This is a genomic window from Salmonella sp. 32031103-2018-00083-FB-01-SM-01, from assembly GCF_017571995.1.
Classification (GTDB): Bacteria; Pseudomonadota; Gammaproteobacteria; order Enterobacterales; family Enterobacteriaceae; genus Salmonella; species Salmonella enterica.
Genome location: NZ_JAGEQL010000009.1, coordinates 1 through 89433, shown reverse-complemented (window position 1 = coordinate 89433; position 89433 = coordinate 1). Strand labels below are relative to the sequence as shown.

Genomic DNA, 89433 nt, shown 5'->3' with positions numbered 1-89433 from the left:
AATTAAGCAGTAAGCCGGTCATAAACCGGTGGTTGTAAAAGAATTCGGTGGAGCGGTAGTTCAGTTGGTTAGAATACCTGCCTGTCACGCAGGGGGTCGCGGGTTCGAGTCCCGTCCGTTCCGCCACCCTAATTAGGGGCGTAGTTCAATTGGTAGAGCACCGGTCTCCAAAACCGGGTGTTGGGAGTTCGAGTCTCTCCGCCCCTGCCAGAAATAATCCTTAGCATCTGCTAAGGATTTTTTTTTGCCTGAAATTACCTGATTACCTGGTCAGGTAATCGTAAGTTCCCTTCTTTTTCTTTTCATCATTTTCATTGTTCATCCAGCACATCCGTTTTTAACAGATCGCAGATCAGCGAGTATTTATCGCTGTTTTGCAACCAAATGGCGTATAGCGGCCGTGAAAGCGTTGCGCTGTCGGCAACGGTATGTAATCCGCCCTTTTCATTTGCCCAGTTTACAGGAAGCCAGCTACAGCCATTTAATGCGCTAAGCTGCTGTCGGGCGAGTTCGGCTGAGCTGGTTGTTAATACCGGCACTTCATCTGCTGCGATCAGCCCGGTTTCATGCTGTTGGAAGTCTGGTCCCCACTCCAGCCGCAGATAATTGAGTTCTGATTTCTTACGGGCAGGGCTGCTGCAATACAACGCCAAAGTGAAGTGCCCTAACAGCTGACTGCTGAACTCATCCATTTTGGGCGCTTCGGTAGTAATGAGGAGATCAAGCTGGCGTTCATGAAGTTGCTTCACAAGCGATTGCCGTTGAGCGATTCTGGCTTCGAATTGCAGGCCGCTTTGCGGCTCCTGTAGTTGGTACAGTCGACCCAGCCAGGCGTTAAGCATACACTCCCATAAAGACGCGCTGGCACCGATGGAAAACTCGTTATGGCGTGAGGTATGCGCCACCTCTTTACGTGCCGCCTGCCACGTATTCATCAGCGTTTCCGCATACGGTAAAAGTTTTTCGCCAGCCGTGGTCAAACGGATATTGTTTCTGTGCCGCGTAAAAAGGTTTACGCCCAGTTGATTCTCCAGTTGCCTGATACGAAAGCTCACCGCGGATTGCGTCAGGTAAAGTGCTTCTGCGGCCCGCCCGAAATGGCGTGTCCGGCTAACTTCCAGGAAAGTTTTTAACAATTCCGTATCCACTGTGCTCTCCACAAAATTATTTGTCGTTATGATTTAAATGTTTTGTTTTACACTCTGTCAAGCGTAACTAATACTCCGCGCCATAAATAGCTCAGACAAAGAATTAGGAGCGTGCAGGATGGCGGAAAGCTTTACGACGACTAATCGATATTTTGACAATAAACATTATCCACGTGGATTCTCTCGTCACGGTGATTTCACGATTAAAGAGGCACAACTGCTTGAGCGTCATGGTCATGCCTTTAATGATCTGGATCTTGGCAAGCGTGAGCCTGTGACTGAAGAAGAGAAGCTGTTTGTAGCGGTATGCCGCGGTGAACGTGAGCCGGTAACGGATGCAGAACGCGTCTGGTCCAAGTATATGACGCGTATCAAGCGTCCAAAACGCTTCCACACCTTGTCTGGCGGCAAGCCGCAAGTTGAAGGCGCAGAAGACTACACCGAAGCTGATGATTAATAAAAAGGGCGTAATGCCCTTTTTTTACGCCAGCAGCTTTTGCAAATGAATTAACAACCTGTCTATCGCCCGATAGCTTACCGCCTCCTGCAAATGCTGACGCGAGATCTGGTCAGCCAGTTCTATGTCGGCAATGGTTCTGGCCACTTTTAGTAAACGCTGCCAGGCGCGAATGGATAAACCAAGATGCACCAGCGTGTCTTCAAGCCAGCGGGCGTCATCGTGATGCAAAACACAATATTTTTGGATTTCGCGACCCTCCAGACGCGCGTTTAACTTCTTCTGGCGTCGGTACTGCCGTTCATGGGCGGCGATGACCCGCTTTTTTACCGTAGCGCTGCTCTCACCCTTTGAGGCATGTTGGCTAAGAATCCCGGGCGGAGGAAGCGGTATCTCAAGCGAAAGGTCAAAACGATCAAGAAACGGGCCTGACAACCGATTAAGGTAACGTAGTGTCTGTTCTGGTGTGCAGCGATTATGGTTTCCCTGATAATGTCCGGTCGGGCTGGGATTCATTGCGGCGATTAACTGGAACCTGGCAGGGTACGTTATTTTCGCTCTGGTACGGGATAAATGAATTTGACCGGATTCTATAGGTTCACGTAGCGCATCCAGTGTGCGTCGTTCAAATTCAGGCAATTCATCAAGGAACAAAATTCCGTTGTGCGCCAGCGATATCTCTCCTGGGGCGGGTATTGCGCCGCCGCCGACCATAGCAGTAAGTGAGGCGCTATGATGAGGTGAGCGAAAGGGGCGTTGCTGCCATCGTTTTTGTACCGTATCGGCATTAACCAGACTGAGGATCGCGGCGCTTTCCAATGCTTCTTCATTGCTTAATGGTGGAAGAATCCCGCTCAGTCGACTGGCCAACATGGTTTTACCCGTACCCGGCGGGCCGATCAATAGCAGATTATGTCCCCCTGCCGCTGTAATCTCCAGGCCGCGTTTACCCTGCTCCTGACCGATCACATCGCGAAGATCGACAGTTGCGGTAGGCGATGCCATATCCTGAGCTAAAGGTCTTTCCAGGGCGTGTTTCCCTTCCAGAAAGGCGCAGACGGTTTGTAGATGATCGGCGATAAAACATCCTTCTTTGCTGATAAGCCCAACCTCCGCCGCGTTCTCTGTTGCGACGATAATATTTCTGCCGGCCCTGATGGCTTCCGTTGCACTTGATATTGCGCCAGGAACGCCGCGTAATGCGCCTGTAAGCGCTAACTCACCCACCAGCTCATATGCCTCAAGATTCGACGCTGTAAGCTGCTCAGACGCGGCCAGAAGCGCAACAGCAATAGGCAGGTCATACCTTCCGCCCTCTTTCGGTAGATCGGCTGGAGCAAGGTTAATGGTTATTTTTTTAGCCGGAAATTCATATCCGCTATTAATAATCGCACTACGTACCCGGTCACGCGCCTCTTTTACCGTGGTTTCCGGTAGGCCAACCATGGTTAGTCCCGGTAATCCATTACTGATATGCACCTCTATAGTGATAGGCGGCGCATTGACGCCAAGTGCGGCGCGGGTATGAACAATCGCCAGTGACATAATCCCTCCTGTTACGTGGATTATGCGGAATAGAAGAGAAAATCGAATTACTGACTTTTTGTTTTTTAGCGGCCGCTTCCTGAATTTTGGCGTCATTTTCAGGCAAGAAACATCAAACTGGAAGAACGCTCGCAGAAGCGAAAAGAAGGAAAACAGGGTGTAGAGTGCGCCAAAAGGGGGAGGAAAACGTGAAAATTTTTCAGTTGCTAATTTTTCTTATAAAAAACAAAGCCCTTGTAGGCATTCACCTGCATTATCTGAAACGTGGTTAAAAAAATATCTTGTGCTATTGGCAAAACCTATGGTAACTCTTTAGGTATTCCTTCGAACAAGATGCAAGAATAGACAAAAATGACAGCCCTTCTACGAGTGATTAGCCTGGTCGTGATTAGCGTGGTGGTGATTATTATCCCACCGTGCGGGGCTGCACTTGGACGAGGAAAGGCTTAGAAATCAAGCCTTAACGAACTAAGACCCCCGCACCGAAAGGTCCGGGGGTTTTTTTTGGCCTGAAAAACTTAAGCGAGGAGCAGAACGTGAATAACAGCATAAAATTCTGTTTCTCAAGATTTACGACGGGGATGTAACTATGAACGGGGCACAGTGGGTGGTACATGCTTTGCGAGCGCAGGGGGTGAAAACCGTATTTGGTTATCCTGGCGGAGCAATTATGCCGGTTTACGACGCGTTGTATGACGGTGGTGTGGAGCATTTGTTGTGCCGACACGAACAGGGTGCGGCAATGGCGGCAATCGGTTATGCCCGTTCTACCGGCAAAACCGGTGTTTGTATCGCCACTTCCGGCCCTGGCGCCACTAACCTGATCACTGGCCTGGCGGATGCGTTGTTAGATTCGGTCCCCGTCGTCGCGATCACGGGTCAGGTTTCCGCCCCGTTCATCGGCACTGATGCGTTCCAGGAGGTGGATGTGTTAGGCCTGTCGCTGGCCTGTACCAAACACAGCTTCCTGGTGCAGTCGCTGGCAGAGCTGCCTCGTATCATGGCGGAGGCTTTTGAAGTCGCCAACGCTGGTCGTCCTGGCCCGGTTCTGGTGGATATCCCGAAAGATATCCAGTTAGCCAGCGGAGCGCTGGAGCCCTGGTTCACTACCGTTGCTAACGAAGCGACATTCCCGCAGGCTGATGTGGAACAGGCGCGCCAGATGCTGGAACAGGCGAAAAAACCCATGCTGTACGTCGGCGGTGGAGTTGGTATGGCGCAGGCGGTTCCGGCGCTGCGTAAATTTATCGCGGTAACGCAAATGCCAGTTACCTGCACGCTGAAAGGGCTGGGGGCTGTTGAAGCTGATTATCCGTACTATCTGGGCATGCTGGGAATGCACGGTACTAAAGCGGCTAATTTCGCGGTGCAAGAGTGTGATTTACTGATCGCCGTTGGTGCACGTTTTGATGACCGGGTGACCGGTAAGCTGAATACGTTTGCGCCGAACGCCAGCGTAATCCATATGGATATCGACCCGGCGGAAATGAACAAACTGCGTCAGGCACACGTCGCGTTGCAGGGCGATTTAAATTCGCTGTTGCCGGCATTACAGCAACCGCTGAAGATCGACGCATGGCGTCAGTCCTGTGCAGAGCTGCGCGCAGAACACGCCTGGCGCTATGACCATCCTGGCGAGACTATCTATGCGCCGTTGTTGTTGAAGCAATTGTCGGAACGCAAACCCGCAGACAGTGTGGTGACGACGGATGTTGGGCAGCATCAGATGTGGTCAGCCCAGCATATGACTTACACCCGCCCGGAGAACTTCATCACTTCCAGCGGTCTGGGGACGATGGGATTCGGCTTACCGGCGGCCGTTGGCGCACAGGTAGCGCGACCGAATGATACCGTTATCTGTATCTCCGGTGACGGCTCCTTCATGATGAATGTTCAGGAGTTGGGCACCGTAAAACGCAAGCAGTTACCGTTGAAGATAGTCTTACTCGACAACCAGCGGTTAGGGATGGTTCGACAATGGCAGCAACTGTTTTTCCAGGAGCGATATAGCGAAACCACCCTGACCGATAACCCCGATTTCCTCATGCTGGCCAGCGCCTTCGGCATTCCAGGCCAGCACATTACTCGTAAAGACCAGGTTGAAGCGGCACTCGACACGATGTTGGCAAGCGAAGGGCCGTACCTGCTTCACGTCTCAATCGACGAACTTGAAAATGTCTGGCCGTTGGTGCCGCCTGGCGCCAGTAACTCTGAAATGCTGGAGAAATTATCATGATGCAACATCAGGTCAATGTATCGGCACGCTTTAATCCAGAAACCTTAGAACGTGTTTTACGCGTGGTGCGCCATCGTGGTTTTCAGGTGTGCTCCATGAATATGGAAGCCGCGACCGATGCGCAGAATATAAATATTGAATTGACCGTTGCCAGTCCCCGGTCGGTCGACTTACTGTTTAGTCAGTTAAGTAAACTGGTAGATGTTGCGCATGTCGCAATCTGCCAGAGCGCTGCCACATCACAACAAATCCGCGCCTGAGCGCAAAAGGAAGAAAAATGACGACGAAAAAAGCTGATTACATTTGGTTCAATGGCGAGATGGTGCGCTGGGAAGACGCGAAGGTTCACGTAATGTCTCACGCGCTGCACTACGGTACGTCGGTATTTGAAGGGATTCGGTGCTACGACTCTCACAAAGGCCCGGTAGTGTTTCGTCATCGTGAACATATGCAGCGCCTGCGCGACTCAGCAAAGATTTATCGTTTTCCGGTTTCCCAGAGTATTGATGAGCTGATGGAAGCCTGCCGCGACGTAATTCGTAAAAATAATCTGACCAGCGCCTATATCCGTCCGTTGGTATTTGTAGGCGATGTCGGTATGGGCGTTAACCCGCCCCCGGGATACACCACTGACGTCATCATCGCCGCGTTCCCGTGGGGGGCATACCTGGGCGCCGAAGCGCTGGATCAGGGGATCGATGCGATGGTTTCTTCCTGGAATCGCGCTGCGCCGAACACCATTCCGACCGCCGCGAAAGCGGGCGGGAACTATCTTTCCTCACTGCTGGTGGGTAGCGAAGCGCGCCGCCACGGCTATCAGGAAGGCATCGCCCTGGATGTAAACGGCTATATCTCCGAAGGCGCAGGCGAAAACCTGTTTGAGGTAAAAGATGGCGTGCTGTTTACTCCGCCGTTTACCTCTTCCGCGCTGCCAGGCATTACTCGCGACGCGATCATCAAACTGGCGAAAGAGCTGGGTATTGAAGTGCGCGAGCAGGTGCTGTCCCGTGAATCGCTGTATCTGGCCGACGAAGTGTTTATGTCCGGAACCGCGGCAGAAATTACTCCGGTACGCAGCGTTGATGGTATCCAGGTAGGTGAAGGCCGTTGCGGCCCTGTTACCAAGCGTATTCAACAAGCCTTCTTTGGTCTCTTCACTGGAGAAACCGAGGATAAATGGGGCTGGTTGGATCCGGTAAATTCATAATAAATAAAATTAATATTTTCCCAAAATAATTTGCGTCACAGGAAGGCGGCAACGCAGCGAATCCCCAGGGCTTACTGTAGTAAGTGACTGGGGTGAGTGAGGCAGCCAACGCACCTGTGGCGTGAAGTATGAAGGGAAAAGATGGGGAGTAAATAAAGCATGCCTAAGTACCGTTCCGCCACCACCACCCATGGTCGTAATATGGCGGGTGCCCGCGCGCTGTGGCGCGCCACCGGAATGACCGACAGTGATTTTGGCAAACCGATTATCGCCGTGGTGAACTCATTCACTCAGTTTGTGCCGGGTCACGTTCATCTGCGCGATCTCGGTAAGCTGGTCGCCGAACAGATTGAAGCTTCCGGCGGGGTGGCGAAGGAGTTCAACACTATTGCCGTGGATGACGGGATCGCCATGGGGCACGGGGGTATGCTCTATTCACTGCCGTCGCGCGAGCTGATCGCCGACTCCGTGGAGTACATGGTGAACGCTCACTGCGCTGACGCGATGGTGTGTATCTCCAACTGCGACAAAATCACCCCAGGGATGCTCATGGCCTCGCTGCGCCTGAATATTCCGGTGATCTTTGTTTCCGGCGGACCGATGGAAGCCGGGAAAACCAAACTGTCCGATCAGATCATCAAGCTCGATCTGGTTGATGCCATGATTCAGGGAGCGGACCCGAAAGTCTCTGACGATCAAAGTAACCAGGTGGAGCGCTCCGCCTGTCCAACCTGCGGCTCCTGCTCCGGCATGTTTACCGCTAACTCCATGAATTGCCTGACCGAAGCGCTGGGCCTGTCGCAGCCGGGCAACGGTTCGCTGCTGGCGACCCATGCTGACCGGAAGCAGTTGTTCCTCAATGCCGGTAAGCGGATTGTTGAACTGACTAAACGTTACTACGAGCAAAACGACGAAAGTGCACTGCCGCGTAACATCGCCAGCAAAGCCGCGTTTGAAAACGCCATGACGCTGGATATTGCGATGGGCGGTTCGACCAATACCGTTCTGCATCTACTGGCGGCGGCGCAGGAAGCGGAAATCGACTTCACCATGAGTGATATCGACAAGCTGTCCCGCAAGGTGCCGCAGTTGTGTAAAGTGGCGCCAAGTACCCAGAAATACCATATGGAAGACGTTCACCGTGCCGGCGGTGTGCTGGGTATTTTAGGCGAGCTGGATCGCGCCGGGCTGCTGAACCGCAACGTGAAAAACGTATTAGGCCTGACGCTGCCGCAAACGCTGGAACAGTACGACATCACGGTTACGCAGGACGAAGCGGTTAAAAAAATGTTCCGTGCTGGCCCTGCCGGTATCCGTACTACCCAGGCATTCTCGCAGGATTGTCGCTGGGATTCGCTGGATGACGACCGCGCAGCGGGTTGCATCCGCTCGCTGGAATATGCCTATAGCAAAGACGGCGGTCTGGCGGTGCTGTATGGCAACTTCGCCGAAAACGGCTGCATCGTTAAAACCGCGGGCGTGGATGACAGCATCCTTAAATTCACCGGCCCTGCCAAAGTGTATGAAAGCCAGGACGACGCGGTAGAGGCGATTCTCGGCGGCAAAGTAGTGGAAGGCGATGTAGTCGTGATCCGCTACGAAGGGCCGAAAGGCGGGCCGGGAATGCAGGAAATGCTCTATCCGACCAGTTTCTTGAAGTCGATGGGGCTGGGCAAAGCCTGCGCGCTCATCACCGATGGGCGTTTTTCCGGCGGTACTTCGGGTCTTTCCATCGGCCACGTCTCGCCGGAAGCGGCCAGCGGCGGCACTATTGCGCTGATTGAAGATGGCGACACCATTGCGATTGATATCCCGAACCGCAGCATTCAGTTGCAGTTGAGCGAGGCTGAAATCGCCGCACGCCGCGAGGCGCAAGAAGCTCGTGGCGACAAAGCCTGGACGCCGAAAAATCGTCAGCGTCAGGTTTCGTTTGCCCTGCGTGCCTACGCCAGCCTGGCGACCAGCGCCGATAAAGGCGCGGTGCGCGATAAATCGAAACTGGGAGGTTGATGATGGCGGAATCTCAACCTCTGTCAGTCGCGCCGGAAGGGGCGGAGTATCTGCGCGCGGTGCTACGCGCGCCAGTATACGAAGCGGCGCAGGTGACGCCGCTGCAAAAAATGGAAAAGCTCTCGTCACGTCTGGATAACGTTATTCTCGTCAAACGCGAAGACCGGCAGCCGGTACATAGCTTTAAGCTGCGCGGCGCTTACGCGATGATGGCCGGATTGACCGAAGAACAAAAAGCCCACGGCGTGATTACCGCGTCGGCGGGGAACCATGCACAGGGCGTGGCGTTCTCCTCCGCGCGGCTTGGCGTGAAGTCGCTAATCGTCATGCCAAAAGCAACGGCGGATATTAAAGTCGATGCGGTACGCGGTTTTGGCGGCGAAGTGCTGTTGCACGGCGCTAATTTTGATGAAGCGAAAGCGAAAGCTATTGAACTGGCGCAGCAGCAGGGTTTTACCTGGGTGCCGCCGTTTGATCACCCAATGGTGATCGCCGGGCAGGGCACGCTGGCGCTGGAGCTGCTTCAGCAGGATTCGCATCTCGATCGTGTCTTTGTGCCGGTTGGTGGTGGCGGCCTGGCGGCTGGCGTAGCGGTACTGATCAAACAATTGATGCCGCAAATCAAAGTGATTGCCGTCGAAGCGGAGGATTCCGCCTGCCTGAAAGCGGCGTTGGAAGCCGGTCATCCAGTGGATCTCCCGCGCGTTGGGTTATTTGCTGAAGGCGTGGCGGTAAAACGCATCGGCGACGAAACCTTCCGCCTGTGTCAGGAATATCTCGACGACATTATTACAGTCGATAGCGACGCGATCTGCGCGGCGATGAAAGATCTGTTTGAAGATGTGCGTGCGGTGGCGGAGCCCTCCGGCGCGCTGGCGCTGGCGGGGATGAAAAAATATATCGCCCAGCACAATATTCGCGGCGAACGCCTGGCGCACGTCCTTTCCGGCGCCAACGTCAACTTCCACGGCTTGCGCTATGTGTCTGAACGCTGCGAGCTGGGGGAACAGCGCGAAGCGCTACTGGCGGTGACCATTCCGGAAGAAAAGGGGAGCTTCCTCAAATTCTGCCAGTTGCTTGGCGGGCGTATGGTCACCGAATTTAACTACCGTTTTGCCGACGCGAAAAATGCCTGTATTTTTGTCGGCGTACGCGTCAGTCAGGGGCTGGAGGAGCGAAAAGAGATTATCACCCAACTGTGCGACGGCGGTTATAGCGTAGTGGATCTCTCCGACGATGAAATGGCGAAGCTGCATGTGCGCTATATGGTCGGCGGACGCCCCTCCAAGCCATTACAGGAGCGTTTGTATAGTTTCGAATTTCCGGAGTCGCCCGGTGCGTTGCTCAAATTCCTGCATACGCTTGGCACGCACTGGAATATTTCGTTATTCCATTACCGCAGCCACGGTACCGATTATGGCCGCGTGCTGGCGGCGTTCGAGTTAGGCGATCATGAGCCGGATTTCGAAACCCGGCTGCATGAGCTGGGCTATGAATGCCATGATGAGAGCAATAACCCGGCGTTCCGGTTCTTTTTGGCGGGGTAGGAATAGTGATGACCGGAAGAAATGTCTCCTTCCGGTCATCTGCATAGACGGCGCGTCAGGGAGTGGGATAATAAACTGACGATCGCTATGAGTAAGGGCAAAAAGATGGCTGGACGCTTTCAGGGATTTGCACAAGAAGGGCTCAATTTTCTTCAGCAAGTTTGTATTGAGAACGACAAAGCCTGGTTCGATGAGCACCGCTTTATCTACGAAAGAAGCCTTCTGACTCCATTCCGCGCGCTGGTGGACGACCTTGCTCCAGCGATGCTGGAAATCGATCCACTGCTGGAAACCCGACCCGCCATCGGTAAAACCCTGTCGCGTATTCACCGCGATACCCGTTTCTCGCACGACAAATCGCTGTACCGCAGCCGGATGTGGCTGACCTTTAAGCGTTCAGCTAAAAACTGGATCGATGCGCCAGCCTACTTTTTTGAAATCAGCCCCGATACTCTACGCTATGGGTTGGGTTACTACAGCGCCAGCAAATCTACGATGGATCTGTTTCGCCATACGTTGAGGAAGCGGCCTGATGCGTTTTTACAGGTTGCCGAATGCTGCAGCCCGCCGTTTGAGCTGGTGGGGGAAAGCTATAAGCGGCTGCTGGCCAAAGATCTCGACCCGGCGATACCCGACTGGTATCAGCGTAAAACGTTTGCCGTGATGGTGACGGATAATGACGTAGAAAAACTCTTCCATGCCGATCTGGTCACACGGCTGGCCGAGAGTTTCCAACAGTTGGAGCCGCTGTACCAGTGGCTGATGACGGTGGAAACCATGAAGCAGGTGAACCCGGCGGATTTATAAAAGATTGCCGTTATGTATTAACATTTTTCGGGATAAAGTGTATTTCCAGGAATCGCCCTTTACCTACCTGGTGAGGCCCTTCCATTATAACAAATAACTGATTTTCCCTGATCTGGAGATAATGCTCATCATTGAATGTGAAAGCCAGGCTAACAATGAAAGGGAAATCAAAAAGTTCAATTTCTCCTTCGACAAAGGTGATGCCCCAATATTCATCCGTGAGGGACGGTATGACAATGTCGGGTCGATACCCTTTTATCGGTAAGAGTTTTCGCTTCGTAGAATCAAATTCTACTTCTGCACGGACATAGTTGCCTGAATTTCCGCCCATAGCAGCATGGGGCTCCTTAAGGATACGCGCAGTCTTACTGTTTTTTGGGAGCATAAGCCGACTCTTGTTATTTCATCACTGTCTCTCGAACGTATTTATCTAATTTGTCCGATTCATAAAATGCCATACACCGCTCCAGCACGTTATTAGCGTCTTTAGCGCTATCGGGGTGGAGCGCCATCGTTAAGCGGTCAAAGCCTTCTGTTTCTTTGGCGACGAATTTAAGGAATGGTTTCCATTTCCCGGCATTATCTAACGCGTAGGTTTTAACTAAAAACGACATATCATGGCCTGGAGCATAAAAAGCATCCGGCGGAATGCGTTTATGATAGTTATCAACAAGGCACTGCTTTAACGCCAGATGCTTTACATCCTGTACGGTAATGCCCGTCGGTTTAGCCTGTACGCTGAAGCATATCGCTACCAGTGCAGATAACAGCATTATTTTTGTGCGCATTTTATTACCTTATCAACCCTGAACAATTTTCCAGAACGCATCAATTAGCGGCTCATGCAGCCGCTTTTTTTGCGCACAGACGCCAAGCTCAAACGGCGTTTTTTCGTCGCTGCGCTCTAAAATCATCACCCGATTGCGCACTGGTTCCGGGCTGTTTTCCAGCACCACTTCCGGCAGCAGCGCCACGCCGCAGCCCAGCGCCACCATTGAGACCATCGCTTCGTGACCGCCGACGGTGGCGTAAATCTGCGGATTGCTGATTTTATGGCGGCGAAACCACAGCTCAATGCGGCGGCGTACCGGCCCCTGATCGGCCATGATAAACGGCACCGTCGACCAGTCGGGCTTATCGACCGACACCTGATTGCGCACCGGGCAGGGCAGCGCCGGGGCGATCAGCACCACCGCCAGATTTTCCAGCATCGAAAACGCCACCGCGCCGGGTAGCGTTTCCGGCTTACCAGCAATCGCCAGATCGGCCTCGCCGGTGACCACTTTGTCCATGGCATCGGCGGCGTCGCCGGTGGTGAGCTTAATTTCCACCGAGGGATGTTCGGCGCGAAAACGGTCGAGGATCGGCGGCAGATGACTGTATGCCGCGGTCACCGAGCAGAAAATATGCAGTTCGCCGGAAAGGGATGGCCCCTGCTGATCGAGGGTATGGCGCAACTGCTGATATTGCAAAAGTGTCTGTTGGGCAAACACTCGCAGCTCTTCACCCGCTTCGGTCAGCGTGACCGTGCGGTTATCACGCACAAACAGCGGCTGGCCGAGATCTTCTTCCAGCCGCTGGATCTGCCGGGAGAGCGTGGAGGGGCTGACGTGCATCGCCCGCGCGCTGCGGCCAAAGTGGCGGCTTTCCGCCAGATGCAGGAAGGTTTTTAGATCGCGTAAATCCACAGACAGACCTCCGGTTTTTGACGTTGCATAAACCGCAACATAACGTTGTGAATATATCAATTTCCGCAATAAATTTCCTGTTGTAATGTGGGTTCATTCGTACAGATAGCAATCTGTAAACCGAACAATAAGCGCGACAACACAACATCACGGAGTACACCATCATGGCTAACTACTTTAATACACTGAATCTGCGCCAGCAGCTGGCGCAGCTGGGTAAATGTCGCTTTATGGGCCGCGACGAATTCGCCGATGGCGCGAGCTACCTGCAGGGTAAAAAAGTGGTCATCGTCGGCTGTGGCGCTCAGGGGCTGAACCAGGGCCTGAACATGCGTGACTCCGGTCTGGATATTTCCTACGCCCTGCGTAAAGAAGCCATTGCTGAGAAGCGTGCTTCCTGGCGTAAAGCGACCGAAAACGGCTTCAAAGTGGGTACCTACGAAGAGCTGATCCCGCAGGCTGACCTGGTGGTTAACCTGACGCCAGACAAACAGCACTCCGACGTGGTGCGCTCCGTACAGCCGCTGATGAAAGACGGCGCGGCGCTGGGCTATTCACACGGCTTCAACATCGTGGAAGTGGGCGAGCAGATCCGTAAAGACATCACCGTGGTGATGGTGGCGCCGAAGTGTCCGGGCACCGAAGTGCGCGAAGAGTACAAACGTGGTTTCGGCGTGCCGACGCTGATCGCCGTTCACCCGGAAAACGACCCGAAAGGCGAAGGCATGGCGATTGCGAAAGCCTGGGCTGCGGCCACCGGCGGTCACCGTGCGGGCGTACTGGAATCTTCTTTCGTTGCGGAAGTGAAATCTGACCTGATGGGCGAGCAGACTATTCTGTGCGGTATGCTGCAGGCCGGTTCTCTGCTGTGTTTCGACAAGCTGGTGGCAGAAGGCACCGACCCGGCATACGCCGAAAAACTGATTCAGTTCGGCTGGGAAACCATCACCGAAGCGCTGAAGCAGGGCGGCATCACCCTGATGATGGACCGTCTGTCTAACCCGGCGAAACTGCGTGCTTACGCGCTGTCCGAACAGCTGAAAGAGATCATGGCGCCGCTGTTCCAGAAACACATGGATGACATCATCTCCGGCGAATTCTCTTCCGGCATGATGGCTGACTGGGCTAACGACGATAAGAAACTGCTGACCTGGCGTGAAGAGACCGGTAAAACCGCGTTCGAAACCGCACCGCAGTTTGAAGGTAAAATCGGCGAGCAGGAGTACTTCGATAAAGGCGTGCTGATGATCGCGATGGTGAAAGCGGGCGTTGAGCTGGCGTTCGAAACCATGGTCGATTCCGGCATCATCGAAGAGTCCGCTTACTACGAATCACTGCACGAGCTGCCGCTGATCGCCAACACCATCGCCCGTAAGCGTCTGTACGAAATGAACGTGGTTATCTCCGATACCGCAGAATACGGTAACTACCTGTTCTCTTACGCTTGCGTACCGCTGCTGAAACCGTTTATGGCGGAATTGCAACCGGGCGATCTGGGTAGTGCTATCCCGGAAGGCGCGGTAGACAACGCACAGCTTCGCGACGTGAACGATGCGATTCGTAGTCATGCGATTGAGCAGGTAGGTAAGAAACTGCGCGGCTATATGACGGATATGAAGCGTATTGCGGTAGCGGGTTGATATACCTTGTCGGGTGGCGCTAGCGCTTACCCGACCTACAAAATCAAGCAGACGATGTAGGCCGGGTAAGGCGTAGCCGCCACCCGGCTTTTTATTTGCGATACAATACTTTAATGATGTGGTAACCGAACTGGGTATGCAGCGGGCCGGTTGGCTCCAGTACCGGGCAGGAAAAGACTACTTTATCGAATGCCGGAACCATCTGGCCCTGACGAAATTCGCCTAAATGACCGCCTTTTTTACCGGATGGGCAGATAGAATGCTTCTTCGCCAGCTTCTCAAAATCGCCGCCGTTTTTAATTTGCTCCAGAAGATCTAAAGCCAGTTTCTCTTCTTTTACAAGAATATGCAGTGCTGCTGCCATTTTTGCCATTATTGTGTTCTCACGTCGCAAAGATTGGCCGTCACTTTATCACTCCTTAGGCCGTCAGACATATACTCTTCGCCATTACAGGACAGATGTCCCGCCTGATTTAATGAACCGGGAGATAAGCGGCATTTTTAGCGGGCGTATTTCGGATGCGCGGGACGGCGGTCCTGTCCTTTCTGACAAGGGGCGAGATACCATGAACATAATGAAAAACGCAGAATTTCCAGACGACTGGCTTTTAGGGCTACGCCAGGTTGTACGCGACCCAGTGCTCTATGAATTACTCAAATACTGCCCGTTGGAAATCATGCAGTACAGGGCGTTTATGCGATGTCGCTTGAGTATGTTCTGCTGACGGGGGTTCTTACAGTTGGATCAAGAGCGCACAGCGTAATGGCTATACGCCGCTTGCCGCCAGAGCCCGCTGATTGATCTTTTCCAGGCTGCCTGAAAAAGCAGCCTGGTCTTCTCTGGGCCTCGCTTTCTGCTACAATCCCTCCCCCGTTCGAAGATTGAGCACTATTCCCATGCGTTTAAATCCCGGCCAACAACACGCTGTCGAATTCGTCACCGGACCCTGCCTGGTGCTGGCAGGAGCGGGTTCTGGTAAAACTCGCGTAATTACCAATAAAATCGCCCACCTGATCCGCGGATGCGGCTATCAGGCCCGGCATATTGCGGCGGTGACGTTTACCAACAAGGCCGCGCGTGAGATGAAAGAACGCGTCGGGCAGACGCTCGGCCGTAAGGAAGCGCGCGGTTTGATGATCTCCACCTTTCATACGCTAGGGCTGGATATTATTAAGCGCGAGTACGCTGCGCTGGGGATGAAATCGAACTTTTCATTGTTTGACGATACCGACCAGGTCGCCTTGCTCAAAGAGCTGACCGAAGGCCTGATCGAAGACGACAAGGTTCTGTTGCAACAGCTGATCTCCACGATCTCCAACTGGAAAAACGATCTCAAAACGCCTGCGCAGGCGGCGGCCGGGGCGAAAGGTGAACGCGATCGTATTTTTGCTCACTGCTACGGGCTTTATGACGCCCATATGAAGGCATGCAACGTTCTCGATTTTGATGATTTGATTTTGCTGCCGACGCTGCTGCTGCAACGCAATGACGAGGTGCGCGAGCGCTGGCAGAATAAAATTCGTTATCTGCTGGTGGATGAATATCAGGATACTAACACCAGCCAGTATGAGTTGGTTAAGCTGCTGGTCGGGCAACGCGCGCGCTTTACGGTCGTAGGCGATGACGATCAGTCTATCTACTCCTGGCGCGGGGCGCGTCCGCAAAACCTGGTGTTACTGAGCCAGGATTTTCCGGCGCTGCAGGTGATTAAGCTGGAGCAAAACTATCGTTCTTCGGGCCGCATCCTGAAAGCGGCGAATATTCTCATCGCCAACAATCCGCACGTCTTTGAAAAGCGCCTCTTTTCCGAGCTCGGTTACGGCGCGGAACTCAAAGTGTTAAGCGCAAACAATGAAGAGCATGAAGCTGAGCGCGTTACCGGCGAACTGATTGCCCATCACTTTGTGAACAAGACCCAGTACAAGGATTACGCCATTCTGTATCGCGGGAATCATCAGTCGCGGGTATTTGAAAAATTCCTCATGCAGAACCGTATTCCGTACAAAATTTCCGGCGGCACCTCATTTTTCTCCCGTCCGGAGATTAAAGACTTGCTGGCCTATCTGCGGGTGTTGACCAACCCGGATGATGACAGCGCTTTCCTGCGCATCGTGAATACGCCAAAACGCGAAATCGGTCCGGCCACGCTGCAAAAGCTGGGTGAATGGGCAATGACGCGTAATAAAAGCCTGTTTACCGCCAGCTTTGATATGGGACTTAGCCAAAAGCTGACCGGACGTGGTTACGATTCATTGACGCGTTTTACCCACTGGCTGGGGGAAATCCAGCGTCTGGCCGAACGCGAGCCTGTCGCCGCCGTGCGCGATCTCATCCACGGTATTGACTATGAATCCTGGTTGTACGAAACCTCGCCGAGCCCCAAAGCGGCGGAAATGCGTATGAAAAACGTTAACCAGCTCTTTAGCTGGATGACTGAGATGCTGGAAGGCAACGAACTCGATGAGCCGATGACGCTCACCCAGGTGGTTACACGCTTTACGCTGCGCGATATGATGGAGCGTGGCGAGAGCGAAGAAGAGCTGGATCAGGTACAGTTGATGACGCTTCATGCGTCGAAAGGACTGGAATTCCCGTATGTCTATATGGTGGGAATGGAAGAAGGATTTTTGCCGCATCAAAGTAGCATTGACGAAGATAATATTGAGGAAGAGCGTCGGCTGGCCTATGTCGGGATCACTCGCGCGCAGAAAGAGCTCACCTTTACATTATGTAAAGAGCGCCGTCAGTATGGGGAACTGGTGCGCCCGGAACCCAGTCGCTTCCTGTTAGAACTGCCGCAGGATGATTTAATCTGGGAGCAGGAGCGCAAAGTGGTAAGCGCTGAGGAGCGAATGCAAAAAGGGCAAAGTCACCTGGCTAATCTGAAAGCCATGATGGCGGCAAAGCGAGCGAAATCGTAGGCCGGATAAGCGAAGCGTCATCCGGCAATCAGACTACGGTTAGCGAACGTCCAGCGGCCAGTGTACATAGCTTTGCCACTGGCTTTCCTGATCAATCAACTCTTTACCCAGCGGGTGATGTGCCAGCCAGTCGCCAGGCAAGGTTAACGTCAGATTTTCATTTAGCGCCTGTAGCGTAATTTCTGGTACCAGATCGTCACGACGGCGACCGGCAAAAAGAATCGCCAGTCGCAGCAAACGGCATAGCTGTTCCGCAACACGGGGCGGTACCGCGTTTTGCTGATGAAGCGAAGAGAGATCGACCGGATTGGTCTGATTCAGTAAGAGGGTGGCGAGCAACTTTTTCTGCGCGGGCGTATAGCCAGGCAGATCCAAATGGCGTACTAAATAGGCGGCATGATAGGGCGCCTGTTTAAAATCAACGCTCAGACCGATCTCATGCAACTGGCAAGCGCTAAGCAACAGTTCACGACTGATAGGCTCAATATGCCAGGCATTTTCTACCTGTTTGAGGAAGTTATCTGCCAGCTTCGCTACGCGGTTCGCCTGATCGGTATCGACGATAAACCGACGCTGAATGTTTCGCAGCGTGCGGCTGCGGATATCCTGATCTACCGCCAGATGCAACATCCCATACACCAGCCCTTCGCGTAACGCGCCGCCTGCCAGCGTCATGCTCTGGATGTTCAGCTCGGTAAATATCGCGATCAGAATAGCCAGCCCACTTGGGAAAACCAGCGCGCGTTCCAGCGTCAGGCCTTCGATTTCCAGCTCTTCCAGACGCCCGCACTGTATCGCGCGTTGTTTTAGCTGCTGCAGTTTGGCGAGCGTAATGCGCTCGTCCATCCCCTGCGCCATCATGATTTCCTGCAATGCCTGTACGGTGCCGGAGGCACCCACGCAGACCTTCCAGCCATGAAAACGCAGTTCATCGGCGACCGGACGCAGTACATCGCGCGCGGCCTTCTCCGCATCATCAAAGTTTTCTTGCGCCAGATTACGATCGCTAAAATAGCGTTCAAGCCACGTTACGCAGCCCATCGACAGGCTAAACAGCGACGTGGTTTGCGCGCCAGTGCCGGTAACCAGTTCAGTGCTGGCGCCGCCGATATCCACCACCAGCCGCTGATCTGCGCCGCCGGTGGTATGAGCGACCCCCTGATAAATCAGCCGCGCCTCTTCTTCGCCGCTGATAACCTGCACCGGACAACCAAGGATAGTCTGCGCTTTCGCGATAAATTCACCCGCATTGACGGCGAGACGCAATGTTGCGGTGGCAACCACGCGGATTTGCGGCTGCGGGATATCCTGCAAACGTTCAGCAAACAGGCGCAGACATTGCCAGCCGCGTTCCATCGCTTCGGCTGAAAGGTAGTTGTCGTTGTTCAGACCCGCGGCCAGACGCACCTTGCGTTTTATTCGGGTCAGCGTCTGGATGCTTCCCGCCGCCTCGCGCACGACCAGCATATGAAAACTATTGGAACCGAGATCAATAGCGGCATACAACGAGGTGGAATTCATACACTTCATCCTTCAACCTGTATCCGTGTTGGCTGCGTACTCTTCCTAAGCTCATCGGGATTTGTTTTCTTGCCGCCTTGATACAGGCTAAATGATTTTGTGTATGGCATAACTTTTCTTAACCTGAACGACGACGATTACGCGGAGCGCCAGCGCGGCGCGGACCATTGCCAGGACGCGAACGCGTCAGGCGCAACGGCTTGGGCAGATCGTTCATGAGCGCTTCCGGATTGTATTTGCTGACCGGAATCGAGTGGCCGATATAGCTCTCAATGGCGGGCAGATTCAGCGCATACTCTTCGCAAGCCAGGCTGATGGAATGTCCGCTGGCGCCAGCGCGACCGGTACGACCGATACGGTGAACATAGTCTTCACAATCATCTGGCAGATCGTAGTTAAAGACGTGCGTTACGGCGGGGATATGCAACCCGCGCGCCGCGACATCGGTCGCCACAAGAATATCCAGATCGCCGCGGGTGAACTCATCCAGAATCCGCAGGCGCTTTTTCTGCGCGACGTCACCGGTCAGCAGACCAACACGATGACCATCTGCCGCCAGATGTCCCCAGATATCTTCGCAACGATGCTTGGTGTTGGCGAAAATAATGGCGCGATCCGGCCACTCTTCTTCGATCAGCGTTTGCAGTAAACGCATTTTCTCTTCATTAGAGGGGTAGAAAAGCTCTTCTTTAATGCGGTGGCCGGTCTTTTGCTCCGGTTCCACTTCAACATATTCGGCGTTGTTCATCTGTTCAAACGCCAGCTCGCGAACCCGATAAGACAGGGTGGCGGAGAACAACATGTTCAGACGCTGCGCAGCCGGCGGCATACGACGGAACAGCCAGCGGATATCTTTAATAAAGCCCAAATCGTACATGCGATCGGCTTCATCGAGTACGACGACCTGAATGGCGCCGAGGTTAATGTGGTTTTGTTTGGCGTAGTCGATCAGTCGGCCCGTCGTACCAATAAGAATATCAACGCCGCTTTCCAGCACTTTAAGCTGCTTGTCGTAACCATCGCCGCCGTAAGCCAGGCCTAATTTTAAGCCAGTCGCTTGCGCCAACGGCTCCGCGTCTGCGTGAATTTGTACGGCTAATTCACGCGTCGGCGCCATGATCAGCGCGCGCGGCTGGTTCACCTTGCGATCGTCGATCGCGGGATGAGAAAGTAAATAATGAAACGTTGACGTCAGAAACGCCATCGTTTTCCCGGTACCGGTTTGCGCCTGCCCTGCAACGTCACGACCCGCCAGCGTTAGCGGAAGGGCCAGTGCCTGAATGGGCGTACAATTATAAAACCCTTTTTTTTCAAGGGCTTCAACCACCTGAGGGTGCAGGGCGAAGTCGGAAAACTTCTGTTCTGTTAAATGTGTTTTGCTCATAGTGTGGTAGAATATCAGCTTACTATTGCTTTACGAAAGCGTATCCGGTGAAATAAAGTCAACCTTTGTTGGCGAAGTTAACATCAGCACCTCGTTGGTTAATGCTACACCAACACGCCAGGCTTATTCCTGTGGAGTTATATATGAGCGATAAAATTATTCACCTGACTGACGACAGTTTTGACACGGATGTACTCAAAGCGGACGGGGCTATCCTCGTTGATTTCTGGGCAGAGTGGTGCGGGCCGTGTAAAATGATCGCTCCGATTCTGGATGAAATCGCTGACGAATATCAGGGCAAATTGACCGTTGCCAAACTGAACATTGACCAGAACCCAGGTACTGCGCCTAAATATGGCATCCGCGGTATTCCGACTCTGCTGCTGTTTAAAAACGGCGAAGTGGCGGCAACCAAAGTAGGCGCACTGTCTAAAGGTCAGTTGAAAGAGTTTCTCGACGCCAATCTGGCGTAATACCTTTTATACGTCGAATGACAAAGGCGCTGTATGGTCAGGCGTCTGTCATTCGACGAATGATTAAGGTATCAGGCAGTTTCGTGGCGTCTGTTGTCCTTACGTTATTCTTAAATTGTCAGGATCTCTGGACGCCCGGTCTGAGTCGTGCTAAGTTAGTATTGACTTCGAATTAAACATACCTTATTAAGTTTGAATCTGGTTTTATCCGTCACTTCCCGTTTTTTCTCGCACGAGAAGTGGAAAGATTCCTGGCTCTTCGCTCATTCCGTCTTGTCGTTTCAGTTCTGCGTACTTTCCTGTGACCAGACAGCGAACAGACATGAGTTGATAGCCGTAAACAGGCATGGATGACCCTGCCATACCATTCACAACATTAAGTTCGAGATTTACCCCAAGTTTAAGAACTCACACCATTATGAATCTTACCGAATTAAAGAATACGCCGGTTTCTGAGCTGATCACTCTCGGCGAAAGTATGGGGCTGGAAAACCTGGCCCGTATGCGCAAGCAGGACATTATTTTTGCCATCCTGAAGCAGCACGCAAAGAGTGGCGAAGATATCTTTGGCGACGGTGTGCTGGAGATATTGCAGGATGGATTTGGTTTCCTCCGTTCTGCAGACAGCTCCTACCTCGCCGGTCCTGATGATATCTACGTTTCCCCCAGCCAAATCCGCCGTTTCAACCTCCGCACTGGTGATACCATTTCTGGTAAGATTCGCCCGCCGAAAGAAGGTGAACGCTATTTTGCGCTGTTGAAAGTTAACGAAGTTAACTACGACAAACCGGAAAACGCCCGTAACAAAATCCTCTTTGAGAACTTAACCCCGCTGCACGCAAACTCTCGTCTGCGTATGGAGCGTGGTAACGGTTCTACCGAAGACTTAACGGCACGCGTTCTGGATCTGGCTTCGCCGATCGGTCGCGGCCAGCGCGGTCTGATTGTCGCGCCGCCGAAGGCGGGTAAAACCATGCTGCTGCAGAACATCGCGCAGAGCATCGCGTATAACCACCCAGACTGCGTGCTGATGGTGCTGCTGATTGACGAACGTCCGGAAGAAGTGACCGAGATGCAGCGTCTGGTGAAAGGCGAAGTGGTTGCGTCTACCTTTGACGAACCGGCATCCCGCCACGTTCAGGTTGCCGAAATGGTTATCGAGAAGGCGAAACGTCTGGTTGAACACAAGAAAGACGTTATCATCCTGCTCGACTCCATCACCCGTCTGGCGCGTGCCTATAACACCGTGGTGCCGGCTTCCGGTAAAGTACTGACCGGTGGTGTGGACGCTAACGCCCTGCATCGTCCGAAGCGTTTCTTCGGCGCGGCGCGTAACGTGGAAGAGGGCGGCAGTCTGACCATCATCGCTACCGCGCTTATCGATACCGGCTCCAAAATGGACGAAGTTATCTACGAAGAGTTTAAAGGCACCGGTAACATGGAGCTGCATCTTTCGCGTAAGATCGCTGAAAAACGTGTCTTCCCGGCTATCGACTACAACCGTTCCGGTACCCGTAAAGAAGAGCTGCTCACCACTCAGGAAGAGCTGCAGAAAATGTGGATCCTGCGTAAAATCATCCATCCGATGGGTGAAATTGACGCGATGGAATTCCTCATTAACAAACTGGCGATGACCAAAACTAATGACGACTTTTTCGAGATGATGAAGCGCTCATAACCTGGTCTTTACCTGAAAACGCCACGTTTTTACGTGGCGTTTTTGTTTTATATCTGTAATCTTAACGATACATTTACAAAATGATGATAAACCGGGTCGGGGCTTCGCCATCCATTCGTTATCGGTATCGTGTGGTTGATATTTAAACAATTCTGCCTGATTCAGAGCAGGGTTTCCCTTCTGAATAAAGGTCTTCATGGTTATACTTCTGGTACTAATTTTATCTGAGAGCACGCATTGTGAATTTACTGACCGTGAGTACTGATCTCATCAGTATTTTTTTATTCACGACACTGTTCCTGTTTTTTGCGCGTAAAGTCGCAAAAAAAATCGGTTTAGTGGATAAACCCAACTTTCGTAAACGCCACCAGGGGCTGATACCGTTGGTTGGAGGGATTTCGGTTTACGCAGGGATTTGCTTCACATTCGGAATCGTTGACCACTATATTCCTCATGCGTCGCTTTATCTTTCTTGTGCGGGCGTACTGGTTCTTATCGGTGCCCTGGACGACCGTTTTGATATCAGCGTGAAGATCCGTGCGACCATACAGGCCGCGATCGGTATCATTATGATGGTATTCGGTAAGCTCTATCTTAGCAGCCTCGGCTATATCTTTGGCTCCTGGGAGATGGTGCTCGGTCCCTTCGGCTATTTCCTTACTCTGTTTGCCGTATGGGCGGCGATCAACGCTTTCAATATGGTGGACGGTATTGACGGCCTGTTGGGCGGGCTATCCAGCGTCTCATTCGCGGCGATGGGGCTGATTTTATGGTTTGACGGTCAAACCAGCCTGGCAATATGGTGCTTCGCCATGATCGCCGCGATTCTGCCTTACATTATGCTTAATCTCGGTATTTTGGGGCGGCGTTATAAAGTCTTTATGGGCGATGCCGGTAGTACTCTAATTGGTTTTACCGTTATCTGGATCTTACTGGAAACGACGCAGGGGAAAACTCACCCTATCAGTCCGGTTACCGCGCTATGGATTATCGCTATCCCGCTGATGGATATGGTGGCGATTATGTATCGCCGTCTGCGTAAAGGAATGAGTCCCTTCTCACCTGATCGTCAGCATATTCACCATCTTATCATGCGCGCCGGATTTACCTCTCGTCAGGCGTTTGTACTGATTACGCTTGCCGCCGCCATTCTGGCGGGAATCGGCGTAGCGGCAGAATATTCTCATTTTGTTCCTGAATGGGTTATGTTGGTGCTCTTTTTGCTAGCATTCTTCCTCTATGGCTACTGCATTAAGCGGGCCTGGAAGGTGGCGAGATTTATTAAGCGTGTGAAGCGTCGCCTGCGCAGACACCGTAAGAACCGGCCAAACTTAACCAAGTAAATGAGGATACGATGACACAACCATTACCGGGGGCACGCGCGGTGAGCGCTGAAAATGAACTGGATATTCGCGGGTTGTTTCGTACTTTATGGGCTGGCAAATTCTGGATTATCGGCATTGGCCTGCTATTTGCCCTTATCGCGTTAGCCTATACCTTTTTTGCTCGTCAGGAGTGGAGTGCGACGGCGATCACCGATCGCCCAACCGTAAATATGTTGGGCGGTTATTACTCCCAGCAGCAGTTTCTGCGCAACCTGGATATTAAGACCGATCCTGCTTCTTCTGATAAGCCCTCGGTGATGGATGAAGCGTATAAAGAGTTCATCATGCAACTTGCCTCCTGGGATACGCGTCGCGATTTCTGGTTACAGACGGACTATTACAAGCAGCGAATGGTCGGGAATAGCAAAGCTGATGCGGCGATGCTTGATGAACTGATCAATAACATACAGTTTACGCCCGGCGATTTTACACGCGCCATCAACGACAACGTGAAGCTGATTGCTGAAACTGCGCCGGATGCCAATAATCTGCTGCGTCAGTATGTCGCATTCGCCAGCCAGCGGGCGGCGAGCCATCTGAATGATGAATTAAAAGGCGCCTGGGCTGCGCGTACCGTGCAGATGAAAGCGCAGGTCAAACGGCAGGAAGAGGTTGCGAAAGCGATCTATTCACGTCGTGTAAACAGTATTGAGCAGGCGCTCAAAATTGCGGAACAACATAATATTTCTCGTAGCGCGACGGATGTCCCGGCGGATGAATTACCGGACTCAGAGCTTTTTTTACTCGGTCGCCCTATGTTGCAGGCGCGTCTTGAAAATCTGCAAGCGGTTGGCCCTGCGTTCGATTTGGACTACTTTCAAAATCGGGCAATGTTGAATACGCTTAATGTGGGGCCGACCCTGGACCCTCGTTTTCAGACCTATCGTTATTTGCGTACGCCGGAAGAACCGGTAAAACGTGATAGCCCACGCCGAGCCTTCCTGATGATTATGTGGGGTATCGTTGGGGCGCTAATCGGTGCGGGCGTTGCCTTAACCCGTCGCCGCACGATTTAGCAACACCTCTGCAGTAGGGGGCTGGGCCCCTGCTGTCTATTCGAAGAGAATCGATGTGAAAGTACTGACTGTATTTGGTACACGACCGGAGGCCATTAAGATGGCGCCTCTGGTCCATGCGCTGGAAAAAGATCCTCATTTCGAGGCCAAAGTATGCGTTACTGCGCAGCATCGGGAGATGCTTGATCAGGTATTAACTCTTTTTTCTATTGTGCCTGATTACGATCTCAACATTATGCAGCCGGGACAGGGGTTGACGGAAATTACCTGCCGAATTCTGGAGGGATTAAAGCCGATCCTGGCAGATTTTAAACCTGATGTGGTGCTGGTTCATGGCGATACCACCACTACGATTGCTACCAGCCTGGCGGCTTTCTATCAACGAATTCCGGTAGGGCACGTAGAAGCCGGGTTGCGAACCGGCGATCTCTATTCCCCCTGGCCGGAAGAGGCAAACCGCACGCTGACCGGACATCTGGCGATGTACCACTTTGCGCCGACGGAAAACTCGCGGCAGAATCTGTTGCGGGAGAACATTCCGGATGAGCGCATTTTTGTCACTGGCAATACCGTTATCGACGCGCTGATCTGGGTACGCGATCGCGTTCTGACGAGCGATACATTACAGGCTGAACTGGCCGAGCAGTATCCTTTCCTCAACGCGAATAAGAAGATGATTTTAGTGACCGGTCATCGGCGTGAAAGCTTTGGTCAGGGCTTTGAGCATATCTGCCAGGCGCTGGCGGAAATCGCCGCCGCGAACCAGAATGTGCAAATTGTCTATCCGGTGCATCTCAATCCCAACGTCAGCGAACCTGTCAACCGTATCCTCGGCCATGTTGAAAACGTGGTGCTGATTGAGCCGCAGGACTACTTACCTTTTGTCTGGCTGATGAATCACGCCTGGCTCATTCTGACCGATTCCGGCGGTATTCAGGAAGAAGCGCCGTCATTAGGTAAGCCGGTATTGGTCATGCGTGAAACCACAGAGCGTCCGGAAGCCATTACCGCTGGTACGGTAAGACTGATCGGCACGGACTCCCGGCGCATTGTGGCGGAAGTTATGCGTCTGCTGCACGACGAAAATGAATATCAAACTATGAGCCGCGCCCATAATCCTTATGGTGACGGGCAATCATGCGCGCGCATTTTACAGGCGTTAAAAAGTTATCGGGTATCGTTATGAGTTTTACGACCATTTCTGTTATTGGGCTGGGGTATATCGGATTACCGACTGCGGCCGCTTTTGCTTCCCGCCAGAAGCAGGTTATCGGCGTGGATATCAACCAACATGCGGTAGACACCATAAATCGCGGTGAAATTCACATCGTGGAGCCGGCGTTGGGCAATGTGGTGAAGATGGCGGTGGAAGGCGGCTTTCTGCGTGCGACGACGACACCTGTCGAGGCCGATGCGTACCTGATTGCCGTGCCGACGCCATTCAAAGGCGATCACGACCCTGACATGGCCTATGTGGAAGCCGCGGCGAAATCCATTGCGCCGGTATTAAAAAAAGGGGCACTGGTGATTCTGGAATCAACATCGCCGGTCGGCGCAACGGAGCAAATGGCCGGCTGGCTGGCCGGGATGCGCCCGGATCTGACCTTTCCCCAGCAGGCGGGCGAGCAGACCGACGTGAATATCGCCTATTGTCCGGAGCGTGTGCTGCCGGGTCAGGTGATGGTGGAACTCATTAAAAATGACCGCGTGATTGGCGGTATGACGCCAGTATGTTCGGCTCGCGCCAGCGCGCTGTACAAAATTTTCCTTGAGGGCGAATGCGTTGTCACCAACTCGCGCACCGCAGAGATGTGCAAGCTGACGGAAAATAGCTTCCGTGATGTGAATATCGCCTTTGCGAATGAATTGTCGCTGATTTGCGCCGAACAGGGGATTAACGTCTGGGAATTGATCCGCCTGGCGAACCGCCATCCGCGCGTCAATATTTTGCAGCCGGGCCCAGGCGTTGGCGGGCACTGCATTGCGGTCGATCCGTGGTTTATTGTGGCGCAAAATCCGCAGCAGGCGAGACTGATTCGCACCGCGCGTGAAGTGAACGACGGCAAACCGCACTGGGTGGTCGATCAGGTAAAAGCCGCGGTCGCAGATTGCCTGGCGGCCACCGATAAACGCGCCAGCGAAGTGAAAATCGCCTGTTTTGGGCTGGCCTTTAAGCCGAATATCGACGATCTGCGCGAAAGCCCGGCGATGGGGATCGCGCAAAGTATCGCCCGCTGGCACAGCGGCGAAACCCTGGTCGTCGAACCGAATATCCATCAGTTGCCGAAAAAATTGGACGGACTTTGCACGCTGGCGAAACTGGACGCGGCGCTGGCCGCCGCCGATGTGCTGGTGATGCTGGTCGATCATGACGAATTTAAAGCGATTCCCGGCGATGCGGTTAATCAACGTTATGTGGTTGATACTAAAGGAGTCTGGCGCTGATGAAACGGATTCTGGTGACCGGCGGCGCAGGCTTTATCGGATCTGCGGTGGTGCGGCATATCATCCATGAAACGGCAGACGCGGTGGTGGTGGTGGATAAACTCACCTATGCGGGCAACCTGATGTCTCTGGCGTCGGTGGCGCAAAGCGACCGTTTCGCCTTTGAGAAGGTGGATATCTGCGATCGGGCATCACTGGAGCGAGTTTTCCAGCAGTATCAGCCCGATAGCGTGATGCACCTGGCGGCGGAAAGCCATGTAGACCGTTCCATCGACGGCCCCGCGGCGTTTATTGAAACGAATATCGTTGGTACTTACACCTTGCTGGAAGCCGCTCGCGCTTACTGGTCCGCGCTTGACGCGGACGCTAAAGCGGCGTTCCGCTTCCACCATATCTCCACCGATGAAGTGTATGGCGATCTGCATACTGCAGACGATTTCTTCACCGAAACCACGCCATATGCGCCAAGCAGCCCTTATTCCGCCTCCAAAGCCAGCAGCGACCATCTGGTACGCGCCTGGTTACGTACCTACGGTTTGCCTACGGTTGTCACCAACTGCTCTAATAACTACGGGCCCTACCATTTCCCGGAAAAACTGATCCCGCTGATGATTCTGAACGCGCTGGCGGGTAAACCATTGCCGGTCTATGGCAACGGCCAGCAAATTCGCGACTGGCTGTATGTGGAAGATCATGCCCGTGCGTTGTATCACGTGGTGACGAACGGCGCGGTGGGCGAAACGTATAATATCGGCGGTCATAACGAACGTAAAAATCTGGATGTGGTCAGGACGATTTGCGCTCTGCTGGAGGAACTGGCCCCGCAAAAACCGCAGGGTGTGGCGAATTATCACGATCTGATTACCTTCGTCGACGATCGACCCGGCCATGACTTACGTTATGCCATCGACGCGTCGAAAATCGCCCGCGAGCTGGGCTGGACGCCGCAGGAAACCTTCGAAAGCGGGATGCGAAAAACCGTTCAGTGGTATCTCGCCAATGAGGCCTGGTGGAAACCCGTGCAGGATGGCAGTTATCAGGGCGAACGCTTAGGACTGAAACGCTAAACGGCAGGTTCTTACTCCTGGAGGAGAAACGAATGAAAGGCATCATTCTGGCGGGAGGTTCCGGTACCCGGTTGCATCCCATTACGCGCGGCGTATCAAAGCAGCTTCTGCCCGTCTACGACAAACCGATGATTTACTATCCGTTATCGGTGCTAATGTTGGCGGGCATTCGTGAGATCTTGATCATCACCACGCCGGAGGATAAACGCGACTTTCAGCGTTTGTTGGGCGACGGCGCAGCATTCGGTATCGATTTACATTATGCCGAGCAGCCCAGTCCGGACGGGCTGGCGCAGGCCTTTATCATTGGCGAAACGTTCCTCAACGGTGAACCCTCATGCCTGGTATTGGGCGACAATATCTTTTTTGGTCAGGGTTTTAGCCCCAAACTCCGTCAGGTCGCGGCGCGTACCGAAGGCGCTACGGTATTTGGCTATCAGGTCATGGACCCGGAACGCTTTGGCGTCGTGGAGTTTGACGATGATTTTCGCGCGCTCTCGTTGGAAGAAAAGCCGAAACAGCCTAAATCTAACTGGGCGGTCACCGGCCTCTATTTCTATGACAGCAAGGTCGTCGAGTATGCGAAGCGCGTGAAACCGTCCGGGCGTGGCGAGCTGGAGATCACTTCTATCAACCAGATGTATCTGGAGGAAGGTAAGCTGACCGTTGAACTGCTGGGCCGCGGTTTCGCCTGGCTGGATACGGGCACCCACGACAGTCTGATTGAGGCGAGCACTTTTGTGCAGACGGTGGAAAAGCGCCAGGGCTTCAAAATTGCCTGTCTGGAGGAGATTGCCTGGCGCAACGGCTGGCTGGATGATGATGGTTTGAAACGCGCCGCCAGTCAGCTTGAAAAAACCGGCTATGGCCAATATTTACTGGAGTTGCTCCGTGCCCGTCCGCGCCAGTATTGAACCGTTACTCTGGGAAAATACGTTCTTTGGCGTGAATAGCGGCATTGTGCGTATCGATGCCTCAGCGCCCGAATTAACGCCAGAAGCGCTGCAGGCGTGGCAACGCGTGCAGGTAAAAGTGCCGGCTGAAAACATCGCCTGGCTGTCGGCGTTGCAATCGCTGGGATTCTCTTTGGTTGAAGGCGAAGTGGATTTTGCGTTGCCGTTAAAAGGGCATAGCTACCAGCATGGCGCGGAAATTGCACACCTTAAAGACATTCCTGCTTTACGTCAGTTGGCCGGAGAGGCGTTTACGCAGAGTCGTTTTCGCGCGCCGTGGTATGCGCCCGACGCCAGCGCCCGTTTTTACGCCCAGTGGATTGAGAATGCGGTACGCGGCACGTTTGATCACCAATGCCTGGTACTTCGCACAGAGACAGGCGCTATCCGCGGTTACGTCTCGCTGCGGGAATTGAATGATACCGACGCGCGCATTGGCCTGTTGGCCGGACGCGGCGCGGGAGCGGAACTTATGCAGGCGGCGATCTGTTGGGCGCAGAGTCGCGGCAAAGCAACATTGCGGGTGGCGACCCAGTTGGGCAACACCGCCGCGCTTAAACGTTACATACAAAGCGGTGCCAACATCGAAAGCACTGCGTACTGGTTATACAGGTGACAACATGATTCCTTTTAATGCGCCGCCGGTGGTGGGAACCGAACTCGAATACATGCAGTCTGCAATGAGCAGCGGCAAACTGTGCGGCGACGGCGGCTTTACGCGCCGTTGCCAGCAGTGGCTGGAGCAACATTTCGGCAGCGCGAAGGTGTTGCTGACGCCTTCCTGTACCGCATCACTCGAGATGGCGGCTCTGTTGTTGGATATTCAGCCCGGCGATGAAGTGATCATGCCGAGCTTTACGTTTGTCTCCACCGCTAACGCTTTTGTCCTGCGCGGCGCGAAAATTGTGTTTGTCGATATTCGTCCGGATACGATGAATATTGACGAAACGCTGATTGAGGCGGCGATTACTGATAAAACCCGCGCTATCGTGCCGGTACATTACGCTGGCGTCGCTTGTGAAATGGATGTCATCATGGCGCTGGCGGATAAGTATAATCTGTTCGTTGTCGAGGATGCCGCCCAGGGCGTGATGTCCACGTACAAAGGGCGCGCGTTAGGAACGATCGGTCACATCGGCTGTTTTAGCTTCCATGAAACCAAAAATTACACCGCTGGCGGCGAAGGCGGCGCGACGCTGATCAACGATCGTACGCTGATTGAACGCGCGGAGATCATCCGCGAAAAAGGCACCAACCGCAGCCAGTTCTTCCGTGGTCAGGTGGACAAATACACCTGGCGGGATATCGGCTCCAGTTATTTGATGTCCGATCTGCAGGCTGCCTACCTGTGGGCGCAACTGGAGGCCGCCGATCGTATCAATCAACAGCGTCTGTCGCTGTGGCAGACTTACTACGATGCGTTAACGCCGCTGGCGCGCGCCGGGCGTATCGAGCTGCCTTCTATTCCGGAAAACTGCGGGCATAATGCCCACATGTTTTACATCAAACTGCGGGATATCGCCGATCGCAGCGCGCTGATTAATTTCCTGAAAGAGGCGGAAATCATGGCGGTATTCCATTACATTCCGCTGCATGATTGTCCGGCGGGCGATAAATTTGGCGAGTTTATCGGGGACGATGTCTACACCACAAAAGAGAGCGAACGTTTGTTGCGTCTGCCGCTGTTTTATAACCTTGCGCCCGTCGATCAACGAACGGTGATTACTACCTTGCTAAATTATTTCTCCTGATATGTCGCTTGCTAAAGCCTCCCTGTGGACGGCGGTCAGTACGCTGGTAAAAATTGGCGCCGGACTGCTGGTGGTGAAACTACTGGCCGTCTCTTTTGGGCCGGCGGGCGTCGGACAAGCGGGTAACTTCCGCCAGATGATCACCGTGCTGGGCGTATTGGCTGGCGCGGGGATATTTAACGGCGTTACCAAACTTGTCGCACAACATCATGATAACCCGGCGCAGTTACGTACCGTGGTGGGAACCTCCTCCGCGATGGTATTGGGGTTCTCTACGCTGCTGGCGCTGGTCTTCCTGCTGGCGGCGGCGCCGATTAGCCAGGGACTGTTCGGTCATACGGACTATCAAGGGCTGGTGCGTCTGGTTGCGCTGGTACAAATGGGGATCGCCTGGGCGAACCTGCTGCTGGCGCTAATGAAGGGCTTTCGTGACGCGTCGGGTAATGCCTTATCGTTAATTGTCGGCAGCTTTTTGGGCGTCGCCGCCTGGTATCTCTGCTACCGTGTCGGCGGCTATGAAGGCGCTCTGCTTGGCCTGGCGCTGGTGCCGGCGCTGGTGGTAGTGCCAGCCGGTATGATACTGATTAAGCGCGGCACCGTCCCGCTACGCTATCTCAAGCCCTCCTGGGACAACGGTCTGGCAGGGCAGCTTAGTAAATTTACCCTGATGGCGCTGATTACCTCCGTTACGATGCCGGTCGCCTATGTGATGATGCGAAACCAACTGGCCGCGCACTATAGCTGGAGCGATGTCGGGATCTGGCAGGGCGTGAGCAGTATTTCTGATGCCTATCTGCAATTTATCACCGCCTCCTTCAGCGTTTACCTGTTACCTACGCTCTCACGCCTGACGGAAAAACAGGACATTACGCGTGAAGTGGTAAAAGCGCTGAAATTTGTTTTACCGGCGGTCGCGGCGGCGAGTTTTACCGTCTGGCTACTGCGCGATTTTGCTATCTGGCTGCTTTTTTCCGCCAAATTCACCGCGATGCGCGATCTGTTCGCCTGGCAGTTAGTGGGCGACGTGCTGAAAGTCGGCGCCTATGTTTTCGGTTATCTGGTGATTGCCAAAGCGTCGTTGCGATTTTACATTCTGGCCGAAATTAGCCAGTTCATTCTGTTAACGGCGTTCGCTCACTGGCTGATTCCCGCTCACGGCGCGCTGGGTGCGGCACAGGCTTATATGGCCACCTATATTGTCTATTTTTCATTTTGTTGTGGCGTATTTTTACTCTGGCGTAGGCGAGCATGACTGTACTGATTCACGTCCTGGGATCGGATATCCCTCACCATAACCACACCGTGTTGCGGTTTTTCAATGATACGCTGGCCGCCACAAGCGAGCACGCGCGTGAATTTATGGTTGCTGGCGAAGATAACGGCTTCACGGAAAGCTGCCCGGCGCTCTCGCTTCGTTTTTATGGCAGTAAGAAAGCGCTGGCGCAGGCGGTCATCGCCAAAGCGAAAGCAAATCGTCGACAGAGATTCTTCTTTCACGGTCAGTTCAACACCAGCCTGTGGCTGGCGCTGTTAAGCGGCGGTATTAAGCCAGCTCAGTTTTACTGGCATATCTGGGGCGCGGATCTCTACGAAGTGTCCCACGGGCTGAAATTCCGCCTTTTCTACCCGCTTCGTCGTATCGCGCAGGGACGAGTAGGGGGCGTATTCGCGACGCGCGGCGATCTCAGCTATTTTGCGCGCCAGCACCCGGGCGTACGCGGCGAGTTGCTCTATTTCCCGACGCGCATGGACCCTTCCCTGAATGCTATGGCAAAAGAGCGCCAACGTGCGGGGAAATTGACCATTTTGGTAGGGAACTCCGGCGATCGCAGTAACCAACATATTGCGGCGTTACGGGCGGTGTATCAGCAGTTTGGCGACACGGTAAACGTGGTGGTGCCGATGGGCTATCCGGCCAATAACCAGGCCTATATTGATGAGGTTCGTCAGGCCGGTCTGGCGCTATTTAGCGCCGAAAATCTACAAATTCTTAGCGAAAAAATGGAATTTGATGCCTATCTTGCGCTGTTGCGCCAGTGTGACCTCGGTTATTTTATTTTTGCCCGCCAACAGGGGATCGGGACGTTGTGTCTGCTAATTCAGGCCGATATCCCGTGCGTACTGAACCGCGACAATCCTTTCTGGCAGGATATGGCGGAACAGCATCTGCCCGTCCTGTTTACCACGGACGATCTTAATGAGCAGGTCGTGCGCGAGGCGCAGCGTCAGCTCGCATCGGTAGATAAAAGCGGTATCACCTTCTTTAGCCCCAACTACCTGCAACCGTGGCATAATGCGTTGAGAATCGCCGCAGGAGAAGCCGAATGAGTTTAATGCAATTCAGCGGGCTGCTGGTGGTCTGGCTGCTCTCTACGCTGTTTATCGCCACGCTGACCTGGTTTGAATTCCGCCGCGTGCGTTTTAACTTCAACGTTTTCTTTTCGTTGCTGTTTTTGTTGACCTTCTTTTTTGGTTTTCCGCTAACCAGCGTGCTGGTATTTCGTTTCGACGTTGGCGTCGCGCCGCCGGAAATCTTATTGCAGGCTCTATTATCCGCCGCCTGTTTCTACGGCGTGTATTACGTGACCTATAAAACGCGTTTACGCAAACGCGTTGTGGATGTACCACGTAAGCCGCTATTTACTATGAACCGGGTGGAAACCCACCTTACCTGGGTGATCCTGATGGGCATCGCGCTGGTGAGCGTGGCGATTTTCTTTATGCATAACGGCTTTTTGCTGTTCCGGCTGCACTCCTACAGCCAGATCTTTTCCAGCGAAGTCTCCGGCGTGGCGTTAAAACGGTTCTTCTATTTCTTCATTCCGGCGATGCTGGTGGTCTATTTCCTGCGCCAGGACAGCAAAGCGTGGCTGTTCTTTCTGGTGAGCACCGTCGCGTTTGGTCTGTTGACCTACATGATTGTCGGCGGCACGCGCGCTAACATCATTATTGCGTTTGCTATCTTCCTGTTTATCGGCATTCTTCGGGGCTGGATCAGCCTGTGGATGCTGGCAGCGGCGGGCGTGCTGGGGATTGTCGGTATGTTCTGGCTGGCGCTCAAACGCTACGGATTAAATGTGAGCGGCGATGAGGCGTTCTATACGTTTCTTTATCTGACGCGCGATACCTTTTCGCCGTGGGAGAATCTGGCGCTGCTGTTGCAAAATTACCACAATATCGATTTTCAGGGGCTGGCCCCTATCGTGCGTGATTTCTACGTCTTTATTCCCACCTGGTTATGGCCGGGACGACCCAGTATCGTGCTGAATTCTGCGAATTACTTCACCTGGGAAGTCCTGAACAACCATTCTGGCCTGGCGATATCGCCAACGCTTATCGGATCGCTGGTGGTCATGGGCGGGGCGCTGTTTATTCCGCTCGGCGCGATCGTCGTCGGGCTGATTATCAAATGGTTCGACTGGCTGTATGAACTGGGTAACCGGGAGCCCAATCGCTATAAGGCGGCGATTCTGCACAGTTTCTGCTTTGGCGCCATCTTTAATATGATTGTGCTGGCGCGAGAAGGGCTGGATTCGTTTGTCTCGCGCGTGGTTTTCTTCCTGGTGGTTTTTGGCGCCAGCCTGCTGGTCGCTAAGCTTCTGTTCTGGTTATTTGATAGCGCCGGACTGATTCATAAACGTACAACTTCGCTCCCTCAGGCACAGGTGGAAGGAAAACTATGACTAACAATGCCGCTGCGCCCCTTTACTCGCTGCGTGGATTACCTCTGATTGGCTGGCGCGACATGTCACATGCGCTGAATTATCTGTTTGCCGATGGACAACTGAAGCAAGGCACGTTGGTGGCGATCAACGCCGAAAAGCTGCTGACGGCGGAAGATAATCCGGAAGTTCGCGCGTTGATAGCGGCGGCGGAATTTAAATATGCCGATGGCATCAGCGTGGTGCGTTCAATACGTAAAAAATTTCCGCAGGCGCAGGTTTCTCGTGTGGCTGGCGCCGACCTTTGGGAAGCGTTAATGGCGCGCGCGGGGAAAGAAGGCACACCGGTATTTCTTGTCGGCGGCAAGCCTGAGGTGCTGGCGCAGACGGAAGCAAAACTGCGGACGCAGTGGAACGTCAATATTGTGGGTAGCCAGGACGGTTACTTTACGCCGGAGCAGCGTCAGGCGCTATTTGCGCGTATCCATGCCAGCGGCGCGAAAATTGTCACCGTCGCGATGGGATCGCCAAAACAGGAATTGCTCATGCGCGATTGTCGGGAAGTGCATCCCCATGCGTTATATATGGGGGTGGGCGGGACCTATGATGTGTTTACTGGTCACGTCAAACGCGCTCCAAAAATATGGCAGAACCTGGGACTGGAGTGGTTGTATCGTCTGCTTTCTCAACCGAGGCGTATTACCCGCCAGATGCGTCTGCTGCGCTACCTTCGCTGGCACTATACTGGCGATCTCTAATTCTCCCTTCTGATACTTGAGCAGCGGATTGTGCTTATGGCGCTGCTCATTTACAACATAATCGATGATTTATTACACAATAAATGCATTTTTTTAATGCTCCATTTGCCATTTGTCCAAATTTAAGAAAATATTCGCAACAATCGATGTACCCATAACAATAACCGGTACTACCGGAACCGTTGCAAACACGACATGAGGATTTATGGCAGAGAAAAAACCGGAGCTACAGCGTGGGCTGGAAGCTCGTCATATTGAATTGATTGCCCTCGGGGGCACCATCGGCGTCGGACTCTTTATGGGCGCCGCCAGTACGCTGAAATGGGCGGGCCCGTCAGTGCTGCTGGCGTATATCATCGCCGGATTGTTCGTCTTTTTCATCATGCGTTCGATGGGGGAGATGCTCTTTCTGGAACCTGTTACCGGCTCCTTTGCCGTGTACGCCCACCGGTATATGAGTCCTTTTTTTGGCTATCTTACCGCCTGGTCATACTGGTTTATGTGGATGGCGGTCGGAATCTCGGAAATTACCGCTATTGGGGTCTACGTCCAGTTCTGGTTTCCGGAGATGGCGCAGTGGATACCGGCGCTGATTGCCGTCGGACTGGTCGCGTTGGCGAATCTGGCTGCGGTGCGCCTGTATGGTGAAATCGAGTTCTGGTTTGCGATGATCAAAGTCACCACGATTATTGTGATGATCATCATCGGTTTGGGGGTGATTTTCTTCGGCTTTGGTAACGGCGGCCAGGCGATTGGCTTTGGTAATCTGACCGAGCATGGCGGCTTTTTTGCCGGCGGCTGGAAAGGCTTTCTGACCGCATTATGTATCGTGGTGGCCTCTTATCAGGGGGTTGAGTTGATCGGTATTACCGCCGGTGAAGCGAAGAATCCGCAGGTGACGTTGCGTAGCGCGGTGGGTAAGGTGCTGTGGCGTATCCTGATTTTTTATGTTGGCGCGATTTTCGTAATCGTCACCATTTTCCCGTGGAATGAGATTGGCAGCAACGGCAGTCCCTTTGTGCTCACCTTCGCGAAAATCGGCATCACCGCCGCAGCTGGCATTATCAACTTTGTCGTGCTGACGGCGGCGCTCTCCGGCTGTAACAGCGGAATGTATAGCTGTGGGCGTATGCTTTACGCGCTGGCGAAAAACCGTCAACTGCCGGTGGCAGTCGCGAAAGTCTCTCGCCACGGCGTGCCGGTCGCGGGCGTGGCGCTCTCTATTTTGATTTTGCTGGTAGGTTCTTGCCTGAACTACATCATCCCCAATCCGCAGCGCGTCTTTGTTTACGTTTATAGCGCCAGCGTACTGCCGGGGATGGTGCCGTGGTTTGTCATTCTGATTAGCCAACTGCGCTTTCGTCGGGCGCATAAAGAAGCGATTGCGGATCATCCTTTTCGTTCCATTATGTTCCCGTGGGCGAACTATTTGACGATGGCGTTTCTGGTTTGCGTTTTAATCGGCATGTACTTTAATGAAGATACGCGCATGTCGCTGTTTGTCGGCGTCATCTTCCTGCTGGCCGTCACGCTGGTCTACAAAGTTTTCGGTCTGAATCGTCACGGAACCGCCCACAAGGTGGGGGAATAAGCGCCAAAATGCGCAAAGCATAACCAAACGCGCATTTTATTTAAAAAGGCACTGGACAGCGGGGTGTGAAGTCCGTATTATCCACCCCCGCAACGGCGCTAAGCGCCCGTAGCTCAGCTGGATAGAGCGCTGCCCTCCGGAGGCAGAGGTCTCAGGTTCGAATCCTGTCGGGCGTACCATTTATTTAGGTGCTTGAGCTGCGGTGGTTTAATACCGCGTAAAAAGTTTCAGTGGTGGCTATAGCTCAGTTGGTAGAGCCCTGGATTGTGATTCCAGTTGTCGTGGGTTCGAATCCCATTAGCCACCCCATTAATATAGAGTTGTGAAACGCGAAGGTGGCGGAATTGGTAGACGCGCTAGCTTCAGGTGTTAGTGTCCTTACGGACGTGGGGGTTCAAGTCCCCCCCCTCGCACCACGACTCAATGAATTGAACTAAAAATTCAAAAAAGCAGTATATCGGCGAGTAGCGCAGCTTGGTAGCGCAACTGGTTTGGGACCAGTGGGTCGGAGGTTCGAATCCTCTCTCGCCGACCAATTTTGAACCCCGCTTCGGCGGGGTTTTTTGTTTTCTGTTCATTTTCAACTAGTTATCCCGCACGTGTTGCCATTATGGTTTATTGGCGATATCCCAGACTTTATTTGTCGCTATTCGGTGACGAATAATCTATTGATTTATAATCACTTTATAAAAAACATCCTGTTCTGTCTCCGCCGGGCGACACGCTAAAACCTCGCCAGCGGCGGGGGGATGACAATCGCGTGAATTCTCTACGTTTTTTTAACGCCAGCGCCTGTTTTTTAGCGGTGCAAAGATGGCACGTTATGTGCAATAATGTACGGGTAGATGCTCATTCCATCTCTTATGTTCGCCTTCTGGCCTCATAAACTCAGGAATGATGCAGAGCCGTTTACGGTGCTTATCGTCCACTGACAGATGTCGCTTACGCCTCATCAAACACCCTGGACACAACGTTGAGTGAAGCACCCCTTTATGTTGTCATACAGACCTGTTTTGACGCCTGCCCCTTAACCGGGCAGGCGTTTTTTTATGCATCCCGAATGATTTTGTGTAGGCGGTAGGCCCGGTAAGCGAAGCGCCACCGGGCAAGAGGGAATTACTGCGGGGGATTGTTCTGTAATGTCAGCATCAGGCCATCGCGCCGCATGGCGGCGGCCTCTTCCGGTTGATGCAGTCGATCAAGCGCATCGGCAAGCCAGGCATAATCATACGCGTCCGGGCGTTGTTTCAGCGCGGCGCGGAAAGCCAGGGTCGCCTCCTGCCATTCACCGTGTTTCATTAGCGACTGGCCGAGTGTGCTCCATAACAGCGGGCGATCGCCTACCGTCTTGATTTGCTGGCGCAGCACTTTCTCCAGTTGTTCCGGATTATTGGTTCTGAGGCGAGGAATGGGCAGCACCAGCCGATCGTCATACTGGCGTTTCAGACCGTCGATGATAATCTGCTGCGCCATATCATGATCGTCACATTCGATCAGATGCTCGGCCATTGCGACCTGCAGCGCCACCTGATGGCGGGTTTTACGGCTTTGGTTTTTCCACCAGGTGCGCAATCCTTCGCTGCCCTGCTCGGCGCGCGCCTGATCCATGAGTCCTATCCACGCCTGTTGTTCGAGCATAGCGCGATGCGCTTCATCGCCGACGTGCGCTTTCGCCATGGATGGGATGATATCCAGTAAAGAACTCCATGCGCTGGTGCGAATATAGGCCTGCTCCGCCAGACGCAGAACTTCCGGGTGACGCGGCGTGACCTCCAGCAGTTTGTCCACGCCGTGACGCGCCGCGTGATTTTCATTGCGCGCCAGCTGTAAGCGCACGCGCGTGATCTCGACCGGGATGGTGTCGTTCCCCGCCAGCTCTGCCGCACGTTCAAGGTGCTGATTAGCGCGTGCTTCATCGCCGCGCTGCTGCGCCGCTTCTGCCGCCAGCAGATAATTTACCACCGGTTGCTCAGCATGGTCGGCATTTTTTGACATCAGCTTTTCAACCTGCTGATAGTCGCCCTCCGCCAGTTTCAGCAGCGCTTGTTCGGTCTGCTTGCGGGCGCGACGGCGTTTACGGCCGGCAAACCAACCGCGGGTGTGCGCGCCGGTACGAAACAGACGGCGTAGCAACCACTCAATGGCGAATAGCACCACCATAGCGACGATGAGAATGATCGCCAGTCCGGTGACGCTGGTTTCAATGTTGTAGTTATCGGTCTGGATTAACACATAGCCCTGGTGACCGGCTATCATCGGGCCGACTACGATACCCGCGAGCAACAACACAAAGAGCAATAATACTTTTAGCATCATTATTCTCCTTGCGGCGCGGCTGCCGGAGCGTCTGTCTGCGTGGCAGGCGCTGCCGTAGAGACTGTCGGTTGCGCCAGCAGATTACGCACGCGGGTTTGCATCAGTTTTTCAAGAATCGCCTGGCTTTCCAGGGTTTCCGGCAGATCCATCGTGATATTTTGCTGGCTTAATTTATCGACCTCCTCCAGGAAGGCTTTTGTCGCGGCGTCGTCAGTATCGTAATAAGCGCGAACCCAGGTCGAAACGTTATCCAGCGCCTGACGGTATGTTTCTTCCTGATGGCGTGGCACGGCCTGCGCGGCGACTAACAGGCGGGAGCGAATATTTTCGCGTAAATAGACGTCCTGGTTGGGCGCCAACAGCGGTACGGCGGTATCATCGCGGCGGCGAATGGTAATAAAGCTGTCCATAAAGTTCTGCCAGCTTTTTTGCAGGTTAACGCGCCATTCGCTTAGCGAGCTGGACAGCTCGCTGCTGTCTGAATCCATCGGCGAACCATCGGTATCGTTATCCGCCAGACGCAGGTTATCGATTTGGTTAGAGAGCTGATTGAGTTTGAGAATAATGCCGTCGTAGTCGATCTGTGCAACGGATGACAGGCTGGCGATATCGTCAGTAATCGCGCGTCGTGCGGTAATCAGGCTGGGGTCATTCATGTCCGCCAGACTGGCGTCAGCGCTTTTGAGCAGCGCAGCGGCGGTAGTGACGTCCTGATCGCTCCACAGCTTGCGTCCGGCGAGTTTCACCAGGAAATCAGCCTGCGCCAGCAGCCAGGTTTTGGCATCGCTGCCGGAAATAGTGGCGACTTTTTGTTGTACTTCATCAAGCTGTTTCGCCAGCGCCGCCTGTTGGCGATTCGCGTCATCTAACTGCGCCGCTTGTTTTTTGATAATCCCTTCCAGCTCCGCTTTTTGGCTCTCCTGCGCCTTTTGCAAGGCGGTCAGTTGCGTCGCCAGCGCATCGCTGGTTTCCGTTTGCGCGGTTGCTTGCTGTTTCCCCCAGCCATAAAGCCCAATACCTGCCGCCAGGGCAATCGCGATCGCCACCGCGCTTAATACCAGCGCGGCGCCGTTCTTACTTTTTTTCTCGGTATTAACTGGCTGTGGCGTGGTTTCCACGCTCTCCCTGGTCTCATCAACCACGGCGGAGGATTTTTCTTGTTCCGTCATTATGGCATCCCATTATGAGAGTTATTGTAATGCGCGCAACAGCGCATCGTTGTCGGCGTTATCAGCGACCTTAATATCTTGCCAGCCCAGCTCCCGGGCAAGGTGCGCCAGACGTTCACTGACGACCAATAGCCGACAGCGTAGTAACCAGTGCTCACGATACCACTCGGGAGTCAGCGACCAGAGCCGTTGCAACATCTCGCCGCTGGTAACAACAAGCGTTGTTACGCCGCGAGTATGCCAGCGCATCGCTTCTTCCGCGCCATCGTAATGTTTCGCACATCGTTGATAACATTCACAAAAACTGACTTCGGCTCCGCGAGCTGTCAGAGTTTCGCCCAGCAGTTCGCGGCCGCCATTGCCACGCAAAATCAGCGCGCGTTTGCCCGCAATATTTTGTAATTCAGGTAATTGTAGCAAGGCTTCGCTGATTTCCCGATCCAATGGATAACGAATATCGAACCCGCTAACGGTATGAAGGGCGAGCGCCGTGGTGCGGCCAATCGCGAAATAGCGCGGCGACGCAGGCCAGTTTCGGCCATCCCGCTGGAGCTGGGCGTGAGCAAAGGCGACGGCGTGCTGTGAAAGGGCAAAAACCAGATCGTTTTCCGTCAGCGTCGCCAGGCGGTCGGCCAGGGTGGATAGCTCCCGACCGGCGACAAATTCAATCAGTGGAAAACTCCAGGCCACCTGCCCCAGTGTGCGCAGACGGCTCACTAACGCTTCCCCTGCGGGAGAGGGGCGGGTGATCAGAATACTCATGCGGGCGTCTCGCCGTTATAAACTTCCGTCAGAATCGCGCGCGCGCCGTTTTCCAGCAGTTCCTCTGCAAGCGAGATGCCCATTTGCTCCGCCTGCTCGGGAGAACCACGACGTTCGCCGCGCACCATCACAGAACCGTCCGGCGCGCCAACCAGCGCGCGTAGCCAAATCTCACCGTTGATGATTTCTGCATAGCTGCCAATCGGCACCTGACAACCGCCTTCCAGGCGGGTGTTCATAGCGCGTTCCGCCGTTACGCGCAGCGCGGTTTGCGAGTGATTCAACGGTGCGAGCAGCGCCTGTGTTCGCGCGTCGTCAAGACGACACTCAATCCCGACGGCGCCCTGGCCTACGGCAGGAAGTGAAACGTCGGGCGGCAAGGCTGTGCGAATGCGCGACTCCAGACCTAAGCGTTTCAGACCGGCCACGGCCAGGATAATGGCGTCATAGTCGCCGTTGTCCAGCTTGCCGAGACGTGTGCCGACGTTGCCGCGCAACGAACGGATAATGAGGTCCGGACGGCGCTCCGCCAGTTGACACTGACGACGCAAACTGGACGTCCCGACGATACTACCCGCGGGCAGATCGTCCAGACTGTGATATTTATTCGAGACAAACGCGTCGCGCGGATCTTCGCGCTCGCAAATGGTCACCAGACCGAGACCATCCGGGAAGGCCACCGGAACGTCTTTCATAGAGTGCACGGCGATATCAGCGCGCTTTTCCAGCAGCGCGATTTCAAGCTCTTTAACAAACAGTCCCTTACCGCCCACTTTCGCCAGGGGAGTATCGAGAATCACGTCGCCGCGTGTGACCATCGGCACCAGTTCTACCGTCAGTCCCGGATGGGTTGCCATCAATGCGTCTTTGACATAATGTGCCTGCCAAAGCGCAAGGGGACTTTGGCGTGTGGCAATTCTTAAAACATTGTCTAACATGCTTGTTACCGTCATTATCAATCATTGACCATCCTAACATCCTTATAGAGAGTATGTTAGTTTTCCGGTCACCGTGAGTGAGAGGATAAGGCGCAGTGTCGTCAAGGACAGTGAATAATGACGAGAAACCGCCAGCCCGTATTTAAGAATTTACACGCAGCGAACGGTGCTACACTTGTATGTAGCGCATCTTTCTTTACGGTCAATGAGCAAGGTGTTAAATTGATCACGTTTTAGACCATTTTTTCGTCGGTATTAGATAAAAATATGCAGGCGAGAAAGGGTAACGGTTATTTTTGACATACGGTTTATCCCGAATGGCGACGGTCAAGTACTGACCTGCACCATGACGGGTAGCAACATCAGGCGATACGTCTTGTACCTCTATATTGAGACTCTGAAACAGAGACTGGATGCCATAAATCAACTGCGTGTGGATCGCGCGCTTGCTGCCATGGGACCCGCTTTTCAGCAGGTTTACAGTCTTCTGCCGACATTATTGCACTATCACCATCCACTGATGCCGGGTTACCTTGATGGTAACGTTCCCAGCGGTATTTGCTTCTACACGCCTGATGAAACCCAACGCCACTATCTGAACGAACTTGAGCTGTACCGCGGTATGACGCCGCAGGACCCGCCGAAGGGCGAGCTGCCGATTACCGGTGTTTACACCATGGGCAGCACCTCCTCGGTCGGGCAGAGCTGCTCGTCCGACCTGGATATCTGGGTGTGCCATCAGTCCTGGCTCGACGGTGAAGAGCGTCAGTTGCTGCAACGTAAGTGTAGCCTGCTGGAAAGCTGGGCCGCCTCGCTTGGCGTTGAGGTGAGCTTCTTCCTGATCGACGAGAACCGTTTCCGCCATAACGAAAGCGGCAGTCTGGGCGGGGAAGACTGTGGTTCTACGCAGCATATCCTGTTGCTTGATGAGTTTTATCGTACCGCTGTGCGCCTGGCCGGGAAGCGTATCCTGTGGAGTATGGTGCCGTGCGACGAAGAAGAGCATTACGACGACTATGTCATGACGCTCTACGCGCAGGGCGTATTAACGCCAAATGAATGGCTGGATCTGGGGGGCTTAAGCTCGCTCTCCGCCGAAGAGTACTTTGGCGCCAGCCTGTGGCAGCTATACAAGAGCATTGACTCGCCGTACAAAGCGGTGCTGAAAACGCTGCTGCTGGAAGCCTACTCATGGGAATATCCCAACCCACGTCTGCTGGCGAAAGATATTAAACAACGTCTGCATGACGGTGAAATCGTATCGTTTGGACTCGATCCCTACTGCATGATGCTGGAACGGGTCACTGAATACCTGACGGCGATTGAAGATCCGACGCGGCTGGATTTAGTCCGCCGCTGCTTTTACCTGAAAGTGTGCGAGAAATTAAGTCGCGAGCGTGCCTGCGTAGGCTGGCGTCGGGAAGTATTAAGCCAGTTAGTCAGCGAGTGGGGATGGGACGACGCGCGTCTGACCATGCTCGATAATCGCGCAAACTGGAAAATCGATCAGGTGCGCGAAGCCCACAACGAATTGCTCGACGCAATGATGCAGAGCTATCGTAATCTGATTCGCTTTGCGCGGCGCAACAACCTCAGCGTGAGCGCCAGCCCGCAGGATATCGGCGTACTGACGCGTAAGCTGTACGCCGCTTTTGAAGCGTTGCCGGGTAAAGTCACGCTGGTGAACCCGCAGATATCGCCGGATCTGTCCGAGCCGAATTTAACCTTTATCCATGTGCCGCCGGGACGCGCCAACCGTTCAGGCTGGTATCTCTACAACCGCGCGCCGAACATGGATTCTATCATCAGCCATCAGCCGCTGGAATATAACCGTTATCTTAATAAGCTGGTCGCGTGGGCGTGGTTCAACGGCCTGCTGACGTCGCGAACGCATCTGTTTATTAAGGGCAACGGTATTGTCGACCTGCCTAAGTTACAGGAGATGGTCGCCGATGTTTCGCACCATTTCCCGCTGCGCTTGCCTGCTCCGACGCCGAAAGCGCTCTACAGCCCCTGTGAAATTCGCCATCTGGCGATTATCGTTAACCTCGAATATGACCCGACGGCGGCGTTTCGCAATAAAGTGGTCCATTTTGACTTCCGTAAGCTGGACGTTTTCAGCTTTGGCGAAGAGCAAAACTGTCTGATAGGCAGTATCGACTTGTTATATCGCAACTCGTGGAATGAAGTGCGTACTCTGCACTTTAACGGCGAGCAGGCGATGATCGAAGCGCTGAAAACGATTCTGGGGAAAATGCACCAGGATGCCGCGCCGCCGGATAGCGTGGAGGTGTTCTGCTACAGTCAGCATCTTCGCGGTCTGATTCGCACCCGCGTGCAGCAACTGGTCTCCGAATGTATCGAGCTACGTCTTTCCAGCACCCGTCAGGAGACCGGTCGATTCAAGGCGCTGCGGGTTTCCGGGCAGACGTGGGGACTATTCTTCGAACGCTTGAATGTCTCGGTGCAGAAGCTGGAGAACGCTATCGAATTCTACGGCGCGATTTCGCATAACAAGCTGCACGGGCTGTCGGTACAGGTGGAAACCAACCAGGTGAAATTGCCGTCAGTGGTGGATGGCTTCGCCAGCGAAGGGATTATCCAGTTCTTCTTTGAAGAAACGGGCGATGAGAAAGGCTTTAATATTTATATTCTGGATGAAAGTAACCGGGCGGAAGTGTATCACCACTGCGAAGGTAGCAAGGAAGAACTGGTGCGCGACGTCAGCCGCTTCTATTCGTCATCGCACGATCGCTTCACGTATGGCTCCAGTTTTATCAACTTTAACCTGCCGCAGTTCTACCAGATAGTGAAAACTGATGGCCGCGAGCAGGTGATCCCATTCCGTACGCAGCCTATCAACACCGTGCCGCCAGCAAACCAGGATCATGACGCGCCGCTATTGCAGCAGTATTTTTCCTGAGGATTTTTGCCCGGTGGCGGCTACGCCTTACCGGGCCTACAGTAAGCCGGATAAGAAAAGCGCATCCGGCAAATAAATCAACGGAAGCTCACCGCTTCACCTGCCTGCTGTGTCGCCGCCTGCTCCAGCAGATCCCAGAAGGTTTCGCCGCTGCGATCGCAAATCCACTCGTCGCCTTTCAGGTCAAAGTGATAGCCGCCCTGTTTGGTCGCCAGCCATACCTGATGCAGCGGTTCCTGACGGTTAATAATGATTTTACTGCCGTTCTCAAAGCTGAGGGTCAGCACGCCGCCGTTGATTTCGCAGTCGATATCGCTGTCGCCGTCCCAGTTATCGAGGTGTTCTTCAATGGTGAGCCACAGGGCGTCAGCCAGGCGATGAAATTCACTGTCGTTCATTGTCGTTTCCCGTTTTTTCGTGATGGCGGCAGTATAACCTGGAACAAAAGGCGTTGCAGTTTACCGCCAAACGCTTGCTTTTACGCCTTCTCCTGCGATGATAGAAAATAGAAAGCATGAACTTACAGGCAATCCATAATGAAAAACGTGTTTAAGACACTCGCTGTACTTCTGACTCTGTTCAGCCTGACGGGCTGCGGTTTGAAAGGGCCGCTTTATTTCCCGCCAGCCGATAAAAATGCGCCGCCGCCGACGAAAAAAGTCGATTCGCAAACGCAGTCCACGATGCCCGATAAGAACGATCGCGCAACGGGAGATGGCCCGTCCCAGGTCAATTACTGAGGATAGTTTTCTGTCCCCGCGTGAACGGAGTGAATGATGCAATTCTCTAAAATGCATGGCCTTGGCAACGATTTTATGGTCGTCGACGCGGTAACGCAGAATGTCTTTTTTTCGCCGGAACTGATTCGTCGGCTATCCGACAGACACCTGGGCGTAGGGTTCGATCAGCTGCTGGTGGTTGAGCCGCCCTATGATCCTGAGTTGGACTTTCATTACCGCATCTTCAACGCCGACGGCAGTGAAGTCTCGCAGTGCGGCAATGGCGCGCGCTGTTTCGCGCGATTTGTTCGCCTGAAAGGGCTAACCAATAAACGCGACATTCGGGTCAGTACCGCGAATGGCCGGATGGTACTGAGCGTCACGGAAGATGAACTGGTGCGGGTGAATATGGGGGAGCCAAACTTTGAACCCGCGCAGGTGCCTTTTCGCGCCAACAAAGCGGAAAAGACGTATATTATGCGAGCGGCGGAACAGACCATACTGTGCGGCGTGGTTTCAATGGGCAATCCGCACTGTGTCATTCAGGTTGATAACGTCGACACGGCGGCCGTTGAAACACTGGGGCCGGTTCTGGAAAGCCATGAGCGTTTTCCGGAACGTGCCAACATTGGTTTTATGCAGGTTGTAAGACGTGAGCATATCCGGCTGCGAGTCTATGAACGCGGCGCAGGGGAGACCCGTGCGTGCGGCAGCGGCGCGTGCGCTGCCGTTGCCGTGGGGATTCAGCAGGGGCTGCTGGCTGAAGAAGTACGCGTGGAATTACCGGGCGGTCGGCTGGATATCGCCTGGAAAGGTCCGGGTCATCCGTTATACATGACTGGTCCGGCGGCACATATCTACGACGGATTTATCCATTTATGAAGCAACCAGAGGAAGAACTACAGGAAACGCTCACGGAACTGGACGATCGAGCGGTCGTCGATTACCTGCGCCACCACCCTGAGTTTTTTATCCGTAACGCCCATGCCGTGGAAGCGATGCGTGTTCCACATCCCGTGCGGGGAACGGTTTCGCTCGTTGAGTGGCATATGGCCCGCGCGCGTAATCACATCAATGTGCTTGAAGAAAATATGACGCTGCTGATGGAACAGGCTCATGCCAATGAAAGCCTGTTTTATCGCTTGCTGCATCTGCAAAGCCGTCTGGTCGCCGCGGATAGTCTGGATGAGATGCTGATGCGGTTTCACCGCTGGGCGCGCGATTTGGGGCTTGCCGGCGCGACGCTGCGTTTGTTCCCGGATCGGTGGCGTCTTGGCGCGCCATCGCGCTATACGCATCTGGCTTTAAACCGTCAGGCCTTCGAGCCGCTGCGTATTCAACGACTGGGACAGTCGCAGCATTATCTTGGCCCGCTAAACGGCCCGGAACTGCTGGTGGTCTTGCCGGAGGCGAAAGCTGTAGGCTCGGTAGCTATGTCGATGATGGGCAGCGATGGCGACCTCGGGGTGATTCTCTTCAGCAGCCGTGACCCGCACCACTATCAGCCGGGGCAGGGGACGCAGCTTTTACAGGAGATCGCGCTGATGCTGCCGGAGCTGCTGGAACGCTGGATTAAACGCGTATGACGGATGTCGCGCTTTCTCAGGATGTCTCGCGGTTCCTGCGCTATTTAGGCGTGGAGCGCCAGCTTAGCCCCATTACCCTGCTGAACTACCAGCGTCAGCTTGATGCCATTATCGCTTTAGCCGGAGAAGCCGGGCTGAAAAGCTGGCAACAATGTGACGCTGCGATTGTGCGCAGTTTTGCGGTGCGCAGTCGGCGCAAAGGGCTTGGCCCTGCCAGTCTGGCGCTACGTCTCTCGGCATTGCGAAGCTTTTTTGACTGGTTAGTCAGTCAGGGCGAATTGAAAGCTAACCCGGCGAAGGGCGTCTCCGCACCGAAAGCGCCGCGTCATCTGCCGAAAAATATTGATGTCGACGACGTTAACCGCCTGCTGGACATCGATCTTAACGATCCGCTCGCCGTACGTGATCGGGCGATGCTGGAGGTCATGTACGGCGCGGGACTGCGTTTATCCGAACTGGTTGGCCTGGATATAAAGCACCTCGATCTCGATACCGGCGAAGTGTGGGTAATGGGTAAAGGCAGCAAAGAGCGACGCCTGCCGATTGGCCGTAACGCGGTGACATGGATTGAGCACTGGCTGGATCTGCGCGGACTGTTCGCCAGCGATGAAGAGGCGTTATTCCTGTCGAAGCTCGGCAAGCGTATCTCCGCGCGCAATGTCCAAAAACGGTTCGCTGAATGGGGCATAAAGCAGGGGCTAAACAGCCACGTGCATCCACATAAGCTGCGCCATTCGTTTGCGACCCATATGCTGGAATCGAGCGGCGATCTGCGCGGCGTGCAAGAGCTGCTGGGTCATGCCAACCTTTCCACCACCCAAATTTATACTCATCTTGATTTTCAACATCTTGCTTCAGTGTACGACGCGGCGCATCCGCGCGCTAAACGGGGGAAATAATGCGTTTTTACCGGCCTTTGGGGCGTATTGCCGCGCTCACCTTTGACCTGGATGATACCCTTTATGATAACCGTCCGGTGATTTTGCGTACTGAGCAGGAAGCGCTCGCTTTTATGCAAAATTATCACCCGTCTCTACGTTCGTTTCAAAACGTCGATTTACAGCGGATACGGCAGGCGGTGCGTGAAGCGGAGCCGGAAATCTATCATGATGTTACCCGCTGGCGCCATCGTGCGATAGAGCAGGCCATGCGGGATGCGGGATTATCGGCGCAGGAGGCCATTGCCGGCGCGAATGCGGCGATGATGCATTTTGCCAAATGGCGCAGCCAGATTGAGGTTCCGCAGGCTACCCATGAGACGTTACAGCAGCTTGCGAAAAAATGGCCGCTGGTGGCGATCACTAACGGCAACGCCCAGCCGGAACTGTTTGGCCTCGGCGATTACTTTAAGTTTGTACTGCGCGCTGGCCCGGATGGACGTTCCAAGCCGTTTAGCGACATGTATTTCCTGGCGGCGGAAAAGCTGCATGTGCCGATCGGCGAGATCCTGCATGTCGGCGACGATCTGACTACCGATGTGGCTGGCGCTATTCGCTGTGGGATGCAGGCCTGCTGGATTAAACCTGAAAATGCCGACCTGATGCGGACGCAGGACAGCCGTTTACTGCCGCATATCGAAATTTCGCGGTTGGCATCTCTCACCTCGCTGATATAATCACCAGTAGTTCTGTATAAATTCCCAGTTATTCTGGCGGATGGCGTTATGCTTATTCGCCCTACGATAAGTAGCCCCGGTAAGCGAAGCGCCACCGGGCGTTTTTAGTTTTCATGTTTTTACGCGGCGGTGCCAATGGACGTTTCTTACCTGCTCGACAGCCTTAATGATAAACAGCGCGAAGCGGTGGCCGCGCCACGTAGCAACATGCTGGTGTTGGCGGGCGCGGGAAGCGGGAAAACCCGCGTGCTGGTGCACCGTATCGCCTGGTTACTGAGCGTAGAAAACAACTCGCCATATTCCATCATGGCGGTGACCTTTACCAACAAAGCGGCGGCGGAAATGCGCCATCGTATTGGCCAGTTGATGGGGACCAGCCAGGGTGGAATGTGGGTAGGGACGTTCCACGGTCTGGCGCACCGCCTGCTGCGCGCGCATCATATGGACGCTAATTTGCCGCAGGATTTCCAGATTCTCGACAGCGAAGATCAGATGCGTTTGCTTAAACGCCTGATTAAGGCGATGAATCTTGATGAGAAGCAGTGGCCGCCTCGTCAGGCGATGTGGTACATCAATAGCCAGAAAGACGAAGGGCTACGCCCGCACCATATCCAAAGCTATGGCAACCCGGTGGAGCAGACCTGGCAGAAGGTGTATCAGGCCTATCAGGAAGCGTGCGATCGCGCTGGTCTGGTGGATTTCGCCGAGCTACTGCTGCGCGCTCATGAACTATGGCTGAACAAGCCGCACATCCTGCAACACTATCGCGAGCGGTTTACTAACATCCTGGTGGACGAATTCCAGGATACCAACAACATTCAGTACGCCTGGGTTCGTCTGCTGGCGGGCGATACCGGTAAAGTGATGATCGTTGGCGACGATGACCAGTCGATCTACGGCTGGCGCGGGGCCCAGGTAGAGAACATCCAGCGCTTCCTCAATGATTTCCCCGGCGCGCAGACCATTCGTCTGGAGCAGAATTACCGCTCGACCAGCAACATCCTTAGCGCGGCGAACGCTCTGATTGAGAATAACAATGGGCGTTTGGGTAAAAAACTGTGGACTGATGGCGTTGATGGCGAACCGATATCGCTGTACTGCGCTTTCAACGAACTGGATGAAGCGCGCTTTGTGGTTAACCGTATCAAAACCTGGCAGGACAACGGCGGCGCGCTTGCGCAATGCGCCATCCTTTATCGCAGCAACGCCCAGTCGCGCGTGCTGGAAGAAGCGTTATTACAGGCCAGCATGCCGTACCGCATTTATGGCGGTATGCGCTTCTTCGAACGTCAGGAGATCAAAGATGCGCTCTCTTATCTGCGTTTGATTGCCAATCGCAACGATGATGCCGCCTTTGAACGCGTGGTGAATACCCCAACGCGCGGTATCGGCGACCGCACGCTGGACGTGGTGCGCCAGACCTCGCGCGATCGCCAGCTAACATTGTGGCAGGCGTGCCGTGAATTGTTACAGGAAAAAGCCCTGGCCGGGCGTGCGGCCAGCGCGCTACAACGCTTTATGGAACTGATTGACGCTCTGGCGCAGGAAACCGCCGACATGCCGCTGCATGTGCAGACTGACCGGGTGATCAAAGATTCCGGCCTGCGCACCATGTATGAGCAAGAAAAAGGCGAGAAAGGCCAGACGCGCATCGAAAACTTAGAGGAACTGGTGACGGCGACGCGCCAGTTCAGCTACAACGAAGAAGACGAAGATTTAATGCCGCTGCAGGCGTTTTTGTCTCATGCGGCGCTGGAAGCCGGGGAAGGTCAGGCCGATAGCTGGCAGGATGCGGTACAGCTGATGACCCTGCACTCGGCCAAAGGTCTGGAGTTCCCGCAGGTGTTTATCGTCGGGATGGAAGAGGGGATGTTCCCCAGCCAGATGTCGCTGGATGAGGGCGGGCGTTTGGAAGAGGAGCGTCGTCTGGCCTACGTCGGCGTTACCCGTGCCATGCAGAAACTGACGCTAACCTATGCCGAAACTCGCCGTCTGTATGGTAAAGAGGTTTATCATCGCCCGTCGCGTTTCATCGGCGAGTTGCCGGAGGAGTGCGTGGAAGAGGTCCGTCTGCGCGCCACCGTCAGTCGTCCGGTGAGCCATCAACGAATGGGAACGCCGCTGGCGGAAAACGACACAGGCTACAAACTCGGCCAACGCGTGCGCCATGCGAAGTTCGGCGAGGGAACTATTGTCAACCTGGAGGGCAGCGGCGAGCATAGCCGGTTGCAGGTGGCTTTTCAGGGGCAAGGGATCAAATGGCTGGTTGCCGCGTATGCGAAGCTGGAAACGGTTTGACCGGCTCTCATATTGCCGGGTGGCACCTCTTATCCGGCCTACGCGCTGGCTAACATTTTGATTTGTAGGCCGGATAAGGCGAAGCCGCCATCCGGCGATATATTGATGTTAATATTCTGAAATCATAGATAAATACTCTCACTCTGCTAACCTTTCTGCATAAGGGGAAATTATTGCTTTTTCGCGTTTCGTTGCGTGTTGACGGCAAATTTTTGCTGGCGTAACATGCGCCCACGATTACGCTAAGAGGACATTCGCCTTGGACACACCCAGTAGATACTGGCTCATTATCCTGTCATCCAGGATCAACTCCTAAGGCTATCCCTTTTTGCTGATAGCCTTAGCGGTTGTCAGCGACCTTTCATTTTTTCCCGTCGCGTTGAGTCAGGCTGTTTAATGGTCTGAAACCCAATTTGTTTCTGTGTGCCCATCTGAACTGTCCGATATTTTTACGCATTGGGAGTCCCGGTCATGCTGAGCGCATTTCAACTGGAAAAAAACCGACTGACCCGGCTGGAAGTCGAGGAGTCACAAAGCCTGATTGATGCCGTATGGGTCGATTTGGTCGAACCGGACGACGACGAGCGATTGCGCGTACAATCTGAGCTGGGCCAGAGTCTGGCGACGCGTCCTGAACTGGAAGATATCGAAGCATCCGCGCGCTTCTTTGAAGACGAAGACGGATTGCATATCCACTCCTTCTTCTTCTTCGAAGATGCGGAAGATCATGCCGGTAACTCTACGGTGGCATTCACTATTCGCGATGGCCGTCTGTTTACGCTGCGTGAACGCGAACTGCCCGCCTTCCGTCTGTATCGTATGCGCGCCCGCAGCCAGGCGATGGTCGACGGTAATGCATACGAATTACTGCTCGATCTGTTCGAAACCAAAATTGAACAGTTAGCGGATGAAATCGAAAACATCTACAGCGATCTGGAAAAACTGAGCCGCGTCATTATGGAAGGGCATCAGGGCGATGAATACGACGAAGCGCTCTCCACGCTGGCGGAACTGGAAGATATCGGCTGGAAGGTACGCCTGTGTCTGATGGATACCCAACGCGCGCTGAACTTCCTGGTGCGCAAGGCGCGCTTACCGGGCGGACAGCTGGAGCAGGCGCGTGAGATCCTGCGCGATATCGAATCTCTGCTGCCGCACAATGAATCGCTGTTCCAGAAGGTGAACTTCCTGATGCAGGCGGCGATGGGTTTCATCAACATTGAGCAGAACCGCATTATCAAAATCTTCTCGGTGGTTTCCGTGGTGTTCCTGCCGCCGACGCTGGTCGCTTCCAGCTATGGGATGAACTTCGAGTTTATGCCGGAACTGAAGTGGAGCTTTGGTTATCCAGGCGCGATTATCTTTATGATTCTGGCGGGGCTTGCGCCGTATCTGTACTTTAAGCGCAAGAACTGGCTGTAAAATCAACGGACTGGCGATTTAACCGCCAGTCCGTTGGAAGTTCTTCATCATGAGGAAAGTTCTTGTTTTGAAGAAGCGATGAAAGATAGCAGTAGTGTTGTGAGTATTACCCAGGCAATATTGAGTTGTATACCAATATTATCGCAATCAGCCCCATTGAGTGCGACACTGACTGTACAGAAGACATTTACACCTATAGACAATGCGATGAAATAAAGTGCCCTGCAACCTGAATCTCTGATTCTCTTCGCGCCAATATTAATATGGATATAGGTATTGACAATAATAAATATTAAATCAAGATATTGGTTTTTAGGCATTATAGTAAATAATATTATCCATGATGATAATGTATAAATAACAAACTTTGCTCGCTTCAATGTATCCTTGGGGGAAGGCTGAAAAATATCTTTAATAATCCTAATCATATTATTTTTTCCATATTGATAACCAACTTCAGGTCTCACATGTAAATATATCACACTGAATTTTCTAATGACAGTAATGGTAAATAATGGCATGATAATTACGTTGCACAGCAATAGATAATAATTAAATATATTATCTGGTAATTAACAATTTCAATGAATGGATTTCATAAAATGCAAGAGAAAAATTTCTGGCAAGTTTATTTTGGTAAAGACCCTTTTTCTAAAGCCGAATTCATTAAAGCCTGGATTGGATGGTGGGTGATTGCTATTGTCCTGCTCGTTGTACTGTCGATTTGTACTTCATTAAATTTGAGGGGGATTGGAATAGCGTTGGGATTCGGCTTTTGCCAGATCCATGCCCGTTATTTAACGTTTGTTGGTTGGAATAAGTTTATTGGTGTGTTGGGCGTGTTTCCAGTAACAAATATTATATTATTTATTGTATTGCTATTTACTAAAAAGAAATAACATAAAATGGCAGCCAGATAATAGCTGCCATTTTATTATTTAATGCTTACGCCGTTGCGTATAAATCGCATCCATCACGAAAATCGCCAGCGCGACCCAGATAAACGCAAATGTCACCATCTTATCCGCGCCCGGCACTTCGCCATAAAACGTCACCGCCAGTAAAAACATCAGCGTTGGGCCGATATACTGGAAAAAGCCCAGTGTAGAAAGACGCAGACGCGTAGCCGCTCCGGTGAAGCATAGCAGCGGAATCGTAGTGACCACACCCGCCGCCATTAACAGCAAGTTCAACGATAGTGCGTTTTGCCCCATATGGCTGGTAGGGCTATCGGCGATGCCAAACAGATAAATCGCGGCGACCGGCAACAGCCATAGCGTTTCGACCAGCATACCCGTCTGCGCTTCAACGGCGATCTTCTTACGCACCAGGCCGTAAAACGCAAAACTAAACGCCAGCCCCAGCGCGATAATCGGCAGTGAACCAAACGTCCACAGTTGCACCAGCACGCCGCACACCGCCAGAATCACCGCCAGCCACTGCATTCGACGGAAGCGTTCGCCAAGAAAAATCATCCCCAGCAAGATGTTAACCAGCGGATTAATGAAATAACCCAGACTGGCCTCCAGCATATGGTGATTATTTACCGCCCAAATGAACAATAGCCAGTTACCGCCGACCAGTACGGCGGACAGGGCCAGCAGGAAAATCTTCTTTGGCGTTTTCAGTAAACGCTTAACCTGTCGCCACTGCCGGCTGACGCTAAGCAGCGCCACCATAAAGAAAAATGACCAAATCACGCGGTGCGTCAGGATCTCATCTGCGGGAACGTAATAGATCAGCTTGAAATACGCGGGGGCGATCCCCCAAATAAAATAGGCGGCAAGAGCGAGTAATACGCCCTGCCGTGTTTGTTTTGCGTCCATCCGGAAAACTCGTATCTGAAGTGTAACAACAGTTTACCTGCTTTTATCCCACCATATAAGTAGCGGTGGCGCTGGCGATGTACAGCTGATCTTCATTGTGTAATTCCACGCGGGCGACGGCCACTTTATTCCCTGCGCGCAGCAGGCTACTGGTGGCCGTAAAGCGGTTGCCTCTGCCCGGACGCAGGTAATCAACGCGCAGGTCAATCGTTCCCATCCGCGACAGGCGCTGGCGTAGTTCATCTTCGCTGATGGTTTCGTGGCGAGTTAGCGTGCTGCCGACGCATACCAGTCCGGCGGCGACATCCAGCGCAGAGGCGATCACGCCGCCGTGTAAAATGCTTTGCGCCCAGTTGCCGACCATCATCGGCTGGTTGTTGAAGGCCAGTTGGGCGAACGCTTTTTCATAGCGTACCAGCTCCAGCCCTAACGCCCGATTAAACGGCATGTGGTAGACAAACATTTCACCCACTAATTTCAGAGCTTGTTCAGCGGTAAGTACAGCGGACATAGATTCCTGACACTCCATTGGTTAATGAAATGTTGATATTATGCTTCTTAATTGTTGTTTTCTACTTTAAGAAGGGATAACTAACGGCTATGTGTGTAAATATGTAAAAATGGTTGGCAGAGAATGATTCAAGCTGAAAATACTTCGTCAGGAGAACGTCAAGAATGCGGGCGATTTTGAGAGGGTTGTTGCCAGCCACGCTACTGCCATTAGCGGCATATGCACAAGAAGCTACGATAAAAGAGGTTCATGATGCGCCTGCAGTACGGGGAAGTATCATCGCTAACATGCTACAGGAGCATGATAACCCTTTTACGCTTTACCCTTATGACACGAACTACTTGATCTACACGAACACCAGCGATCTGAACAAAGAGGCCATAAGTACCTACAACTGGTCTGAAAACGCACGTAAAGATGAAGTGAAATTTCAGTTGAGCCTGGCGTTTCCGCTGTGGCGCGGAATACTGGGGCCGAACTCGGTACTGGGCGCTTCCTATACGCAGAAATCCTGGTGGCAGCTTTCCAACAGTAAAGAGTCTTCGCCGTTTCGCGAAACCAACTACGAACCGCAGCTTTTTCTTGGTTTTGCTACCGATTATCGCTTTGCCGGCTGGACACTGCGCGACGTAGAGATGGGCTACAACCATGACTCTAACGGACGTTCGGACCCCACCTCGCGTAGCTGGAACCGTCTGTATACCCGTCTGATGGCCGAAAACGGTAACTGGCTGGTAGAGGTTAAACCGTGGTACGTGATTGGCAGTACCGACGATAATCCGGACATCACCAAATATATGGGTTATTACCAGCTTAAAATCGGTTATCACCTGGGCGAGGCGGTATTAAGCGCCAAAGGCCAGTACAACTGGAATACAGGCTACGGCGGCGCGGAAGTTGGATTAAGCTATCCGGTCACTAAACATGTCCGGCTTTATACCCAGGTGTACAGCGGCTATGGCGAATCGCTGATCGACTATAATTTTAATCAGACACGTGTCGGCGTCGGCGTGATGCTTAACGATATCTTCTGATTGGATTGTGTTTTAAACATTGCAGTTTCTCTCGCAGGCGCTGAAAATAGCGCCTGTTTTGATTTATGGTGAACGGGGTTAATGTGGCGCAGGCGGAAGTGTTGAATCTGGAATCAGGGGCCAAACAGGTTTTGCAGGAAACCTTTGGCTACCAACAGTTTCGCCCGGGCCAGGAAGCGATTATTGATACTGCGCTCTCCGGTCGCGACTGTCTGGTCGTCATGCCCACCGGCGGCGGCAAATCTCTGTGCTATCAAATCCCGGCGTTGTTGCTGGACGGATTGACCGTCGTCGTTTCGCCCCTGATCTCGTTGATGAAAGACCAGGTCGATCAGCTACTGGCGAACGGGGTGGCGGCGGCCTGTCTGAATTCCACTCAAAGCCGCGAGCAGCAGCTTGAGGTGATGGCGGGGTGCCGTACCGGACAGATTCGTCTGCTGTATATTGCGCCGGAACGCCTGATGCTGGACAACTTTCTTGATCATCTGGCGCACTGGAATCCGGTATTGCTGGCGGTGGATGAAGCGCACTGTATTTCGCAATGGGGACATGATTTCCGTCCGGAATATGCGGCTCTCGGTCAGCTTCGCCAGCGTTTTCCCGCTTTGCCGTTTATGGCATTGACCGCCACCGCCGACGACACCACGCGCCAGGATATTATTCGTCTGCTTGGGCTTAACGATCCGTTAATCCAGATCAGTAGCTTTGACCGACCGAATATCCGCTACATGTTGATGGAGAAGTTTAAGCCGCTCGACCAGCTAATGCGCTATGTTCAGGAGCAACGCGGCAAATCGGGTATCATCTACTGCAACAGTCGGGCGAAAGTGGAAGATACCGCCGCGCGCTTGCAAAGTCGTGGCATTAGCGCGGCGGCCTATCATGCGGGGCTGGAAAACGCTATTCGCGCCGATGTGCAGGAAAAATTTCAGCGCGACGATCTGCAAATCGTGGTGGCGACCGTCGCTTTTGGAATGGGCATAAACAAACCTAACGTACGTTTCGTCGTGCATTTCGATATCCCGCGCAATATTGAATCCTACTATCAGGAAACGGGCCGCGCCGGGCGCGACGGACTGCCTGCGGAAGCCATGCTATTTTACGATCCGGCTGACATGGCCTGGCTACGTCGTTGTCTGGAAGAGAAACCAGCCGGACAGCTTCAGGATATTGAACGGCATAAACTGAATGCGATGGGCGCTTTTGCCGAAGCGCAAACCTGCCGACGCCTGGTATTGCTTAATTACTTTGGCGAAGGCCGACAAGAACCGTGCGGCAACTGCGATATCTGTCTTGATCCGCCCAAACAATATGATGGCTTAAACGATGCCCAGATTGCGCTTTCTACCATTGGTCGGGTTAACCAGCGTTTTGGCATGGGCTACGTTGTCGAGGTGATCCGCGGCGCGAATAACCAACGCATCCGCGATTTCGGTCATGACAAACTCAAGGTTTATGGCATGGGGCGCGAAAAGAGCCATGAGCACTGGGTGAGCGTGATTCGCCAGCTCATTCATCTGGGGCTGGTAATGCAAAATATTGCGCAGCACTCTGCATTACAGTTGACGGATGCCGCGCGTCCGGTACTCCGTGGAGACGTTCCGCTAAAGCTTGCGGTGCCGCGCATTGTCGCCCTCAAACCCCGCGTGATGCAGAAATCGTTCGGCGGTAATTACGATCGCAAATTGTTCGCTAAGTTGCGCAAGCTGCGTAAAGCTATCGCTGATGAAGAGAATATCCCGCCGTATGTGGTCTTTAACGACGCCACGTTGATAGAAATGGCGGAACAGATGCCGGTTTCCGCCAGCGAGATGTTAAGCGTTAACGGGGTTGGGATGCGCAAACTGGAGCGCTTCGGGAAAGAATTCATGGCGCTCATCCGCGCGCATGTCGATGGTGATGACGAAGAGTAGTCAGCCCGGCAAAAAAGTGCCAGGATGGTGACTCACTGAACTATTTCCCCGCGAGCCATTTTTATGTTGATGCTATTTTTCACCGTGGCAATGGTGCACATCGTTGCGCTAATGAGCCCCGGCCCCGACTTTTTCTTCGTGTCTCAAACTGCTGTCAGCCGTTCGCGTAAAGAAGCGATGATGGGCGTACTGGGCATTACCTGCGGCGTGATGGTATGGGCGGGCGTGGCGCTGCTTGGCCTGCATCTCATCATCGAAAAAATGGCCTGGCTGCATACGATCATTATGGTAGGCGGCGGCCTGTATCTGTGCTGGATGGGCTATCAGATGCTGCGCGGCGCGCTGAAAAAACAGGATGCGGCGGCGTCTTCTCCGCACATTGAACTGGCGCAGAGCGGGCGCAGCTTTCTCAAAGGGCTGTTGACCAATCTGTCGAATCCGAAAGCGATTATCTATTTTGGTTCCGTTTTTTCACTGTTTGTCGGCGATAACGTCGGCGCTGCGGCGCGCTGGGGTATTTTCGCGTTAATTACCCTGGAAACGCTGGCCTGGTTTACCGTAGTCGCCAGCCTGTTCGCGCTGCCGAAAATGCGCCGCGGCTATCAGCGTCTGGCGAAATGGATTGATGGCTTTGCCGGCGCTTTGTTTGCGGGCTTTGGTATTCACCTGATTATTTCGCGCTAATTTACCTCCGGGCCGGATAAACATCATCCGGCACGACTATCACGCGTGTCTTGCCGACGCCAGGAGCGCGCCTACCAGCATAAACAACGAACCAAACGCTTTATTCAGCGCCTTCATCTGCTTTGGTCCTTTAATCCAGGCGGCAATGCGTTGCGCCAGTGTGGCGTAACCGGTCATTACAATCATATCCACCACAATCGTGGTAACGCCGAGAATGAGGTACTGCGCCAGTTGCGGTTGCTGCGGCATGATGAATTGCGGAAACAGGGCGGCAAGAAAGACAATGCTTTTGGGATTGGTTAGATTGACAAATATCGCCCGTTTGAACAGTCGACCCCGCGATTGCGTCTGGGCGAGGGTATGCAGATCAATAGCGCCTGCGGCGCGCCATTGCTGGATACCCAGCCAGATAAGATAAGCCGCACCAGCCCATTTCAGAATTTCAAAAGCGATGAGCGAGCGCGAAAAGAGCGTACCCAGTCCGACGCCCACCAGTACGATATGTATCCCCAGCCCGGTCTGGAGTCCGGCGATAGAAGCCGCTGCGCCACGATATCCATGGTTGATAGACGTCGTCATGGTATTGATGGCGCCTGAACCCGGAGAAAGACTCAGCAGAGTTGAGGTCAGTAGATAGGCGAACCACCATTCAAAGGTCATGCGAAACTCCCTGGTTGTCTGTTTTTGTGCCACAATACGCTACTGCCGCTGTGTTGTGTCAGGCACGACGCAAAAAACGATTTTACCTGGTAAACGAGGCCGAAAACCCGATGTTTCAGCAGCAAAATGACTGGGAAACAAGAGAAAATGCGTTTGCCGCTTTTGCTATGGGGCCGCTGACCGATTTCTGGCGTCAGCGGGAAGAGGCGGAGTTTATCGGCGTGGGTAACATTCCGGTGCGCTTTGTCCGTTTTCGAAATGATTCCAACGATCGGACGATCGTCATTTGTCCTGGCCGCATTGAGAGTTATGTAAAATACGCTGAACTGGCGTATGACCTTTTTCATCTCGGTTTTGATATCTTCATCATCGACCACCGTGGTCAAGGGCGCTCCGGGCGGATGTTATCGGACCCGCATCGGGGTCATGTCGATCATTTTAACGATTATGTTGAGGACTTAGCGGCGTTCTGGCAGCAGGAAATTGAGCCGGGGCCGTGGCGTAAGCGTTATATCCTAGCGCACTCAATGGGGGGCGCGATAGCCACTCTGTTCCTGCAACGCCATCGTGTGCGGTGCGACGCTATTGCGCTCACCGCGCCGATGTTTGGTATTGTGATACGCTTGCCTTCCTTTATGGTGCGCCATATTCTCGACTGGGCCGAAGGGCACCAGCGTATCCGTGAAGATTACGCTATTGGTACCGGTCAGTGGCGGGCGTTGCCGTTTGGGATGAATGCGCTGACCCACAGCCGCCAGCGTTATCAGCGCAACTTACGATTTTATGCCGACGAGCCGCAGCTGCGCGTTGGCGGCCCCACCTGGCATTGGGTACGCGAAGGCATTCTGGCGGGTGAGCAGGTTCTGGCTGGGGCGAGCGATGACACGACGCCTACGCTACTGATTCAGGCGGAAGAAGAGCGGGTAGTGGATAACCGCACCCACGATCGTTTTTGTGAAATTCGCGCCGCGGCGGGATACCCTTGTGAAGGGGGAAAACCGCTGGTTATCAAAGGCGCGTACCATGAGATCCTTTTTGAAAAGGACGCCATGCGCTCAGTCGCGCTTAACGCCATTGTTGAATTTTTCAACAAGCCTAATTTATCCAGCGGAAATCGCTTTGCTTAGAGGTTAAATTTTATTATGTATCAGGTTGTTGCGTCTGATTTAGATGGCACGCTGCTCTCCCCCGACCATACGTTGTCCCCTTATGCCAAAGAGACTCTGAAGCTGTTGACCGCACGCGGCATCCATTTTGTCTTTGCCACTGGTCGTCATCATGTCGATGTAGGGCAAATCCGCGATAATCTTGAAATCAAGTCTTACATGATCACCTCCAACGGCGCGCGAGTGCACGATACCGACGGGAATTTGGTTTTTACGCATAATCTGGACAGCGACATTGCCAGAGACCTGTTCGGAGTGGTGAATGCGAACCCGGACATCGTGACTAACGTTTATCGCGACGACGAATGGTTTATGAATCGTCATCGCCCCGATGAAATGCGTTTTTTCAAAGAGGCGGTATTTAACTATTCGCTGTTTGAGCCTGCGCTGCTGGAGCCGGAGGGCGTCAGCAAAGTGTTTTTCACCAGCGACACTCATGAAAAGTTGTTGCCGCTGGAGCAGGCGATTAACGCGCGCTGGGGCGATCGGGTAAACGTGAGCTTCTCTACGCTAACCTGTCTGGAAGTGATGGCGGGCGGAGTGTCGAAAGGTCATGCGCTGGAAGCGGTCGCTCAGGCGATGGGGTACAGCCTGAAAGAGTGTATCGCCTTTGGCGACGGAATGAACGACGCTGAAATGCTCACGATGGCGGGCAAAGGCTGCATCATGGGCAATGCGCACCAGCGTCTGAAAGACCTGTATCCCGAACTTGAGGTGATCGGCATCAACGCGGATAACGCCGTGCCGCATTACCTGCGCGATCTTTTCTTACGTTGATGTGATTGTTTGTTAGTTGACCAGTTGTCAACTTCACTCTCCGCTACAATGGGTGTTCCCTGTTTTAAGAGACATCCATTGTGGCGCTACTCATCATTACCACTATCCTGTGGGCTTTCTCCTTTAGTCTATTTGGCGAGTATCTTGCCGGGCATGTCGATAGCTATTTCGCGGTGCTGATACGCGTTGGGCTGGCGGCGCTCGTTTTTCTGCCGTTTTTGCGTTCTCGCGGGCACAACCTAAAAACCATCAGCCTGTATATGCTGGTGGGGGCGATGCAGCTTGGCATCATGTATATGTTGAGCTTCCATGCTTACCTCTACCTGACCGTATCCGAACTGTTGCTGTTTACCGTTCTGACGCCGCTCTATATCACGCTGATTTACGATGTGATGAGTCAGCGTCGTTTGCGCTGGGGCTATGCATTTAGCGCGTTGCTGGCGGTGATTGGCGCCGGGATTATTCGCTACGATCGCGTGACCGACCATTTTTGGGTCGGTTTGCTCCTGGTGCAGCTTTCTAATATCAGTTTCGCTATCGGAATGGTGGGGTATAAACGTCTGATGGAGACCCGTCCCATGCCGCAGCACAACGCCTTTGCGTGGTTCTATCTGGGGGCGTTTTTGGTGGCGGTGGTGGCGTGGTCGCTGTTGGGGAACGCGCAAAAGCTGCCGGAAACCACGCTGCAATGGAGCATTCTGGTGTTTCTCGGCGTGGTGGCGTCCGGCATTGGCTACTTTATGTGGAACTATGGCGCTACCCAGGTAGACGCCGGGACGCTGGGTATCATGAATAATATGCATGTTCCCGCAGGACTACTGGTTAATCTTGCCATCTGGCATCAGCAGCCCCACTGGCCAAGCTTTATTACAGGCGCGGCTGTGATCCTTGCTTCGCTGTGGGTGCATCGAAAATGGGTCGCTCCGCGCTCCGCACAAACGGCAGATGATCGCAGGCGTGATCCCGCGTCGAGCGAATAAACGCCTCGGTCACCGCCTGACGCTGGTCGCCGTCGCGCACGGCGGCATACAGGCGGCTCCACAGACCATCGCCCAGGGTTTTGGTCACCACCAGACCCTGGCGCTCAACGTTTTCCACCACCCAGTGCGGCAGGGCGGCAATGCCCATTCTGGCCGCCACCATCTGAATCAGCAGTAGCGTATTATCCACGCTTTTCAGCAGCGGACTGATACCCGCCGGTTGCAGGAAATGTCGCCAGACATCCAGTCGGCTGCGCTGCACCGGGTAAATCAACAGCGTTTCGCTGGCTAAATCTTCCGGCGTAATCTGCGTTTTGCTGGCCAGCGGATGGTCGGGCGCCAGCACCAGTCGGACTTCAAAATCAAACATCGGCGAATAATGTAGCCCGCTGCGCGGCAAAATATCCGACGTCATCACCAAATCCAGCTCGCCTTGTTGCAAGGCCGGTTGCGGATCAAAAGTGACGCCGGATGTGAAATCCATTTCTACCTGCGGCCAGCTTGCACGGAAGTTTTCCAGCGCCGGGGTCAGCCACTGAATACAGCTATGACATTCAATAGCGATGCGCAGACGAGTTTGCTGCGGTTCGTTGCACGCCTGCAGCGCACGGCTGATTTGCGGCAGCACCTGGTTTGCCAGTTGCAGCAGAACTTCCCCCTGCGGCGTAAAGCGCAGCGGCTGGCTTTTACGCACGAACAGGCGGAAGCCAAGGCGTTGTTCCAGATCGCTGAACTGATGAGACAGAGCGGATTGGGTCTGGTGCAGCACCGCCGCCGCGGCAGCCAGCGATCCACTATTCCGCAATGCCTGGAGTGTTTTCAGATGTTTAATTTCGATCATGAAAGTCCTTCACTTCGCCATGAACAAATTGCGCTTGAGGAATATACAGTACCTTTACATTATGGATGTGTAAACATCCAGACGTCTAAAACTCGTCATATTTCGACTTGCAGATGCGTTGGCTTCCTTGCTTACCCCAGTCACTTACTTCAGTAAGCTCCTGGGGATGCGCTGTGTCGCCGCCTTCCTGCAAGCCGAACTATTTAGAGTTTTACTTTCAGATTCAATAAAATAAGAGAGGAAGTAAAATGACAATATTGACTCACACCCTCGGTTTTCCTCGCGTTGGCCTGCGTCGCGAGTTGAAAAAAGCGCAAGAGAGCTACTGGGCGGGGAACTCAACGCGTGAAGCGTTACTGGCGGTGGGGCGCGAACTGCGCGCGCGTCACTGGGAGCAGCAGAAACAAGCGGGTATTGACCTGTTACCGGTAGGCGACTTTGCCTGGTACGACCATGTTCTGACCACCAGCCTGCTGTTAGGCAATGTGCCGGCTCGTCATCAGAACAACGACGGTTCCGTGGACATCGACACTCTGTTCCGCATTGGCCGCGGTCGCGCGCCAACCGGCGAACCGGCGGCGGCAGCGGAAATGACCAAATGGTTTAATACTAACTATCACTACATAGTACCGGAGTTCAGCAAAGGCCAGCAGTTCAGACTCACCTGGACACAGTTGCTGGAGGAAGTGGACGAAGCGCTGGCGCTGGGGCATAAGATCAAACCCGTCCTGCTGGGGCCTGTCACGTATCTGTGGCTGGGTAAAGTGAAAGGCGAGCCGTTTGACCGCCTGACGTTGCTGAAAGACATTTTGCCGGTGTATCAGCACGTGCTGGCTGAACTGGCAAAACGTGGTATAGAGTGGGTCCAAATTGATGAGCCAGCGCTGGTGCTGGAACTGCCGCAGGCGTGGCTGGATGCCTTCAGACCGGCTTACGACGCGCTCGCCGGCCAGGTGAAGCTGTTGCTGACGACCTATTTTGAAGGCGTGACGCCAAACCTGGACACTATTATCGCGCTACCGGTACAGGGGCTACATGTTGACCTCATTCATGGCAAAGATGATGTAGCGGAACTGCATCAACGTCTGCCGGTCGACTGGCTGCTTTCTGCAGGCTTGATTAACGGGCGTAATGTCTGGCGCGCCGATTTGACCGAAAAATATGCGCAGATTAATGCCATTGTGGGCAAACGCGCGCTGTGGGTAGCATCCTCCTGCTCTTTACTGCACAGCCCGATCGATCTCAGCGTCGAAACGCGTCTGGATACGGAAGTTAAAAGCTGGTTTGCCTTTGCGCTGCAAAAATGCGGTGAACTGGCGTTGCTGCGCGATGCGCTGAACAGCGGCGAAACGGCGGCGCTTGAGGAATGGAGCGCACCGATTCAGGCTCGTCGTCACTCCCGTCGCGTACATAATGCCGCGGTAGAAAAACGCCTGGCGGCGATCACCGCGCAGGACAGCCAGCGTGAGAATCCGTATGAGGTGCGTGCTGAAGCGCAACGCGCCCGCTTTAAACTTCCCGCCTGGCCGACGACGACTATCGGTTCGTTTCCGCAAACCACGGAAATTCGCGGTCTGCGTCTGGACTTCAAAAAGGGCAACCTCGACGCGAACCACTACCGCACCGGCATCGCCGAACATATCAAACAGGCTATCATTGAGCAGGAGCGTTTAGGGCTGGATGTGCTGGTACACGGCGAAGCCGAGCGAAACGACATGGTGGAATACTTCGGCGAGCATCTGGACGGCTTCGTCTTTACCCAGAATGGTTGGGTGCAAAGCTATGGCTCCCGCTGTGTGAAACCGCCGGTAGTGATTGGCGATATCAGCCGTCCGGCACCGATTACCGTGGAGTGGGCGAAATATGCCCAGTCGCTGACCGACAAGCCGGTAAAAGGGATGTTGACTGGCCCGGTGACTATTCTTTGCTGGTCATTCCCCCGCGAAGACGTGACCCGCGAAACGATTGCGAAACAGATTGCGCTGGCGCTGCGTGATGAAGTCGCGGATCTGGAGGCGGCGGGGATTGGGATTATTCAGATCGACGAACCGGCGCTGCGCGAAGGTCTACCGCTGCGTCGCAGCGACTGGGACGCCTATCTGGAATGGGGTGTGGAAGCCTTCCGCATCAACGCGGCGGTGGCGAAGGATGAAACCCAGATCCACACCCACATGTGTTACTGCGAGTTCAACGACATTATGGATTCGATCGCCGCGCTGGACGCGGATGTGATCACCATTGAGACCTCCCGCTCGGATATGGAGTTGCTGGAGTCGTTCGAAGCGTTCGACTACCCGAACGAAATCGGGCCGGGCGTGTACGATATTCACTCGCCGAACGTGCCGAGCGTCGAGTGGATTGAAGCCCTGCTGAAGAAGGCGGCACAGCGTATTCCGGCACAACGCCTGTGGGTGAATCCGGACTGCGGTCTGAAAACTCGCGGTTGGCCTGAAACCCGCGCGGCGTTAGCGAACATGGTCAAAGCGGCGCACAATCTGCGTCAGGCGAAATAACCCATCCTGGCCGCTGCGTTTATCCGGCAGCAATGCGGCGCTACCCTTTGACGGGTAGCGCCCGTGCCTGACCTGATTAACAGCGCCTCTATCTCCTCTTTTTTCTCATTTCCCTTTTTCTTATTTTCCGCGCTGTCTTTTTCAGGATCTGGCTATTTGGCGATCTTGATAATAAAAAGGTTCTCCATATGAATGACAACCAGGCGGATAGCGTCCCCGGAAGCAGCGCGGCGGCTTTTATTGCCTCGCAGATCGTTTTTCCTGTCATGATCGCCCAGCGCTCTCATAGCACAAAACGAGGTTTTCCATTCTGTTATGTTCCCTGGCGACGATAAACGTCGCATTGTCTCATGGCGCTGGTGAACCTTATTTTTTAACGGAGATGTCTGACATGGCGGTAGCAGGTTGTCACGTAATGGCCAAACCCGGCGGCGCGATCTGCAATATTGATTGCACATATTGCTTCTATCTTGAAAAAGAGGCGCTGTACCCGGAACGCAATAAAAACTGGCGAATGTCGGACGAGACGCTGGAACAGTTTATACGCCAGCATATTGCCGCGCAGAGTGGCGACCGCATTGACTTTGCCTGGCAGGGCGGCGAACCGACCATGATGGGGCTACCGTTTTTCCGCCGGGTTGTCGCATTATGTGAAAAGTACGGCGATGGGCGAAAAATCACTCATGCGTTGCAGACGAACGGCATCCTGGTGAATGACGAGTGGGCGCGCTTTTTCGCTGAACAGCATTTTCTCATCGGTCTCTCTATCGACGGCCCGGCGTCGTTACACAACCACTATCGGCTTAATCGCGCTGGAAAAGGAACTCATGAGCAGGTCGTCGCAGCAATGGCGCGGCTTAAAGCGCACCATGTCGACTTTAATACCTTAACCGTCGTGGGAAAACATAACGTCGGTCATGCAGCAGACGTCTACGAATTTCTTCTGGCGGCGGGATCGCGTTTTATTCAGTTTATCCCGCTGGTAGAGCGAATGAGCACCGATAACTCATCGGTACTTAATCTGGTGATGCCCGGCGAAAGCGCGGCGACGCTGGCGCCATGGACGGTACCGTCGTGGCAATATGGCGAATTTCTCAACCAGATCTTTGATATCTGGGTTCGTCGCGACGTAGACCGCGTCTATGTGCAGATGTTTGACGTGGCGTTAGCCGCCTGGACGGCGCAGCAGCCGGTACTGTGTGTACATTCCGAGACTTGTGGACATGCCTTCGCGTTGGAGTCGAACGGCGATCTCTACAACTGCGACCACTTTGTCTACCCGGAGCATCTGCTGGGGAATATCCACCAGCACAGCATCAAAACCTTAAATAATAGCGAGCGGGCTATTGCGTTTGGCGAGGCCAAGCGGGAGACTCTGACCGCCGATTGTCGTCGCTGTGACTACCGCTTTGCGTGTCATGGCGGCTGTCCGAAGCATCGCTTTGCCGTCTCGCCGTCCGGTCATCCTGCGCATAATTACTTGTGTGCGGGCTATAAGCATTTTTTCCAGCACGTTACGCCGTATATGAATGCCTGGCGGGAGCTGCTGGCGCAAGGCTATCCGATGGCATCGATCATGCGCTGGCTGGCGCAGGACGCGCGTAAAGACACAGGAGCCGTCAGTCGTAACCATCTCTGTCCCTGCGGCAGCGGCAAAAAATATAAAAAATGCTGTGGTAAAGCATAGCTAACGTGGCGATGACGCTTTGTTGAGCCTACACCGACTCCGGTCTCGTAGGCCCAACAAACATCGTAATGCGCTGTGGTTAGCCTTTTTTCCCACCGTACTGCGCGAACCATTCCAGCATTCTTTGCCAGCCGTCTTTCGCCGAGGCTTCGTGGTATCCCGGACGATAATCGGCATTAAACGCGTGCCCTGCATCGGGATAGACCACGATTTCCGCCTTCGCATTAGCGGCGCGTAGCGCCTGGCGCATGGTTTCCACGCTCTCCCGTGGAATACTGGTATCCTGCCCGCCGTATAAACCCAGTACCGGCGCGTTAAGATCGGTGGCGATGTCAACGGGATGCTTCGGCGAATTGAGTGACGTGTCGCCCACCAGCTTGCCGTACCACGCTACCGCCGCTTTTAACTGTGGGTTGTGCGCGGCGTATAGCCAGGTAATCCGGCCTCCCCAACAAAAACCGGTGATCATTAGCCGATGCGCATCCCCGCCGTTGCGCGAAGCCCAACTGGCGACGTGATCCAGGTCGGCAAGGACTTGCGAATCGGGTACTTTAGCCACCAGCCCGCTCAATAATGTGGGTATATCGGCGAAATCATTGGGGTCGCCTTCGCGGAAATAGAGCTCCGGCGCGATAGCGAGATAGCCTTCCAGCGCCAGTCGTCGGCAAATATCGCGAATGTGTTCATGTACGCCAAAAATTTCCTGTACCACAATGACCACAGGCAATGCGCCGTCGCTCGCTTTTGGTCTGGCGTAATAGGCGGGCATATCGTCGCCCTGAGAGGGGATCGACGTTATCCCCGCGCTAATGGCCCCATCAGGCGTATGAATCATCGTAGGGGCAAGTGGGGAGGCTGCAGGTGCAAAGCCGGATGGATGTGTCGTTGTCATGGTATTCTCCGTACCCTTAAAAAATAGCGCAATCTTAACTATAGACAGTGTGTAACAAACCACATTGCCTTAAAGCGGCTATCTTTTGTGCAATGCCTGGCGATATTGATTATTTATTGTGATGTGCATCACTTTTTAATGGTAAGCGAGTGCAATTGTTTTACGCCATAGTGATGGTTGTCACGAAAATATCTTTATGCCTTAGGTAAAGTGTCTTTTTGCTTCTTCTGACAAACCCGATTCACAGAGGAGTTTTATATGTCCAAGTCTGATGTTTTTCATCTCGGCCTCACCAAAAACGATTTACAAGGGGCCCAGCTCGCCATCGTCCCTGGCGATCCTGAGCGTGTGGAAAAGATCGCCGCGCTGATGGATAAGCCGGTTAAGCTGGCATCTCACCGCGAATTCACCTCCTGGCGCGCTGAGCTGGATGGTAAAGCAGTTATCGTTTGCTCTACCGGTATCGGCGGCCCGTCTACCTCTATTGCCGTGGAAGAACTGGCGCAACTGGGTATTCGTACCTTCTTGCGTATCGGCACCACGGGGGCTATTCAGCCGCACATCAACGTCGGCGACGTTCTGGTAACGACCGCATCCGTACGTCTGGATGGGGCGAGCCTGCATTTTGCGCCGATGGAATTCCCGGCGGTTGCCGACTTTGCCTGCACCACCGCGCTGGTTGAAGCCGCGAAATCGATTGGCGCCACGACTCACGTTGGCGTAACCGCCTCTTCCGACACTTTCTATCCGGGTCAGGAACGTTACGACACCTATTCTGGCCGCGTTGTTCGTCGCTTCAAAGGTTCTATGGAAGAGTGGCAGGCGATGGGCGTGATGAACTACGAAATGGAATCCGCTACGCTGTTAACCATGTGCGCAAGCCAGGGTTTACGCGCAGGTATGGTGGCGGGCGTTATCGTTAACCGTACCCAACAAGAGATTCCGAATGCGGAAACGATGAAACAAACTGAAAGCCACGCGGTGAAAATCGTCGTGGAAGCGGCCCGTCGTCTGCTGTAATTCTCCTCTCTTTTGCAAAGGCCGACGCGTTCGGCCTTTTCTTTTTGCGTGGCGCCTCGCAGGAAATTCCTTTTAAACTGGACGTTTATACAGCACAATTCTATTTTGTGCAGGACAGTGTGGTTCCAGGAGAGGTGTTGTGGATATTACTCTTATGATAAGCGCCGTCGTGGCGCTGGCGGCTGGGGCGGTGATTGGCTGGCTGGCGACGAAAGCGCACGCCGATCAAATCCGCGCCGATCTTATCGAAGAACGGCGTGAGCTGGATATCGAACTTAGCGCGGCCCGGCAGCAATTAGCGCAAGAAGCGCACTGGCGCAGTGAATGCGAGTTACTTAATAACGAACTGCGCAGCCTGCACAGTATTAATACCTCTCTGGAAGCCGATCTGCGTGAAGTCACGACCCGTCTGGAAGCGACTCAACAACACGCGGAAGACAAAATCCGTCAGATGATCAACAGCGAACAGCGTTTAAGCGAGCAGTTTGAAAATCTGGCGAACCGTATCTTTGAACACAGTAATCGTCGCGTAGACGAACAAAACCGACAAAGCCTGAATAGCCTGCTGACGCCGCTGCGTGAGCAACTGGACGGTTTTCGCCGCCAGGTTCAGGAGAGTTTTGGCAAAGAAGCGCAGGAGCGGCATACGCTGGCGCACGAAATTCGTAATTTGCAGCAGCTTAACGCGCAAATGGCGCAGGAAGCGATCAACCTGACGCGCGCTCTGAAAGGGGACAATAAGGCGCAAGGAAACTGGGGCGAAGTTGTGCTGGCGCGGGTGCTGGAGGCATCCGGACTGCGTGAAGGCTACGAATACGAAACCCAGGTCAGTATTGAGAACGATGCGTGCTCGCGGATGCAGCCGGATGTCATCGTCCGCTTGCCGCAGGGCAAAGATGTCGTCATCGACGCTAAAATGACGTTGGTCGCCTACGAGCGTTACTTTAACGCTGAAGATGACTATACGCGCGAGGCCGCTTTACAAGAGCACATCGCCTCGGTGCGCAATCATATTCGCTTACTGGGGCGTAAAGACTACCAGCAGCTTCCCGGCCTCCGCTCGCTGGACTATGTTCTGATGTTTATCCCCGTAGAACCCGCTTTCCTGCTGGCGTTAGATAAACAGCCCGAACTGATAACCGAGGCGCTGAAAAATAACATTATGCTGGTAAGCCCCACGACGCTGCTGGTGGCATTACGGACAATCGCCAACCTGTGGCGCTATGAACACCAGAGCCGCAATGCGCAGCACATCGCAGACAGAGCCAGTAAGCTCTACGATAAAATGCGGTTGTTCGTTGATGATATGTCAGCGATCGGTCAGAGTCTGGATAAAGCGCAGGATAACTACCGCCAGGCGATGAAAAAACTTGCGTCGGGGCGTGGCAACGTTTTGGCGCAGGCAGAGGCCTTCCGGGGGCTAGGCGTGGAAATCAAACGCGAGATTAATCCGGGTTTAGCGGAACAGGCCGTTACGCAAGATGAAGAATATCGTTTACGATCGATCCCTGAAGGGCGGCAGGATGAACATTATCCCAATGATGAACGGGTGAAGCAGCAGTTAAGTTAACCCATACGGAGTAGTTTAGTCCTGGCGCAGAGTAGGGCAAATTGGCCCAATCTGTTACACTTCTTGAACATTTTTATCGATAAGCAGGCACTGAGATGGTGGAAGATTCACAAGAAACGACGCACTTTGGCTTTCAGACCGTCGCTAAAGAGCAGAAAGCTGACATGGTGGCCCACGTTTTTCATTCTGTGGCGTCAAAGTACGATGTGATGAATGACTTAATGTCATTTGGCATTCATCGTTTGTGGAAGCGCTTCACCATTGATTGCAGTGGCGTGCGTCGTGGACAAACCGTTCTCGATTTAGCGGGCGGTACGGGCGATCTTACCGCGAAATTTTCACGTATGGTCGGGGAAACTGGCAAAGTTATCCTGGCGGATATTAATGATTCTATGCTCAAAATGGGGCGTGAGAAGCTGCGTAATATCGGCGTGATCGGCAACGTAGAGTATGTGCAGGCAAATGCCGAAGCTCTGCCTTTCCCTGATAATACGTTTGATTGCATTACCATTTCGTTTGGTTTGCGCAATGTAACGGAAAAAGAAAAAGCGCTGCGGTCAATGTTCCGTGTGTTGAAACCCGGAGGACGTTTACTGGTGCTTGAATTTTCCAAGCCTATTATTGAGCCGCTGAGTAAAGCGTATGACGCTTATTCTTTCCATATTTTACCGCGTATTGGCTCGATGGTCGCGAACGATGCGGATAGCTATCGGTATCTCGCGGAATCCATCCGTATGCATCCCGATCAGGATACCTTAAAAGCCATGATGCAGGACGCCGGATTTGAGAGCGTGGATTATTACAATCTGACGGCGGGCGTTGTGGCATTGCACCGTGGTTATAAATTCTAGGAGGGTGGAATGCCTTTTAAACCCTTAGTGACCGCAGGAATTGAAGGTCTCCTCAATACGTTTCTGTATCGTTCGCCGGCGCTGAAATCAGCCAGAACGCGATTACAGGGAAAAGTACTGTGTGTGAAGCTAAAGGGATTTTCGACGCCATTAGTCCTGGTATTCAGCGAACGCCAGGTTGATGTGCTGGGGGCATGGGAAGGCGAAGCGGACTGTACGGTAATCACTCAAGCTAGCGTTTTGCCAAAACTACGCGATCGTCAGCAGTTGGCCGCGCTTATTCGCAGCGGCGAACTGGAAGTGCAGGGCGATATTCAGGTCGTGCAAAATTTTGTGGCGCTCGCCGATCTCGCCGAATTCGATCCTGCGGAGCTGTTGGCGCCATACACGGGTGATATTGCGGCGGAAAGTATCGGTAAGGTCGTGCGTGGCGGGGCTAAATTCCTGCGCCACGGGTTTCAACGCCAGCAGCGTTATGCCGCTGAAGCGATCACTGAAGAGTGGCGTATGGCGCCTGGCCCGCTGGAAGTCGCATGGTTTGCCGAAGAAACCGCGGCTGTTGAGCGCGCCGTAGATGCTCTGACCACACGGCTGGAAAAACTGGAGGCCAAATGACGCCAGGTGAAGTACGGCGCCTATATTTCATCATCCGCACGTTTTTAAGCTACGGCCTTGATGAACTCATCCCCCGAATGCGTCTTACACTGCCACTCCGATTATGGCGCTATTCGCTGTTCTGGATGCCAAACCGGCATAAAGATAAATTGCTGGGTGAACGATTAAGACTGGCGTTGCAAGAGCTGGGACCGGTCTGGATCAAATTTGGTCAGATGCTCTCCACACGCCGTGACCTGTTCCCGCCGCAAATCGCCGATCAGCTCGCTTTGCTCCAGGATAAAGTCGCGCCATTCGATGGTCGGCTGGCGAAAGCCCAGATTGAAGAGGCGATGGGGGGGCTACCTGTCGAAGCCTGGTTTGACGACTTTGATATCCAGCCTTTAGCGTCGGCGTCAATCGCCCAGGTACATACCGCGCGATTGAAATCAAACGGTAAAGAAGTGGTTATTAAGGTCATTCGCCCGGATATTTTGCCGGTAATTCAGGCAGACCTGAAACTGATTTATCGCCTTGCTCGCTGGGTACCACGCCTGTTGCCGGATGGACGTCGTCTGCGCCCGACGGAAGTGGTGCGTGAGTATGAGAAAACGCTGATCGATGAGCTGAATCTGCTGCGGGAATCGGCCAACGCGATTCAGTTACGCCGCAATTTTGAAAATAGTCCCATGCTGTATATCCCGGAGGTGTACTCCGATTACTGTAGCCAGAACATGATGGTGATGGAGCGGATATACGGCATTCCGGTTTCGGATGTGGCGGCGCTGGAAAAGAACGGCACCAACATGAAACTGCTGGCGGAACGCGGGGTTAAAGTTTTCTTCACCCAGGTTTTCCGCGACAGCTTTTTCCATGCGGACATGCATCCGGGAAATATTTTTGTCAGCCATGAACACCCTGAAAACCCGCAATATATCGGCATTGACTGCGGTATCGTCGGGTCGCTAAACAAAGAAGATAAGCGCTATCTGGCAGAAAACTTTATCGCGTTTTTTAACCGCGATTACCGAAAGGTGGCGGAGCTGCATGTCGATTCAGGTTGGGTTCCGCCAGATACCAACGTTGAAGATTTTGAGTTTGCCATCCGCACCGTCTGTGAACCTATCTTTGAAAAGCCGCTCGCGGAAATCTCGTTTGGTCATGTGTTGTTAAACCTTTTCAATACAGCGCGTCGATTTAACATGGAAGTCCAGCCGCAACTGGTGTTGTTGCAGAAGACATTATTGTATGTTGAAGGGGTTGGGCGGCAACTTTATCCTCAGCTTGATTTGTGGAAAACGGCGAAGCCGTTTCTTGAGTCCTGGATCAAAGATCAGGTGGGTATTCCGGCTCTCACGCGGGCTCTTAAAGAAAAAGCGCCGTTCTGGGTCGAAAAAATGCCAGAAATACCTGAACTGGTGTACGACAGTTTGCGCCAGGGCAAATATTTACAGCACAGTGTTGATAAGATTGCGCGCGAGTTACAGGTAAACCATGTGCGCCAAAGCCAGTCTCGTTACTTATTGGGAATTGGCGCAACGCTGTTACTGAGCGGGTCATTCTTACTCGTTAACCGCCCTGAATGGGGATTGATGCCTGGCTGGCTCATGGTCGGCGGCGTAGTTGTCTGGCTGGTTGGCTGGCGTAAAACTCGTTGAGATTTTTTTATCGCTCAACGCCGGTTGTGTCACGCAGGTACATATTATCACTCGAGGCAGTACTCAGGCCGCAAGTCAATGTCGTCCCGGTCGTATGTAAAAGTATGTGAATAGGGCGGGCGAAAGCGGTTAACAAAGAGGCAGCGCGAAGGATAATGTGTATAATGCGGCCCTAATAATTCATCATCTATCACAGAGGAACATGTATGGGTGGTATCAGTATTTGGCAGTTGTTGATTGTTGCCGTTATCGTCGTACTGCTGTTCGGCACCAAAAAACTCGGTTCCATCGGTTCCGATCTTGGCGCGTCTATCAAAGGCTTTAAAAAGGCCATGAGCGATGATGATGCCAAACAGGATAAAACCAGTCAGGACGCTGATTTTACCGCTAAATCTATCGCGGATAAGCAAGGCGAAGCGAAAAAGGAAGACGCTAAAAGCCAAGATAAAGAGCAGGTATAATCCGTGTTTGATATCGGTTTTAGCGAACTGCTGTTAGTGTTCGTTATCGGCCTCATTGTGTTGGGGCCGCAACGATTGCCAGTAGCGGTAAAAACGGTAGCGGGCTGGATTCGCGCGTTGCGATCCCTTGCGACAACGGTTCAGAATGAACTGACTCAGGAACTGAAACTTCAGGAGTTCCAGGACAGTCTGAAAAAAGTCGAAAAGGCGAGCTTGGAAAATCTGACTCCCGAACTGAAAGCATCTATGGATGAACTGCGTCAGGCGGCGGAGTCGATGAAACGCACCTACAGCGCTAACGATCCCGAACAAGCGAGCGATGAAGCGCATACCATCCATAATCCGGTGGTAAAAGGGAACGAAACGCAGCATGAGGGCGTCACCCCTGCCGCCGCTGAAACACAGGTGAGCGCGCCGGAACAAAAGCCGGAGCCCGTTAAAGATAACGTGCCTGAGTCGACGGAAACCGCTTCCGTAGCCACGATAGACGCCGAGAAGAAATCCGCTGCGCCTGTTGTCGAATCTTCCCCCTCGTCGAGTGATAAACCGTAAACATGGCTGTAGAAGATACTCAACCGCTTATCACGCATCTGATCGAGTTGCGTAAGCGCCTGCTAAACTGCATCGTCGCAGTACTTCTGATTTTTCTGGCGTTAATTTATTTCGCCAATGATATTTATCATTTAGTCGCCGCACCGCTGATTAAACAGATGCCGCAAGGGGCGACAATGATTGCGACGGATGTGGCGTCGCCGTTTTTTACGCCTATCAAACTCACCTTCATGGTGTCTTTGATCTTATCCGCGCCTGTGATTTTGTACCAGGTTTGGGCCTTTATCGCCCCGGCGCTGTATAAGCATGAGCGTCGTCTGGTCGTACCGCTGCTGGTATCCAGCTCGCTGCTTTTCTACATTGGTATGGCCTTCGCCTATTTTGTCGTATTCCCTTTGGCCTTTGGTTTTCTCACGCATACGGCGCCGGAAGGGGTACAGGTTTCGACAGATATCGCCAGCTATCTTAGCTTTGTTATGGCGCTTTTTATGGCCTTTGGCGTAGCCTTTGAAGTGCCGGTGGCGATTGTGTTGCTGTGCTGGATGGGCATCACCACGCCAGAAGATTTGCGTAAAAAACGGCCTTATATCCTGGTCGGGGCATTCATTGTGGGAATGCTGCTTACGCCGCCAGATGTTTTCTCGCAAACGTTGCTGGCGATACCGATGTACTGCCTGTTTGAAATTGGCGTTTTCTGCTCACGCTTTTATGTCGGTAAGCGACGGACGCGCGACGAAGATAACGAGGCCGAAACCGAAAAGGCCGAGCACACTGAAGACTAAACACAACCGCCCGCCAGGGCGGTTGTCATATGGGGGCAAGCATGTTTGATATTGGCGTTAATTTAACCAGTAGCCAGTTTGCAAAAGATCGTGATGATGTGGTCGCCCGTGCGTTTGCGGCGGGAGTAAAAGGTATGCTACTGACCGGAACGAACATCCATGAAAGTCAGCAGGCGTTAAAATTGGCGCGGCGCTACCCCCATTGTTGGTCGACGGCTGGCGTCCATCCCCATGACAGCAGTCAGTGGTCATCCGCGTCTGAAGACGCCATTATTGCGCTGGCGAACCAGCCGGAAGTCGTCGCTATCGGTGAGTGCGGGCTGGATTTCAATCGCAATTTTTCCACGCCGCAGGAGCAGGAGCGTGCCTTTCAGGCGCAGCTACAAATTGCCGCCGAATTGCAGATGCCAATCTTTATGCACTGCCGGGACGCGCATGAGCGATTTCTGGCATTGCTTGATCCCTGGCTGGATAGTCTTCCTGGTGCAATACTGCACTGCTTTACCGGTTCACGCCAGCAAATGCAGGCCTGTGTGGACAGAGGGCTCTATATCGGTATTACCGGGTGGGTTTGCGACGAACGACGCGGACTTGAGCTACGTGAACTCTTACCGTTTATTCCAGCGGAAAAGCTACTGATAGAAACCGACGCGCCGTATCTGTTGCCTCGCGATCTTACGCCGAAACCAACGTCACGACGCAACGAGCCCGCGTATCTGCCTCACATCCTGGAGCGCATTGCGCTATGGCGTGGTGAAGATCCGCAATGGTTAGCGGCGATGACAGATGCCAACGCCAGAACCTTATTTGAGGTCGTATTCTGAACGATCGCTAAATCTTGCGAAAACCGGTGTTTTTTACGCTCTGCTTCACTTCTTTATTGAGTAAATTAAGCAGTAACATCGAACGCGTTTCGCCATCCGGTTCGGTAAAAATCGCTTTCAGCCCTTCAAATGCGCCTTCCGTGATGATGACGCTATCGCCGGGATAGGGGGTTTCAGGATCGACAACGCCTTCGGGCTTGTAGATAGAAAGCTGATGAATAACGCTGGAAGGCACGATCGCAGGATGCGCGCCAAAGCGCACAAAATGGCTGACGCCGCGCGTGGCGTTGATTGTAGTGGTATGTATCACTTCCGGATCAAATTCAACGAACAGATAATTAGGAAAGAGCGGTTCGCTGACGGAGGTACGTTTTCCGCGTACCATTTTTTCCAGGGTGATCATCGGTGTCAGGCAACTTACCGCTTGTCTTTCGAGGTGTTCCTGAGCACGCTGAAGTTGCCCGCGTTTGCAGTACAGTAAATACCAGGATTGCATAATGACTCTTATCCGCTTGTTCGGGGCGCAAGCATAGCAAAAGCCATGCGCGAAGTTAATTATACACTTCATCCTTTAAGCCGTATCTGGATTAGCGTTGGTTGCCAGAGTTCACGCTAATTTAACAAAAATACAGCATCCCGATGATGAACGCCGTATAATGATGCGCTTACCAAGAGGCTACAATGGACGCCATGAAATATCACGATTTACGCGACTTCCTGACGCTACTTGAGCAGCAGGGGGAACTAAAACGCATCACGCTACCTGTGGATCCTCATCTGGAAATCACGGAAATCGCTGACCGCACGCTGCGTGCCGGTGGACCGGCGTTGCTGTTTGAAAATCCTAAAGGCTACGCCATGCCGGTGCTGTGCAACCTTTTTGGCACGCCAAAACGCGTGGCGATGGGCATGGGGCAGGATGATGTTTCCGCATTACGGGAAGTGGGTAAATTATTAGCGTTTCTGAAAGAACCTGAGCCGCCGAAAGGCTTTCGCGATCTGTTTGACAAGCTGCCGCAGTTTAAGCAAGTGCTGAATATGCCGACGAAACGGTTACGCGGCGCGCCTTGCCAGCAGAAAATCGCGTCTGGCGATGATGTCGATTTAACGCGTCTTCCTGTCATGACCTGTTGGCCGGACGACGCCGCGCCGCTGATTACCTGGGGACTGACGGTAACGCGTGGTCCGCACAAAGAGCGGCAAAACCTGGGCATTTATCGTCAGCAGTTGATAGGTAAAAATAAGCTGATTATGCGCTGGCTGTCTCATCGCGGCGGCGCGCTGGATTTTCAGGAGTGGTTAGCCGCGCGTCCGGGTGAACGTTTCCCGGTCTCCGTCGCATTGGGCGCCGATCCGGCGACGATTCTTGGCGCCGTGACTCCTGTTCCCGATACTCTGTCGGAGTATGCCTTTGCGGGCTTGCTGCGCGGCACGAAAACTGAAGTGGTTAAATGCCTTTCTAACGATCTGGAAGTGCCTGCCAGCGCCGAGATTATCCTTGAAGGTTACATTGAGCCGGGAGAGATGGCGCCGGAAGGACCGTATGGCGATCATACGGGCTATTATAATGAAGTGGATAACTTTCCGGTCTTTACCGTCACGCATATTACGCAGCGTGAGGATGCCATCTATCACTCCACCTATACCGGGCGTCCGCCCGATGAGCCTGCGGTATTAGGGGTGGCGCTCAATGAAGTCTTCGTGCCTATTCTGCAAAAACAGTTTCCGGAAATCGTCGACTTTTATCTGCCGCCGGAAGGGTGTTCTTACCGCCTGGCGGTAGTGACGATGAAAAAGCAGTACGCTGGTCATGCGAAACGCGTCATGATGGGCGTCTGGTCGTTTTTGCGCCAGTTTATGTATACGAAATTTGTTATCGTTTGCGATGATGACGTTAACGCACGCGACTGGAATGATGTGATCTGGGCGATTACCACCCGTATGGACCCTGCGCGGGATACGGTGCTGGTTGAAAATACGCCGATTGACTACCTGGATTTTGCCTCGCCGGTCTCCGGGCTGGGTTCAAAAATGGGGCTGGATGCCACAAACAAATGGCCGGGCGAAACCCAACGCGAGTGGGGTCGTCCTATTGTTAAAGATCCTGAAGTTACCGCGCGTATTGATGCGATTTGGGATGAGCTGGCTATCTTTAAATAACTGAAAGCGGACATCGACATTTCAGGCTGCGGCGACTCGGCTTGAAAAATGTCGGTATTGACCCGACACCCGACAGAGGGAGCGCATGACAACCTTAAGCTGTAAAGTGACCTCGGTAGAAGCTATCACCGATACTGTATATCGGGTTCGTTTAGTGCCGGACGCGGCGTTTTCATTCCGCGCTGGTCAGTATTTGATGGTCGTAATGGACGAGCGTGACAAACGCCCGTTTTCAATGGCCTCAACGCCGGACGAGAAAGGGTTTATTGAATTACACATTGGCGCTTCCGAGCTCAATTTGTATGCGATGGCGGTCATGGATCGGATTCTAAAAGACCGGGAAATCGTCGTCGATATTCCGCATGGCGACGCCTGGCTACGTGATGATGAAGAGCGTCCGTTGATTCTGATCGCGGGCGGTACGGGCTTTTCTTATGTGCGCTCCATCCTGTTGACGGCGTTAGCGCGCAACCCGAACCGCGATGTTACTATTTACTGGGGCGGCCGCGAAGAAAAGCACCTCTATGATCTCTCTGAGCTGGAAGCACTCTCTGTTAACCATCCGAATTTGCGTATTGAACCTGTTGTTGAGCAGCCGGAAGAAGGCTGGCGTGGACGTACAGGAACGGTACTTACGGCGGTATTGCAGGATTATGGTACGCTGGCGGGGCACGATATTTATATTGCCGGACGTTTTGAGATGGCGAAAATCGCCCGCGATCTGTTCTGTCATGAGCGTAACGCGCGGGAAGATCGTCTGTTTGGCGATGCGTTCGCATTTATTTAACTATTCTATGGGACGCAGTAGCGTCCCTTTTTACGTTAGCCTACCTAAAAGTCCTCTTAAATATTAATTAATCGTCAACTATAAAACCTTATGATATTGAATATCTACAGGCTTTGTATTGCGTGTAATAAATTAAGTAATATTATGTCCTGAGGCTATCAATAAAAATAGTTAATTATATATGCTTCATTTATTTTTATAAAAGAAACATAAAATGGAAAGTTAGTTATTTATTTATAAGATGGAGAGTGTTATGAAATTTAAATATGCTTTAACTTCTCTCGCATTATCTGTTGCAATTTTGTCATCAGTACCTTCTACTGCTTTCGCCATCGGCGGCGCCAGCGGCGCTAAAGTGGACTATCAGGTCCAGGGAAAAATTGGCGAAGTTGTTATGAACCCCTATGATATCGCGCCGCTAACCGCCGTTATTCGTAATGGCGGTTACCAGTTACGTGACGTGCATGTACGGATTGTACCCAAAGAAAATGGCCAGGAGATCGCGTATAAAGTTAATAATAAATACCTTTTAACGTATGGCGGTATTCCCGTCTTTGGTCTTTACCCGGATTATGTCAATACCGTTGAAGTTGAATATACAAGAATCCAGGGTAGTAAAACCGAAAATATAAAAGAAAGCTATAAAATGTATGCACCGCCTGCCTATATTGAATCAGCGGGTACAAAGGAAGAACAATCAGCACTCTTTACTATCGATGTTAAAAAGGTTTCCCCAGAATTTAAAGATCGCTTGTATCTTTTGAATAATACGAAAGATAAGTCTGGGAATGGAACGCGTACTGTCTGGAACAACCCTACTGGGGGTGCATTAGAATGGAACTTCACTACAGCTAACGCTATTATCGACACCTCCGGTGATATTCGTTGGTTTATGAATCCAAGTTCAATTTATGATTTAAAGTCAATTTATCGTGCTGGCGTTATGATGGGCTTTAAACAAAACCAGGATGGCGCACTATCGTGGGGCTACGGTCAGCGTTATGTGAAATACGATATCATGGGGCGTGAAATCTTTAACCGCCGCCTGCCGGATAATTATAACGATTTTTCACACTCAATGGATAACGCGGCCAACGGTCACTACTTCCTGCGTGTAGCCAGCTCTAACTATAAACGTCCTGATGGAAAAAATGTTCGTACCGTGCGTGATGTGATTGCCGAAGTTGATCAGAACGGCGTGGTAGTGGATGAATGGCGTCTGTTTGATATCCTCGATCCTTATCGTGATGTGATAATGAAAACCCTCGATCAGGGCGCTGTGTGCTTGAATATCGACGCCAGCCAGTCCGGCCATACGTTGAGCGAAGAAGATCTGGCGGCGCTGGACTCCTCCGACAAATTCGGGGATATCGTGGGTAGTGGGGCTGGCCGCAACTGGGCGCATGTCAACAGCGTCGACTATGACAGTGAAGATGATTCCATCATCATCAGCTCCCGCCACCAGAGTGCGATTATCAAAATCGGCCGCGATAAGAAAGTGAAGTGGATACTGGGTACGCCTGCTGGCTGGAAAGCGCCATTTAATGCCGCAATTCTGACGCCAGTGGATAGCAAAGGCCAAAAAATCGCCTGCCAGGACAGTGGCTGCGAGGGTGACTTCGACTGGACATGGACGCAACATACGGCCTTTAAAATTGATAGTAAGAGTAAAGGCGATATCTTATACCTTTCCGCTTTCGACAATGGCGATGGCCGCGGCTTAGAACAGCCTGCTATGCAGAGTATGAAATACAGCCGCTCCGTGATTTACAAAATCGACCAGAAAAACAAGACAGTCCAACAGATCTGGCAATACGGTAAAGAGCGCGGGAACGAGTGGTTTAGCCCGGTAACCTCTATCACCGAGTACCAGACTGACAAGAATTCTGTGTTCGTGTATTCCGCAACAGCAGGTGGTGCGTTTGATTTGTCGGTAGGCGCATTTACCAGCTTGCCTAATCCGTATCTGGAAGAGTTCAAATGGGGAGAAAAAGAGCCTGTGGTCGAAATGCAAATACATGGTGCGCGTGGATATCAGGCTATGCCATTTAGCCTGACCAAAGCGCTTACTGAGTAGAGCGGGCCATACGGTGAAAAAACCCGCCCCTGACGGGCGGGAAAAACGGCAACTAAACTGTTTCCCGTCATAATTCGCGCAGCCTCTTTGTTGGCTGCCTTTGCTCACCCCGGGCACATAGTTATCTATGTTCCCGGGGATTCGCTCAGTTGCCGCTGCGCTGCAATGCGAGTTATTTAGGGGATATTATCTTTGATTAAACCCGCTCAAACACCGTGGCGATGCCCTGACCCAGACCAATACACATCGTCGCCAGACCAAACTGCGCGTCTTTGCGCTCCATCAGGTTGATAAGCGTGGTGCTGATACGTGCTCCGGAGCAGCCGAGCGGATGACCAAGCGCGATCGCGCCGCCGTTGAGGTTGATCTTCTCGTCTATCTGCTCCATCAATCCCAGATCCTTAATGCATGGCAGGATCTGTGCGGCAAACGCTTCGTTCATCTCAAACACATCGATATCGCTGGCCGACAGTCCCGCTTTTTTCAACGCCAGTTTTGACGCCGGAACCGGCCCGTAACCCATAATTGACGGATCACAACCAACCACTGCCATTGAACGAATACGGGCGCGAGGTTTCAGACCCAGCTCACGGGCACGACTTTCGCTCATTACCAGCATGGCGGCTGCGCCATCGGAAAGCGCGGATGAGGTGCCCGCCGTGACCCTGCCACTAACCGGATCAAATGCCGGACGCAGCGTTGATAGCGCTTCGACCGTGGTTTCCGGGCGGATCACTTCATCGTAGCTAAACTGCTTCAACACGCCGTCTGCATCATGACCGCCAGTCGGGATAATCTCCGTTTTGAATGCGCCAGACTGCGTGGCGGCCCAGGCGCGAGCGTGAGAACGCGCGGCGAACTGGTCCTGCATTTCCCGGCTAATACCGTGCAGGCGGGAGAGCATTTCCGCCGTTAGCCCCATCATCCCTGCCGCTTTGGCGACGTTGCGGCTCAGACCCGGGTGAAAATCCACGCCGTGGCTCATCGGCACGTGCCCCATATGCTCCACGCCGCCAACCAGACAAACCTGCGCATCGCCGGTCATGATCATTCGCGCTGCATCGTGTAACGCCTGCATCGAGGAACCACAGAGACGGTTGACGGTGACCGCCGGTACCGAATGGGGAATTTCTGCCAGCAGCGCGGCGTTACGGGCAATGTTGAAGCCTTGCTCCAGCGTTTGTTGTACGCAGCCCCAGTAAATATCATCGAGGGTCGCCGCTGTAAGCGACGGATTACGCGCCAGCAGGCTACGCATTAAGTGGGCGGAGAGATCTTCTGCCCGCACGTTGCGAAACGCGCCGCCCTTCGAACGGCCCATCGGGGTGCGAATAGCATCGACAATGACAACCTGTTCCATTGTGACTCCTTAAGCCGTTTTCAGAGAACCAACCGGACGGGCTGGTTCAACCGGGGGATAATACGGTTCGTTATGGCGCGCTTTATTACGCAGCCCTTCCGGCACTTCATACAGCGGGCCGAGGTGTTGATACTGCTGCGCCATATCAAGATATTTCGCGCTGCCCTGTGTATCCAGCCAGCGGAATGCGCCGCCGTGGAACGGAGGGAAGCCCAGGCCGTAGACCAGCGCCATATCGGCTTCCGCCGGGCTTGCGATAATGCCTTCTTCCAGACAGCGAACCACTTCGTTAATCATCGGGATCATCATACGGGCGATTATCTCGTCGTCGCTGAAGTCGCGTTTCGGCTGGCTGACGCTTGCCAGCAGGTCATCCACCGCGGCATCTTCTTCTTTCTTCGGCTTACCCTTGTTGTCTTCTTTATAGCGCCAGAAGCCCAGACCGTTTTTTTGCCCAAAACGGCTGGCGTCAAACAATGCGTCGATCGCGTCGCGATACTCTTTCTGCATCCGTTGCGGGAAGCCTGCCGCCATTACCGCCTGCGCGTGATGCGCGGTATCAATGCCGACAACATCCAGCAGATAGGCCGGGCCCATCGGCCAGCCGAACTGTTTTTCCATCACTTTATCGACTTTGCGGAAATCCGCGCCGTCGCGCAGCAGTTGACTGAAACCGGCGAAATAGGGGAACAGCACGCGGTTAACAAAGAAGCCGGGGCAGTCGTTGACTACAATCGGCGTCTTGCCCATTTTGCTTGCCCAGGCGACGACTTTGGCAATGGTTTCGTCTGAACTCTTCTCACCGCGGATGATTTCAACCAGCGGCATCCGGTGTACCGGGTTGAAGAAGTGCATTCCGCAAAAGTTTTCCGGACGTTCAAGGGCGCTTGCCAGTTCGCCAATTGGGATGGTGGAGGTATTTGAGGCCAGCACGGTTTCCGGGCGCACTTTCTGCTCGGTTTCCGCCAGTACCGCTTTTTTGACTTTCGGATTTTCGACCACCGCTTCGACAACAACATCTACGCGATCGAAACCGGCATAATCGAGAGTCGGGTGGATGGTCGAAATGACGCCCGCCAGCTTCAGACCGTCGATCTTGCCGCGCTCCAGCTGTTTGTTCAGCAGCTTGGCCGCTTCGGTCATGCCGAGGTTCAACGATTTATCGTTGATATCTTTCATGATGACCGGTACGCCTTTCCAGGCCGACTGGTAAGCGATACCGCCGCCCATAATGCCCGCGCCCAGTACGGCTGCCTGTTTCGGCGTCTCAATATCTTTGGTCAGCTTTTTGGCTTTACCTTTTACATATTGATCGTTGAGGAAGATACCGACCAGCGCACGAGCCTCATTGGTATGCGCCAGCGGAACAAAGCTTTTATTTTCCAGATTCAACGCTTCTTCACGACCAAAACGCGCGGCGGCTTCAATGGTTTTCACTGCGGTCATCGGCGCCGGATAATGTTTACCCGCCGTTTGTGCGACCATGCCTTTAGCGATGGTAAAGCTCATCGCTGCTTCAATCTTACTGAGTTTCAACGGTTCCAGTTTCGGCTGGCGTTTAGCTCTCCAGTCGAGATCGCCGGTAATGGCCTGGCGTAATACGGCTATTGCGCCGTCGATCAGCTTCTCTTGTTTCACCACGCCATCGACCAGACCGATTTTCAGCGCCTGTTCGGCGCCGATATCTTTCCCGGCGGCAATGATCTCCAGCGCGCTGTCCGCGCCCAGCATACGCGGCATTCGCACCGAGCCGCCAAAGCCCGGCATGATGCCCAGTTTAGTTTCCGGCAGGCCAATACGGAGGTCTGGCGTCGCCAGACGGTAATCGGTGGCCAGCACGCATTCGCACCCGCCGCCCAGCGCATAGCCGTTTACGGCGGCAAGGGTCGGTACGGGTAAATCTTCCAGACGGTTAAAGACGCTATTAGCGAAATGCAGCCATTGGCTTAACTGCTCTTCGGGGACGAGGAACAGTGAAAGAAATTCGGTGATGTCCGCGCCGACAATAAAGGCCGCTTTATTCGAGCGCAGCAGCAGCCCTTTTAAATCGTGTTGCTTTTCCAGCACCTCAAGCGCCTGGCCGAGGCTGGCGACGGTTGCGGTGTCGAGTTTATTGACCGAGCCTGGAGCATCGAACACCAGTTCGGCGATGCCATCTTCCAGCCAGTCGAGGTACAGGGTGTCGCCTTTATAAAGCATGTCAGTCTCCTGAATCCACAAGGTGATCTGGTCGTACCAGATGAAGCGAAGTGTGTATTTTGTGTTAATAAAATGCAAATAAATGATTAAAGAAATGCCGATGTGATCACGCTCGGCAGAGATCACGCTCTCGTGGGGCGATGTGCTAAGATGCGGGAACTTGAGGTCAAAAAAACAGAAGGGTAAAAAATGGAATCACTGGCCGCGCTCTATAAAAATCATATCGTTACCTTACAAGAACGGACGCGCGATGTTCTGGCGCGCTTTAAGCTGGATGCGTTACTTATTCACTCCGGCGAGCTATTCAACGTCTTTCTCGACGATCACCCTTATCCGTTTAAGGTCAATCCACAGTTTAAAGCGTGGGTGCCGGTAACTCAGGTTCCAAATTGCTGGCTGCTGGTCGATGGCGTCAACAAACCCAAATTGTGGTTTTATCTGCCGGTCGATTACTGGCATAACGTTGAACCGCTGCCAACGTCCTTCTGGACAGAAGAAGTCGAGGTCGTCGCCTTACCGAAAGCGGATGGCATCGGCAGCCAACTGCCTGCCGCGCGTGGCAATATCGGCTATATCGGCCCGGTTCCTGAGCGCGCGCTACAATTGGATATCGCTGCCAGCAACATCAACCCGAAAGGTGTTATCGACTATCTGCATTACTACCGCGCCTATAAAACGGATTATGAACTGGCCTGTATGCGCGAAGCGCAGAAAATGGCGGTGAGCGGTCATCGGGCGGCGGAAGAGGCCTTCCGTTCCGGCATGAGCGAGTTTGACATCAACCTGGCGTACCTGACCGCCACGGGACATCGCGATACCGATGTTCCGTACAGCAACATTGTGGCGCTGAACGAACATGCCGCCGTGCTGCATTACACGAAACTGGATCATCAGGCACCGTCTGAAATGCGCAGTTTCCTGCTGGATGCGGGCGCGGAATACAACGGCTACGCGGCGGATCTGACGCGAACCTGGTCGGCGAAAAGCGATAACGACTACGCCCACCTGGTGAAAGATGTTAACGACGAACAGTTGGCGCTGATCGCTACCATGAAGGCGGGCGTCAGCTATGTGGATTATCATATTCAGTTCCATCAGCGCATCGCTAAGCTGCTGCGTAAACATCAAATCATTACCGACATGAGTGAAGAGGCGATGGTGGAAAATGATCTCACCGGGCCGTTTATGCCGCACGGTATTGGTCATCCGTTGGGTCTGCAGGTACACGATGTGGCCGGGTTTATGCAGGATGATTCCGGTACGCATCTCGCCGCGCCGTCCAAATACCCGTATCTGCGCTGCACGCGTGTGTTACAGCCGCGAATGGTGTTGACCATCGAACCGGGGATTTACTTCATCGAATCGCTGTTAGCGCCGTGGCGCGAAGGGCCGTTCAGCAAGCACTTCAACTGGCAGAAAATTGAAGCGCTCAAGCCTTTCGGCGGTATTCGCATTGAAGATAACGTGGTCATCCACGAAAACAGCGTGGAAAACATGACGCGGGATTTAAAACTGGCGTAATGGACAGTTGGTTAATCCCTGCAGCGCCGGTCACCGTTGTTGAAGAGATCAAAAAAAGCCGCTTTATTACGCTATTGGCGCATACCGATGGCGTAGACGCGGCGAAAGCGTTTGTTGAGTCAGTCAGAGCTGAGCACCCTGATGCGCGCCACCATTGTGTGGCGTGGGTGGCGGGTGCGCCGGACGACTCACAGCAACTGGGCTTTTCAGACGACGGCGAACCGGCGGGAACGGCAGGCAAGCCGATGCTTGCGCAATTGATGGGCTGCGGCGTCGGGGAGATTACTGCCGTCGTCGTGCGCTACTATGGTGGTATTCTGCTGGGTACGGGCGGGCTGGTAAAAGCCTATGGCGGCGGTGTGAATCAGGCATTACGTCAGCTTGCCACACAACGCAAGACGCCATTAACCGAATATACTTTGCAGTGTGAGTACGGTCAGTTGGCCGGAATCGAAGCATTATTAGGACAGTTTGCCGGGAAGATCGTTTCCAGCGATTATCAGGCGTCTGTTCGGCTCAGGGTGGCGCTTCCTTTTGCTCATGTGAATGCATTTTCCACAAAACTGGCGGATTTTAGCCGTGGTTCATTGCAATTGCTAGCGATTGAAGAATAATCCCCACCTCATTTTTAAGAATAAAGGAAGCGGCAGAGATGCATTTTCGCGCCATTACCCGAATCGTTGGACTACTGGTTATCTTATTTTCGGGGACAATGATTCTCCCGGGACTGGTAGCGCTAATATATCGTGATGGCGCAGGAAGAGCGTTCACGCAGACCTTTTTTGTCGCGCTGGCGATCGGTTCCATACTGTGGTGGCCGAACCGTAGGGAAAAGGGCGAGCTGAAATCCCGCGAAGGATTTCTTATCGTGGTGCTGTTCTGGACCGTGCTGGGCAGCGTGGGTGCGCTGCCGTTTATTTTCTCGGAAAGCCCAAACCTCACCATTACCGATGCTTTTTTTGAATCGTTCTCCGGGTTAACCACCACGGGCGCCACTACGCTGGTGGGGCTGGATTCATTACCGCACGCCATTCTCTTTTATCGTCAGATGCTGCAATGGTTTGGCGGTATGGGGATCATTGTGCTGGCGGTAGCGATTCTCCCTATCCTCGGCGTCGGGGGGATGCAGCTCTATCGGGCAGAAATGCCGGGGCCGCTCAAAGATAACAAAATGCGCCCGCGTATTGCCGAGACGGCGAAAACGCTGTGGCTTATCTATGTTTTGCTAACGGTAGCCTGCGCGCTGGCGCTATGGTTTGCAGGGATGCCCGCGTTTGACGCTATCGGACACAGCTTCTCCACTATCGCTATCGGCGGCTTCTCAACGCATGACGCCAGCGTAGGCTATTTTGATAGTCCCACTATTAATACCATCATCGCTATTTTCCTGCTGATCTCCGGTTGTAACTATGGCCTGCATTTCTCTTTATTAAGCGGGCGTAGCCTGAAAGTATACTGGCGCGATCCGGAATTCCGCATGTTCATCGGCGTACAGTTGACGCTGGTGGTAATCTGCACGCTGGTACTGTGGTTCCATAATATCTACGACTCGGCGCTGACAACGCTAAATCAGGCATTCTTCCAGGTTGTGTCGATGGCGACAACGGCAGGGTTTACCACGGACAGTATTGCGCGCTGGCCGCTGTTTTTGCCCGTCTTGCTGCTATGTTCCGCGTTTATTGGCGGTTGCGCCGGGTCAACGGGCGGGGGGTTAAAGGTCATCCGTATTCTGTTGTTGTTTAAACAGGGGAACCGCGAACTCAAACGTCTGGTGCATCCGAATGCCGTTTACAGTATTAAGCTGGGGAACCGGGCGCTGCCAGAACGCATTCTGGAAGCCGTCTGGGGATTCTTTTCTGCCTACGCGCTGGTATTTATCGTCAGTATGCTGGCTATTATCGCTACAGGCGTAGATGATTTCTCGGCTTTCGCCTCGGTAGTGGCTACGCTTAATAACCTGGGACCGGGGCTGGGGGTGGTTGCTGATAACTTCGCCAGTATGAATCCGGTTGCGAAATGGATACTCATCGCCAACATGCTATTTGGTCGTCTGGAAGTATTCACTTTGCTGGTACTTTTTACCCCGACTTTCTGGCGTGAATAATGGAGTAACACGTGAAAACATTGATTCTTTTCTCTACCCGGGACGGACAAACGCGCGAAATTGCCTCTTATCTGGCTTCTGAACTCAAAGAGATGGGGATCTGGGCCGATGTCGTTAATCTGCATCGCGCAGAAGAGCCGGACTGGGATAGCTATGATCGCGTAGTGATTGGCGCGTCTATTCGTTATGGCCATTACCACAGCGCCTTTCAGGAGTTCGTTAAGAAATACGCCACGCGGTTGAACGGAATGCCGAGTGCCTTTTATTCCGTTAACCTGGTGGCGCGTAAAGCTGAAAAACGGACGCCGCAGACTAACAGCTACGCGCGTAAGTTTTTAATGAGCTCTCCGTGGCGACCTGACTACTGTGCCGTCATTGCAGGCGCGCTTCGCTATCCCCGCTATCGCTGGTATGACCGTCTGATGATCAAGCTTATTATGAAGATGTCGGGCGGCGAAACGGATACCAGTAAAGAGGTGGTGTACACCGACTGGGAGCAGGTTACGCACTTTGCCCGTGAAATAGCCCATTTAACCAACAAATCGTCGGCAAAATAAACGCAAAGAATAAAAAGTGCGCACTCAGAAAATTATTTTAAATTTCCTCTTGTCAGGCAGAAATAACTCCCTATAATGCGCCACCACTGACACGGAACAACGGCATACAGGCCGCCGGGTCAGCGGGGTTCAGACCAGAACCTCACGGAGAAAAGCGAAAATAAACGCTTGACTCTGAAGCGGGAAAGCGTAATATGCACACCCCGCGCCGCTGAGAAAAAGCGAAGCGGCAC

The 89433-nt window shown here is 53.3% G+C and carries 83 protein-coding genes, 6 tRNA genes and 2 pseudogenes; 69 read left to right on the top strand and 22 right to left on the bottom strand.

What is annotated here, in order from left to right:
* Nucleotides 1-49 precede the first annotated feature (49 nt).
* Nucleotides 50-126 (top strand) — tRNA-Asp (locus tag J4614_RS20745).
* Between the two features lie 8 nt (nucleotides 127-134).
* Nucleotides 135-210, top strand: a tRNA-Trp gene (locus J4614_RS20740).
* Between the two features lie 101 nt (nucleotides 211-311).
* Here the strand turns inward: J4614_RS20740 and hdfR are convergent.
* The gene (gene hdfR / locus J4614_RS20735; protein ID WP_001541181.1) at nucleotides 312-1160 is read right to left on the bottom strand and encodes an HTH-type transcriptional regulator HdfR; all 849 of its coding nucleotides are present in this window, start codon (nucleotides 1158-1160) and stop codon (nucleotides 312-314) included.
* Nucleotides 1161-1266: 106 nt separating this feature from the next.
* Between hdfR and maoP the strand changes: the two genes are divergently transcribed.
* The gene (gene maoP, locus J4614_RS20730; RefSeq protein ID WP_000840996.1) at nucleotides 1267-1605 is read left to right on the top strand and encodes a macrodomain Ori organization protein MaoP; all 339 of its coding nucleotides are present in this window, start codon (nucleotides 1267-1269) and stop codon (nucleotides 1603-1605) included.
* A gap of 24 nt (nucleotides 1606-1629) precedes the next feature.
* On the opposite strand, the gene J4614_RS20725 is transcribed toward maoP, so the two are convergent.
* Entirely contained in the window at nucleotides 1630-3150 is a 1521-nt protein-coding gene (locus J4614_RS20725; protein ID WP_023137106.1) for a YifB family Mg chelatase-like AAA ATPase, read from the bottom strand.
* 351 nt (nucleotides 3151-3501) lie between these two features.
* Here J4614_RS20725 and ilvL point away from each other — a divergent pair, with 351 nt between their 5' ends.
* The 8 genes from ilvL to J4614_RS20685 all read left to right on the top strand — a co-directional run bounded on the left by ilvL (nucleotide 3502) and on the right by J4614_RS20685 (nucleotide 10957).
* On the top strand, nucleotides 3502-3600 hold the full coding sequence (gene ilvL / locus J4614_RS20720; protein WP_001311244.1) for an ilv operon leader peptide: 99 nt from the start codon (nucleotides 3502-3504) through the stop codon (nucleotides 3598-3600).
* A gap of 86 nt (nucleotides 3601-3686) precedes the next feature.
* Complete coding sequence (ilvX, locus tag J4614_RS20715) at nucleotides 3687-3737, top strand: peptide IlvX (protein ID WP_192930503.1); 51 nt, start codon at nucleotides 3687-3689, stop codon at nucleotides 3735-3737.
* Nucleotides 3738-3739: 2 nt separating this feature from the next.
* Nucleotides 3740-5386 carry an acetolactate synthase 2 catalytic subunit gene (gene ilvG / locus J4614_RS20710; protein ID WP_001012553.1) on the top strand — a complete coding sequence of 549 codons (1647 nt, stop codon included), beginning with the start codon at nucleotides 3740-3742 and terminating at the stop codon, nucleotides 5384-5386.
* Nucleotides 5383-5646 (top strand): acetolactate synthase 2 small subunit, encoded by a 264-nt coding sequence (gene ilvM, locus J4614_RS20705; RefSeq protein ID WP_000983260.1) that lies wholly within the window; start codon nucleotides 5383-5385, stop codon nucleotides 5644-5646. The genes ilvG and ilvM overlap by 4 nt, the downstream gene beginning before the upstream one ends.
* 17 nt (nucleotides 5647-5663) lie before the next feature.
* Nucleotides 5664-6593, top strand: a complete 930-nt coding sequence (ilvE, locus tag J4614_RS20700) for a branched-chain-amino-acid transaminase (RefSeq protein ID WP_000208528.1) — start codon at nucleotides 5664-5666, stop codon at nucleotides 6591-6593.
* A 159-nt stretch (nucleotides 6594-6752) separates the two neighbouring features.
* Nucleotides 6753-8603, top strand: coding sequence for a dihydroxy-acid dehydratase (gene ilvD / locus J4614_RS20695; RefSeq protein WP_001127446.1), 1851 nt, complete (start codon nucleotides 6753-6755; stop codon nucleotides 8601-8603).
* Between the two features lie 2 nt (nucleotides 8604-8605).
* Nucleotides 8606-10150 carry a threonine ammonia-lyase, biosynthetic gene (ilvA, locus tag J4614_RS20690; protein WP_001518457.1) on the top strand — a complete coding sequence of 515 codons (1545 nt, stop codon included), beginning with the start codon at nucleotides 8606-8608 and terminating at the stop codon, nucleotides 10148-10150.
* A 105-nt stretch (nucleotides 10151-10255) separates the two neighbouring features.
* Nucleotides 10256-10957, top strand: coding sequence for a DUF2461 domain-containing protein (locus J4614_RS20685; protein ID WP_001609033.1), 702 nt, complete (start codon nucleotides 10256-10258; stop codon nucleotides 10955-10957).
* 10 nt (nucleotides 10958-10967) lie between these two features.
* On the opposite strand, the gene J4614_RS20680 is transcribed toward J4614_RS20685, so the two are convergent.
* From J4614_RS20680 to ilvY, 3 genes are read right to left on the bottom strand one after another with little or no spacing between them, the layout of a single operon-like run.
* Nucleotides 10968-11342, bottom strand: a complete 375-nt coding sequence (locus J4614_RS20680; RefSeq protein WP_000937045.1) for a hypothetical protein — start codon at nucleotides 11340-11342, stop codon at nucleotides 10968-10970.
* A gap of 13 nt (nucleotides 11343-11355) precedes the next feature.
* Nucleotides 11356-11745, bottom strand: coding sequence for a hypothetical protein (locus tag J4614_RS20675; protein ID WP_001259309.1), 390 nt, complete (start codon nucleotides 11743-11745; stop codon nucleotides 11356-11358).
* Between the two features lie 12 nt (nucleotides 11746-11757).
* The gene (gene ilvY, locus J4614_RS20670; RefSeq protein ID WP_001530887.1) at nucleotides 11758-12645 is read right to left on the bottom strand and encodes an HTH-type transcriptional activator IlvY; all 888 of its coding nucleotides are present in this window, start codon (nucleotides 12643-12645) and stop codon (nucleotides 11758-11760) included.
* Nucleotides 12646-12809: 164 nt separating this feature from the next.
* Here ilvY and ilvC point away from each other — a divergent pair, with 164 nt between their 5' ends.
* The gene (gene ilvC / locus J4614_RS20665; RefSeq protein WP_000024943.1) at nucleotides 12810-14285 is read left to right on the top strand and encodes a ketol-acid reductoisomerase; all 1476 of its coding nucleotides are present in this window, start codon (nucleotides 12810-12812) and stop codon (nucleotides 14283-14285) included.
* Between the two features lie 91 nt (nucleotides 14286-14376).
* Here ilvC and ppiC read toward each other — a convergent pair whose 3' ends face one another.
* Complete coding sequence (ppiC, locus tag J4614_RS20660; RefSeq protein ID WP_001096806.1) at nucleotides 14377-14658, bottom strand: peptidylprolyl isomerase PpiC; 282 nt, start codon at nucleotides 14656-14658, stop codon at nucleotides 14377-14379.
* A gap of 193 nt (nucleotides 14659-14851) precedes the next feature.
* Between ppiC and J4614_RS22335 the strand changes: the two are divergent.
* The 3 genes and pseudogenes from J4614_RS22335 to rep form a co-directional block, all read left to right on the top strand.
* Nucleotides 14852-14968, top strand: a pseudogene (locus J4614_RS22335) (Crp/Fnr family transcriptional regulator); the annotation flags it as partial.
* Nucleotides 14944-15083, top strand: a pseudogene (locus tag J4614_RS22220) (nicotinamide riboside transporter PnuC); the annotation flags it as partial. The pseudogenes J4614_RS22335 and J4614_RS22220, both read left to right, overlap by 25 nt.
* A 99-nt stretch (nucleotides 15084-15182) precedes the next feature.
* Entirely contained in the window at nucleotides 15183-17207 is a 2025-nt protein-coding gene (rep, locus tag J4614_RS20655) for a DNA helicase Rep (RefSeq protein WP_001238842.1), read from the top strand.
* 39 nt (nucleotides 17208-17246) lie between these two features.
* Here rep and gppA read toward each other — a convergent pair whose 3' ends face one another.
* Both gppA and rhlB read right to left on the bottom strand, forming a co-directional pair.
* Nucleotides 17247-18728 (bottom strand): guanosine-5'-triphosphate,3'-diphosphate diphosphatase, encoded by a 1482-nt coding sequence (gene gppA, locus J4614_RS20650; RefSeq protein WP_001089453.1) that lies wholly within the window; start codon nucleotides 18726-18728, stop codon nucleotides 17247-17249.
* 118 nt (nucleotides 18729-18846) lie between these two features.
* Nucleotides 18847-20112, bottom strand: a complete 1266-nt coding sequence (gene rhlB / locus J4614_RS20645; protein WP_000047525.1) for an ATP-dependent RNA helicase RhlB — start codon at nucleotides 20110-20112, stop codon at nucleotides 18847-18849.
* Nucleotides 20113-20255: 143 nt separating this feature from the next.
* Here rhlB and trxA point away from each other — a divergent pair, with 143 nt between their 5' ends.
* The 20 genes from trxA to J4614_RS20545 all read left to right on the top strand — a co-directional run bounded on the left by trxA (nucleotide 20256) and on the right by J4614_RS20545 (nucleotide 37426).
* Nucleotides 20256-20585 carry a thioredoxin TrxA gene (gene trxA, locus J4614_RS20640; protein WP_001280776.1) on the top strand — a complete coding sequence of 110 codons (330 nt, stop codon included), beginning with the start codon at nucleotides 20256-20258 and terminating at the stop codon, nucleotides 20583-20585.
* Between the two features lie 247 nt (nucleotides 20586-20832).
* Nucleotides 20833-20916, top strand: coding sequence for a rho operon leader peptide (locus J4614_RS20635; RefSeq protein WP_134820045.1), 84 nt, complete (start codon nucleotides 20833-20835; stop codon nucleotides 20914-20916).
* Nucleotides 20917-21003: 87 nt separating this feature from the next.
* Complete coding sequence (gene rho / locus J4614_RS20630; RefSeq protein WP_001054532.1) at nucleotides 21004-22263, top strand: transcription termination factor Rho; 1260 nt, start codon at nucleotides 21004-21006, stop codon at nucleotides 22261-22263.
* Nucleotides 22264-22502: 239 nt separating this feature from the next.
* Nucleotides 22503-23606: a UDP-N-acetylglucosamine--undecaprenyl-phosphate N-acetylglucosaminephosphotransferase gene (gene wecA, locus J4614_RS20625; protein WP_023213945.1), complete on the top strand. Its 1104-nt coding sequence runs from the start codon at nucleotides 22503-22505 to the stop codon at nucleotides 23604-23606.
* Between the two features lie 11 nt (nucleotides 23607-23617).
* A complete protein-coding gene (gene wzzE / locus J4614_RS20620) occupies nucleotides 23618-24664 on the top strand; it encodes an ECA polysaccharide chain length modulation protein (RefSeq protein WP_000193413.1) in 1047 nt (348 codons plus the stop codon).
* A 55-nt stretch (nucleotides 24665-24719) separates the two neighbouring features.
* Nucleotides 24720-25850, top strand: a complete 1131-nt coding sequence (gene wecB, locus J4614_RS20615; protein ID WP_000866685.1) for a UDP-N-acetylglucosamine 2-epimerase (non-hydrolyzing) — start codon at nucleotides 24720-24722, stop codon at nucleotides 25848-25850.
* Nucleotides 25847-27109, top strand: a complete 1263-nt coding sequence (gene wecC / locus J4614_RS20610; RefSeq protein WP_023137102.1) for a UDP-N-acetyl-D-mannosamine dehydrogenase — start codon at nucleotides 25847-25849, stop codon at nucleotides 27107-27109. Before wecB ends, wecC begins: the two co-directional genes overlap by 4 nt.
* On the top strand, nucleotides 27109-28176 hold the full coding sequence (gene rffG, locus J4614_RS20605) for a dTDP-glucose 4,6-dehydratase (RefSeq protein WP_058214951.1): 1068 nt from the start codon (nucleotides 27109-27111) through the stop codon (nucleotides 28174-28176). The genes wecC and rffG overlap by 1 nt, the downstream gene beginning before the upstream one ends.
* A gap of 32 nt (nucleotides 28177-28208) precedes the next feature.
* Complete coding sequence (rfbA, locus tag J4614_RS20600; RefSeq protein ID WP_000676077.1) at nucleotides 28209-29090, top strand: glucose-1-phosphate thymidylyltransferase RfbA; 882 nt, start codon at nucleotides 28209-28211, stop codon at nucleotides 29088-29090.
* Nucleotides 29068-29745: a dTDP-4-amino-4,6-dideoxy-D-galactose acyltransferase gene (gene rffC, locus J4614_RS20595; protein WP_069721532.1), complete on the top strand. Its 678-nt coding sequence runs from the start codon at nucleotides 29068-29070 to the stop codon at nucleotides 29743-29745. The genes rfbA and rffC overlap by 23 nt, the downstream gene beginning before the upstream one ends.
* 4 nt (nucleotides 29746-29749) lie before the next feature.
* Nucleotides 29750-30880, top strand: coding sequence for a dTDP-4-amino-4,6-dideoxygalactose transaminase (gene rffA, locus J4614_RS20590; protein WP_000612080.1), 1131 nt, complete (start codon nucleotides 29750-29752; stop codon nucleotides 30878-30880).
* A gap of 1 nt (nucleotide 30881) precedes the next feature.
* Nucleotides 30882-32132, top strand: coding sequence for a lipid III flippase WzxE (wzxE, locus tag J4614_RS20585; protein ID WP_000050296.1), 1251 nt, complete (start codon nucleotides 30882-30884; stop codon nucleotides 32130-32132).
* A complete protein-coding gene (locus J4614_RS20580) occupies nucleotides 32129-33208 on the top strand; it encodes a TDP-N-acetylfucosamine:lipid II N-acetylfucosaminyltransferase (protein ID WP_023205635.1) in 1080 nt (359 codons plus the stop codon). Before wzxE ends, J4614_RS20580 begins: the two co-directional genes overlap by 4 nt.
* Complete coding sequence (gene wzyE / locus J4614_RS20575) at nucleotides 33205-34563, top strand: ECA oligosaccharide polymerase (RefSeq protein ID WP_208293303.1); 1359 nt, start codon at nucleotides 33205-33207, stop codon at nucleotides 34561-34563. Before J4614_RS20580 ends, wzyE begins: the two co-directional genes overlap by 4 nt.
* Nucleotides 34560-35300, top strand: a complete 741-nt coding sequence (gene wecG, locus J4614_RS20570; protein WP_000183621.1) for a lipopolysaccharide N-acetylmannosaminouronosyltransferase — start codon at nucleotides 34560-34562, stop codon at nucleotides 35298-35300. Before wzyE ends, wecG begins: the two co-directional genes overlap by 4 nt.
* A gap of 205 nt (nucleotides 35301-35505) precedes the next feature.
* Nucleotides 35506-36891 carry an amino acid permease gene (locus tag J4614_RS20565; RefSeq protein ID WP_208293302.1) on the top strand — a complete coding sequence of 462 codons (1386 nt, stop codon included), beginning with the start codon at nucleotides 35506-35508 and terminating at the stop codon, nucleotides 36889-36891.
* A gap of 102 nt (nucleotides 36892-36993) precedes the next feature.
* Nucleotides 36994-37070 (top strand) — tRNA-Arg (locus J4614_RS20560).
* A gap of 54 nt (nucleotides 37071-37124) precedes the next feature.
* Nucleotides 37125-37200: transfer RNA gene (locus tag J4614_RS20555), tRNA-His, on the top strand.
* Between the two features lie 20 nt (nucleotides 37201-37220).
* A tRNA-Leu gene (locus tag J4614_RS20550) sits at nucleotides 37221-37307 on the top strand.
* A 42-nt stretch (nucleotides 37308-37349) separates the two neighbouring features.
* Nucleotides 37350-37426: transfer RNA gene (locus J4614_RS20545), tRNA-Pro, on the top strand.
* Between the two features lie 581 nt (nucleotides 37427-38007).
* Here J4614_RS20545 and hemY read toward each other — a convergent pair.
* Genes hemY through hemC form a run of 4 tightly spaced genes read right to left on the bottom strand, consistent with a single transcriptional unit; the run spans nucleotide 38008 to nucleotide 42076 of the window.
* Nucleotides 38008-39204 (bottom strand): protoheme IX biogenesis protein HemY, encoded by a 1197-nt coding sequence (gene hemY / locus J4614_RS20540; protein ID WP_001546072.1) that lies wholly within the window; start codon nucleotides 39202-39204, stop codon nucleotides 38008-38010.
* A 2-nt stretch (nucleotides 39205-39206) separates the two neighbouring features.
* Entirely contained in the window at nucleotides 39207-40376 is a 1170-nt protein-coding gene (hemX, locus tag J4614_RS20535) for a uroporphyrinogen-III C-methyltransferase (protein ID WP_000138960.1), read from the bottom strand.
* Between the two features lie 21 nt (nucleotides 40377-40397).
* Nucleotides 40398-41138 (bottom strand): uroporphyrinogen-III synthase, encoded by a 741-nt coding sequence (hemD, locus tag J4614_RS20530; protein WP_094897851.1) that lies wholly within the window; start codon nucleotides 41136-41138, stop codon nucleotides 40398-40400.
* On the bottom strand, nucleotides 41135-42076 hold the full coding sequence (gene hemC / locus J4614_RS20525) for a hydroxymethylbilane synthase (RefSeq protein ID WP_001521319.1): 942 nt from the start codon (nucleotides 42074-42076) through the stop codon (nucleotides 41135-41137). Before hemC ends, hemD begins: the two co-directional genes overlap by 4 nt.
* Before the next feature lie 376 nt (nucleotides 42077-42452).
* On the opposite strand from hemC, the gene cyaA reads away from it, so the two are divergent.
* The gene (gene cyaA, locus J4614_RS20520) at nucleotides 42453-44999 is read left to right on the top strand and encodes a class I adenylate cyclase (RefSeq protein WP_000281719.1); all 2547 of its coding nucleotides are present in this window, start codon (nucleotides 42453-42455) and stop codon (nucleotides 44997-44999) included.
* Nucleotides 45000-45076: 77 nt separating this feature from the next.
* Here cyaA and cyaY read toward each other — a convergent pair whose 3' ends face one another.
* The gene (gene cyaY, locus J4614_RS20515; RefSeq protein ID WP_000999917.1) at nucleotides 45077-45397 is read right to left on the bottom strand and encodes an iron donor protein CyaY; all 321 of its coding nucleotides are present in this window, start codon (nucleotides 45395-45397) and stop codon (nucleotides 45077-45079) included.
* Nucleotides 45398-45535: 138 nt separating this feature from the next.
* Here cyaY and J4614_RS20510 point away from each other — a divergent pair, with 138 nt between their 5' ends.
* From J4614_RS20510 to corA, 8 genes are all read left to right on the top strand, one after another.
* Entirely contained in the window at nucleotides 45536-45739 is a 204-nt protein-coding gene (locus J4614_RS20510) for a lipoprotein (RefSeq protein WP_000799903.1), read from the top strand.
* Between the two features lie 36 nt (nucleotides 45740-45775).
* A complete protein-coding gene (dapF, locus tag J4614_RS20505) occupies nucleotides 45776-46600 on the top strand; it encodes a diaminopimelate epimerase (protein ID WP_001160671.1) in 825 nt (274 codons plus the stop codon).
* Complete coding sequence (locus tag J4614_RS20500) at nucleotides 46597-47304, top strand: DUF484 domain-containing protein (RefSeq protein WP_000812760.1); 708 nt, start codon at nucleotides 46597-46599, stop codon at nucleotides 47302-47304. Before dapF ends, J4614_RS20500 begins: the two co-directional genes overlap by 4 nt.
* Nucleotides 47301-48203, top strand: a complete 903-nt coding sequence (gene xerC, locus J4614_RS20495) for a tyrosine recombinase XerC (protein WP_000132872.1) — start codon at nucleotides 47301-47303, stop codon at nucleotides 48201-48203. The genes J4614_RS20500 and xerC overlap by 4 nt, the downstream gene beginning before the upstream one ends.
* Complete coding sequence (gene yigB, locus J4614_RS20490; protein WP_001213560.1) at nucleotides 48203-48919, top strand: 5-amino-6-(5-phospho-D-ribitylamino)uracil phosphatase YigB; 717 nt, start codon at nucleotides 48203-48205, stop codon at nucleotides 48917-48919. The genes xerC and yigB overlap by 1 nt, the downstream gene beginning before the upstream one ends.
* Before the next feature lie 135 nt (nucleotides 48920-49054).
* Nucleotides 49055-51217 carry a DNA helicase II gene (gene uvrD / locus J4614_RS20485; protein ID WP_000383439.1) on the top strand — a complete coding sequence of 721 codons (2163 nt, stop codon included), beginning with the start codon at nucleotides 49055-49057 and terminating at the stop codon, nucleotides 51215-51217.
* Nucleotides 51218-51476: 259 nt separating this feature from the next.
* Nucleotides 51477-51533, top strand: coding sequence for a YsgD/CorL family protein (ysgD, locus tag J4614_RS22215; RefSeq protein ID WP_212723238.1), 57 nt, complete (start codon nucleotides 51477-51479; stop codon nucleotides 51531-51533).
* A gap of 155 nt (nucleotides 51534-51688) precedes the next feature.
* The gene (gene corA / locus J4614_RS20480; RefSeq protein WP_000947139.1) at nucleotides 51689-52639 is read left to right on the top strand and encodes a magnesium/cobalt transporter CorA; all 951 of its coding nucleotides are present in this window, start codon (nucleotides 51689-51691) and stop codon (nucleotides 52637-52639) included.
* A 47-nt stretch (nucleotides 52640-52686) separates the two neighbouring features.
* Here corA and J4614_RS20475 read toward each other — a convergent pair whose 3' ends face one another.
* Nucleotides 52687-53067: a hypothetical protein gene (locus tag J4614_RS20475; RefSeq protein ID WP_000619299.1), complete on the bottom strand. Its 381-nt coding sequence runs from the start codon at nucleotides 53065-53067 to the stop codon at nucleotides 52687-52689.
* A 174-nt stretch (nucleotides 53068-53241) separates the two neighbouring features.
* Between J4614_RS20475 and J4614_RS20470 the strand changes: the two genes are divergently transcribed.
* The gene (locus J4614_RS20470) at nucleotides 53242-53538 is read left to right on the top strand and encodes a hypothetical protein (protein ID WP_001156607.1); all 297 of its coding nucleotides are present in this window, start codon (nucleotides 53242-53244) and stop codon (nucleotides 53536-53538) included.
* 39 nt (nucleotides 53539-53577) lie between these two features.
* Here the strand turns inward: J4614_RS20470 and rarD are convergent, their stop codons facing one another.
* Both rarD and yigI read right to left on the bottom strand, forming a co-directional pair.
* Nucleotides 53578-54465: an EamA family transporter RarD gene (gene rarD / locus J4614_RS20465; RefSeq protein WP_000339081.1), complete on the bottom strand. Its 888-nt coding sequence runs from the start codon at nucleotides 54463-54465 to the stop codon at nucleotides 53578-53580.
* A 43-nt stretch (nucleotides 54466-54508) separates the two neighbouring features.
* Complete coding sequence (yigI, locus tag J4614_RS20460; protein WP_001277140.1) at nucleotides 54509-54976, bottom strand: acyl-CoA thioesterase YigI; 468 nt, start codon at nucleotides 54974-54976, stop codon at nucleotides 54509-54511.
* 164 nt (nucleotides 54977-55140) lie between these two features.
* Between yigI and pldA the strand changes: the two genes are divergently transcribed.
* From pldA to rhtC, 3 genes are all read left to right on the top strand, one after another.
* Complete coding sequence (pldA, locus tag J4614_RS20455; RefSeq protein ID WP_001201692.1) at nucleotides 55141-56010, top strand: phospholipase A; 870 nt, start codon at nucleotides 55141-55143, stop codon at nucleotides 56008-56010.
* Between the two features lie 83 nt (nucleotides 56011-56093).
* The gene (gene recQ / locus J4614_RS20450) at nucleotides 56094-57923 is read left to right on the top strand and encodes an ATP-dependent DNA helicase RecQ (protein ID WP_001533487.1); all 1830 of its coding nucleotides are present in this window, start codon (nucleotides 56094-56096) and stop codon (nucleotides 57921-57923) included.
* 63 nt (nucleotides 57924-57986) lie between these two features.
* Nucleotides 57987-58607: a threonine export protein RhtC gene (rhtC, locus tag J4614_RS20445; RefSeq protein ID WP_000928814.1), complete on the top strand. Its 621-nt coding sequence runs from the start codon at nucleotides 57987-57989 to the stop codon at nucleotides 58605-58607.
* Nucleotides 58608-58646: 39 nt separating this feature from the next.
* On the opposite strand, the gene rhtB is transcribed toward rhtC, so the two are convergent.
* Nucleotides 58647-59267, bottom strand: coding sequence for a homoserine/homoserine lactone efflux protein (gene rhtB, locus J4614_RS20440; protein WP_000142520.1), 621 nt, complete (start codon nucleotides 59265-59267; stop codon nucleotides 58647-58649).
* A gap of 110 nt (nucleotides 59268-59377) precedes the next feature.
* On the opposite strand from rhtB, the gene pldB reads away from it, so the two are divergent.
* The 3 genes from pldB (at nucleotide 59378) to J4614_RS20425 (ending at nucleotide 62190) form a co-directional block, all read left to right on the top strand.
* On the top strand, nucleotides 59378-60394 hold the full coding sequence (pldB, locus tag J4614_RS20435; protein ID WP_000487685.1) for a lysophospholipase L2: 1017 nt from the start codon (nucleotides 59378-59380) through the stop codon (nucleotides 60392-60394).
* A gap of 15 nt (nucleotides 60395-60409) precedes the next feature.
* Nucleotides 60410-61210, top strand: coding sequence for a sugar/pyridoxal phosphate phosphatase YigL (gene yigL, locus J4614_RS20430; RefSeq protein ID WP_023233069.1), 801 nt, complete (start codon nucleotides 60410-60412; stop codon nucleotides 61208-61210).
* A gap of 80 nt (nucleotides 61211-61290) precedes the next feature.
* A complete protein-coding gene (locus J4614_RS20425; RefSeq protein WP_001196255.1) occupies nucleotides 61291-62190 on the top strand; it encodes a carboxylate/amino acid/amine transporter in 900 nt (299 codons plus the stop codon).
* Here J4614_RS20425 and metR read toward each other — a convergent pair.
* Nucleotides 62078-63031, bottom strand: coding sequence for an HTH-type transcriptional regulator MetR (gene metR / locus J4614_RS20420; protein WP_001631504.1), 954 nt, complete (start codon nucleotides 63029-63031; stop codon nucleotides 62078-62080). The two genes, J4614_RS20425 and metR, sit on opposite strands and share 113 nt — an antisense overlap.
* Nucleotides 63032-63279: 248 nt before the next feature.
* Here metR and metE point away from each other — a divergent pair, with 248 nt between their 5' ends.
* Nucleotides 63280-65544: a 5-methyltetrahydropteroyltriglutamate--homocysteine S-methyltransferase gene (gene metE / locus J4614_RS20415; RefSeq protein ID WP_023213953.1), complete on the top strand. Its 2265-nt coding sequence runs from the start codon at nucleotides 63280-63282 to the stop codon at nucleotides 65542-65544.
* 343 nt (nucleotides 65545-65887) lie between these two features.
* Nucleotides 65888-67231: an anaerobic sulfatase maturase gene (locus J4614_RS20410; RefSeq protein WP_023213954.1), complete on the top strand. Its 1344-nt coding sequence runs from the start codon at nucleotides 65888-65890 to the stop codon at nucleotides 67229-67231.
* 79 nt (nucleotides 67232-67310) lie between these two features.
* On the opposite strand, the gene J4614_RS20405 is transcribed toward J4614_RS20410, so the two are convergent.
* The gene (locus J4614_RS20405) at nucleotides 67311-68123 is read right to left on the bottom strand and encodes a dienelactone hydrolase family protein (RefSeq protein WP_208293301.1); all 813 of its coding nucleotides are present in this window, start codon (nucleotides 68121-68123) and stop codon (nucleotides 67311-67313) included.
* A gap of 258 nt (nucleotides 68124-68381) precedes the next feature.
* Between J4614_RS20405 and udp the strand changes: the two genes are divergently transcribed.
* The 9 genes from udp (at nucleotide 68382) to tatD (ending at nucleotide 76435) form a co-directional block, all read left to right on the top strand.
* Nucleotides 68382-69143 carry a uridine phosphorylase gene (udp, locus tag J4614_RS20400; protein ID WP_000045169.1) on the top strand — a complete coding sequence of 254 codons (762 nt, stop codon included), beginning with the start codon at nucleotides 68382-68384 and terminating at the stop codon, nucleotides 69141-69143.
* Between the two features lie 139 nt (nucleotides 69144-69282).
* Nucleotides 69283-70713, top strand: coding sequence for a DNA recombination protein RmuC (gene rmuC / locus J4614_RS20395; protein WP_057394099.1), 1431 nt, complete (start codon nucleotides 69283-69285; stop codon nucleotides 70711-70713).
* 95 nt (nucleotides 70714-70808) lie between these two features.
* Entirely contained in the window at nucleotides 70809-71564 is a 756-nt protein-coding gene (gene ubiE, locus J4614_RS20390) for a bifunctional demethylmenaquinone methyltransferase/2-methoxy-6-polyprenyl-1,4-benzoquinol methylase UbiE (RefSeq protein ID WP_000229009.1), read from the top strand.
* A gap of 9 nt (nucleotides 71565-71573) precedes the next feature.
* Nucleotides 71574-72179: a ubiquinone biosynthesis protein UbiJ gene (gene ubiJ, locus J4614_RS20385; RefSeq protein ID WP_001116092.1), complete on the top strand. Its 606-nt coding sequence runs from the start codon at nucleotides 71574-71576 to the stop codon at nucleotides 72177-72179.
* On the top strand, nucleotides 72176-73816 hold the full coding sequence (gene ubiB, locus J4614_RS20380) for a ubiquinone biosynthesis regulatory protein kinase UbiB (RefSeq protein WP_000187559.1): 1641 nt from the start codon (nucleotides 72176-72178) through the stop codon (nucleotides 73814-73816). Before ubiJ ends, ubiB begins: the two co-directional genes overlap by 4 nt.
* Before the next feature lie 206 nt (nucleotides 73817-74022).
* A complete protein-coding gene (tatA, locus tag J4614_RS20375) occupies nucleotides 74023-74277 on the top strand; it encodes a Sec-independent protein translocase subunit TatA (RefSeq protein WP_000508972.1) in 255 nt (84 codons plus the stop codon).
* A gap of 3 nt (nucleotides 74278-74280) precedes the next feature.
* Nucleotides 74281-74829 (top strand): Sec-independent protein translocase protein TatB, encoded by a 549-nt coding sequence (gene tatB / locus J4614_RS20370; protein ID WP_000459615.1) that lies wholly within the window; start codon nucleotides 74281-74283, stop codon nucleotides 74827-74829.
* Nucleotides 74830-74831: 2 nt separating this feature from the next.
* Nucleotides 74832-75611: a Sec-independent protein translocase subunit TatC gene (tatC, locus tag J4614_RS20365; protein WP_000257554.1), complete on the top strand. Its 780-nt coding sequence runs from the start codon at nucleotides 74832-74834 to the stop codon at nucleotides 75609-75611.
* A 41-nt stretch (nucleotides 75612-75652) separates the two neighbouring features.
* Nucleotides 75653-76435 (top strand): 3'-5' ssDNA/RNA exonuclease TatD, encoded by a 783-nt coding sequence (gene tatD / locus J4614_RS20360; RefSeq protein WP_000459642.1) that lies wholly within the window; start codon nucleotides 75653-75655, stop codon nucleotides 76433-76435.
* Nucleotides 76436-76442: 7 nt separating this feature from the next.
* Here tatD and rfaH read toward each other — a convergent pair whose 3' ends face one another.
* On the bottom strand, nucleotides 76443-76931 hold the full coding sequence (gene rfaH / locus J4614_RS20355) for a transcription/translation regulatory transformer protein RfaH (protein ID WP_001192410.1): 489 nt from the start codon (nucleotides 76929-76931) through the stop codon (nucleotides 76443-76445).
* 185 nt (nucleotides 76932-77116) lie between these two features.
* Between rfaH and ubiD the strand changes: the two genes are divergently transcribed.
* The 3 genes from ubiD to J4614_RS20340 all read left to right on the top strand — a co-directional run bounded on the left by ubiD (nucleotide 77117) and on the right by J4614_RS20340 (nucleotide 81459).
* Nucleotides 77117-78595: a 4-hydroxy-3-polyprenylbenzoate decarboxylase gene (ubiD, locus tag J4614_RS20350; RefSeq protein ID WP_000339760.1), complete on the top strand. Its 1479-nt coding sequence runs from the start codon at nucleotides 77117-77119 to the stop codon at nucleotides 78593-78595.
* 85 nt (nucleotides 78596-78680) lie between these two features.
* Entirely contained in the window at nucleotides 78681-79382 is a 702-nt protein-coding gene (gene fre / locus J4614_RS20345) for an NAD(P)H-flavin reductase (protein WP_000209832.1), read from the top strand.
* 253 nt (nucleotides 79383-79635) lie between these two features.
* Nucleotides 79636-81459, top strand: coding sequence for an aryl-sulfate sulfotransferase (locus J4614_RS20340; protein WP_000669888.1), 1824 nt, complete (start codon nucleotides 79636-79638; stop codon nucleotides 81457-81459).
* A 196-nt stretch (nucleotides 81460-81655) separates the two neighbouring features.
* On the opposite strand, the gene fadA is transcribed toward J4614_RS20340, so the two are convergent.
* Nucleotides 81656-82819: an acetyl-CoA C-acyltransferase FadA gene (gene fadA / locus J4614_RS20335; protein WP_208293300.1), complete on the bottom strand. Its 1164-nt coding sequence runs from the start codon at nucleotides 82817-82819 to the stop codon at nucleotides 81656-81658.
* A gap of 9 nt (nucleotides 82820-82828) precedes the next feature.
* Nucleotides 82829-85018, bottom strand: a complete 2190-nt coding sequence (gene fadB / locus J4614_RS20330; protein ID WP_023212420.1) for a fatty acid oxidation complex subunit alpha FadB — start codon at nucleotides 85016-85018, stop codon at nucleotides 82829-82831.
* Between the two features lie 189 nt (nucleotides 85019-85207).
* On the opposite strand from fadB, the gene pepQ reads away from it, so the two are divergent.
* The 4 genes from pepQ to hemG are packed head-to-tail and all read left to right on the top strand — an operon-like array spanning nucleotide 85208 to nucleotide 89200.
* Nucleotides 85208-86539, top strand: a complete 1332-nt coding sequence (pepQ, locus tag J4614_RS20325; protein ID WP_023137093.1) for a Xaa-Pro dipeptidase — start codon at nucleotides 85208-85210, stop codon at nucleotides 86537-86539.
* Nucleotides 86539-87153, top strand: coding sequence for an IMPACT family protein (locus tag J4614_RS20320; protein WP_000378895.1), 615 nt, complete (start codon nucleotides 86539-86541; stop codon nucleotides 87151-87153). The genes pepQ and J4614_RS20320 overlap by 1 nt, the downstream gene beginning before the upstream one ends.
* A 38-nt stretch (nucleotides 87154-87191) precedes the next feature.
* A complete protein-coding gene (gene trkH / locus J4614_RS20315) occupies nucleotides 87192-88643 on the top strand; it encodes a Trk system potassium transporter TrkH (RefSeq protein WP_000545688.1) in 1452 nt (483 codons plus the stop codon).
* An 11-nt stretch (nucleotides 88644-88654) separates the two neighbouring features.
* Nucleotides 88655-89200 carry a menaquinone-dependent protoporphyrinogen IX dehydrogenase gene (hemG, locus tag J4614_RS20310; protein ID WP_000853983.1) on the top strand — a complete coding sequence of 182 codons (546 nt, stop codon included), beginning with the start codon at nucleotides 88655-88657 and terminating at the stop codon, nucleotides 89198-89200.
* Nucleotides 89201-89433 lie beyond the last annotated feature (233 nt).

What these genes read in the sequence shown, in the direction of transcription:
- J4614_RS20475 (WP_000619299.1), bottom strand. Translation starts at nt 53,067, where the DNA reads ATGATTAGGATTATTAAAGATATTTTTCAGCCTTCCCCCAAGGATACA.
- J4614_RS20680 (WP_000937045.1), bottom strand. Translation starts at nt 11,342, where the DNA reads ATGCTCCCAAAAAACAGTAAGACTGCGCGTATCCTTAAGGAGCCCCAT.
- ilvL (WP_001311244.1), top strand. Translation starts at nt 3,502, where the DNA reads ATGACAGCCCTTCTACGAGTGATTAGCCTGGTCGTGATTAGCGTGGTG.
- J4614_RS20565 (WP_208293302.1), top strand. Translation starts at nt 35,506, where the DNA reads ATGGCAGAGAAAAAACCGGAGCTACAGCGTGGGCTGGAAGCTCGTCAT.
- pldB (WP_000487685.1), top strand. Translation starts at nt 59,378, where the DNA reads ATGTTTCAGCAGCAAAATGACTGGGAAACAAGAGAAAATGCGTTTGCC.
- hemC (WP_001521319.1), bottom strand. Translation starts at nt 42,076, where the DNA reads ATGTTAGACAATGTTTTAAGAATTGCCACACGCCAAAGTCCCCTTGCG.
- ppiC (WP_001096806.1), bottom strand. Translation starts at nt 14,658, where the DNA reads ATGGCAAAAATGGCAGCAGCACTGCATATTCTTGTAAAAGAAGAGAAA.
- J4614_RS20500 (WP_000812760.1), top strand. Translation starts at nt 46,597, where the DNA reads ATGAAGCAACCAGAGGAAGAACTACAGGAAACGCTCACGGAACTGGAC.
- J4614_RS20580 (WP_023205635.1), top strand. Translation starts at nt 32,129, where the DNA reads ATGACTGTACTGATTCACGTCCTGGGATCGGATATCCCTCACCATAAC.
- pepQ (WP_023137093.1), top strand. Translation starts at nt 85,208, where the DNA reads ATGGAATCACTGGCCGCGCTCTATAAAAATCATATCGTTACCTTACAA.
- ubiJ (WP_001116092.1), top strand. Translation starts at nt 71,574, where the DNA reads ATGCCTTTTAAACCCTTAGTGACCGCAGGAATTGAAGGTCTCCTCAAT.
- tatA (WP_000508972.1), top strand. Translation starts at nt 74,023, where the DNA reads ATGGGTGGTATCAGTATTTGGCAGTTGTTGATTGTTGCCGTTATCGTC.
- yigL (WP_023233069.1), top strand. Translation starts at nt 60,410, where the DNA reads ATGTATCAGGTTGTTGCGTCTGATTTAGATGGCACGCTGCTCTCCCCC.
- rho (WP_001054532.1), top strand. Translation starts at nt 21,004, where the DNA reads ATGAATCTTACCGAATTAAAGAATACGCCGGTTTCTGAGCTGATCACT.
- fre (WP_000209832.1), top strand. Translation starts at nt 78,681, where the DNA reads ATGACAACCTTAAGCTGTAAAGTGACCTCGGTAGAAGCTATCACCGAT.
- trkH (WP_000545688.1), top strand. Translation starts at nt 87,192, where the DNA reads ATGCATTTTCGCGCCATTACCCGAATCGTTGGACTACTGGTTATCTTA.
- dapF (WP_001160671.1), top strand. Translation starts at nt 45,776, where the DNA reads ATGCAATTCTCTAAAATGCATGGCCTTGGCAACGATTTTATGGTCGTC.
- rfbA (WP_000676077.1), top strand. Translation starts at nt 28,209, where the DNA reads ATGAAAGGCATCATTCTGGCGGGAGGTTCCGGTACCCGGTTGCATCCC.
- ubiD (WP_000339760.1), top strand. Translation starts at nt 77,117, where the DNA reads ATGGACGCCATGAAATATCACGATTTACGCGACTTCCTGACGCTACTT.
- pldA (WP_001201692.1), top strand. Translation starts at nt 55,141, where the DNA reads ATGCGGGCGATTTTGAGAGGGTTGTTGCCAGCCACGCTACTGCCATTA.
- rffG (WP_058214951.1), top strand. Translation starts at nt 27,109, where the DNA reads ATGAAACGGATTCTGGTGACCGGCGGCGCAGGCTTTATCGGATCTGCG.
- yigI (WP_001277140.1), bottom strand. Translation starts at nt 54,976, where the DNA reads ATGTCCGCTGTACTTACCGCTGAACAAGCTCTGAAATTAGTGGGTGAA.
- udp (WP_000045169.1), top strand. Translation starts at nt 68,382, where the DNA reads ATGTCCAAGTCTGATGTTTTTCATCTCGGCCTCACCAAAAACGATTTA.
- ilvE (WP_000208528.1), top strand. Translation starts at nt 5,664, where the DNA reads ATGACGACGAAAAAAGCTGATTACATTTGGTTCAATGGCGAGATGGTG.
- maoP (WP_000840996.1), top strand. Translation starts at nt 1,267, where the DNA reads ATGGCGGAAAGCTTTACGACGACTAATCGATATTTTGACAATAAACAT.
- ilvC (WP_000024943.1), top strand. Translation starts at nt 12,810, where the DNA reads ATGGCTAACTACTTTAATACACTGAATCTGCGCCAGCAGCTGGCGCAG.
- ilvD (WP_001127446.1), top strand. Translation starts at nt 6,753, where the DNA reads ATGCCTAAGTACCGTTCCGCCACCACCACCCATGGTCGTAATATGGCG.
- ubiE (WP_000229009.1), top strand. Translation starts at nt 70,809, where the DNA reads ATGGTGGAAGATTCACAAGAAACGACGCACTTTGGCTTTCAGACCGTC.
- J4614_RS20470 (WP_001156607.1), top strand. Translation starts at nt 53,242, where the DNA reads ATGCAAGAGAAAAATTTCTGGCAAGTTTATTTTGGTAAAGACCCTTTT.
- J4614_RS20725 (WP_023137106.1), bottom strand. Translation starts at nt 3,150, where the DNA reads ATGTCACTGGCGATTGTTCATACCCGCGCCGCACTTGGCGTCAATGCG.
- wzzE (WP_000193413.1), top strand. Translation starts at nt 23,618, where the DNA reads ATGACACAACCATTACCGGGGGCACGCGCGGTGAGCGCTGAAAATGAA.
- J4614_RS20405 (WP_208293301.1), bottom strand. Translation starts at nt 68,123, where the DNA reads ATGACAACGACACATCCATCCGGCTTTGCACCTGCAGCCTCCCCACTT.
- corA (WP_000947139.1), top strand. Translation starts at nt 51,689, where the DNA reads ATGCTGAGCGCATTTCAACTGGAAAAAAACCGACTGACCCGGCTGGAA.
- metR (WP_001631504.1), bottom strand. Translation starts at nt 63,031, where the DNA reads ATGATCGAAATTAAACATCTGAAAACACTCCAGGCATTGCGGAATAGT.
- tatC (WP_000257554.1), top strand. Translation starts at nt 74,832, where the DNA reads ATGGCTGTAGAAGATACTCAACCGCTTATCACGCATCTGATCGAGTTG.
- hemD (WP_094897851.1), bottom strand. Translation starts at nt 41,138, where the DNA reads ATGAGTATTCTGATCACCCGCCCCTCTCCCGCAGGGGAAGCGTTAGTG.
- rep (WP_001238842.1), top strand. Translation starts at nt 15,183, where the DNA reads ATGCGTTTAAATCCCGGCCAACAACACGCTGTCGAATTCGTCACCGGA.
- trxA (WP_001280776.1), top strand. Translation starts at nt 20,256, where the DNA reads ATGAGCGATAAAATTATTCACCTGACTGACGACAGTTTTGACACGGAT.
- fadA (WP_208293300.1), bottom strand. Translation starts at nt 82,819, where the DNA reads ATGGAACAGGTTGTCATTGTCGATGCTATTCGCACCCCGATGGGCCGT.
- rhtB (WP_000142520.1), bottom strand. Translation starts at nt 59,267, where the DNA reads ATGACCTTTGAATGGTGGTTCGCCTATCTACTGACCTCAACTCTGCTG.
- rhlB (WP_000047525.1), bottom strand. Translation starts at nt 20,112, where the DNA reads ATGAGCAAAACACATTTAACAGAACAGAAGTTTTCCGACTTCGCCCTG.
- rhtC (WP_000928814.1), top strand. Translation starts at nt 57,987, where the DNA reads ATGTTGATGCTATTTTTCACCGTGGCAATGGTGCACATCGTTGCGCTA.
- hemX (WP_000138960.1), bottom strand. Translation starts at nt 40,376, where the DNA reads ATGACGGAACAAGAAAAATCCTCCGCCGTGGTTGATGAGACCAGGGAG.
- wzxE (WP_000050296.1), top strand. Translation starts at nt 30,882, where the DNA reads ATGTCGCTTGCTAAAGCCTCCCTGTGGACGGCGGTCAGTACGCTGGTA.
- wecC (WP_023137102.1), top strand. Translation starts at nt 25,847, where the DNA reads ATGAGTTTTACGACCATTTCTGTTATTGGGCTGGGGTATATCGGATTA.
- J4614_RS20675 (WP_001259309.1), bottom strand. Translation starts at nt 11,745, where the DNA reads ATGCGCACAAAAATAATGCTGTTATCTGCACTGGTAGCGATATGCTTC.
- ubiB (WP_000187559.1), top strand. Translation starts at nt 72,176, where the DNA reads ATGACGCCAGGTGAAGTACGGCGCCTATATTTCATCATCCGCACGTTT.
- yigB (WP_001213560.1), top strand. Translation starts at nt 48,203, where the DNA reads ATGCGTTTTTACCGGCCTTTGGGGCGTATTGCCGCGCTCACCTTTGAC.
- J4614_RS20685 (WP_001609033.1), top strand. Translation starts at nt 10,256, where the DNA reads ATGGCTGGACGCTTTCAGGGATTTGCACAAGAAGGGCTCAATTTTCTT.
- J4614_RS20510 (WP_000799903.1), top strand. Translation starts at nt 45,536, where the DNA reads ATGAAAAACGTGTTTAAGACACTCGCTGTACTTCTGACTCTGTTCAGC.
- xerC (WP_000132872.1), top strand. Translation starts at nt 47,301, where the DNA reads ATGACGGATGTCGCGCTTTCTCAGGATGTCTCGCGGTTCCTGCGCTAT.
- rarD (WP_000339081.1), bottom strand. Translation starts at nt 54,465, where the DNA reads ATGGACGCAAAACAAACACGGCAGGGCGTATTACTCGCTCTTGCCGCC.
- metE (WP_023213953.1), top strand. Translation starts at nt 63,280, where the DNA reads ATGACAATATTGACTCACACCCTCGGTTTTCCTCGCGTTGGCCTGCGT.
- ilvM (WP_000983260.1), top strand. Translation starts at nt 5,383, where the DNA reads ATGATGCAACATCAGGTCAATGTATCGGCACGCTTTAATCCAGAAACC.
- tatD (WP_000459642.1), top strand. Translation starts at nt 75,653, where the DNA reads ATGTTTGATATTGGCGTTAATTTAACCAGTAGCCAGTTTGCAAAAGAT.
- fadB (WP_023212420.1), bottom strand. Translation starts at nt 85,018, where the DNA reads ATGCTTTATAAAGGCGACACCCTGTACCTCGACTGGCTGGAAGATGGC.
- J4614_RS20340 (WP_000669888.1), top strand. Translation starts at nt 79,636, where the DNA reads ATGAAATTTAAATATGCTTTAACTTCTCTCGCATTATCTGTTGCAATT.
- uvrD (WP_000383439.1), top strand. Translation starts at nt 49,055, where the DNA reads ATGGACGTTTCTTACCTGCTCGACAGCCTTAATGATAAACAGCGCGAA.
- rfaH (WP_001192410.1), bottom strand. Translation starts at nt 76,931, where the DNA reads ATGCAATCCTGGTATTTACTGTACTGCAAACGCGGGCAACTTCAGCGT.
- ilvA (WP_001518457.1), top strand. Translation starts at nt 8,606, where the DNA reads ATGGCGGAATCTCAACCTCTGTCAGTCGCGCCGGAAGGGGCGGAGTAT.
- wecG (WP_000183621.1), top strand. Translation starts at nt 34,560, where the DNA reads ATGACTAACAATGCCGCTGCGCCCCTTTACTCGCTGCGTGGATTACCT.
- wzyE (WP_208293303.1), top strand. Translation starts at nt 33,205, where the DNA reads ATGAGTTTAATGCAATTCAGCGGGCTGCTGGTGGTCTGGCTGCTCTCT.
- ilvG (WP_001012553.1), top strand. Translation starts at nt 3,740, where the DNA reads ATGAACGGGGCACAGTGGGTGGTACATGCTTTGCGAGCGCAGGGGGTG.
- hemY (WP_001546072.1), bottom strand. Translation starts at nt 39,204, where the DNA reads ATGCTAAAAGTATTATTGCTCTTTGTGTTGTTGCTCGCGGGTATCGTA.
- gppA (WP_001089453.1), bottom strand. Translation starts at nt 18,728, where the DNA reads ATGAATTCCACCTCGTTGTATGCCGCTATTGATCTCGGTTCCAATAGT.
- rffA (WP_000612080.1), top strand. Translation starts at nt 29,750, where the DNA reads ATGATTCCTTTTAATGCGCCGCCGGTGGTGGGAACCGAACTCGAATAC.
- cyaY (WP_000999917.1), bottom strand. Translation starts at nt 45,397, where the DNA reads ATGAACGACAGTGAATTTCATCGCCTGGCTGACGCCCTGTGGCTCACC.
- J4614_RS20320 (WP_000378895.1), top strand. Translation starts at nt 86,539, where the DNA reads ATGGACAGTTGGTTAATCCCTGCAGCGCCGGTCACCGTTGTTGAAGAG.